Below are 115,343 nucleotides of genomic sequence, written 5' to 3' on the forward strand. Positions count from 1 at the left end.
TATCTCTTCCTCGGGAACAGGGTGTGTCGCGCTTCCCAGCCTGTCTTTAAAGGACGTAAACACTTCTTTTTCTAGACCTTGCCGCTGCATGAAAAGAGAAAGCATGTGAAGCTCCTGTTGAAATGCTTGGGACTTCATCTCTCCCTGTATAAATGCCAACATAAACGGCGCATCTGGTTGAAGCCTGCGGGCAATCTCTTCTAAAAAGAGCTGGCGCTTTTCTATAAAATGAATGACAAGCAAGCTCACCGCTGCATCGTAAACAGGTTCAGCTGAAACCTTATCTAATGAGGCCTCATGCCATGTGACACGCGCCTCCATCTCAAGCTGTGCAACTCGCTGTTTCGCCATGTCCAGCATAGAAGGTGACGGATCGACCCCTGTGATGAGCCAGCCTTCTTTTCTTTGAAGCATATTGATGATCTCTTCGCCCCCACCCGCTCCAACAGTCAGGATGCGGGGAGCCGCTCCCTTTAATTCAGTTTCTAATACGTCTATTGTCAACTCATGCAATAGCTGATAGCCGGGTACTTTATGAGCAATCGTCGCTGCATATGACTCAGCAACGGGATCGTGCCAATGCTGGTTTCCTTTCATGTCCTTCTCCTCCAGTTCCTTTCCGCTTTACATCGTTTCCTGTACACTAACGGTATGACCTCTTTATTGTAAAAAGAGACACCAGAAAACACGATCCCTAAAAGTGGGGATTTTTGAGGAGGAGATCATGTGACCAATCCAGCCACTCATTTTCAGCAGCTGAGACAACACATTCGGGACGAGCTTGCTACCGTCCTTGATTTTGATGCCGCCTGTATCACGACCATTGATCCAGCCACTCTCCTCTCGACAGGTTCCTTCACAGATGAACCGATTGAAGACATTCATGACCAGCTGTTTCAAAATGAGTTCTTAAAAAAGGACGTACATCAGCATGAGTCTCTAGCCAAAGGTCCCGTTCATGCTGCGAGCCTAGTCCAAAGCGGAGAATACCTTAGCAGTGAGCGCTACCAAGACATTTTGTTACCTAAAGGATGGTCTGATGAATTGCGGGCAGCTCTTGTGATTCAAGGAGAATGCTGGGGCATTGCCAGCCTCTATCGTCTAAAGAACAAGGAACCTTTTCAAGAACAAGATATTCGAGCGGTCATCGAACAAACGCCTAGACTCGCAGCCAAGCTGAGAGATGAACTTTTCAGGAAAAGAGATACCGAAGAGGACGCGGCGGCGGAGCAGCAGGGCTTCCTCATTCTCTCGCACGATTACAACCTTCTTTATGGAAATGAGACGGGTCTTCATTGGCTTCAGACGTTTCAAGTCTTTGAACAAATCCATGACAGGGCGGTTATGCCGCGCCCGTTTAGAGCATTAGGGGCAAAACTTTTATACGGTGGCATCGACCAAACAGCGGCAAGCATGACGAGATTGCCTACGGGGCTGTTCCTCTCGCTTCAAGCATTTCGATTAGCGCAGGCAGCCGGTCAGGAAGAGGCTGTCATGATTCACATCAAGAGAGCCCAAACCAATGATATTCTTCCTTATGCGGCAAAAACGTACAAGCTGACAGAAAGAGAGATGAACGTCCTCGACTGCTTATTAAAAGGACAGTCTACAAAGGAAATTGCCAGCACTTTATTTATTTCAACCCATACCGTCCATGATCATGTGAAGGCGATGCTGCAAAAGACAAATTTGAGCAGCAGGCGGATGCTTGTTTACTTTTTCTCTCACATATAAAAAAGCGGCTACCTCACTGGTAGACCGCTTTTTCGTTTATTTCCCTAAAACTAACTCATGCAGGACATGTGCAACACCGGCTTCATTATTGGACTTTGTCACAACATCCGCTACTGCTTTGACATCATCAATGGCATTTCCCATGGCAACACCACAGCCCGCAAATTCCAGCATCGATACGTCGTTCCCATTGTCACCAATGGCCATGACCTCTTCACGAGCAATCCCCAGCTCTTTCGCTAGGAGCTTCACGGCATTCCCTTTGCTGACTTCAGGATGCAGGATTTCAAGGAAGAAATCTGTACTTTTCACCATCATGTACTTGTCTTTTACTTCAGATGGAATGGCTTGTATCGTCTTTTCCAACCGTTCTGGCTGATCAATATACATCATCTTCGGAAGTCTCATTGAAGGATCTGCCTCTTCAACAGGTAAATATTTAAGCGGCAGCTTTGTTAAATAAGATTCAAGTACTGTGTACTCACTAATATCACGATTCGGTGTGTACAAATGAGCGGAATCGAAATAATGCATCGGTGTATCGAGCTCACGGCTCAGCTTATATAAAGAAGTTAAATCCTCATAGGATAACGTCAGTTCTGACACCACTTCATTTGTGTGACTGTTTTGGACGAGCGCCCCATTATAGGCAATCACATAATCTCCCTCTTGATTGAGCTGAAGATCATCTAAATAGCGATTCACTCCGCCAATAGGCCGTCCTGTACATAACACAATTTTAACGCCCTCTGCTTTCGCCCGTTGAATGGCTTCAAACACCTCATCCGGCACCATATGTTGATCATTTAATAACGTACCATCCATATCAATTGCAACTAATTTATACATTCACTGGTCCCCTTTTCTCAGCAAAAAACGTGCTGCACTATTTTGAGCCATCATCTATATGATGACAGGTTATATCATTACTATTTACCTATTTTAGCCTATCGTTTTTTCATCACGCTGTCTACTTGTTCTCACTGTAACAAAATTGTCATATGCCTTCTCTATTATATCGTATTCTATTCATCCTGCTTTAAATAGAGTTTCTACCCTTTTCCAACGGGAAAATGAAGACAAATGTTCACCACTGAATATTTTGAAACTAGCAAATCTAATTGTATGATGGATAGCAAAGAAAGGAGGTGCAGGGAATGCTTACGTTTACTAGAGGTAAATTGTCAAAAATGTCTGGTGTGCATATTGAAACCATTCGTTTTTATGAAAATGAGGGTGTGCTCCCCGAACCAAAGAGAGCACATAACGGCTATCGTTTATATGATAAAAAATATGTACTCATGCTATCCTTTATCACAGAAGCAAGAAAGCTAGATTTCTCACTCAAAGAAATTCGTGAAATTATTAAATCGCTATTTGAAAAACAATCAAAGACAGAAGCTGAACAGCTGCTCGAACAAAAAGTTGAGGATATTCAACACTCCATTCAAGAGTTAAAGAAGAGGAAAGCTGCCATTCAATTATTAACAAAACAAACATTAGCGAACATCAGCTAATTGTAAGGGTTGCCAAAGATGTGCCAGTGTTTGCCACTGGCGCCCCTCTACGCCCAGGTCTCAAGTGCGCGTACGATTCAAACATCAGTTATACTAGAGACAGCTTTACTTGATATCAAACGAGTGGAAGGGGTTTTGAATAGAATGAACATTGCAACCATTGGAACAGGTGTGATTGTGGAAAGCTTCTTGCAAGCGATTGAACAGCTTGATGGCGCTTCTTGTCACGCCGTCTATTCAAGAAAGGAAGCAACGGCAAAGAAGCTCGCAGACCAATTTGGTGTAAAAACGACTTATACGGATTTAACGGCTATGCTAGAAGATCCAAACATTGACGCTGTTTATATTGCGTCACCGAATCGATTACATAGCGAGCATGCCACGGCTGCATTAAGAAACGGAAAACATGTGATTTGCGAAAAGCCTTTCACCTCTAATGTCAAAGAGCTGGAAGCCTTAATCGCACTCGCAAAGGAAAAGCAGCTTCTCCTCTTTGAAGCCATTACGACCGTTCATATGCCAAACTATCATTTAATCAAAAAACACCTTCATCAATTAGGTAAAATCAAACTGGTTCAATGCAACTATAGTCAATATTCAAGCAAATACAATCAGCTGCTAGCCGGCGAAACGCCAAATGTCTTTAACCCTGAATTCTCAGGAGGAGCGTTGATGGATATTAATATCTATAATGTCCATTTCATCATGAATCTCTTCGGATCACCGGAGCAGGTCCGCTACCAGGCAAACCGTCATCCCAATGGCATCGATACATCTGGTGTTTTGACTTTCACCTACAATGATTTCATTGCGACAAGTGTCGGCAGTAAGGATACAAGCAGCATGAATTTTGCATTGATTCAAGGAGAAAAGGGCTTCATTCATGTGAAAAATGGGGCGAATGGCTGTGAGGAAGTGCTGCTTCATGTGAATGACCAGGTGATCTCACTTAATGCACAAACAAATTCAAACCGCCTGTTTTATGAAGCAGAGGCTTTTCAGCACATCATTGAAACAAATAATCATGAACAGTGCTATGCATGGCTTGATGAGAGTCTTTCTGTGATGAAAGTCCTTGATGCTGCAAGAAAAGATGCAGAGATTGTTTTCCCAGCAGATCAATTTTAATGAAAAAACCGCCTTCTACACGAGAGGGCGGTTTCTGACGATTAAATACTCTTTGAATACGCCACAAGACGCTGAGACATGTGATTCACTTCATCGACTGCAGCATTTACTTGCTCTGTTAAAGCAGCCTGTGTTTGCGTAAGAGCTGTCATATTCGAGATATTTTCAAGAATTTCATCAATTTGCGTTTTCATTTCCGTCAAGCTAGATTCGATATTCTCCGTTGCATTGGCACTATGAAGCGCCAGCTTACGCACTTCATCTGCAACGACCGAGAATCCTCGTCCCTGCTCACCAGCTCTGGCCGCTTCAATCGCAGCATTTAGACCAAGCAGGTTCGTTTGGTTCGCTACTTCTTTAATCAAGTCAGAAATATTTTTCGTCTCATCTGCACTATTTTTTGCTAAGTGTGCGGCAGACGTTGACTGCTCTTGAGCAACAGCCAGCTCCTGCGCTTGATTTGTCACAGAGCTAATGCCTGATACCATTTCGCTGATTGAACTTGAAAGCTGTTCTACTTGTGAAGCCATTTCATCGGCTGTTTTCTCTTTGTTTTTTTCTAACGTGATGTCACGAATGGTTCCAGCCACACGAAGAGGAACACCTTTTTCATCACGAATGGTTTCACCACCGGCATGATACCAGCGATACTCGCCATTTTTACTCTGCAATCTGTAATCAATATCAAATGGTGTGCGTCCAGAGTGATCATTTAAATGATCTGCAAAGGCTTGGAGAGCTTTTTCTTGATCCTCAGGATGCAGGCGGTCGCTCCAGCTGCTTAATACGTTCGGGAAATCCTTTTCGTCCGTAAAACCAAGCGTTTTTCTGAACTGCGGGGACCACCAGAACTCATTGTATGGATTGACTGGATCGCCGGCCTCTACGACCATGTCCCAAGGAGCTTCCACAAGCGCACGGTTGATCAAATCATATCTCGTCACGAATGCTTGCAGTTCTTCTTCTTTTAATTTCTGATCATGAATATCAAAAAGAGCTCCCGCCACACGAAGAGGGACACCATTTCGATCACGAATAGTCGTGCCAGTTGCTTTGAACCAGCGATAATCTCCGTTTTTCAACTTCAAGCGATATTCGATATCATATGGTGTACGTCCCGAATGATCCGATAAATGCGAAGAGAATGCATTTAGGGTATATTCTTGTTCATCCGGATGAATTCGAGATGCCCAGCTGTCTAAAACGTTCGGAAAATCGTGCTCGTTTTGAAAGCCGATCATTTTGCGGAAATCATCCGTCCATGTGAATTCATTTTTTGGATTGACCGGATCTCCAGCGATCACGACCATATCCCATAAACCAACTTGAATGGCTTTTGTCACTAAATTCATACGCATTTGAATATCTTCATTAACTTCCTGCATCTTTTGCAAAGCTTCATTTATTTGGGCTACTGCTTCAATCGTTTGACTTGAAGAGAATGCAGCAGTATCTATTCTTGCTGAAAGGTCTCCCTTCTCAATTCGTTCTACTAATCGACTGCTTTCATTTAAAAGGGTTCCCGACGATGAATCATTTGCTTTTCTCATAAACATCTTTCATAACTCCTTTCATTTCTTCATGCTTTTTTGAAATATTTTACAGTTATAAACAATTCTTTATTAGGACTTTAGTAATACAGTTGATATATCGACAAAAACTGAAAATTGTTTATGTCAGAATGAAGGCAAATGTTCATTTTTTCACGAAGTTTCAGATTTTGGGGATGGGTCATAGAAAGGACTTATGGAAGAAAACGGCTCATTTGATAGAATCAACCGCCTTTTTTGTCTGAAAAATCTCTTTTTTTATATTGACACTGACGTCTCGAAAAAAGAAAATGGAACATAAGCATTTTTAAAAAAGGAGAACGTCATGAGCGCGAATCAGGAACAACAAGAATTAAAAAAGCTTTTATCACCGCGTCACATTCGCATGATTGCATTGGGCGGGGTCATTGGTACAGGAATCTTTAAAGGAAGTGCCGATACAATCGGTTTAGCAGGTCCTGGGGTCATCTTTTCCTATGTATTTGCCGGATTATTATTGCTCATCGTGATGGCAGCCTTAGCTGAAATGGCGATTGTCTATCCAGGAAATAACCTTCGCGACCTGATACAGATTGCGCTTGGTCAACGTTTTTCATTTGTCGTCGGCTGGGTTTACTGTTTCATGTGGCTCACTGTGTGTGTCATCGAGATTATTGCGGCAGGCAGCCTGCTTCAATACTGGTTACCGAACGTGCCGCTATGGTCACTATGTTTACTCTGCTCTCTCTTAATCATCGGAATTAACTTAAATAATGTAAAATACTTTGGTGAAATTGAGTTTTGGTTCGCTGGAATGAAGATTTTCGTTATTATTGTGTTTATTATTCTTGGTGCAGCCCTATTATTTGGGATCATTCCGAACGAACAAAGCACATCTGCACTCACCAACTATCAAAACTTCGTCCCGAACGGATGGGGTGCGATCTTTGCCTCTTTATTAGTTGTTATTTTCTCTTATGGGGGCTCTGAATTGATCGGGCTGACTATTACAGAAACAAAGGATGCCGAAAAGGTCTTGCCTGGTGTTGTTAAAAGTATGATGTGGCGTATTATCTTATTTTACACTTTGCCGATTTTGATCATCTGTGGACTCATTCCTTGGAATCAAATTGATCCAAATAACAGCCCATTTGTTCAAGTCTTTTCAGCAGCCGGTATGCAAGGCGCCTCTCACTTCATTAATTTCGTATTGATTACAGCCGTTCTATCGGCGGCCAATTCTGGCATTTATGGAACGACGAGAATGATGCATTCTCTCTCTAAATCAGATGGCGGTCCGAAAAAACTGGCACAGGTCAATAAAAGAGGCGTACCCATTTTGAGTTTATGGGTGACCGTTCTGTTTCTTCTCATCGGGACATTCTTTGCTTACTTATACCCAGAGCAAATTTTCAGTTATATGCTAGCTATTCCTGGTTTTGCTGTTTCACTCATTTGGATTAGCATTTGCATGGCACATCTGAAACTTCGCCCGAAATATCCACAGGAGCCTTATTTTAAGGTGTGGCTGTTTCCGTATTTGACTTTATTTGCAGGTCTTGTACTAAGTGTGAGTTTTGTGATGTTTCTATTCAGACAAGAAAACTTGCCTAGCTCGATTATCAGCATCGGTTTCTTAGTCGCAGCCATCATCGCTTCATTCTTAATGAAAAAGAAGGCTTAAACGCTAAAACCCGCCAATGAGGCGGGTTTTTTCATGAACTACTGTCTTCTTTCACTTCAAAATCAACCGACGCTTTTGGGATACCGTTAATGATAATCGATAAAGTATGAGTCCCCTCATAATGTTTTCTTGTCGTCATATTTTGAAAAGACTGTGACCTGACGAATTCTCTATGTAACGTTGCGTCTGTTTCAAACTCTGTGATTTTAAATACCTTTTGATTGCGAGTCCCCCGAGCTTTGACGTAGTCTATGGCATACTCTACACGCAGCTTTAGCGGCTTATCGGCTTGTAGGGTAAAATGAAATGTCATTTTCTCACCGATCCGAATAGGGTTTTGTATGATCTTCAAATCCGTTACCTGAACGGATGGATCGTCCCCATAGCCAAACAACGCCATAATATCTGGATCTCCTTTTTTGAGTAAAGTACGGGATGCATGTTTAACAATCCAGTTCGTATGTTTGTTGGTTCCATACCAGTTTTGAACTGTCTGTTTCATCAGATCTGGCTGAATTGCAGAGATATCATTTAAATGATTCGCTACACTTTTTTGCACATACCGCGACGGGTCTTCCTTCAAGTTTTCCAAAATGGGCAGCGTGACCGAAAGATTCTTTTTAAGCGAAGGGACAGATAAGCCCCATGGCAGACGCGGTCTGCAGCCTTCACTAGCCAGCCTCCGTAAATGCTCTTCTTGATCCTGAGACCATACGAGCATTTGCGCCAGCATTTTGTCCTGATCTTGAATCAGAAATGGCCGAACGGCAAATTCAGAAGTGGAAAAGGGTGTGAAGAATTCGAGCGCCTTGATCGAGAGGTCCCAGTGTGCAAGGCCGTACGTCTCGACGAAGTCTGGAAATACGAGCGCACTAAGTCCTGAAAAATGCGGGGCTGCCTGACGCAGTACCTCAATTGCCTCCTCATAATCCTCTGGTAGACAGGCATGCATCGATTCAGTGACTCGTCTCATCCGTCCTTTTAACTCAAGCTGCTGCCAATCCTCTTGAAATACGAGCCGCTGGAATGGCTCAGCATCAAATACAGTTGAAGCCTGCGTAAGTTTCTCCGCTAATTCTTGGATAAATAATTCATTGTACACATGTTTTAATGGTTCGATCGTGTCCACCTCCCACATTTCAATATCATTATTTTACCCCAATCTGAAGAAAGTGGTATTAAAAAGAGCCCAATTCCAAAGAACTAGGCTGTTGTTCGCTATATAAACATATTAATGATCATAATAAATGCAATGGCACTAACGGAAATGATCGTCTCCATAGCCGTCCATGTCAAAAACGTCTCTTTAATGGTCATACCAAAATACTCCTTGATCAGCCAAAAACCAGAGTCATTGACGTGAGATAAAATTAATGAACCTGCTCCTGTTGCTAACACAAGCAGCTCCCTGCTCACATCAGGCATAGTTGCAGCAATTGGTGCTACAATACCTGCTGCCGTCATCATGGATACCGTCGCAGATCCTGTTGCCACACGAATCACTGCAGCAATCAGCCAGCTAAGCAAAATCGGTGAAATCGGCGAGTGTTTGGCTAAATCTGCAATATAATCACCGACACCTGAATCAATGAGCACATTATTGAAAGCTCCTCCTGCTCCAATGACAAGCAAGATGGAAGCGATCGGACCTAAGCACTCATTACTAAAGGAAAGCACCCGGTCACGGCTCATTCCTTGCATAAAGCCAAGACTGAAAAATGAATAAACTGTTGCAATCAGCAGTGCTGTTATTGGATCTCCGATGTACTTGAATATCTGGAACCACATATTGTCCTCTGGTAAGATAATGTCCGCCAATGTGGCAAGAAGCATCAGAATCACTGGCACCAATATGGTAAACATCGTATTCGCAAAGCCGGGGAGCCTTCGATCTTCATTTCGTTCAGTGAATTGCTTTCTCAGCATCTCCGGAACGGGTTTATGTATCCGTTTTCCAATCCACTTACCGTACAGCGGGCCAGCAATAATCGCTGTCGGCAATCCCACAATAATAGAGAAGAAAATGGTTTTCCCCACGTTGGCATGATAGATGCCAACGGCTGCCATTGCCGCTGGATGAGGCGGGACTAGCCCATGCACGACAGACAAGCCAGCGATTAACGAGATCCCAATGGTCACGAGCGAGATGCCTGTTTCAATGGCAATTGTAAAAAGTAAAGGAATGAGAAGAACGAAACCGACCTGGAAAAAGACAGGTATCCCCACGATAAAAGCAACAAACATCATTGCCCAATGCACATTCTTCGTCCCAAACCGGCCGATTAAAGTTTGAGCTATTCGCTCTGCTCCCCCTGATTCAGCCATCATTTTCCCAAGCATGGTACCAAGCGCTAGAACAATGGCCAGCAATGATAACGTATTGCCTAATCCCGTTTTAATCGATTGAATGATTTCCTGCAAATCCATCCCCGTCGCAAAGCCCACTAGCATCGAAGTAATAATTAAGCTCACAAATGGATTCAACTTAACGACTGTAATGAGAATGAGTAAAAGGACAATCGCCGCAATCACGATGAATAAAAGCATGTTCTCCCACCTTTTCCCTGATGTTTAACGATTTTGTTTTAATTGCAGCGCACTAATGACATCAAATTCATCCTTCAGTTTGTCGTAGAGGCGCTCATATAAATAAAACAGCTCTATGTAAGTTTCATTGTTCTTCATATTAGGTTCATGACGAGCAGAGATTCGAATCCACTCTTGAACCTCTTCTATCTCTTCCATATGACCTAAACTATGAAGTGCAAGGACAGCAGCCCCCAGTGCTGACGCCTCGTAGCTTTCTGGAACAAGCACTTCTCTACCCATCGTATCCGCTAAAATTTGCCGCCACAGCGGAGATCGTGCAAATCCGCCCGAAGCTCTGACATCCTTTGCTGAACCGGTTAAATCTCTTAAGGCAACACCGATCGAGAAAACACTCATAATGACGCCTTCTAACACAGCTCTAATAAAATGCTCCCGCTTATGCTGAAGACCGATTCCAAAGAAGGTGCCTCTCGCATTTGGATTCCAATAAGGTGCCCGCTCACCTGATAAAAATGGCAGAAACAGCAGACCCTCAGAACCAGCTGGAACCTTTTCCGCGATGTCCATCATCAGATCGTAAGGGTCCACACCTAGACGCTTTGCTACCTCCACCTCTGATGACCCGAATTCATCCTTCAGCCATCTCAGCATGATCCCGCCATTATTGGTCGGTCCTCCTACAACCCAATGCTTATCTGTCAGGGCATAGCAGAACGTTCTTGATTGCTCATCTGTAATTGGTTTGTCTACAACCGTACGGACCGCACCGCTTGTCCCAATCGTAACAGCCACCTCTCCTTGACCAATCGCGCCCACACCTAAATTCGCTAGAACGCCATCATTCGCACCAATGACAAATGGTGTATCTTCTTTAATGCCCATACGCAGTGCAATCTCTGGTTGAAGTCCTCTCAGTTGATATGTCGTTGGGACAAGTTCGGATAGTTGACTGGCTTCAATTCCAGCAATACGAAGCGCCTTCTCATCCCATTGAAGCGTTTCCAAATGAAACATGCCCGTTGCTGAAGCGATTGAATAATCGACGACATACTGACCGAAGAAATGATAAAGAATATATTCTTTGATCGAGATAAATTTTGCTGCCTTCTTAAAGACATGTGGTGCCATTTCTTTCATCCAACGTATTTTTGAAAGCGGTGACATTGGATGAATCGGAGTACCTGTCCTTTTATAAATGTGGAAGCCATCCATATCTGATTTAATTCGTTTCGCTTGTTCTGCACTTCTGTTATCTGCCCAAATGATACTGTTCGTTAGCGTCTTTCCATCCTGATCCATCACAATTAAGGAATGCATCGCTGTACTGATCCCGATGCCTATAAGATTTTCTTCATCAAATGCTGCTTCCGTCAATGCACCTCTTACACTCGCAATGACGGCTTCTAATATCTTCTCAGGGTCCTGCTCAACCCATGCTGGCTGGGGCTGAATGAGCTCGTAAGGAACTGAATGCTTCGATAATACCTTCCCCTGAGGTCCAAACAGAACCGCCTTTGTACTTGTTGTTCCTATATCCAAACCAATTACCGCCTGGTTCCCCTTCATCTGTATCACGCCCAATCATTGATTTGAAGTCACATATGTAGTTTTTGAATGCCTGCTAAATCCCATTATAAAAATAATTTTTTCGACATTCAACGACCGAAAAGAAAATTATTTTCAATAAAAAGCTCACAATCGTTACCACATCAGCATTTTTCATTATCAGAAAAATTTATTTTTGGAATCATTACACCCTTTTTTGTGAAATGGTTTCTCGCATTTGTTTTAAATTCGTTATTGTTTCCTGCTGCCTTAAATGAGCAAGTGCAAAATATAGAACGTCAATGACCGTCAGCTGCGCAAGTCTTGCGGACATCGCTTCTGTTCGAAAAGCCGTTTCTTGTGTCGCAGTATACAACGTGACATCTGCAAGCTGACTCAATGGTGAGCGCTGATAGCTTGTAATACCGATGGTTTTAGCTCCTTTACTCTTTGCAGTTTTCATCGCATCAAGCAAATCTTTATTACGTCCAGAATGAGAAATACCGATCACTGTACTGTGCCGGTCAAGAAGACCAGCAGACATCGCTTGAAAGTGAGAATCTGTGTGAACAATACAGTTGATGCCTGTCCTCATAAATTTATGAAAAGCGTCAGTCGCAATGAGGCCAGACCCACCACTCCCATAAAACTCTAAGCGTTTTGCTTCATGAATGATTTGGATAGCCTTTTCTACATCCCCTGGATTCAATAATTGAAAGCTATCCTTTAATGCAGATATATTCGTCTGAAAAACCTTTTGCATAAAAACAGCCATATCATCATCAAGACTCATTTCTTCATCTACATAATTAGGCTTTGTTTGGTCTATTTCCTGGGCAATAGCAATCTTCAAATCTTGAAAGCCCTCAAATCCAAGCCTTTTACAAAGACGAAAAATCGTTGCCTCTGAGCTTGCGGTCTTTTTCGCAAGTTCCACGATAGACAAATGGATGATGTCGCGGGGCTCACTCGTAATATGCTCTGCAATTGCTTTCAGCTTTGGCGGCAATCCCCTGCTTGCTGCTCGTATTTTTTCAATACTACTTAAACTAACAGAAGCCAATTGACTTCACTCCTCCCTTATTCATGTGAACGCATACATTTCCTCATGTTCCCATCTTATAAAAAAGAAGCCTGTTTGCACAGACTTCTTTTTTAAGCGTTCATTGTTTTGATCAATAAATCAAAGAAAGCGTCAGCATTTACATCCGTACACACTTGAACGTTGCGCTCTTTCTCCCATAGATGCTGAAAATCACAGATCATCTGTCCATCACAAAACTCACTCTTCGTCTCGACGTCCACATGAAAAGCCTGTGTGCTCACGAGCTGCTTGTCAATGGCAAGACTGACAGCAAGCGGATCATGCATGGCACACGCCCACACACCATTGCGCTCAAAATAGCGCTGACGGTAAATGCTTGTACTCTCTCTAATATAATGGGCCAACGTTTCATTCTGAATCGCATCAATTCTTTCATCCGTAAGCAAGACCTGTCTCGTGACATCTAAACCCACTTGAGTCAATAAAGGGAATCCTGCATTCAGCACTAACTTCGCCGCTTCTGGGTCTGCATATGTATTAAATTCCGCTACCGGCGTGACATTCCCCTGACCCTCAACGACACCACCCATAAAAATGACTTCTTTCACGTGATGAATCAGCTCAGGGCACTTTTTCACTGCAAGAGCTAAATTCGTTAAAGGTCCTGTCAACACAAGCGTAACCTGCTTCGAATACTGCATCACCCGGTCGATGATAAAATCAGGCGCAAAACCAGCATCTGCTTTTTTCATAGGCTGAGCATCCTTTAAAGCACCGCCAATCCCATCCTCTCCGTGAACCCGATGTTCATAATGGGGCGCTCTTAAAAGTGGGGTTGCTGCACCTTTGATGACAGGAATATCATCTGCCTCAACCAGCTCAAGCACTTTACACGTATTCAATGTAGCCGCATCGACAGACACATTCCCACACACCGTCGTAATCCCCAAGATATCAAACTGCTGACTTTTCACTGCCAGCAAAATCCCAATCGCATCATCAATTCCAGTATCTACGTCCAAGATCAATTTCTTTTTATTTGCCATGATTGAAATCTCTCCCTTATTTGAAAGTGTTGTTAGGGGAATGATAGCATATACCTTTTTCAACGATTTGAAGATAATCAGAAGTTGAACACTTGTAATTACTCTTTTTTTCCGATGTCTTTGAGATACTGTTCGCGTTCTTTTTCAGAGAGCCTCTTAAGATAGTTTTCCTTTATTTCAGGCTCATCTTTATATTTATCCCAGTCTTTAAATCGATAAGACAACTCTGGAGAATAGCTCATTGAACCAATTTCCTTAGATTTATGCATTAATGATGCTGAGAAATAAAATTTTTCAGGCTCATCATTTATATAACCATCAACTGTTACATATCCCATTGGACTTATGACTACCTTTTTTTTGAATGTTATTTTCTCTATAAAATGATGGATATCTTTATTTTGTAATCGTTCTTCTATTTTGGATTTCATCTTCTCTGCATACTCTTCTGCTTTTTCTTGATCGCTTTTCTCTTGCACCGCATCATTCGATTGACTTAGCTTATTATGCTCAACGATTAATGAAGTTACTGAGAAAAAGATGATCACAATCAATACAGATACAAGTTTTATTGTATTTTTCATATCTAGCACTTCCACCTTTTTATGAATGAAACATAAAAAAGGCACGTAAATACCTGTTTTACTCTTTTTCTCCAATGTCTTTCAGATACTGTTCACGTTCCTTCTTGGTGAAACTTTTAAGGTAATTTTCTTTTATTTCCGGCTCATCTTTATATTCTTCCCAATCTATGAAGCGGTCGGATAAATCAGAGTCAAAACTCATTGAGCCTATTTTTTTAGCTCTATATTGTAAAGAAGCTGAGAATCCGTACTTCTCCGGTTCATCATTTACATATCCATCAATCGTAATATCTCCCATAGGGTTGATGGTCACATCTTTTTCAAATGTTATGGTTTTGATAAAATGATGAACATCTCTTTTCTGTAAGTGTTCTTCAATCTTGGGTTTCATCTTCTCTGCAAACTCTTCTGCTAATTCTTGATCACTCTTTACTCTTTCTTCCACGCTATTTTCACCCCCCACTTCGTTTGATCCTTTTCTTTTATCAAATTGTACAATAATTAAAATCACAGAGATAACTATGATGAGAACTAGAATACATATAATTCTAATTACATTTTTCATTTATACAATATCCACCTTTTATTGATATAATACAGCTGTTTTTTGTATAATAAGCTATGGATTTATAATAGCTATTTATACCACTCTATAATATAATTACCAAAGATAAATATTACAGGAGTGTTAATATTGACCACAAAGTCAACTGGATTTAAGCTTACTGACGAAGACTATAAAGAAATATCATCAAAATCTTATGCTATTAAAAATTATAAGAACTATAAAGAGATAGAAATTAGCAATGGTAGAAAAATGTATGTCGTTGACTATAAAGAAACAGGAAAAGGGCTTAACTCACTAACTCTGGTATCAAAAGATGACTTTATTCGATCCGGTAAAGGCAAAGACCTCACCAAAATCAAAAACGCAGTCATCGCCTACCGCGGGTCAGAACCGATTGGCGCTGGCCAATATAAAGATACCATTAAAAAACATGGAAAAAAAGAGTCAGATGATCTTCTTTCTACCATTTTGACGAAGCTGCCTCCTTTTCGTCAGTCACAGACGTCAAAGGAAGTCACGACGAAGGTGGCGACAGGGACAACGACCTATACAAATGAGATTGTGCAAGATTGGCTGATATCAGATACAAAGTATTTGATTAAGAATATTCCCTTTGAAAATGGTGCAGAGAATCAAATGGTTCAAGCAGATCGGTATGCGAAAGAAATACATAAGAAAATGCCAAATGCCAAGATGTATGTGACAGGGCATTCACTTGGCGGATCGAATGCGTCCTATGTTCTTGTTAAAAATGATTTTATTAAAGGCGGGGTCACCTTTGAGAATCCGAATATTTACCCCAATCTATCGGGTGGCCTCCAAGCCAAAGCATTAAAAGGTGATTACCGCAGTAGATTAACAGAATATATCAATCTCAATGACGGGCTTTCTCTTTTAAATCGACATACGACAGAAATCGGTCGTGTGAAAGTGATGTATGATGCCGCTTTACCTGAAGGCGTCGATTACTCCGAGGATTCCTCCAAAGCCGTCCAATTCATGAAAGATCTCCTCAATCGGGCAATGAGTGTGAATCCTTCACTGGATGCGAATTTATTCCTTGAAGCCCTCGCCGGCAGCCATGGCTTAGATCGGTATGCCTTTTCATCAGATGGCTCCGTTGAAACCATTGATGATATGTTGAAAAAAAACCCTTCTCTCACTGCCGCCATGTTACATCAATTGAGTCAGTCGAATGTTCACCCGCAAAGTGTGGTGGCGATTTTAATCAAGTCGCATGTTCTCATGAACACAGGTCGTAAATTCTCGACATATGCCGAGCACCATATACAGCAAATCATTCGCAAAATCGAGAAACTCGATGACAAAGTGGATCAATCGGTAGAACGAGTTCGTTCGAGATACAAACAAATTGTCGGTTTTGGTTCGTATGACCAGCTGACGGCATCAGATGTGGATGCTGTAATTCGCCACTTAAAAACAGAGGGACTTGAGAATGAGTTCTATTCCGTCAAAGAGTATGATACAGCGATTGATAGCGCGATGAATATAAAAAGGTGGCTGGACTCAATATCAGATGATATGAGCCAGCTAGGAAAAGAATACCATGATGCAGATACAGCCCTGGCAAAGAATATGGGCATTTCTTAAGGAGAACGAGGAATGGAATTTTCAAAGAAACAACCAACAGATGCAGACCGTTTTTTGCAACGAATGACAGATACGCATACATCAAGCTCCGTCTTTTCTCAAACAAACTTTCGCACTGAAGACATGACACCAGCAGAGCTGGCTGCTTTGAAAGCAAAGATCAAAGAAGAACAGAAAACAGCGCTAATCAGAGCCATCCGGCATCAGCTTCAACATGAATTTGCAGAAGACCGCCAAGAAGCGGGAAAAATTTTAGATCTAATTGTTGAACTTCAGAACAAAGTGTATAAACATCAAAAGCGCATCCATACGCATATGTCAGGACAAGCCATTGACGCCTTAACAGAGAAAATCGAGCAAAGACTCAAGTTTTACGAACTGAAAGAAGATGTTCAATCCGCCATCGACTCGATTGGCATTTAGATGAACCTTCCGTCCGATGAATCTTTTCCTCGTCTCACTCGTATATACTAAAAGAGTGATTGATTTGAAAGGAGATCTGTTTGTGGGATATATTTTGTTGTTTTCGGTTGTGATCGGTCTTGTCTTGACCCTCTTGCTCACACCACTCAAGTTGATCGTTAGAAAGAAAGGGACAGAACAGCAGGTTCCGCTAATGTGGATTGCAGGCCTTGCTTTGCTGTTCATGGTCGGTATTTTTGTTTTCTATTATATGACCAATTTGGATCGTAACCCTTCATCCCTCTGGTTGATTGGACTTGTTGTGACAGCAGCAGGCGCCTTTTTGTCAGTTGGATTGGAGCGTAAGATCAAAGGCGTGCTGTTTCTTATTTTATTACTGCTCGGTGTTTATATGGCGACAGCTTTTCTATTCAATGCGAATGAGAAATTTGATGTCTCCAAAATGGATCAAAAGGTCGAAATCAAAGCGTTTGATGAGACGGAAACACCTGCAAGTGTCCCGCCTCAATTTGCTCGGAACAAAATGAAGAAATCGTTCGGACAGGTTCCGAACACAAGCTACTATGAGCTTGGCAGCCTGCAAATCCAGAAGGTCAACGGTGAGTATGTGTACATCGCCCCAGTGGAATTCTCGGATTTCTTTAAATGGATTCGTTCAGGGAGTACGCCGGGTTACTTTACATTAAGTGCGACCGACTCATCTGCCAATCCAAAGTTTGTGAAAACAGAGATGGTTTACACACCTTCCTCTTATTTCAACAAAGAAATTGAACGTCATATTCGCCTTCAATACCCTGATTTGATTTTCTACGGCGACACACAGCTGGAAATCAATGATGATGGAAAGCCTTATTACATTCGCACGTATGGCGATTTTATCTCTGCCCGAAACGGCTTTAAAGCTTCCGGTGTGGTCGTTGTTGATGCCAAAACAGGTGCAACGAAGAAATATGCTCTAGATCAAGTACCTGCTTTTATTGATGGGGCTGTTTCACCAGAAGCGGTCAGTCTGCAAAACAGTTATTTCGGAAACTATATTCACGGTTTCTGGAACAGTATGTTTGGAAAATCAGATGTGAAGCTGCCTTCAGATGAAGGAACAGAAGCCAATGTGAGTCCAGTGTTTGATTCAAAAGGAGATATGTACTACTTCACAGATTTCACAAGTCCGAAAGAGGGCGTTGATTCGATGCTTGGATATGCCCTGACAAATGCCCGAACAGGAAAAGCGACTTATTATACCGGAAATCTTGAAGCGTCCTACATGGATTCTCAAGGCGCTCTGCAAATTATCGAGAAACGTTTCATCGAGAAGAAATGGAAAGGTCGCATGCCGATTCTGTACAATTTCTATGGAGAAGCCAGCTGGCTCACGCCGGTTCTCGATTCAAATGGATTCCTGCAAAACTACTTTATCGTGTCTGCAGCCAATCCTGAAATCGCTGCGTACGCTTCTACACCAAACGAAGCACTGAGAGCCTATAAGACAGCTCTGCAAAAAGGCGGCGGTACCGTTAACAGTTCCTCTAAGCAGGAAAAGAAAGAAACTACAGGGAAAGTCAAACGAGTCTACAAAGAAAAGACCGGTGATTATACAACCGTTACCTTCCTGCTAGACGATGGGAAAAGCTACACCATGTCATCTGAAAAAGAACCTCTCGTCATTTATTTAAAAGAAGGCGATCAGGTCACCATGAAATACACAGATACGGGTGAAATCTTCCTTCCAGTTGATGAGATAAGCATTAAAGGGTTATAAAAAAGATGCTTCTCCTACTGAGGAGAAGCGTCTTTTCAGATTATTGACAAAGGGCTAAAATGATCTTGATTTTAGCCCTTTGTCTTCTTTTCAGCGTGATAGAAAACCTTTGCAGTCTAGGAAGGGCGAGTACCGGAGCGGAGCGAATTGGACATTCGTGAGCACCGGAGCGAAGACCTGACACCGAATGCGAGGGTTTGTCTACACGCTGAGATGCTTCTCCTACTGAGGAGAAGCGTCTTTTCTCTCTTTCCTTAACAATTCAACAAGCAATTCCTTATTTTTATTTCCCCCTGTCATGGGTGACTCGACATAGGAGAATTTACGTTTGAAATCCATTCCCCTCACAGAAATGACAGCCAATTCACCGCCAATGCTGCCTCGTTGGAGGACATATTTAGATAAAACAGAAAGCCCCATTCCATGAATCACAGCCTCTTTAATCGCTTGATTGCTGCTAAACGTCACAAATGTCCGTGCTTTCAGTCCATTTGATTTCAGGACGTGCTGTAAGTATTCTCCGGTACCTGATCCCTCTTCTCTCGTGATCCATGTTTCGTTTTGCAATTGATCAATCGTGACATCCTTTTTCTTAGCAAAGGGGTGATCTAATGGCGCGACGATATAGAGCTCGTCTTCTAGAAAAGTTTCTACTGTCAGTTCTTTGTCATTCGTCTGTCCTTCGATCAAACCGATGTCGACATGGAATAAGCGGACATGACTGGCGATCGCCTCTGTGTTATCAATGACCACCTCAATGTCCACATGCGGATAGAGCTGATGAAACTCTGCCAATATTTGCGGCAGCACGTACTCTCCAATGGTAAAACTCGCCCCGATTGTCAGCTTCCCTCTTGCCAGATGATGATGCTCATAAATATCCTGCTTCGCCTGTTCATATAAACGAATGATTTGTTTTGATCGATGGTACAGCATATCCCCAGTTGGTGTAACAGTTAATTGCTTTGGCGAACGATTCAGCAGAACGGTCTGGAATTCCTGCTCCAAGTTCTTAATATGAAGACTGACACTTGGTTGAGAAATCCGCAGCTTTTGGGCTGCCTTTGTAAAGTTTTTCTCTTCCACAACTGTCACAAATGTCTTCAGTGCATCGTAATACATCGGTCCCTCTCCTATCAGAAATCTTAATCCAAAACCTTTCATATATATATCTTACTAATTCCTTCCCAGTGCGTAAAGAAGCGCTCAACTGAAAAAAATTTAATAAAAATATTTACTAATTTTTTTAAAGACTCTATACTAGAAGGAGATATTTTCTATAGGAGGTGCTGATTTGGCAGCTAAAATAAAGGACATTGCTGAAAAAGCTGGATTATCCATTGCGACTGTATCTCGCGTACTGAACCAAGATCCTAACCTATCTGTCACGGATCAAACACGCGAGAAAGTATACGCCGCCGCTGAAGCTTTGTCCTATCAAAAGAAAACATTCAAACATTCATTAAAAAAAATCGCCTTTCTCTATTGGATGACCGAAAAGGAAGAGCTTGAAGATATTTATTTTAAATCCATCCGTCTGGGCATCGAGGAACTTACGAATACTCGGAGTTTAAATGTCACCGCTTACAATCCATCTGATGGGCTTCACTCCATTGATCCTTCTACAGAAGGGATCATTGCCATCGGCCGATTTAAAACGTCAGAGCTTGACCAATTATATGAGATCACCCAGCATATCGTTTTTATTGATACGTCACCAGATGAAGACCGTATTGATTCTGTAAAGCCAAACCTGAAACGAATTGTTGAAAAGATCATCGATTCTTTTATTGAAAAAGAACACACATCCATTGGATTCATTGGCGGCACAGACCTAGATCTGAATACGAATATGCATATTCCAGATATTCGAGAAACGACTTTCCGTGAATATATGATGGCTCACAATGTCCTTGATGAACGATTTGTCTATGTCGGTCACCATTTCTCAGTAGATGAAGGTTATGCGCTGATGATGAAGGCGATTGATGAGCTTGGTGATGACCTGCCTTCCGCTTTTTGTGTCGCTAGTGATCCTCTTGCCATCGGCTGCTTACAAGCATTAAACGAGCGCGGATTTTCTCTGCCGAACCGCGTGAGCGTCTTTAGTATCAACGATATTCATGTGTCTCAATATGTGTCACCACCGCTCACCACGTATCATATCCACACGTCTTTACTTTGTGAAACAGCAGTTGATTTACTGTTAGAAAGACTTGTAGACGGCAGAACATTACCGAAAACTGTGCTGATTGCCTCAGAACCTGTCTTTCGAAAAAGTACAATCTAAACAACTGGAAGCCCCATCCAATGTGGAGGGCTTCTTTTCTCTCTACATCAGTAAAAAATTTTACTTAATAAATTTAATAAAATATGTTTACTTTTTTTACTCAAGTTGATATTCTCACATTAAGAAAGCGTTTTCTTATCATCTGTGAAAAAAGAACGAGAGGGGATTACCAATGAAAAAGGGAAAATGGGCGACATTATCAGCAGTCGTTGGGACTGCTGTGCTTCTGCTTTCAGCTTGCGGACCGGGAGATGACAATTCAAGCGGAACACAGCCAGCATCTACAGGTACAAAGACCTTACTAGTGTGGGAGGATGTCAAAAAAACTGAGGGGATTCAAGACGCTGTAAAAGAATTCGAAAAACAACATGATGTGAAAATCAAAGTGGTCGAAAAAGCTTATGCCGACCAAATCGAAGCTCTCCGTCTAGATGGAGCAGCTGGGACAGGTCCAGACGTCATCACGATGCCTCACAATCAAATTGGATCAGCTGTCACTGAGGGGCTATTACAAGAAATCAAGCCAGATCAAAAAGTGATCAACTCCTTCACAGACGAATCGATTCAATCACAAACGGTAGATGGAAAACTGTATGGTCTGCCAAAATCCGTTGAAACCACTGTCCTTTTTTATAACAAAGATCTTGTCAAAAAGGCACCAACGACACTTGATAGCTGGTATGATCTTTCGAAAAAGCTGACAAAAGACGGAAAGTACGGTTTTGTTGCGAAATGGGATGAAATTTACTATGCACAAAGTGTTTTAGGCGGGTCTGGGGGCTATATTTTCAAGCAGAAAAGCGGCGGCTCTTATGATGTTAATGACATTGGTTTGAACAACGATGGTGCCATCCAAGGCGGAGAATACATTCAAAAATTCTTTAGCGAAGGACTTTTCCCGAAAGGCATCATTGGTGAACAAGGAATCAATGTCCTCAACTCCTTATTTACAGAGAAAAAAGCAGCAGCCGTCATTTCTGGTCCTTGGTCATTTGGTCCATATAAAGAGGCGGGTATTGACTATGGTGTGGCCGAGCTGCCAACACTCCCTAACGGAAAACATATGAGCTCATTTTTAGGTGTAAAAAGCTACAACGTCTCCTCTTATTCTAAAAATAAAGAACTTGCTGAGAAATTTGTTGAATTTATCACGAACGAAAAAAATTCAAAGAAGCGCTTTGAATTAACAGAGGAAATTCCACCAGTGAAAAAACTGATGAAAGATCCAATCATTACGGAAAACGCAAATGCGGATGCTGTTTCTAAACAAACGAAATACGCCACACTGACACCGAACAATCCTGAAATGGAAGAGGTGTGGAAGCCGATTGATAGTGCATTAGGACTGATTGCAACTGGTCGTACAGATGTGAAAAAGGCACTTGATGATGCGGTCAATCAAATCGACTCTCAAATTAAAGCAAATCACTCCAAATAACCATCAAATGCGGGTAGTCTATCAAACTGCCCGTAGTTGATCTAATTTTATATGAAGTAGGTGTTAGACGTGACGGGTAACCTTGAACTAGACCGCACACACATAATGGAATCAAAGACACACCGGAGACGGGCGCTAATGTTCTCCTTTATACCCGGGATGGGGCAGATATACAACAAACAGTACGGCAAAGGGGCACTCTTTTTCCTGTTCGGCGCCGCTTTTTTGATAGTATTTTATGATTTATTCAATATTGGCTTCTGGGGACTGTTCACTCTTGGGACAATGCTGCCTCGTGACAACTCTGTTTTTCTTTTAGCAAAGGGGATTATTGCGCTGTTAACAGCTGGTTTTGGTATCGGCTTTTATGTACTCATGATGCGTGATGCTTTTATGAATGGAAAGAAACGGGATCAAGGGGTACCACTTCATTCCATCCGTGCTCAATATCATCAGCTCATCGATCAAGGCTTTCCTTACTTAATGAGCACTCCTGCTTTCTTTTTACTTCTATTTTCTGTTGTCTTTCCTATTATGTTCAGCTTTGCGCTTGCCTTTACGAACTATGATTTATATCACTCGCCTCCTGCCAATCTGATCGACTGGGTAGGAATCAAGAACTTTCAAAATATCTTTTCCATTGATATTTGGAGAGACACCTTCATTGATGTACTTGGCTGGACCGTCGTATGGACTTTGGCCGCGTCGACCCTTCAATGTGCCCTCGGCATCTTTTTAGCGGTTCTGCTCAATCAGAAGGATTTAAAGGGAAAACGGTTTTTTAGAACCATTTTGATTCTCCCTTGGGCTGTTCCGGGCTTTGTGACCATTTTGGTGTTTGCTGGACTGTTCAATGATACATTTGGGGCCATTAACAATACACTTTTTGCATCGATAGGGATTGATCCAAAACCATGGCTAACAGATCCATTTTGGAGCAAAATTGCCCTCATTGCGATGCAGACTTGGCTTGGATTTCCTTTCGTTTTCATTATGACAACAGGCGTTTTGCAGGCGATTCCCGAGGATTTATATGAGGCTGCGACCATTGATGGAGCCAATTTTTTTCAGAAATTCCGGTCCATCACGTTACCGCTTGTTCTCTATTCCATTGCACCCATCCTCATCACACAATATACGTTTAATTTTAACAACTTTAATATCATCTACTTATTTAATGGCGGGGGACCGCCTGTTGCGGGGTCAACCGCTGGGGGAACGGACATCTTGGTATCTTGGATTTATAAACTCACGATGCAGTCCTCTCAATATGCACTCGCTGCGGCTGTCACGATTTTACTTTCAATCTTTGTCATCGCCATTGCACTCTGGCAGTTTAAGAGAACGAATTCATTCAAAGAGGAGGACATGATGTGATATGGGATCAAAACAAAACAAGCTCATTCGCCTGAGCATTACTTATTTTATCCTTTTCATTGCCTCCATTTGTATTCTATATCCACTGCTTTGGACGATCGGTGCTTCCTTTAATCCTGGAAACAGCCTTATGAGCACAAGTATGTTTCCGAAGAATCCAACGTTCAGTCACTTTACCGAGCTCTTCTTTGGCCCGGGAGCACTTTATGCAAAATGGTATTGGAACTCCATGAAGATCAGTATTGCCACAATGTTGTTAACGCTGATTTTTGTTAGCTTTACAGGCTATGCCTTTTCTAGATTCCGTTTCAAAGGGCGGAAAAATGGGCTGATGCTCTTTTTACTGCTGCAAATGATTCCTCAATTTTCAGCGCTGATTGCGATTTTCGTTTTGGCTCAAATGCTTGGGCTGATTAACAGCCATCTTGCACTGATTTTGATTTATGCAGGCGGACAAATTCCGATGAATACGTATTTAATGAAAGGCTATCTTGATGCGATTCCGAAGGATCTTGATGAATCAGCCAGAATGGACGGCGCAGGGCATTTCCGAATTTTCATCCAAATTATTATGCCGCTTGCTAAACCTATTTTGGCGGTTGTCGCCATCAACTCATTTACAGGACCACTGGGTGATTTCATCATCTCCAGTGTCATTGTCCGCTCACCCGAAATGTATACACTCCCGATCGGTCTGTACAATCTTGTGTCAGACAAAATGGGGGCCAGCTACACGACCTTTGCAGCCGGGGCTTTACTCATTGCGATTCCAGTCGCTTTATTGTTTCTTGTGTTACAAAAACAATTTGTGTCCGGCCTCACACAAGGCGGGACAAAAGGATAAGGGGAGATTTGATGAAGAAATGGATGCTCGTCACGGTTGTCGTTTTCTTTTTGATGGGGTTAGGGATTTTACCTGAAGCAAAAGCGGATGCCATTTCTGTTCAGCCGATCAATGGACTGCAAGGTGATTTCATTAAAGGAGCCGATATCTCCATGCTTGCGGAAGTGGAGAGAAGCGGCGGCAGATACTTCGACCAAAATGGAAAACAGGTGGACCCGCTCAAGCTATTAAAGGAAAAAGGCGTCAACTATGTGCGTATTAGACTGTGGAACCACCCATACGACAATCAAGGCCGTGCCTATAATGGCGGGACAAATGATCTCAATACAGCCATCGCTTTATCGAAACGCGCAAAAGCACAAAATATGAAAGTGCTGCTTGATTTTCACTACAGTGATTTCTGGACTGATCCTGGTAAACAGTTCAAACCGAAAGCATGGGCATCTCTTTCTCAAAACGATTTAGTAAAAGCGGTTGGCACTTACACAGGGGATGTACTCAAAGCGATGAGAGCCCAAAATGCGCTGCCGAACATGGTACAGGTCGGAAACGAATTGAACTCAGGCATGCTGTGGCCGAACGGCAAAAGCTGGGGTGAAGGCGGCGGTGAATTTGACCGGCTCGCCGCTTTGCTAAAGGCTGGCACAAATGCAGTCCGCTCTGTCGATTCAAATATCAAAATCATGCTTCACCTTGCCCATGGTGGGGACAATGGCGCCTCCCGCTGGTGGTTTGATGAAATCAACAAACGAGGCGTCTCATTCGATACGATCGGTCTATCTTATTACCCGTATTGGGACGGCGGATTTAGCGGTCTTACTAACAATATGAATGATATTAGCGCGCGCTATAACAAAGACGTCATCGTGGTAGAAACCGCCTACGGTTTTACAACAGCAAATGGCGACAACCTAGAAAACTCATTTAACCAAGATTCAGTCAATACTGCTGGCTACCCAGCTTCACCTCAAGGCCAGGCATCTTTTATACGAGATCTATCAGAAAAAATTTCACAAGTGAAAAACAATCGCGGGAAAGGGTTCTTTTATTGGGAGCCGCTTTGGATTCCAGCGAAAGGCGCTCCGTGGTCAAGTCAGTATGGGCTGGCTTATATCCAAACAACAGGTACGGCCGGAAATGCTTGGGAAAATCAAGCGATGTTTGATTTCAACGGAAAAGCACTGCCTTCTCTAGACGTATTTAAACAAATGACACCGTAATTAAAAGGATAGGACGTGACAAAATGGGAAAGCGTTACCCACTCGTTCACCCCAATGTGAAAGGCTTTTTGCATGGTGGCGATTATAATCCAGATCAATGGCTTCATATGCCGGAGATCATTGACGAAGATTTTCGATTAATGAAGCTTGCACACTGTCAAACATTCTCCATCAACATTTTCGCATGGAGTAAGCTAGAGCCAAAAGAAGGTCAATATGATTTTACATGGCTGGATGACATCATGGACCGCTTGGCAGCACAGGGGGCACACGCCATTCTTGCAACGCCAAGCGGGGCACGACCTGCATGGCTCTCGCAAGCATATCCAGAGGTATTGCGCGTCGAAGCGAACCGTCAGCGTAACTTACATGGACTTCGCCATAATCATTGCTTCACCTCACCGGTTTATCGAGAAAAAACGAATACACTCAATCGTTTGCTCGCTGAACGCTACAAGGATCACCCAGCACTGATCATGTGGCACATTTCGAATGAGTACGGTGGCGAATGTCATTGTGATCTCTGCCAGGGAGCATTTCGAGGCTATTTGAAAGACAAGTACAATCATGACCTTGAAGCTTTAAACCAAGCATGGTGGACGGGGTTTTGGAGCCACACGTATAGTGATTGGTCACAAATCGAATCACCTGCACCGCACGGGGAGCACATGATTCACGGAATGAACCTAGACTGGAAACGCTTTGTCACAGCACAAACGATCAATTTTTATCAAAATGAAATTGAACCGCTGCGGGAATTGACGCCTCACATCCCAGTGACCACCAACTTTATGGGAGACTACCCGCATATGCGCCCATTTCTCGGACTGGATTATCATGAATTTGCAAAAGAGGTCGACGTGATTTCATGGGATAGCTATCCAGCATGGCATAGCGGCAGAGAAACAACCGCTGAATTAGCGTCAAACGTAGCCTTCGTTCACGACTTATATCGTTCATTAAAGGACGGTCAGCCATTTCTCGTGATGGAGAGTACACCGAGCCTTGTGAACTGGCATGAAGTGAACAAGGTCAAACACAAAGGCATGGCACACCTTTCTGCCATACAGGCGATTGCCCACGGATCAGACTCTGTGCTTTACTTCCAGTGGCGTCAAGGACGAGGTGCCTCCGAGAAATTCCATGGCGCGGTAGTCGATCATTCCGGACATGAACATACGCGCGTGTTTCAAGAGGTCGCTGATCTAGGGAAACAGCTGGAGCAGCTGCAACCCATCGCGGGGACATCCGTTCAACCAGAAGTCGCCATCATATATGATTGGGAAAACCACTGGGCCATTGATGATGCACAAGGCTTAAATAATACAAACAAACGCTATGTAGAGGCTTGTCAAACTCACTATCGAAGCTTTTGGAAAAAAGGCATTCCTGTTGACATTGTCGGCATGGAAAAGGATTTCTCATCCTATCGGGTGCTCGTTGGTCCAATGCTCTACATGATCAAACCAGGCGTCGCAGAAAAAATCGAAGCCTTTGTCAAAAGGGGCGGCACTTTTATAGCGACATACTGGAGCGGTATGGTCGACGAAAATGACCTCTGTTTCCTCGGCGGTTTCCCCGGTCCTCTCCGCCATGTACTTGGCATTTGGGCTGAGGAAATCAACACATTGATGCCAGATGAACATGTATTAATGACCACAGGAAATGGACGCACCTACCATGTCGGGCAATATTGCGAATCCATTCATCCTGAAACGGCCTCTGTGTTAGGACATTTTGAGAACGGCTGCTACGAAGGACAGCCAGCCCTGACTGTCCATCCTTTTGGAGATGGAAAAGCATACTATATGGCTTCCGAAAATGAGCAGATTTTTTATGATGAGTTTTACGAGGAACTCATCGCAGAAATGGAGATACAGCCCGTCCTATCAGCGGTGATTCCAGAGGGAGTCAGTGTACAAAAACGAACAGATGGCACTCAGGAATATGTGTTTATGATGAATTTTACAGAAGAGCAGCAGAACATATCACTAGATTCAGCGGAAAGCTATGAAAATATCCTGACTGATGAGCAGGTGCCAGAGAAGCTTCAGCTTGATCCTTACGAGTACATCATCTTGAAAAAATAATTTAAAAGAAGTGTTCATTCATTGGACGCTTCTTTTTATTTAGATAATTCTAAATACCTATATAAATATATTTATTAGTAGAAATGTATATGAACCTTTATATTTTATCTAAATTTTTTGACATGTTTGATACCGCACCACGAATGGATTCACCATCCTTTTTTACCATTGTATAGGTATGAAAGCGGTTGCCTAATGCTCATATTTTTGATACCCTTTTTTTCAATGCAGCTGTGGGACTGCATTGTGATAAAAAGAGCAAACAAATGTAAACGGTTTATTGTAGGGGGAGGGTCTTATGTTAACGCTTGTTGGATTGTTGATTATTTTAACGATTGTTGTATTGCTGATTTGGGGGAAAGCAAGTCCAATTGTCGCCATGGTCATGGTGCCTTTAATAGGAGCACTGATTGCGGGATTTGGGATAAATGACATTCAAACCTTTTTTGAAGAAGGAATTATCAAAGTATTGCCGGTGGCGACCATGTTTATCTTCGCCATTTTATTTTTCGGCATTTTACAAGATACAGGGTTCTTTGAACCTGTAATTAAAGCATTAATTAAGCTGACAAAAGGAAATGTTGTCACAGTTGCAATGGGAACTGCTTTAATTGGGATCATTGCTCACTTAGATGGAGCAGGGGCTACAACCTTTTTATTAACTGTACCTGCACTGCTGCCGCTTTATAAAAAATTACATATGAGTCCTTACTTGCTGCTGTTATTAATTGGGACGAGTGCTGGATTAACCAATATGATTCCTTGGGCTGGTCCGACTGGACGGGCAGCAAGCGTCTTGAATATGGATCCATCTGAACTCTGGGTGCCGCTTATTCCGATCCAGCTCATTGGGGTGGTGCTCGTGTTAGGAATGGCGTTCTTTTTAGGAAAGAGAGAAGAAAAACGAATTCGGGTGAAAATTGCTGCAAACGAAGTAGCTGCTGTTCAACTAGAAGGCGCCGATTGGGATCGTGCCATTCAGTCTATTAGCGAAACAGGTGACGCTTCTTTAAAGCGTTATCATCTCATCTGGGTGAACCTTATTCTATTTGTCTGTGTTGTGGTACTTCTCGTGTTAAACGTGATTCCTGCTAGTTATATGTTTATGATTGGCCTGTCACTAGCACTGTTGATTAACTTTCCGAATGTAAATTTACAGATGGAAAGAATCAAGGCGCACGCACCTAGTGCACTGATGATGGCGGCTGTTATTTTCTCCGCAGGTTCATTTTTAGGAATTCTTGAAGGTACAGGGATGCTGAAAGCCATTGCGGTCGACAGTATTCATATTTTACCAGCTTTCTTACTGCCATTTTTACATATTATTGTCGGGATGCTTGGAGTGCCGCTCGATATGCTGACTAGTACAGACGCCTATTATTACGCCCTTCTGCCAATTGTTGAATCCATTACATCTGAGGTTGGCGTATCTGGTACTTCAGCGGCATATGCCATGATGATTGGGAATATTATCGGAACCTTTGTCAGTCCGCTTGCACCTGCTGTTTGGCTCGCTGTAGGCCTGGCAGGGGTGGATATGGGGAAACATATCCGCTACTCCTTCTTTTGGATGTGGGGATTCAGTATTATCCTTCTGTTCGTGGCGATGCTAATCGGTATCATTTAAAAAAAGAAAGACATGCGTACAACGACGCATGTCTTTTTCTTTGTATTATGAAGGATATTCACTTGTGTGAATGTCTGTATTCGGCTTTCTAATAAGAGACATTAATCCAATGATAAACAATAGAACCATTGGAGCGAATGCAAGACCGATTGTTCCAATTAAAAGAGTCACAGCAGACACCAAGAAAAGAACACCTGAAATCACGGCACGGCGGTCTGTTTTCAAGAGAATAACACCGACAATCGATAGCACTGCTGCAATTCCAGAAACGACCATAAACTGCGTACCAAATGCATTAACTGAAGCTTGAAGCGTTTCAATCGGTAATGTTTCGCCTTCCTCTTGTAGCACTTCATTAATTTCATTATAAAATGATGGACCTACCGAGAGGATTAATGCTCCAAATCCAACACCAATGGCATTGAGGACAATACTAATAATCCCCATAATTTTTTCACCTTTACGACTAATCATGTGTAAACCTCCTAAAAATTTTTAAAATTTAACTGCCTGTTTTCACTTCTCGTTTTTGGAAGACAATTAAGGCAATGGCCAAGAAAATAGCCCAATAGATGACTAGGACGATTAATGAGAATCCTAGAGACATACCTTCGATAAGAGTAACCTGTTCCATAAAGTATTGGGATGGATCGTTTGCAAATAACAAATATTTTGACCAATCAAAGAAGAGCATTAAAATACCTGTAACTGATCCACCCACAATATAAGCTAACACACTAATGGCAATGGAGATGGCTTCACTTCTAAATACTGTAGAAATGGCGAACGAAAGGGTTCCCAAAACGACAAACATTGCACAATGAGCAAGATAATAATAGATCATATTTGCAAACTGCGAACGTTCAATCACTTCACCATTGTGATACACCAAATTCACATAATCAGTGCTAAGTCCAAAGAAAATAGCACCCAATATGAAGGACAAGATAAATAGCACCACAACAAGTAAAAGAGCATACAGCTGTACTGTAATATATTTAGATATTAGGATCTTTAGCCTTGATGGTGGACGAATCAATAATAATTTGATTGTACCATGCTTGTATTCAGCCGACACAATAGTGGAAGCAATAATGATCACAAACACACCTACTAGCTGAAGTAAATTGGCGTTTGTTTTCACATAATCCCATACACTGTGGCTAAACTGATCAGCTGGCGGCAAGTTATGCTTGATTCGATAATCATTAATAGCGATCTCTTTTTCAAGGTTTCTTTTAAAGAAACCAGTCTCTGTTTCTTTGAGCTCTTTCTTGTTTTCCGTATTCATCATTTCTAGCTGGGTTTTCCATTCACCTGAAGCTTGATCTTTGTCATTTGTTTTCACTACAAAGATCAGTGTAGCAATCATACCTAAAACAAGAAGTCCAACCATAATCCAAGTTCCAACACGATAACTGATCTTCATCCACTCGTTTTGAATGAGGCGTATCATACGTCTGCCTCCTTTTTACCTGTTAAGCTTAAGAACTTATCTTCTAAGGTTTGTTTTTCTATTTTGATTTCGTACAAATGAATGGACGCGCCGCTCAAATGACGAATCAATTCCGGCATTTTCTCTTCTGGCAAGGAGAAGAATAAATACTGCTCCTCTTCTCTTACAGTCGTGCCTTCCTCAAATGCGCCGATGAGCTTCTGCGCTTCTGCCAGCTCACCAGATGCGACCTTCATTCGGTAATTGACCAAATCGTCTTGATTCGTCTCTGCACGCTGATCCTCAATCGCAATCAGCTTTCCTTTTTGGATAATCGCAAAACGATCACACATCAGTTCCATTTCTGACATGAGGTGACTTGAAACAATGACAGCTAGCCCTTCTTCCTTTGCAAGCCTTCTCAAGTAATCTCGTATCATGCGAATTCCCTCTGGATCAAGTCCATTGGTCGGCTCATCTAATATCAGTAGTTTCGGTCTATGTATAAGTGCTTGCGCAATGCCTAAACGCTGCTTCATGCCTAATGAAAACGTTCGGACACGCTTATGTTTCACGTGCTGTAAGCTGACCAGCTCTAGCAGCTCATCAATTCGCCCTTCATCCACTTTCCCATTCATTCTGGCAAAGTGAACAAGATTTTGTCTTGCCGTTAAATGATTATACATTTCTGGGTTTTCAATAATGGCACCAACATCTTGGATGGCATGCTGATATGAGGATTGAATACTATGGCCATTAATCAGAATGTCACCAGATGTAATTGGAGAAAGACCGACCATCATACGAATGGTTGTTGTTTTCCCTGCGCCGTTTGGTCCTAAGAAGCCAAAGACTTCGCCCGCTTGGACAGAAAAGCTCAAGTCTTGAACGATCTTTTTCCCGTGAATATGCCTAGATACATTATGCAGTTCTAAAACGTTCGTCACGTTACCTCTCCTTCTTTGTCTAAGTATCATCTATCATCTTATTCCCTGATAAACACCATGATCCGTTAAAAATAGAAGAACACTTCCATATGGTACAGCAATGCCCAAAAGTTGTGAAGGGGATTAGGGAAAATTTAGAGAATCCTCTGCCTTTTTTAAGGTAGGGTTAAGAAAACAACAATTTTTTATGTGAAAAGAGGCTTGATTTTTTAAAAATGAACCTTTTTCAACAGGTATATATGTATGGAATTTTTTTAAGATTATTCCTTTCACCTATAAATAAAGAAATGAAAAAGAGGCCTCTACTGACAGCCTCCTTTCGTTATTATACCTTTTTCACAAACTCTGATTTTAACTTCATTGCGCCAAAGCTAGGAATTTTACAATCAATGTTATGATCGCCTTCCACTAAACGAATGCCTTTGACCTTCGTTCCTATTTTTAAAACGGAAGAAGAGCCTTTTACTTTTAAATCTTTAATGACAGTGACCGTATCCCCATCACTTAATAGATTTCCATTCGCATCTTTGACCACAAGCTGCTCCTCTGCCGCTTGTTCTTGTTCAAGTGACCATTCATGCGCACATTCAGGACAAACCAGCAGACTGCCATCCTCATAAGTATACGTTGAACTGCATGAAGGACAATTTGGTAGATTAGACATTTGTGTTTCCTCCAACTTTCTATAGCATTTCATACAATTTTACCACATTTCTATAGAAAGAATGTGATAGAAAAGGAAACATTTTTCATCGTTTACTTATTTCTTCCAATTGATATAGCAGCCGCAATATTTCGAGCGGTTCTTTCTACATGAATAGCCCCATCTCTCATTGCCTCAGAAAGAGAAGTTACACCTGGAACGATACTAAAAAGTGCATCAATGCCATGCTCATGTACGACAGCACTGTCTTTTGAGAGGGAGCCCGCGATACCAATCACAGGCAGGTGATACTGCTTTGCTGCTTTGGCTACACCGATTGGGGTTTTTCCATAAATGGTCTGCTGGTCAATTCGGCCTTCCCCAGTAATGACTAGGTCTGCCTCCTTGATGACATCATCAAACTGAACAGCCTTCAGCACAATGTCAATTCCTCTTTGCAAATCGGCGTGTAAAAAGCCTAATAAACTCGCACCAAGCCCTCCTGCCGCTCCTGCCCCCGCTGCATCTTCAAAGGATACAGTAAACTGCTTTTCTGCTATGTGAGCAAAATGAGCTAAATTCTTGTCTAACACTTGAACCATTTCTTCATCTGCACCTTTTTGAGGACCAAATACGACAGACGCTCCTCTCTTACCTGTTAAAGGATTATCCACATCACAGGCTGCCTCCAGCCGAACGGATTGCAGTCTTGGGTCAAGTCCAGATAGATCAATAGAAGCTAGTTGATGAAGGGCTCCACCGCCTGGCGATAGCTCCTGTCCTACTTGATCAAGAAAAGCCGCACCTAATCCTTGCATCATCCCAACGCCGCCATCATTTGTTGCACTTCCGCCAAGCCCAATGATGACATGCTTTGCTCCTTGATCTAGTGCCGCAATCATTAATTCCCCAGTTCCTTTCGATGTCGTAAATAACGGATTGCGTTTTTCTTGCGGAACAAGGTGTAACCCAGAGGCTGCGGCCATCTCTATAACGGCCGTCTCACCGTCTCCTAACATGCCAAAAAAGGCATCGACAGGGTCACCAAGCGGGCCTGTGACTACTTGATTGATCATGTACCCGCCGGTCGCATCAACTAGTGATTGAACAGTTCCCTCTCCTCCATCTGCCATGGGAAGTTTAATATATTCAGCGTCTGGCAAAATCGCATGAAATCCTCGTTCGATGGCACATGCTACCTCATATGCAGATAAACTTTCTTTAAATGAATCTGGTGCAATCACAATTTTCATCCTAAAGCCCCTCGTTTCTTATCAAATGCCATCAGCCAAACAACTGAAAAACGCCGAAAATAATGGTCGATACGACAGTTAATGTCAAACCAATTAACGATTCAAAAGGCATGAGTTTCAACCGCTCTTTGATGTCCATTTGAACACTTCCTGCTGTTGCATGAAAAAAGCTCCCATGCGGCATATGATCAAGCACAGTTGCACCAGCATGAATCATGGCTGCTCCTGAAAGAGCCGATACACCAAGCCCAATGAGTGTACCGCTAAATACGCCACTCGCTACCGCCGTTCCTGCTGTTGTCGAAGCAGTGGCGGCTGACATAAATATCCCTGAAGCTGGTGCAAGTAAATACGGTGGTAATCCCGAAGCATCGAGTGCTTGAATAAACACATCTTTTAAGGAAGAATTTGATACAATTCCTGCTAGTGTGCCTGTCCCTAATAACATAATCGCTACACCCGACATTTTATGAAGCCCCGACATCGCATAATCATTGAGAAACTTCCCTTTTTTCATGAAAAGAGCGCCTATAATGCCTCCGATCGGTAAGGCGATCATTGGGTCTATATTGATTTGAAAAAGCGGTCTTAAAGCCAACAATAAAATGGTGACAAGTGGACCCGCAAGTGCTTGAAAAAAAGCTGGCACTTCACCTTTGCTTAACGAGGTTTCCTCTTCAAGAACAGGTGTCCCTTTTTTTGCAAGCTTTTTAGCTAACACATATGTAACAGCCAATCCAAACACAGCCGGAATGACACCCGCAGCCATCATTGAAGTAAGCGGTACACCAAAAACATCAGAAGCGGCAATGGCATTTGGATTCGGTGACATGATATTCCCTGCCTTCCCGCCTCCAATCATGGCGAGTAAAATCCCCGTTTTTGACAGCTTTGCCCGTTTCGCAATGGCAAGTGCGATAGGCGCTACCGTGATAACAGCTACATCTACAAAAACACCCACTGTTGTTAAAATCATGGTTGCCAGTGCAATTGCTAATAACGCCCTCGCCTCTCCAAGCTTCTTCACGATCGCCTCGGCGATAGATAAAGCTGCACCCGACTCAATTAAAACGCCAGCCAGTACACCTGCCGCCATAATTCTGAGGACAGCTGGAATCATATCCTTAGCGCCTTCCATCATGACGTTGACGGTCTGAACAATATCTACACCGCCTACCAAGCCGCCTATGAAAGCACCTGCCAGCATGCCATATGCAGGTGATACTTTTTTTAGAATAAGAACAATCGCAACCACAAGTGCCGTCATGGCTCCTAGTGTACTTACTGTCACATCTCCACTCATTTTCGATCCCCCCAAAATGTCTTTCTTTAATTGTAAGCGTTTACTAACTGGGATCGGGTTATGAATCTAGATGAACTTTTTTCATTTATTCCTTTATTCAATTGTGCATATGCACAATTAAGATAGTTGACTCATCAACTGCGCCATATAAAGCTCCATCAACTGTTTCACATGACGGGGATCTTTTCCAGTCAAAGCTTGTATTTTATCTAAACGATATCGCAATGTATTCCTGTGAATAAATAAACGATCAACAATTCTTTGTAAATCACCGCCTTCTTTAATGTAAATTCTTAATGTGTGGGCAAGCTCCGCTTCTTGTATTATTGGCTTGTAAAAGTCAACCCAACTACTGTTTTCTTCAACAGCTCCTGCAGTAATCAATAGCCTTTCCAGCTGATAAGATTCAAAAAAATAAATACTTTCCTTCGGATCAAGAGCCTTCCCCAACCTCAAGGAATCTCTTGCGTGCTCAAAGGACAATGACAGCTGGCTTATGTCGGCGGCGACAGTCCCTATCCCCACCAGCACCTGGCCTCCTACTGCTTTTTCCATTGTTCTTTGCAGCTGCCCAACCACATGCTTTAAAAAATGATCAGAAATCGGCTGCCTTAAAAGAACCAATTCATGACGAAAGGTCATGCCAAGCAAATCATCCACATTCTTATCGTATTGAATCGCATGAATCATTTTATGCACAGCGTCTTCTGAGGATGGAACTGGCTGAAAAATGATGGCCATTCGGCGTTTATCTAAATCCATTCCCAGCCATGCAGCTCGGTTCTTTAGCTGATGATCACCAACGTCCGAATCAGAAATTAACTGATTGACAATTTCACTCTCTATTCGCTGCCGCCACTGAACTCGTTCAAGCAGAAAAGACTGCTCTAACACCAGCTCAGCCGCCATTTTCACCAGCTCGGCATGATGCCGAATGTCCTCTGGCTCACCAGTAATGCCAATCACACCAACTACTTGTTCACGAAAGCAAATAGGCAAATTGATTCCTGGTCTCACTCCTTCTAAGTGTAAGGACGCCTCGTGGTCAATTTCCATACTGTCCCCGCTTGTCAGAACAAGTCGTGCACCATCATGTTTCTGACCAATCCTGTTTCGTTCACCAGAACCAATGATGACACCATCCGCATTCATCACATTGATGTTTTTATCTAAAATACGCATCGTACGTTCAACCATTTCTTGTGCCAATTCAGTGGTTAAAAATTGCATGAGGCATCTCTCCTGAAGGTATTTTCATTCAATGTATCATAGTGTCATTGCACAATAAATGCAAAGTGTTTAAAAATGAGGCATTGACAAAGATACATTGAAAAGTGTTTAATCAAATCAAGAGACCGACCGACAGTCTAGTTAAAAGAAAGGATGGCTTTATGAGAACAGTTAAACATCCTGAAGAACGTAAAAATGACATCTTAAACGCAGCCGAAGAGCTTTTTTCTACCAAAGGCTATCAGCAAACAACGATTATCGACATTCTGAAAGCTGTTGGCATTGCAAAAGGCACTTTTTATTATTACTTTTCATCCAAAGAAGAAGTGATGGATGCCATTATTGACAGGATTATCAAAGCAGATATCATCGTGGCGAAGCGTATTGCGGCTGAGCCAGACCTTCCAGTCGTCGACAAACTATTTCGCATTATCATGGCGCAATCGCCTCAGCAAGGAAGCAATAAACAGGGCATGATTGAACAATTCCATCAGCCTTCTAATGCAGAGATGCACCAAAAAAGCTTAATCAAAGCGATTAAAGAACTATCACCCGTTTTAGCTGATGTCATTCAGCAAGGGGTGGAAGAAGGGACATTCAAAACAAAGTACCCGCAAGAAACGGTGGAATTCCTTCTTGCTTCTGCACAGGTCATATTTGATGAGGGCCTTTTTCAATGGACAGCCGAAGAGAGTATGCAGCGCGCGCTAGCTTTTATCGATATCCTCGAATCCTCATTACATGCAGAAAAGGGGAGCTTCTCCTTTCTTCTGAAACGTTTATCTGGAGAACTTGATGAACATAATCAGTGATTGGTCACTTCAATACCAATCCTGCATACACTATAGACTGACGGTCGGTCTAGAAGGAGAGTGATACCCATGGCTTTATTATCTAAAAGAGGTTCATCCCACTTTATTTACCTCGTGCTTGGACAGATTATTTCCGTTTTTGGGTCTTCCTTAATTCGGTTTGTTTTATCTTTACACGTGCTGGATATGACTCAGCGTGTTGACTTATATGCCTTACTATTCGCTTTATCCAATGTCCCGCTCCTTCTTTCCCCCTTAGCAGGCGCAATCGCTGACCGGTTTAACAGAAGGAACTTGATGATTTTATTTGATGTTCTCACCGGCATCATGATTCTGGCTTTTTATTTTTGGTTATTCTCAGGCAATGATTCACTCTTTATGATCGGAGCGGTAATGGTGCTTCTTGGTGTGATGAGTACGTTCTATGCTCCCGCTGTGATGTCGAGCATTCCACAGTTAGTAAAACAGGAACAATTAGAACAAGCAAACGGGATCGTCAATGGCGTGCAGGCACTTTCAGGTGTTCTCGCTCCTATTATCGGCGGGGTTCTGTACGGACTGATTGGAAGTCAATCCATTATAGGTGCCAGTGCCATCGTGTTTTTTCTATCAGCATGCATGCTTTTACGGTTAAACATATCCTTCTCACCTAGCCCCCTAACGGAAACTATGGGCAAAGTGCTTGTAAAAGATATGAAACAGGGATTTTCCTATATTGGCAATCAGCCATTTTTAAAAAGAGCCATGTTGCTTGCTGCAATGTTAAATTTCATCCTCACGCCCTTTTTTATCGTAGGTGGTCCAATCATTTTAAGGGTCACAATGAAAAGCAGTGACATCATGTATGGTGTAGGCATGGGCTTGATTGAGTTCGCTGTCATCGCAGGAGCTCTGCTAGTTGGACTTGTAGCAAAGCATTGGCGCATCCCTACTTTATATCGCTGGCTGATCGTCATCGCGATCATCTTGCTACCTGTCGCATTCTCTACATCCAATACAGCTCTTCAATTTGGCACTTATCCAGCTTATTTTCTCTTTCTAGCAGGATGTCTTCCGATTGCTATGCTTCTTACAATGATTTCAATCGTTGTGATTTCACATGTTCAAAAGAAAACGCCAAATAGTCAATTAGGAAAAGTGATGGCCAATCTGACAATGGTTTCTCAATGTGCTGCCCCGCTTGGTCAAATGATGTATGGGTTCTTGTTCAATACGTTTTCAACAAACATGTATGTGACAGTACTAATAGTCAGTATTTTCATGTTTGCCCTTGCCTATTTAACAAAAAATATGCTGCAACATGAAGGAGAATCAGCCTCATGAGACTGACGTTTATAAAGAAGGACTTAACCCGCCACCGTCTCATTTCCATCGGTTTAACCATATGCATTATGATGACATCATTTCTAGCAACAAGTGCCGCTCAAATGACAGTACAACTGAATGGTTCCATTTCTAATCTGCTCCATTCAGCCAAGGCACCAGACTTTGTCCAAATGCATGACGGCAGCCTAAAGGAAAAAGATATTGAGGCATTTTCAAGCAAGCAGTCCATGGTAAAAGCACATCAAATCGTCCCAATGATTCCAATTGAACATGCAAATATCAAATTCGGAAACGAACCCGCCAAAGCAGGTGTGATGGATCATTTATTTGTGAAACAAAATCGTTATTTTGATTTTCTTTTAAATGAACAAAATGAAAAGCTCACTGTCAGTAAAGGTGAAGTGGCTGTCCCTATCTATTTTCAGCAAAGATATCATCTCAAAATAGGAGAAACGTTACTGATTGGGAAAGGGTCTAATCAATTCTCTTTCCGTATTAAAGCATTCTTGCGAGATGCACAAATGAACCCCAGTCTTGTTAGTTCGAAAAGATTCCTTCTTCATCACAAGGATTGGGACGCAATGAATCAAGTGTTTCATAAAAAGGAATATTTAATTGAATTTTTACTGCATGATGCCGCGCAGGCAGATGCCTTTCAAGCAATCTACCAGTCATCACAGCTTCCACAACAAGGTCCAGCTGTCACATTACCTTTGCTGCGTATGCTGAACGCATTGACAGATGGAATGGTGATTGCCATTCTCCTACTTGTTTGCATGCTGCTCATCGGTATAGCTCTTCTCTCTCTTCATCTTGCTATGACGGCTTCTATAGAAGAGGACGAACGTGAAATTGGAATATTGAAGGTGCTTGGGATTCCTTTAACAAAAATCAAGCAATTATACGTTGGAAAGTATGCCTTCCTTGCTGGTATAGGGTGTATAGCAGGATATGGGTTAACTCTTATATTTGGTGATATGTTTACAGCCAATATTCAGCGATACATGGGGAATCAGCCTTCTTTTACTTATTGGTTCATCCCGCTTTGTGTTTCTATTGTGATGGCAATGATCATCATTTCTTGCAGCTATACTGTCCTAAGAAAGTTTGGTCGAGTATCAGCCGCTCAAGCACTTCAAGGTAGCGTCATTTCAACGAATGATAAAAAACAAATACCCTTGCATCTCAAGAAAAACAGGTTCATATCAGTCAATATTTGGCTTGGTTTAAAAGATCTGTTATCACGAAAGAAGTTGTACACAACGATTACTTGTATTATGGCCCTTTGTACATTTTTGATGCTGCTGCCTATTCAGCTATGGTACACCTTACAATCGCCGGATTTCATCACATATCTTGGCTCTGGTCAAAGTGACCTTCGAATTGATATACGACAAGGAAATCATCTAGAGGAAAATACTAATAAAATAGAATCAATGATCCGTGAAGATCGAGATATTCATGCATTAGCCATATATGAAACAACTTCTCTTCAGGCAAAATCAAAGGAGAATTCATTAGAAACACTCTATTTAGAAACAGGTAATCTCTCAGCATTTCCTCTCACCTATTTACAAGGGCGACAGCCTTTAAAGAATAAAGAAATTGCCTTATCAGTGCTCAGCTCAGATTCACTTCAGAAAAAGGTTGGAGAAAAAATTACTCTCGTAACAAACGGGCAGGAAATTCAAAAAACTGTGACTGGCATTTATCAGGATGTCACCAACGGCGGGAAAACAGCAAAAGCAATATCACAGCCATTTCCTCAAACAGCTCTTTGGAAAACTATTCAAATCCAACTAAACCAAGGAGTAGAAATTGCGAAGAAAAAGACAGTATTTGAAAAAGAGATATCTCCTGCAAAAGTGACAGATATGAAAGAATACGTTCATCAAACAATCGGCAGCACAGCATCTTTAGTAAAAGTCGTTGCATTTTTTTCTACATTAGCTGCTTTTGGAACCGCCAGTTTGATGTTATTCATGTTTCTGCACATGTTAAAAGCAAAAGATTCAAGCCGAAACCATTTATTACGAACGATTGGATTTTCTAAAAAAGATGTAACAGTACAATATATCACAAGTTTTATAGTCGTTATCTCTTTGGGCACATTTATTGGCACGATCGCTGTCCACACGATTGGGCCAGCTTTAATGAGTGTAGGTGGCGCATCCTTAGGGGCATCAAGCCTACAGTGGCTAGCACCACAATGGGTGTCAGTTGTGTACCCAATCACACTATTGATTATCAGCTTAGCTTTAACTGCTTCGTTATTGAAGACGTTTTTTACTAGTCAAACTACACGTCATACACTTTCATAAGGAGATGTTTCACATGGAACACTTGATTGAAACAAAGCGATTGTCTTTGCAAATTGATTCTTTAAAAGGACAGAAACAAATCATTCTTAAAGATATCCATCTATCGATAAATCCTGGGGAGTTTGTGACCATTATGGGACCTTCCGGATGCGGGAAAACCTCCTTGCTTTATCAGCTTAGCGGGATAGAATCAGCCTCAACAGGAGAGATCAAATATAAAGGCAGTTTATTATCAGAAATGACAGATAAACAGTTAACTGCTCTGCGTTTAACAGATATGGGATTTGTCTTTCAACACAGCCACTTACTAAAAAATCTTACTCTATTTGATAACATCATTGCTGCAGCTTACTTAACAAAGAAAAAGCCAAGAAAAGAAGTGAATGAGCGAGCTAGATATTTAATGGAGAAACTTGATATTGATCATTTAGCAGATAGATATTTGTCAGAAGTATCAGGAGGTCAGCTTCAAAGAGCCTCTATCTGTCGAGCACTTATGAATGAACCAGGCATTCTTTTCGCTGATGAACCAACAGGTGCTCTTAACTCCCATGCAACGAAGGAAGTGATGAATATATTTTCGAAAATCCATTCTGAAGGAGCGACACTACTGCTTGTCACACATGACCCAAAGGTTGCTCTTCGTTCTGAAAGAATCATGTTTATGAATGACGGAGAAATAACGGCTAGCTTACATTTAGGGAGATATGATGATGAGTCAACTGCCGAGAAACGGGAGACCAGATTAAATCAATGGCTTCAAGATTTAGGGTTTTAAGTTGGAATAAAACAGGCAGCCTTTCTGCCTGTTTTACTTTTCCTGGCACTCAAATGAATAATCCATAAACATACTATTAGTCTCTAGTATGATTTTGCCGCCTACTTGTTGACAAGATTCTGTCAGCAATTCGATTTCTTTGCTATAAAAGTATCTCTTTGTCATATACAGAGTCACTAAAACAAGTAACAGCGTCGCCATAATCACTGTGATTTGCCAATCTAAGTTTTTAAATCTTTTTTTCATATCAACATCCTTTCCAACAGACTAATTTTTGTCTGCTTCTATCCGTTTCTATTCCAAATTTGATCTAGCATCATCATAACTGATTTTCTTTAATAGATCGACCTTCCAACTTACCCACCTATTAACTAAAATCTCTTTATTTGTAATATACCAGTGATATTTTTGATCATAATCATAAAATCCATTGTATATATTTCTTTTTTAGACGATTAAAAAAAGATTTTAATCATTTGTATAAACATTCAATCACCATTACAATTTCGTACATCACATGACCATAGGTCCTTTTTATTACCTCTTGGCAATCACCTCACAGAAATGATTATATTCTTCCAAAAATTGTGATATCGTTTTTTAGTGAAACAGGTGAAAGGATCTTAAAGAGGTGAAATTTCATGGCTATCATTTCTGCTGAACAGGTGGGGAACCGTTTAAATGATTGGCGAATTGCGATTCGCAAACATGATGTACAAAGTGCTAACGCAATGTACACAGAATTAAAGCAATTGCTTCAAGAAATGGAAGAGAATCAGGAGGTATTGACTTATTATTCATTGCTAGAAGGCAAGTATAAACTCATGATATATGAACGAAGAGGTAAAAAACTGAATGAACAGACAGAGTTAGATTGCCCCTCTAAAACAAACGACTTAATTGAATACTATTTTTACCTATACAAAGCCCTTTACGCTTCATATAACAGAGACTATGCATCAGCCATTGGACTGTTTAAAATTGCCGAGAAAAAACTGCAAAACATTCCGGATGAAATAGAAGTAGCTGAATTCCATACGAAAATCGCAAACTTATATATGCTACTTCGTCAAAGCCTAATTTCTCTTCACTATATTCAGAATGCTATAGATATTTTCAAAAGTCATGAAGGATATGAAAGAAGATTAGCGACAGCCATTGTCATCGCCGCTGCTAATTATATGGATATTGGCGACTTCACAAGAGCAGAAAACTACTACAAAAAAGCATTACACATCGCTGACAATCTAAATGATCATTTTCTAACTTCACAGCTTTTTCATAATATCAGTATTCTGTATGCCGAAGCTGGAGAATCGAAAAAATGTATCGATGCTCTAGAAAAGGCTCTAAGTGATGAAAACTACCTCTCATCGTGCTATTTCCATCACACCATGTTTATGTTAGTCAAAGAGCTGCTCTCTATTGATGAAAGAACACAAGCTCTCTATTACTTCGAATTGGTCAACCAAAAACACGAATCAGAGAAATGCCCCATCTATACAGCAAAAATGAATTTGCTTTACCATCTATATTTTACTGAGGATATGTCTCAAAAAGCTCAAGCCTGTTTCGAGGAAATCAGCATTCTAAAAGAATTAAAGGATGCTGAAGGTGCCTGTGAATTAAGTGCACTAGCTGCAAAACACTTTGAAGATTTAGGTGCCATTCATCAAGCCTATCTCTTTTTGAAGGAAGCCTATCACATGAACCATCCTATATTTGAATGGAGGAATTCTAATGAAAAAAATGAGTTTATTGATCCTTGCTTTAACCATCGTTGTTTTCGGACAAACAGTGTCTTTCAATTCGTTAAATGAGACGAATCCTGGCACAACAGAACGACCTATCGGAACTTAATATAAAAATTGATCACAGCAAAGAACCACTTGCCTGATCACAAGGCAAGTGGTTCCACCATTATTTTAATTGCTGATAAGATATGAGGCGGTGTATATGTACCGCAAGATAAGTAAGCTCATCATTAGGAATGACGATACTATGCACCTGTTTAATATAATCTTTGATTTTAAAAGCAACATCCATCGCCTGAGGATACAAGTGTGCAATTTGTTCAAACAACTCATTTTCTTGATCCGACAGTAATTTATTTGCATACAACCTCTCTACAAAGAACTTCACATGTGTAATGAACCGACTGTAATGAATATTCTCTTGGTCCATTTTCATATTCAATGTATAGCGCACAAGATTGACAATGCTCCCGATCATTTTGGCATATTTCATGCTATCTTTTGAATCGGATTCTTCACCTAATGCATTGATTAGGTGAAAGGCGATATTGGCAGCTTCTTCTTTTGGTAATTGTATGCCCAATGTATCATTGACTAACTCAAGAGCGTACTTCCCTACTTCAAATTCTTCAGTATAGTAATTTTTGATTTCCCAGTACACGCGATTCGTAATATTAATATTCTTTTTATGTCGTTCAACAGCAAAATTCAAATGATCCATTAAGGTAAAATAAACGCCTGAATTTAGATTTGAATTTAACCGTTTTTCTGCATATTGGACGATGCGCTGAGTTAAATCGATAAACTCTTGAGGCATAGAATCTAGCAATTGAAGAAATTCTTTTGCTCTCATGTTATCGACTGACATAAAGACTTGGTCCGCTTTTTTCTCTTCTATCATTTGACCCGGTTTCTGTCCATAGCCAATCCCACGGCCAAACAAAACCATCTCCTGTTGGTTCTGATCTTCAGCCAGGACCACACTCGAGTTTAAAACTTTTTTGATTTTAAACATCGTCATCACCTGTTTTCATGATTGTGGTGTTCAATCAAGCGCTTCACCATTTGTCTCAATGACTTTTTGGTACCAATAAAATGAGTCTTTTCGAGATCGTTTTAATGTTCCGTTCCCATCATCATCTTGATCTACGTGAATAAAGCCATAGCGTTTTGACATTTGTGATGTACCTGCACTAATAATATCAATGGAGCCCCAACTCGTATATCCAAAGAGATCGACGCCCTCTTCAATCGCTTCTCTCATCTGACGGAAATGCTCTTTAAAATAGTTAATCCGATAGTCGTCATGGATAGAGCCATCACTTTCAACTTTATCCTTTGCACCCATTCCATTTTCGACAATGATAAGAGGTTTTTGATAGCGATCATACAGTTCGATTAAAGAAATTTTCAGACCAACCGGATCAATTTGCCAGCCCCAGTCAGTTGAAGGCAGATAAGGGTTTTTGACTCCTCGAATCGTATTTCCTTCTGTCTGTTCTAACCCTTCTTGAGCTGATTCAGTTAAAGACATATAGTAGCTAAATGAGATGAAATCGACTGTGTTTTCTTTTAGAATGTTGAGATCATCTGCTTCCATTTGAATATGAATATTTTTTCTCTCAAGCATCCGTGTAATCAGTGCCGGATATTCGCCAAACACCTGAACATCTGCATAGAAATAGTTTTCTAAGTTTTGTTTTAAGGCTTGTTCCACATCATTCGGGTGACACGTATGCGGATACGTTGTCAATTTTGTCAGCATACACCCAACTTGGCTGCCTGGAATAATACGATGGCAATCAGCTGTTACAAGAGCAGATGCAACAAATTGATGATGAAGCGCTTGATACACCGTCTCTTCTACTTTACCTTCTGGGCAACGATCAGGAATAATTCCTGCTGTAATAAACGAGTGGCGGTGAATACTATCAATTTCATTAAAGGTGAGCCAATATTTCACATCATGTTGATAACGTTCGAAACAAACATTGGCGAACTTCACAAAGAGATCGACCACTTTTCTTTCCACCCAGCCATTATATTTCACACTAAGGGCTAAAGGCATTTCATAATGAGAGAGTGTCACAATCGGTTCTATATTGAGTTTTTTCATTTCGGCAAATACACAATCATAGAATTGCAGCCCTTTTTCATTTGGTTCAGCTTCTTCTCCAGTAGGGAAGATCCGACTCCACGCAATAGAAATGCGAAGTGTTTTAAAGCCCATTTCAGCAAATAGAGCCAAATCCTCTTTATAGTGGTGATAGAAATCAACCCCTCTTCGTTTAGGGTACTTTTTATCGTCTGGGTCTTTTATTGCACGATCTATATTTTCAGAAGTCACAGCAAGATGTCCTTCATAATCTTCTACACTTAAATTGGAACGATACATTGCAATATCTGCAACTGATGGTCCCTTTCCATCTATATTCCAAGCGCCTTCTGCCTGGTTGGCGGCAATTGCGCCGCCCCATAAAAACCCTTTTGGAAAACCTTTAATTGTTGTCATATGTTTAGCCTCCTAATTGTGTGACAACCATCAATGTATCTTGACGATTGACCTCTTGTAATGGCTGTACCTTTATATCATATTGATCTGTATTTGTGATGACAGCAAGTGTAACTGGATCATAACCTGCAGCTATAATTTTTTCTACATCAAATTCAATCAGTAAATCTCCTGCTTGAACACGTTCTCCTGCCTGCACTTTTGGATGAAAATACTGTCCTTGCAGTTGAACGGTATCAATGCCAATGTGGAATAGTACTTCAACCCCTTGGTCCGTTTTCATACCAAGTGCATGATTTGTTTCGAACAGCATGGTCACCTCACCATCTACTGGTGCGTAAAGCGCTCCTTCTGAAGGGACAATGGCAATTCCGTCTCCCATGACCTTTGAAGAGAAAATATCATCTTTTACTTCAGATAGAGAGATCATTTGACCAATCACAGGACTTTTGAATGTTTCACCTGCTCCAATTTGTTCAGCAAATGCCGCTTGATCATTTGTCTTTTCTTCTACTGTTTTATCCTTACCTAATACAAAAGCAGCGATAAAGGCGACAATAAAGGAAATGACTGCTCCAATGACTGCAAACATTAGATTTCGTGGGAGCTCATCTGATATAAACATCGACATACTTGCTAATCCAGGGCCAACAAGTACAAAGGCTTGTATACCAACTAATCCAATGAAGATCCCGCCAACAAACGAACCAATCATGACACTTCCAAGGACTCGCTTATTTTGAAGTGTCACACCATACAAAGCAGGCTCTGTGATACCAAAAAATGCTGAAATCCCTGCCGAAATGGCTGTTGATCTGAGTACCTTGTCTTTTGTGCGTAGTGCTACAGCGAAACACGCTCCACTTTCCGCAATATTATGCGCAAGTGATGCTGGCAAATAAAGTGCTTCTTTCCCAAGGGTACCCATCGTTGTGACTGCATAAGGGACCATCGCTTTGTGCATACCTGATGCGACCATGAATGGAAGGACTGCTGCTAAAATCGCGACAGCTACCCATCCTACTGTATTAAACATTGCAAGAATGATGGATGAAAAACCTTGTCCTGCTGTAAAACCAATCGGTCCTAATAGAAGTAATGTAACTGGTACAGTAATGACTAATGACATCATTGGAACAAAGAAAATCCGAATTGGTTTTGGTGAAAATCGTGTAAAGAATTTTTCCATTTGAGCGTACAGCAATACAGAAAGGATTGCTGGGAACACTTGATACGCATAAGCTATATTTTTCACGTCGAATGACAGCAATTGCGCACCTTCAGTAAGCATAGCCGTCATGTTCGGAAGAAGAAGCGCACCGACTGCTGATAATGCGACCAATGGGTTTACCTTTAGTTTATTCGCCGTCGTTACAGCGACTAGTAAAGGCAGGAAGTAAAGAGGTGCGTCCCCTACCATGTTCAATATTTGATAGGTTTGACCCTTTGCATCCATCCAGCCTAATAGAGAGAAAAGGAGAAGAAATGATTTTAAAATCCCTCCGCCTGCGATAGCTGGAACAAGCGGCTGGAAGACACCGACAATGAAATCTAACAGAACTGTGCCTATTTTTCTTTTTTCTTTTGGCTGATTAGATGGCACGACTTGCCCCGATGAGCTGCTGCCCATTAGTCTTGTTACCTCTTGATACACTTCAATCACGTCATTCCCAATCACCACTTGGCATTGTCCTGACATTCTGACAGCTATGACACCTGGTGTTTTTTCTAGTGCTTGTACATCTGCTTTTTTCTGATCAATTAGTGTGAAGCGAAGTCTTGTGGAACAGTGCTCAAGATGCGCAATGTTTTCTTTACCACCAACATGCTTTAAAACGTCTTTGGCAACCTGTGTGTAATCCATTGTTTCTCCCCCTTTTCTCATACATGAGACCTATATTTTGGCAATAAAAAAAGGACCTAAAACGACAAATTAAAGAAACTCATCGTTTTTAGATCCTGCCTGCATGACCAGTCACATGTCTAATTTATTTATATTGGATTTGTTTTTAGTATATATCGATTATATGAAAGCGTCAACATTTATTTTTTTGAAATTTATTAAGGTCTATATACCTAAATTGATTTTCTTTAATTTAATTGAAACAACCTTTCTCGCTTGTTTATACATCGATATCCTTTTATCATCAATAAGAACTATCTCCATGATAAAAAACCAGATAAGTTTACTCATCTGGTTTCCACCATCTATTTTTTTCTTTCTTCCGCCTGCTTTTTGAAAGCATTCGCTTGTTTTTGATATTCCTTTTTCGTGACCGCTTTTAACTCTACGGTACCGCCTGTCATTTTAAATGGAAGTTTGATTGATTTTACATCTCGATCAGTGGAACCTTGAATGATTCCATCTTCAATTGAGGGCTCATAGCCCATAAAAAAATTTCTTCCATCCGTCTCACCCGAAACTTCTAATCTCATTTCTTTATAAGGCTTACACTCTTTTTCAGGAACAGTTGTTATTAGAAGTGAGCCGGTCCATCCAAGCTCAATATGCATCGTTTTCACCTGTAAAAATAGTTGTTTGTCCTTTGCCGTATAGAGAAAACCATAGATCTTCGCCACTTTCTCCTTGAAGTTTCTCATACTATCATAAAACCTATTTTCCGCGGTATCGAATAGATAATCATATCGTTTTTGAATATCTTTATGATATTTATCTAGCTTTCTTTGATTGATTGCCTTATAAATCGTGCTTTTCTTTTCGCCTTGTTTTTTCACTGAAAGGTCTTTACCTGAAAAATGAACTTCGTATACGATCGTTTCTTTACCTTGTGTGACTTTGAATTCATACCCGTTTTCTTTTGAACTGCCGGATAAGACAAATTGTTTTTTATAGATATGCGGATCCCATCTCACTTCTTCTACATACTTTTCATTCAAATGCCCCATTACTTTCCCTTTACTCTCAGATACCTTAAACCAGCTCATTCTATCTTTCGTTTTATACGCAAATGCATAGGAATGGTTCAATGAATTTTTTTGTGCAATTGCTTGATATGCTGTCCAGCTGCCTCCACCAATGACTAGCACTGTTAGGATAGACACGATCCACATTTTCAATTTGCTCATACGTACCTCCTCTGTTAACATGTGTATTTTTTCTCCATTATCATGTCAAAACACAATGAACAAAATCTGTTATCTCTTCACCTCCTTTAGAAAATTTTAAAACCTGCTTGTATTTTCCACTGAATATCAATTATTATATATCTAAATGATATATCTTTTAGATAGGTGTGCTGATATGAAAAAATACAATGATACGACGTATGCGGTTTTAGGTATTTTAACGACAGATTGTAAGTCTGGGTATGAAGTGAAGCAATTAATTGATAAGAGCTTGCATCATTTTTGGAAAATTAGTTATGGACAAATTTATCCAGCTTTAAAGTTAATAGTCGAGGAAGGCCTTGCTGAGGTTTCACCTGCTTCTACGTCAGGTCGCTCCGACAAGCGGGAATATCATTTGACTGAAAAAGGGCTGGAGACGTTAAGAGAGTGGCTGGCAAAGCCTCTCGATCAGTTACCAACGGAACGAAATGAAGTGTTATTAAAGTTATTCTTCGGTCAATATCTTTCGATTGAGAAAAAGCTGGTACTGCTACAGGATTATGAAAGGCAGCTTCGTATCCGTTATGAGACCTATGTTTCGATTGAAGAAAACATTCAAGAGCTTTATCCAGATGAAGCAGATGCGAAGTATTGGCTGTTTACTTTAGATTACGGAAAAAGAGTGGCTCAAGCAGGAATTGATTGGTGCGTGGAAACATCCCACTTGATGAAGAAGGAAGGGTAAATGAATGAAAAAAGACATACGTGCTGGCAGATTTACAACAGAGAATTCTGACTCGATTGTTGTGTTTATTATCGGCATGCGGATCAACAAACGCTGGGCGGTCCATCAATGGATGCCTGTGTTCATGGCGATGCCTGGCATGATCAAAGAGCTGTATACCCATCAAGATGAGCTTGGTTTCCTCGGAACAGAGAATTACTTTGGCTTACGTACGACAGCGATGATCCAATATTGGAAATCAACAGATGACCTTCTGGCTTATGCGAAGATGGAAAAACATTTGGCGGCTTGGAAGAACTTCCATCAGAGGGCTCAGAACAATGACGCAGTGGGTATTTATCATGAAACCTATCAAATTCAAGCCGGCTCGTATGAATCTGTCTATGTGAATATGCCTTCTTATGGACTGAGCCAAGCGAGAGCGCCTATTCCAATTGGTAAAGGAAAACAAACAGCGAAAGAACGGCTGAAAACAACAAATTCCTAGAGAGCGAATCTCTAGGAATTTCTTTTTGCAACGGTCACAAAATGCTTTAATATGCGGGCTGTTAATCCCCAAATGGTGTAGTTTTCATAATCATAAAACCATTCCTCTATCGAACGGCTTCCCCAGCGGTACTTCTCACCATTCATGATTTTTTCATAAGGGAAATCCTCAGCAGGTGTTGGCTGAACGGATACATGATGTAGGTACGGCTCATATTGAATTAGCCATGATAGAGGCACGGTAAAGGTCTCTTCTACTTCTTCTTGATTGAAGGAGTGTTTCACTTTTTGTTCATCAATGATCCCGACATATGGGTAGACCACGAAGGATGGAGACGCAATGTAAGGACTAAGCTGTCCAAGAATCTCCACCGATTCTGGCGGAATGCCCAGCTCTTCATGTGTTTCTCGCAATGCAGCTTCCTGTGCTGTTTCGCTGCCGTCGAGTTTGCCACCAGGGAAGCTAATATCTCCCGGCTGTTTTCTCATGATGAGCGATCGCACCTCAAATAAAATATGCCATTCTCCGTTTACTTGCACCAAAGGGACAAGGACTGCAGCTTTGAACGCTGTTTCTTCTCCAATAAATAACGGTTGAGATTGATGTAAGTCATTTTTTAATTGGTCAATGAACACGGGCATCACCTATTTTCTGTTTCTCTTTCTTTTAGCGTATCATGGTTCACCTTTTGAAGAAAGATGATCTTATCTGACAATTATTTTTATCAAATTGACAACTTTACTTGTCAATTTGAATAACATGTTTTACAATCAAAGAAAGATTCAGATCAAAATTGAGGTGACAGAATGAAAAATCGGCTAAAAGAGCTTCGTGCACGTGATGGTTTGAACCAAACTGAGCTTGCCAAGTGTGCAAAGGTTTCTCGTCAGACCATCAGCTTAATGGAACGCGATGAATTAATGCCGTCTCTCTTGCTCGCTGTTAAGCTTTCACGAATTTTTCAGGAACCCATTGAACGTATTTTTCTATTCGAGGAGGATGAACTATCATGAAAACTGTATACAAACTGCTCTCAGGTGCTCTCCTTGGCTTTCTCGGCGCTTACTGTCTGCTGGCTGCCGAATTTGAAATGACACTTCTTGATATTGCATTCGAAGCGACACTTGTCATCAGTGGATTGACGATTGTATTGATTGTTTATTGTTTTTCAGGGATTTCACGTATGAAGAAAAGAGTATCTCTTTCGGTATCTGGAGATGAAGAGGATGAACTCGAAGCAAAACAGTCTCGTACCTTTAATGATTTGTCTTTATCCAATACGGTAAGTACCATTTTGTCCATTATTGCCATCGGTATAGCCATCGTCACTGAGCAGCCTATTTGGCTGATTCTGGTCAATGCTGGTTTATTTATCGTCACCATTATCAGTTCTTACGTAGCGATATCCGTTCTAAAGCTTGTCTACCCTAATCGCAACCTACCAAGCCCTTCTGACAAAGATTATAGTAAAAAGCTGCTCGCTATTTCTGACGAAGGTGAAAAGCATGTGATGCTTGGCGGACTGTTTCATACGTATCAATTGATGAATATCTTATTGGTCGGTGCCATGTTTATTTTGATTGTGTATTCCCTTGGCTCCAATCACTCTCAGCTGTTCTCAATCATGATGATTGGACTTGTTTTAATCATTTTGAATGCAAATTATATGTTCAGGATTAGAAATCGTTAAATGAACAAAAGCACAGTCAATTGAACTGTGTTTTTTACTTTAATAATTGGCTGAATATTTATTTGAAAAGTATGAGATAAATATACCTACAAAAATCACAGTAAATATATCACCTGTGATATATTCAAAAATAGGAATATAACCCATTATTCCTTTTTCAATATTAACAGTAGGATAATTATATAGTGGTTCTAACCCTTTATATATTATTAAAAGAAGTTCATCTTTAGTAGACTCAATATTATTAAAATACCCAAAAATATCATTATTATAATAATAGAAGGAACCAAAAACAATACCTATTATAATATGAAAAAGCAAATAAACACTAATGAGATTTGCTAAATTGAAAAATGCAGATCTAAAGATATCCATTGTACTTTTTAGAAATAAAAATAAGTATAAAATAGTGAAACAAGTTATTAATGGTATTAACATAATATTAGATATATTCTCTAAAAACACTAGTGTAAGACTAAGTGGATAAATCAGAACAATAAGCAATTTAGTCAGATAAAATAAAACATTAACATCTGAGTTATTGTGTTTATATGTAAGCAATATAGCTAAATATAGAAGGAACACTATTCCCATATAAAAATAAAAATCTTTTAAAGCAAAATGATCTACAAATAAAACAGCAAAAAATAAGAAAACCCCCAGCCAAACAACCCAACTTTTCGGACTGCTTATAAAGAGACACTTCAACATGGCACTCTTTAATAGTCTTTTTAATTCTCTCCACTTTAAAGGGGGTGCAGATTGATTATTTACTTTTTTTATTTGATTGAAATACTTCAAAATTTTTTTATAATATCTTTCAATATAAAATATAATCGGCACTATTACCGGCACTAAGAGAATTATAATAACAATGGCAAGTATAATACCCATAATTATCCTCCTTATTCATAAATTTATCTAAATTTATTACGATCCATAAGAAAAAAAGATTCAAAAAAAAAGCCTATTACGGCTTTTTTCATTAAACAGCACGGCGTTTCTTTCGTGCATAAATCAATAATAAGAAACCAAACCAAACCGGTGTTAACAAGAGCGCCGGGCGTGTTGCATCCGCAAACAGCATGATCACAAGAATGGCAGCAAAAAGGACAAGAACACAAATGTTTACAAAAGGTGTGAACGGTGCTTTAAAAGTAGATGCTGCATGCAGTTCAGGCTTTGTTTTTTTATATTTCAAATGGCAAATTAAAATAATACTCCATACCCAAATGAAACAAATGGCACTGATGGTTGTGACAATACCAAAGGCTTGTTCCGGAATTAACTTGCTTAAGAGAGCACCGACCGATACCACAATTGTTGAAACGAATAGTGCATTACTTGGAACAGCGTGCTTATTCAGACGTCCAAAGGAAGATGGGCCCTGTTTTTGATGACTGAGATTATACAAAATTCGGCTCGTCGAGAACATACCGCTATTACAAGCCGAAGCCGCAGACGTCAAGACAACAAAATTAATGAGCCCAGCTGCTACTGGAATTCCGATCAGCCCAAAGGTTTTTACAAAAGGACTTTCTGATGCACTGAGCTCAGTCCATGGGTTGATACATAGTAAGACAAAAATGGCGCCCACATAGAAAAATAGAATTCTTAATGGAATTTTATTAATCGCAGACGGGATGTTTTTTTGCGGATTGGCTGTTTCTGCTGCAGACACACCGACCAGTTCCACTCCCACATACGCAAAGATGACCATTTGGAATGACAGTAAGAAGCCTGTGACACCATGAGGGAATAATCCGCCGTGTGACCAAAGATTTGTTACCGTCACAGGCCCTGTATCTGTTTGAAAACCAATGATTAAAAGGACAATTCCAACGCCGATCAATAATAGAATCGTAATCACTTTAATGAGTGCGAACCAAAATTCCATTTCTCCGAAAAGCTTCACCGTTAATAAATTAAATCCTAGTAAAATCAACAAACAAATGATGGCAGGAATCCATTGCGGGATATCAAACCAATACTGCACATACACTCCGACAGCAATAACATCCGCCATCGCGGTCATAATCCAGCAAAACCAATACGTCCACCCTGTCACAAAGGATGCCCACGGACCAAGGTAGTCCTCTGCAATATCGGTTAATGACTGATAGCCTGTCTTCGATAAGAGCAGTTCACCAAGTGCCCTCATGACAAAAAAGATCGCCATCCCGACAATTAAATAAGCAAAAATGATCGATGGACCTGCCAATTGAATGGCCTTTCCAGAGCCTAAAAATAGCCCAGTTCCAATGGTTCCGCCAATTGCAATCAACTGAACATGGCGGTTTGATAAATCTCGTTTCAATTCTTGTTGTTCCAATGCTAACGCCCTCCTACGACACGATCTTATACTGAAATAATGAACTCTCAAAAAGTCCATAAAAAAAGAGATTGGATGCGCTCCAATCTCTCGGTCATAAAAGAATAGCAAAATAGCGAAAAGCAATACACGGCGTCATCCATGCATTACAAATACAATATTTCGTACTCTTCTGTCCTTTTGCCTGAGATTGTGAACCCTTCGGCGCCGCACATTCATGCGGTCTCTCCAGAAGCTGCTCCTGCCATAGTGTGACCCACAGCAATCATAGCCTTCGTTATTTAATTAAAATGTTGCTATTTCTGAATAATTTCATATTTTACGCCTCTAAAAGAAAGCTGTCAATGGAAATCTTTTATGATTGACGGTGGTAGCCATATAACTTCACTTCATCAATCCCTCTTGATTCATGTATAATAAATCAAAAGATGTTCGGCTCGTTTGCTGGAGAAATCCCTCTTGATCAAGAACAAAGTTAGGAAATCCATGGAAGTTGGTGAAAACAAATGAAAAAAATGAACAAACAGCGTGTCACATTACAGGAAGTCGCCAAGCATGCCGGTGTTTCGACTTCAACGGCATCACTTGTTGTTCGAAATAATCCTAGAATCTCTGAAGCCACTCGAAAAAAAGTACTGCAATCCATGGAGGACTTAGGATACGTATACGACCGCGTTGCTGCCAACATGCGGTCAAAAAGCTCAAATATCGTTGGTGTGATTGTCACGGATATTTCTAACACCTTTATTTCTGAGTTTTTAATTGGCGTGCAAACCACGCTTGAATCACTAGGCTATACTGTTTTACTTGGTACGACCTTTGACAGTGTCGATAAACAGGAGCGGCTCATTTCCACAATGGTAGAGCACCGAGTGGGCGGGATTATTTTAAACCCAGCTTCAAAAAGCTCTGCACGAACGGTCAAACAATTAAATCAAATTCGCACCCCAAAAGTACTGGCAAATCGTGAATTATCAGATGTGCAATGTGACTATGTCGGCGTTGATTATGAACAAGGTGCTTGGATGGCGATTCGTCATCTTCTTCAAAAGGGACATCGGCGTATCGCCTTCTTAGGCGGCATCAAGACCTCATCGACTTGGATTGAGCGGATGAAAGGTTTCAAAAAAGCCCATGACGAAGAAAATCTGACGATTGATGATTCTCTTATTATTGACATAGAACCTACTCGTGAAGGCGGGAAAGAAGCGCTTGCCCAAGTGATTGATCAGCCTGAGCCTCCTACTGCTATTTTTTGTTTTAGTGATCTAGTCGCATTTGGAGTCATTCAAGAACTGTCAGCACGGGACATCAAGCCTGGTGAAGATATCGATGTGGTTGGATTCGATAATGTTCCTGAAGCGGAGATGTACCACCCGCCGCTCACCACTGTTTCCTCTTTCCCCCGATCCATCGGGGTAAAAGCAGCGAACCTTTTATATCATAAAATGAACGAGCAGGATGAAGAGCTGCAGAGATTGATATTAAAGCCTCAACTTCATATTAGAGAAACCGCTCCCTCATGATGAAAAAGAGAATTGCATGCAGCAATTCTCTTTTTTTGTTGATCAAGTCAACTATTTCTTTGTTTCATTTTTATTTTTTTAAATCACAAAGTCATAAACTTGACACATTTAAAACACAGGAGTATATTTATCTCGTTGCTTCTTTTAGTATATCGTTATACCTATTTCAGAGTATCGTTTTTTTAATCAACATCAGTTAAAAGTGGAATTTTCTGATTCTGATCAAATTATGAAGATTTACTTTCTTATCAATTCTATTTTTATTTTTAGGTTTTAGTAGAACGATGTACTTAATTGAAAAACAGATGAATATTCATTATTTTTTTCATCAATTACACAAGGGGTGTTGTGATGGGCATCATATTATTTACTTTTAAGGAAATAACAAAGGGTGTACAAAGAATTTGACCCTAAAGGGTTTCAAATATAGGAGTGGGAACATGAAAAATCCTTATATTAAATCGTCTGTTGGCATGTATTTAAACTACTTCATGCTCGGCATGATCAATATTATTGTAGCTTCCAACATGGACAGCTTATCTGAACGCTACCATGTGGATATTCCGAAAATCAGCTTGCTTGTATCGGCGATCGGAATTGGTAAACTGGTTGCTCTCTTTTTCTCAGGCCGGTTAGCCGACCGCTGGGGACGTAAGCCTGTCATTATTACAGGAAACTTTCTTTACTTATTATTCTTAATCGGTATTCCAACGACAACGAGTTATACACTAGCATTTATCTTTGCGATTTCTGCTGGGATTGCAAACTCGTTACTTGATTCGGGAACATATCCTGCTTTGACAGAATCGTTTCCTAAAAAGGCAAGTTCAGCTTCTGTTTTAGTGAAGGCGTCCGTTTCAATTGGAGCGACTGTTCTTCCATTTATCCTGGCATTCCTTATTGCACATGACATCTTCTGGGGCTGGGCGTTCTTTGGACTAGGGCTTCTTTATTTACTTGTTGGGATTTACTTAATCTTTATGCCGTTCCCGAACCATAAGCAAGTCTCTTCACAGGATGACCTTCCAGTACAGGAACAAATGAAGGAAGAACCTAAAATGCTTGGTGAAGGCTTAGCTGTTGTGCTCATGGGGTTCACGTCGACTGCATTGTTTGTCGTATGGCAGACATGGCTTCCGCAGCTCGGGTTAAAATTAATCGGACTTGGCACAGAACAAGCCACACAGCTTCTATCTTATTTTAGTATCGGTGCACTGGTGTCTGTTCTCTTGCTGTCGATCGTCTTAGATAAATTCATTTCACCTATTATGGTGGCAATTATTTATCCAATTGGAGCATTCCTTGCGATGCTTTCATTATTCCAAATTGAAACATACAGCATTGTGATTGTCAGCACCTTTTTCTTAGGGCTATTTACAGCGGGAATCTTCCAGCTGGCGATGAGTATCATGATGAAACTATTCCCGACAAACAAAGCAACGGCTTCATCCTACGTCAACATTGCGGCAAGCTCCGCGTTTATTCTCGTGCCGCTCATTACAAGTGGGTTGGTCAGCACGTACGATATTAAAATGACGTTATTTTTCGATATGATCATTGCGGTTATGAGCGTATTGCTAGCGGTCTTTGTTCTTGGACGCATGAAAAAATTATTTAGATAATTAAAGGAGATGTCAATCATGACAAACATACATGAACGAAATATTGATGGGAAAACAAAATTAGTCGGTCTTCTTGCTACACCAATCGGGCACAGCCTTTCACCACGGATGCATAACCTTGGCTATACACTAACAGGGATCAACTATGCTTACCTCGCATTTGAAGTAGGGAATGATGAACTAGAAGCAGCCGTATACGGTATGAAAGCAATGGGTGCTGCTGGATTTAACGTTTCTATGCCGAACAAAATGAAAGTATTGGATTACTTAGATGAACTAGACGATTCTGCAAGATACACACGTGCAAGCAACACCGTTGTAAACAAGGATGGCAAGCTGATTGGCTACAACACAGATGGTCTTGGCTACGTGAGAAACTTGATTGAGCATGGCGTTGAATTAGCTGGACAAAAGGTCACACTCGTTGGCTCAGGCGGTGCCGCTACTCCGATTGCGATTCAGCTTGCACAATCTGGTATTCGTGAAATTAGTATTTTTGCTCGTAATGATCAATATTTTGTTCAAGCTGAAGAAAATGTGACGTACATCAACGAAGAAATGAAATCATTTGGTGTCAAAGCGAACATTTTCCCACTTGAAGACAAAGACGCGTTCCGCCGTGAAGTAGCAGAAAGTGCGATCCTAGCAAATGGGACAAGCCTTGGCATGAAACCACTAGATCAGCTCAGCATCATCGATGATACGCTTGATGTTCTGCGTGAAGATTTAATCGTGACAGATGTCGTATACAATCCGCAAAAAACAAAGCTCCTTGCTCAAGCACAGGAAGCTGGCGCCAAAACCATTAACGGTCTTGGCATGATGCTATGGCAAGGTGCACTTGCTTACAAACTCTTTACTGGTGAAGATATGCCAGTTGATCAAGTGAAACAGATTCTTTTTGAAAACGACCGTTTCTAATACAAAAGAAAGACGACTTCCTAAGCGGAGGTCGTCTTAAATTATTGACAAAGGGCTAAAATGATCTTCATTTTAGCCCTTTGTCTTCTTTTCAGCGTGATAGAAAACCTTTGCAGTCTAGGAAGGGCGAGCACAGGAGCGGAGCGAATTTGACATTCGTGAGCACCGGAGCACAGCCCTGACAAAGAATGCGAGGGTTTGTCTACACGCTGAGACGACTTCCGGCGGAGGTCGTCTTTTTTTTAATCATGTACCATGATTTGACGGTATCGATACAGGATATACAGTGCGCCGATAATGGCCGCAACAGCCACCACTGCATCGAACATAAAGATTTGTAAAATGGACAAGTGACTCTGAATTAAACCCGTTACGACAGGGATGACGATAGCCGACACACCGCCCGCTGTGGAGATAATTCCTGTCATCGTCCCTTTGTTTTTCCAGAAGAATTCAGCCATCACAGTTAACGTCAGCTGAAAAACTCCTGCTGTTGAAAATCCTAATACAAAAGCATTGACGGTTCCGATGACTGGGGATTTCACGACCAAGAGCACACAAATGGAAACAAGCGTAATGATTGGATAGATCAGCAGCACAGTGACCGGACGGACAAAACGGCGCAACAGAAATGCGAGCATCACGACAGACAGCAGCCCGCCCATGCTATAGTAACTGAGCAGTTTCACAGCACTGCCCGATGTCATCCCCAATATGGCCTCACCGTAAGTGGGAAGCCAAATTTGCGGCAACGCATATAGCCCATTTGACGTAAAGCTGATCACAATGAGTGCGATCCCTTCTCTCCAAAATGTAGGCTCTGTCGAGAAGCGCGGAAGTCCGTCATGCTCCGTTACCTGGACTTGCTCCACCTTGCGATGATTCGGAAATGGCAAGGTCCACAGCATCAAGACATTCACAAGATAGATCAGAGCAGGAACAAAAAATGCTATTCCATAAAACAAATCATGCTCTGCTAAAAAGAAAATCGCCAATGGCAAGATGGTTGCCCCAATGGATATAAAGGCCTTCACCATCACATTCGCAGATCCCGAGTTTTGCGGAAAAGCCTCCATTAATGCAGGATACGTCCCTGCATCCATCGCTGAATTCGCGACCCCTGCCAAAATCGCAAACGCAAACGCGATTTGGTAATTTGGAGACAACGGAATTCCGATGAGGAACACCGCCATCAGCACACCCGAAACCAAAATGACCGGCTTTCGCCCAAAACGATCTGACAGCACGCCCGATAAACCATACGTGAGTACCCTGCCAATGCCAAGCGCCGAAATCATATAACTAATTCCTGCACTATTGGTATTTAACTGTTTGATTAAAAATGGCATATTGGAAGCCAATATAATATTGACCATCCCTAATAAAAAATAATTGATATAAAGACTAGAAGCCGTTCTCACATACGGATTCCTCATCCTGACACACCCCTCAACACCATCGCAATGAAGTGATAAATAATGGTTACGCTTATAAGAACTCATATGTGAGGAAGAACAGCTTTGCAGCCTTCACGTTCATACATCTCATCATGTCATGCAGCTCACCGCTTACATGCCCTTCATGTATCAAGCATTTCTTCAATTTTTCACTGCTCTTATTTTATATGAATGTGAAAGGTAATGATAGTGAATTGCTTAAATTTGAGAGAAAATCATCGATCAAGCGTATGACTCCATCGTTAGAAAAAAAGAGTGGTTCATTTCACTCCTTAAACAATTCTGTACATCGTTCATTCTTACAACCCCCAAATACTTAGCTCATAAAAATATTCGGTTCTCTCTATGCATAATCCAAAACGGAAATCCTCTGCCACTAAAATAAAATCCCCATACCCACTTAAAAATTTTGTTTGCTCAAGAAGGCGATTTAAATGAATAAAGACTTCATTCACATTCACTTCAAGTGCTTCAATTTCATGCTCTCGAAAAAACATGAATCGCGCTTGTGCAGGAGTTACTTTCACCTGGCTGACCCATTCCTTTAACATTTGTACAGACTTTTCAATATGCTCTTGATAGTGTTCTCCATGTATTTGGATTTTATGTTCTCTCGATTGAAGGAAAGCAAACACCTTCTGACAAAACAATTGATTTTCTTCGATGTCTAAAAAGGGGTGTTGTGGAAGTGTCATATAGCTTAATTCGTTTATTAAGTGTTTTCTTCTGCTTTTTCTTTTTAAGGTTTCGATTTTTGATTTTCTGTTGTTATTCATACTAGTTACCTTTCTTTTTAAATCAAACAAAATGTTTACGTTTAAATTTGATCTTTTAAAATGTCTCCTTTCAAGTACCAAACAATTAAATAAAGTACGATCTTTTTTATTTAATTACCCTTTCAACCAAGATGAATTTTGTTTTTCTTAATAAAAAAACCTTGAAAGGATACTATCCATCAAGGTTTTTGTGGGTACTAAGATTCAAAAGCCGTTTTTTCTGGAAATATGCCACCTTCTCTTACAAGGCATACTGCCAACCTTTGAGCCGCTCGATCAAAATAAAACTCATTGGGAATATTTTGATCTGGCAAGCTCTCTAACTCTCTAAACTTCCTAGTTATTTTACTTAACTCTATTTTACCCATAACCTCTTCATTAGGTCCAAATTTGTAAACTACAGTTTCTTCATCCTCATATTCCTTTAATAATAAAACATACGAAGCCAATTTTATTCCTCCTTTGGTGGATACCATGGACGCCCAGATTCAACTGTTTTATCATGTGCGGTCCTGTAATCTGTCTTGAATATCCCTTCAAACTTTGATTCAAAAAGTTCGTGATTTAACAAGTCAATATCATTCTTTTTATAAGTACCTTTTTGTAATCTATCCCAGGCTTGTGCTATTTGATAATCTGAGTCAAAACGCCCAACCCCATGTTCTTTTATATGCTCTTTTATAAATAAATGCTCCTTTATTCTTTGTATCCTGTGTTCGGGCATTCCAGTATTCTTAGATATAGACTTTATATCAGCTTTTGTCTTTCTAAAAGACTCATACATTTCTTCTGCTTTATCAAGTTGTTTTAGATATGCATCTATTGAAAGTTCCCTGCCACCAGTTTGAACTCTATCAGCACTCTTAAATCCCATTTTACCATGAAACCCTTTCGCCCCAAACGGCAAAAGCATTCCCAACGCCGCGTTCATACTCGCTTCCTGCTGTTCTTTCGAGATCTTATTTCCAAACATGTCTCGGCCTGTAATCGCTTCGCTGAAGCCGTTGGTGGCGGTGAGGCCATATAGTCCTTTTTGCGATGTTTTTAAGGCGTCAAAGGATTTTTGTGATGTTTTGTAGATATCGACCGCCCTGACTGCGGCTGATGTGACTTGGGTCGTTTTATAGACGGCCTTCCCGCCTTTGAAAATGCGTCCTGCCCAGCCGACGATTGGGATGTAGCCTGCGGCCGCCATACCGCCTGCGGCGACGCGCTGACCTGCGGTGAGTTCTTCCCCTGTGATTGGATCAACGCCTGTTGCGGCACGTTTTGCATCGTTCACACCTGTCAGTTCATTCACGATGTTTCCGCCATAATCGAGTGCTTTTTCATACCAAGGGCGGTTGGCGAGGGCTTCTTGTTCCTTTGCGATCTCGCGGGCATCTTCTTGTTCTTTTTTGATTTTCAGATATTCAGAAGTTTGCTTTTCAATTTCGCTTTTTGCCTTGTAGATTTCGCTATTTTGATACGCTTTCTTGTCAAAATTCATAGGTGAAATCGCTTTTCCGTCATTTGTCGCATTCATCATTTCAGCGTACAATGCCATTGTAGCTTGCTGCTCCGTCTCTGACAAAGCATATTCATCTTTTAAATTTTGATCAAGCTCGCTTAGATCTTTAACCGTCTTTTTCCACTCGTCTTCTGCATCTGCGATTTTATCATCAAAGGTTTGACTATCAAATACTTCTAGCGAAATGAGGTCGTCAATGTCTTGAAAAATGGTTTTGAGTGCCTTTTTTTGATCCTTCACAATGCTTTTGGCATTCTTGATGCCCATATGTACTGCGTTGTCTAAAAAGTGTTCTTCTACAAAGGTATCGCCACCAAAGTTTGTATCATCCAGTGTCCCAGAAACACCTTCATGAAAGGCTTTTTGCTTATCAATGAATCTGATAAACATGTCTACATTTCCAGCCAGCTCTTTATAAAAGCTTTTAATGTTATCGGCACCTTTTCCAGTGAAATCATCACCAAGATTAGAAACACCTTGTAATGCTTTTTTTAAATCTACCATTTGTTCACGGAGTTCCTGGTAGTGTTTTGCCCTTGCATCCATGGCACTTGTTAGTGCTTTTGCATCAAGTATCTTCCCCAGAAGAAGTCACTCCCTCTATTATTGATCATAAAGTCTATTTTACCGTGTCCACCAAAACGGAAAAATAGGTTAATTGACATAAAAAACGGAATAGACTCTCTATTTAACGGGCTAAATAAAATAAGCTAGACAAAGCACTTTGCTCTGTCTAGCCATACATCCGTTTTATTTATAATCATTGACAGGTCCTTTATCCATCAATACCTCAATTTCATTAGAAGACTTCATTTTTAATTTAGGTCTCCGCTCAGAGTTTGGTTTGCTATAAAGCTCAAGTGGGCGGATGATCACACCATCATTTGTATTTTGAAGCATACCTGGCACACAAGAATAAATACGATCATTGTCATTGGCATGTTTGGAATGAATCGTCACAGACGTTCCTTGATGATTATCGATACTCATAGATACTCTATATCTATAAAAAGAACCTGTCCCGTTTGATTGAGCAGAATAAACAACCGGAACGACAGCAAGGATATCGTCATTTAACCGTAGTTTAATAACTTCTGTTTTCATTGATTCATGGTCTCTACCGACATCTCCCATATGCTCAACAGCTCCGTTGTCGTAACTTTTGAGAGCAGAAATTCCTTTCGCACCAAACATAGCCACATCTACTTGCTTTCCTGACTTTGTGTAGACCAATGCATAAATATCATAATCGGTGCCGGACTCCCAAGATACTGTCGCTGTGATCTTAGGCGTTTTCTCTATTATGATCGGTTTATGACCTTTGTCTAGACTAATTTTACCTTGAACTTTTTCTAAACTGATAGGTGCAACAACTTTCTCTTTAGCCATTGTATTCGTTTGAGCAGGGCCATCAATTGGTTGTTTTTCAGGAGCCATCTGAGGTGTAGAAATATCCTGTTCATCAGGTTCAACCTCCACACCATAAAGCTTGCATAGCCCTTCCAGTCCAGAATCGAAACCTCGCCAGATTGATCGTGCTTTCGTATCACCATTTCTTATATACAGCTCTACCACGACAATGCCCTTTTCATTTGTAAAGTTTACTGGTGTTAGATAAAACACCTCGTCACCTGTTCGAATTTCTGCTTGCAAATGCTTCACTTGAGAAAAGCCCGTTCCTTGATCTTCTGTTAATGTAATAGCCATCTTTGTGATTCCAGCAGGCACTTTGCTCATATCAAAATTCAATTGATGCCTTTTCAATTGACCTAATACCTCTGCTGGTAAAAGTGCCGCTGCACCCGAAGCACTCTCTGGTTGATTGTAAAAAATAATGCCATGATCTCCTTCAACCTGATCCGAATCTGTTAAAAGAAACGCCGTTAAAGAAATATCAATTTCAGATGACACTTCATAGCTGATGGATACCTGTCCCTTTGGAGAGTTTAGTACGGTATTGGCTCCCATTTGCAAAGTGTGATTCATTACAACAACTCCTATTCTTCATCTACCATTTAACGTTTTTATAGATCAATTATACCAAATCATGTAATGAAACCTATTCATATCTTTATCTCTTTTCAACCTCTGCTGCGATACCTAAAAACAAACCACTCTCGAAACAATGTGTATAAAAGAATCATTCCTGCTGTTATGGTAATATTCGGCCTTTGGATTCTTCTTCAAATATCCTTGAACATGAAGATCTTTCACAACCCAATGAACTATTTTGTCGCCATTACCCTCTTTTTTCTTTGTATTCAGGCATTAATAAAACTTAAACGATGAAAAACCCGAACAAGCATATACCACGCTCATCCGGGCTTCTATTTTTTTCTTTATTACACTTCTTCACCATTCGTGGCAATGACGTTTTGGTACCAAGTAAACGAATCTTTTTTGAGTCTCTTCATTGAGCCGTTGCCTTCGTTGTCGCGGTCCACGTAGATCATGCCGTAGCGTTTTTTCATTTCACCTGTTGTGAATGACACGATGTCAATGATACCCCAAGGTGTGTAGCCAATCAGGTCAACACCGTCGTATTCGATGGCTTTTTTCAGTGCTTCGATATGAGAAGCGAGATATTGAATTCGTTCTGGGTCATGAATGGAACCGTCTTCCTCCACTTGATCTATAGCACCAAACCCATTTTCAACGATGAAGAGCGGGATTTGATAACGATCGTAAAAACGATTCAACGTATATCTTAAGCCAGTCGGGTCAATGGACCAGCCCCAGTCACTTGATTTGATATAAGGATTGTCTACACCATGCGGAAGGGCTCCGTTGACAATGTCTCCGTCGTTATCAGACACTGCATCACTTTTAACTGTTGTCGACATGTAGTAGCTAAAGCCAAGATAATCTACTTTGCCTTTTCTTAAGCTTTCTTCATCGCCTTCTTCAAACGGAATATGATAGCCTTCGCGTTCGAATTCTTTAAGTGCATAGCTCGGATAGTAGCCCCGAACTTGTACATCTGGGAAGAAATAGCGTTGTCTCATATATTCTTCAGCAAGCATCACATCCTCTGGATTTGAGGAATACGGATAGATTGGTACGTGAGATACCATTGCACCAATTTGAAAAGCAGGATTGATTTCTTTGCCTTTTGCTACTGCCCATGCACTTGCTAGTAATTCATGATGTCCTGCTTGATACATGATTTCTTTGGCATTTTCGCCTTCTTTGACTGATACCCCTGAGTTTGTCCATAGGAACAGCGGGTTGTTGACATCCATTTTGTTATTGATTTCATTAAATGTCATCCAGTATGTGACTTTGTCCTTGTAACGATTGAAGCACACTTCAGCGAATTTCGCGAAGTATTCAGCGACTTTTCGGCTTCTGAATCCGCCATATTCTCTTGCCAAATGAAGCGGCATCTCAAAGTGAGACAGTGTAATCACAGGCTCGATGCCATGCTTGAGCAGTTCATCAAATACATCATCATAGAATTGTAAACCTGCTTCATTCGGTTCCGCTTCATCTCCCTTTGGGAAAATTCGGCTCCAGCCGATCGATGTACGCAGGCATTTTAATCCCATTTCGGCAAACATCGCGATATCTTCCTTGTAACGATGGTAGAAATCGATTGCTTCATGGTTCGGATAAAATTTGCTGTCTTCTATCGTCTCCGTCATTTGTCTCGGTACTCCGTGGGCACCAGCTGTCATTACATCCACAACACTTGGGCCTTTTCCTGCTTCATTCCATCCACCTTCGAATTGATGTGCAGCTAATGCTCCGCCCCATAGAAAATCTTTTGGTAATGTCATTATATATTCCTCCTATTTCACAATTGTTATCATGACGTCCGTTGGCTGACATGTCGATAGTTGTTCTACGATCACATCTTCGTATGCTTGTGTATTGGTGATGATGATCGGTGTGACTGTTTTTAATCCTTTGCTTTCAATGGCTTCTTGATCAAATGTCATCAACAAGTCACCCTTCTTCACCTTGTCACCTTCTTTGATCTTGAGTGTAAACGCTGAGCCATCTAGAGAAACCGTATCAATTCCTACGTGAACAAGTAACTCCACACCAAATTCTGAACGAAGTCCAATGGCATGCTTTGTTGGTGCAAGCATGACGACGCTGCCGTCAAACGGTGCATACAGCTTATTATCTGTCGGTTCAATCGCAAACCCTTTGCCCATCGCCCCAGAGCTAAATACGGCATCTGGTACTTCAGATAATGCGAGTACTTTTCCAGCAAGTGGTGCAGTGACTGTTTCTTCATTGTTCATCGAAGCATTTTTATTTTCTTCATCTTCGACTGGTGTTGTACTTGCCGTCTGTTCTACTGTATCTTCCCCATAACCAAACATTTGAATGAGCACAACTGGTAAAATCAGCGCAATTGCGACACCAATTAAAATACCGATGATTGATGTTGGATAATCTGCACTAATTCCGTTCACAATTGTCAGCGGACCAGGCAAGCCTGCATACGCAAAGTAATAAGGCGTAAAGAAGCTGGCAACAATGGCACCGGCTGCTCCAGAAATACATCCGAAAATAAATGGCTTTTTAAAACGTAAGGTAACACCGTAAATCGCTGGCTCGGTGATTCCGAAGAGTCCCGTAATTCCAGCTGACACTCCGACTTTCCGAGTTTCGTGGTTTCTTGCTTTTAAAATAACTCCTAACACTGCGCCGACCTGAGCGATAACAGCGATGGTTTGATATGCCTGGAAGGAGTCCCGTCCGTACTGTTCAAAGTTGGCGAGCACCATTGGCGTGATGCCCCAGTGAACGCCGAAAATGACAAGCACTTGCCAGAACCCACCGATAATGGCGCCTGCTAAAGCCGGTACATTTTCTGCCAAGATATTGTATCCGTTTGCAATCCCATTTGCACCTGCTGTTGAAAGAGGTCCAATTAATAAAATGGTTAACGGAACCATGACGACCATACAGAGAAATGGCACAAATAACGGTTTGACAACCTCGTGAATCCGTTTGTTTAAAAATCTCTCTACATATGAAAGAATCCACACTAAGAACAGCGGAGGCAAAACGGATGACGTATAAACAGTTTCAGATAACGCAATCCCTAAAAAGGTAACGCCTTCACCTGAAGCTACACGTCCAGCAATTTCTGTCCAAGCCGGACTAACAAGCGCTGCTGTACACGCTACGGCGATATACATATTCGTTTTAAAATGCTTGGCTGCTGTGATGGCAATAAAGATTGGTAAGAACGTAAACGGCGCCCAGGAAATAAAGCTAAAGACTTCATACGTTCCCGTTTTCGAAAAGCTTGGAAATAACAAATTAATGAGGATAAGTGCACCTTGCAAAATACCAGCTGCGGCCAAAATATACACAAAAGGCGCAAACACAGCGGACATGGTCGCAATGACACGGTTCAATATCGTTCCTTTGTTTTCATTAGGCTGGTCATCATCCGACGTTTGGAGCTGAACAAGGCTTGAAAAATGCTCGTATACCTCACCAACATGCTGGCCGATGACGACCTGAAATTGACCACCGTTTTCTACCACGGTAATGACGCCAGGCATCGCATTGACTGCTTCCTTGGCCTTTGGATTCGAACGTTTCAGTACCAAACGCAGACGCGTGGCGCATCTTGCGGCACTCACCACATTTTCTTCTCCGCCAACTGCCTCTAAGATGTCTTCTGCAAGCTTTTGATAATCCCTCACTTTTGACATATAACCCTCCCTTTATCACTACTAGTATATGTACATTATAATTATACCGGTACAATTTATCAATACATATATCATTTCAATTAACATATCAAAGAAAAATCGGTATGTGCTATAATCAAAGACAATAAATCGTGAAAACAAAGAGGAATGGCTATGTTAAAGTATCAACAAATTGCGAGCGATATTGAAAAATATATTGTCACCCATGAGCTGCAGCAAGGGGACAAGCTTCCTGTACTTGAAACCCTCATGAGCCAATTTGCTGTGAGCAAAAGCACCATTATCAAATCATTAGACCTACTCGAAAGAAAAGGAATTATCTATCAAGTGAGGGGCAGCGGCATCTTTGTTCGAAGACACAGACGCAAGGGCTACATCAGCCTTTTATCCAATCAAGGGTTTAAAAAAGATTTAGAGGAATTTCAACTGACTTCAGAGGTTTTAATGCTAGACACCATCAAACCGCCTGAAGAAGCAGCGCTTAATTTGAATATTGAACAAGATGAGGATGTTTTTTACCTCAAACGCATCCGTTACATCAATGGACAAACCTTATGTCTAGAAGAATCCTATTACAGAAAAACCATCATTCCCTATCTCAACACAGAAATTGCCGCCGATTCTGTTTTTAAATTCATCAGTGAAGGCCTTGGGCTCAAAGTCGGCTTTTCCGATATGTACTTACAAGTGGGCAAACTGAATGAAACCGAAGCAAAACACCTCGGCCTCAAACAAGACGATCCCGCTCTCCGCGTCGAAACCGTCTTTCATCTCACAAACGGCCAGCCTTTCGATTTCTCGAAAATCACATATAACTACATGCAATCCCAATTTTTTATTCAGGCGAATAATTATTATGGGTGATGGAAAAGACCCCTCATAGCTGAGGGGTCTTTTAAAGTGGACATATTATTTGTAATAGTTATAGTCATTAAACGTTGCTATCATATCTTCTTGCGTTCCTTTTTTCCCACGATTCGTATTAAAATATAACGTTCCGTCATCAAAATCAACAGCTTCTATTTCAAAAAGAGTAAATGCACTGCTCGTAATTCGGAATGAAAGGTCTTTTCTCGTAAACAATTCTTTTGAAAAATCCTTTGTAGGTGTCTCCTTTTGCTCTTTGATCATTTGATTAATATTTAGCGGATATGTGAGAATAACACTCACATTAGAAGCTCCTCCATTAGTAGCCGGTTTAGATAAAGGTACATATAATGTTCCTTGGTAGAATGAGATTCCTTGAAGAATGTATTTGGACACATCGACCACTGATTGGTTTACGACAGCTTTTGTATAATTTAATGCAAATGTTGCCTCATATTCAAACTGCCCTTTCTTGTCATTGAAATTCCCAATAAAAAAGCGATTGCCAGACCTTACAATAAACTTATCGGTTCCAACAGAATATGTGATGCCGCTAATTGATAAATTCGTCCCTTGGTACTGCAGAACATAGGATTTAGCCACTTTGTACGTATTTTTCTTCGTGTTCACACTTAACTTCACTATCTTTTTTACATACTTTACACCATCGGTCATCGGCGCTACATACAAGCTAACTTGTTCATCACCTTTTTGAGCTTTCACAGCTAGGTCATTCGCATGTCCTAAATCATTGCTAGTACTATTGGTGTCAGAGTTTTTAAGGAGCTTAACAGTTCTTTTGCTAGACGAGGTGTTCATTTTTATCGCGTACAATTGCGTCAGATGGTTTGACGTATTTATTTTTGCAGAATAAATCGTATTATTATTACGATCTACAGCCATCCCTTGCATAGAAGTGTAAAATCCAGAACCAGACATTGCAGAATACGTTGTATACGTGTTGAAGTATCCTGATTGAGCCTGAACAGTAGTAGACCACATACTGCACAAAAAGATGACAGCCATTGAAATGATAATCTTTATTTTTTTCAAAAAATCACGCTCCTATCAATGAAATTTGTATCATTTAGCTATTTAAAAAATCGCCACCCTAAATGAATGGCGATTGAACACTCTACTTTTCAGCCTGAAACTTCTTTATTGTCTTATTACTTTCCGACATGCCTTTCCCAGTGACGGTGAAGTAAAGCTTTCCACCCTTGGCACCTAGTTGTTTAAAAGTGACTTTCACAACCTTGCCTTTAGAAGCCGTTGATTTTCCAATCAGCTTCCCTGATGAATGATAGATTTTGACAACATCTTGTTTCGCTAATTGACTGATCGTGACAACGTCTTTTTTCTTCTTGTTGTTCACGATTGTGATTTGATTGCTTTTTAACGAAGTAGATGGTTCGCCTTTAAAAGAAATGGCTTGCTTTCCGCTTTCCAGCATCTTATCTTCACTACGCGTCACAAACACTTTGCCGCTCTTGGTCCCTACTTGTTTAACGTACAATTTGATAGATGAACTGTTCGCTGGTTTTGATGTGGCAAGTAGTTTTCCATTTGTTGAGTAAACTTTGATGACATCTTTTTTCTTGATCTTACTCACTGTAATGACATCTTTTTTATTTTTAAGATTATTGATTTTGACTTGATTGGCTTTTAAAACATTCGATTTTTCACCCTGATAACGAATGGATACTCGATTGCTCTCTTTTAAACCAGGCTCTTTCATACTGATATAAAGTGTTCCATTTGTTTGTCCTAATTGTTTCAAGGAAATCGTCATGTTCGAGCTAGATGCAGTTTGTTGAGCAATTGCTTTTCCACCAGAAGCTTGTTTAAAGATTTTAATGACGGATTGTTTTTTGATTCCTTTTATCGTCACCGTATCGTTTTTTCCTTTGTTGTTTGTTACCTTCACTTGAGATGATAGAAGTGGCGATGTGATGACTTTTTTAACGGTAACAGCTGGCAGGGCAACCTTTCTCTTCCCGCTTTGCAACGTGATGGTCACTTTAGATCCTTTTGTTAATTTCCCTGTTTTTAATTTGAAGTTTTTCCCCGGTGTAATGGCAAACGGTCCATATTTCTTTTTCGTTATGCTTGAGCTGAGTTTCGACATAGCTCTTATTGTGTTATTTGCTGAATCAGTTTGCACCTCTACAACAGCTTGATCACCAAACGTACTGATGCCATTAATCGTATCACTTGAATCATCAATTTCTTCCACAAAAACTTTCTGTACATCTTCCTGAGATTGATTCGTTTCATCTGGGTTATCTGCCATGAACGACTTGACTGTGATTAAGTCACCACCGATTAACTTTGAAACAGGAACATCATAGTATCCATTAGGGTCTGTCTGGCCTTCCCCAATGACTCTTCCCTCTCCATCTAAAATATTGATCATACTTTTAGGAGTTGCGGTCCCAGCTACTGAAGTGGAAAGCTGAGTAAATGGATCAATAGTCGGAGCTGTTGATCTGAGTCGGAAAGTGGTCTCATATAAAGCATTATCAAAAGAGGGTTCCATCACTTGAAATTTACTTTGATCCAATGCTTTTATTGTGTTTTTGTCCACACTCAATTCAAAGTTGCCATCACCATCTGCAGTTATCGATTGAATGATGTCACTTGATTTTTGATTTTTAAAGACGATCTTTGCATAAGGAATTCCCGTTTGGCCTTTCACTGATTTAGACCATTTCGTCGTAGGAATAAGCGAGATTTTCTTAGGATTAACAATTTTTTTGTAAACGTCGATATTGCTGCCAGTCGTCATTTTCACTGTTAGAAATGTGCCTGCATTTAGGGCAGGCAGCTTTAAATGAATGTCATCATTGAATGTGCCTGAAGCAATCACTTTGCCATCTTTCATGACCTCTACTTTTGTGTTCTTCACCGTTTTCCCAGTTAGCTCCTGAGAAGTATCATATATCGGATCTAATGAGGTAAAAGATTCCTTGAAAACATACACTTTGTTTGAAGAAAGCTTTGTCCCATTTTGGTCATACGTATCTAACTCCACCGTTTGGCCTGAACTAATGTTCCAAGAAAACAACTTAAAGTTTCCGTTACTATCTGCTTTTGCGTAGTGCATATATTTAGATTTCCAGTTACTCGGAACACCCCAATCTACGAATGCAACGATTGCGTTTGGCGCTGTTTTACCTGTTAGATAATTATCACCATATTGATAACGATCAATCGTTGTTTTCGTTCCACCCTCTGCGGCACTCACATTTTCCTGTATATTGAAAGTTAACATCATCATACAGAGAATAGAAGCTACTATTTTCAGGACTATTTTCATAAAGTTATCCTCTTTTCCTATTAATGTTTTAATATACAAATATTATACATTTTATCCAAAGTAGGCACAAGAGTTAATATCGTGACTAAAGACTTATCTAATTACTGTTTTAATAGATACTGTGAATTTCAAACTCTTACATGAAAACTTCCGATTTAAAGTATCAAAAAGATTCATTTTACGAATGCATTGAACAAACTTATGATAAACGTAACAAGAGTGTATAGGAGGATTCATTATATGAGAGACATTAGGGTGTACCATGTCGATGCATTTACAACTGAGAAATTTGGAGGAAATGCTGCTGGGGTCGTGTTGGATGGTGATCTTTTAACGGAGGATGAGATGCAGAATATCGCCAAGGAGTTGAATTTACCGGAATCTGTCTTCTTGCTGCCTGCACATGATAAAGAAGCTGATTATCGGGTCAAATACTTCACACCGACGGAAGAGGTTAATTTCTGCGGGCATGCGACTGTTGGATTGACTTGGCTTTTGGCGACGGAGCTTGGGCTGGCAAAAGAGAAAACAGGGGTCGTGTTAGAAACGAAGATTGGCAATGTTCCTGTTGTATGGCACGAAGAAAATGGCAAAGTCATCGATGTGGAAATGACGCAGGTGACGCCGAAAACGCGAGATTTTATGATTGATTTAGAAGAGCTTAGTGACATGCTTGGTGTCAGCAGTGACCGCATTGATCCATCTTATCCTATCAAATTAGCAAACACCGGAAACTGGCATCTTCTCGTTCCGATGAAGCACCAGCAAGACATTGATCAAGCGGCACCGAACTTAGCGGCATTAGGGAAAATGAATAAAGAACAGAATATCACGACGACTCACCTTTATACATTTCATACCACAAAAGAAGTTGATCTTTACACGAGGGATTTTGCACCTGGGATCGGTATACCCGAAGATCCGGTGACAGGGGCAGCAAACGGAGCATTGGCTGGCTATCTTTATTTGGAAGGTATCATTTCTCAGCAAGAAACCACTCTCCTGCACGTTGCCCAAGGGGATGCCATCGGCAGACCTGGCATCCTTCGTATCACGGTCATTCCGAATGAATCAAAGCCTGAGATCAAAGTGGCAGGCGCGGCGGTTATCACTATTCGCGGTGTGTTGACTTTATAAACCATCAGCTTGAATGGGAGACATCTCGTTCAAGCTGATTTTACTTAAAATGATCTTTGACCACTTCGATCCATCTTTTAGCCGATGGGGATGCTGCTTTGAATGATTTGAACGCCAAGTTGATCTCACGATAGACGCTTGTCTCAAGTGGAATGACTTTCGTATGAGACATCTGCGGCGGCAAAATTAATGTCGGAATGATGGTCACTCCGAGCCCTTCTTGAACAATAGAAATGAGCGTATTGTTGTCTCCAATTTCAAACAAAACTTGAGGCTTCACGCCTCTTTCTTTTAATAATTTCTTAATGAGCAGGTCACAGCCCGCTTTTGGCATAATGAATGATTCATTATGTAACGAGTCAACTTCTATCACTTTCTTCGTATGGAAGCGATGATTCTCTTGCATGAGCACCACCAATTCATCTTGGAAAAGTGGAACGGTTTCAAATTCTCTTGATGGCTGCGTTAAAAAACCGACATCAACCGTGCCAGACGCAATCCATTCCTCAATCTCCTCATAACCACCTTCATATAACTCTACTTGGATATTGGGATACCCTTTGGTAAAACGGTGAATCAGCTGCGGAAGCATTTTTGAAGAAAAACTGGAGAACGTTCCGATCTTGATATTCCCCACTTCCATCCCTTGAATCAACGCCGCCTCCTGCTCAAGCAATGCCGCATGGTGGATGATTTGCCGAATATGCGGCATCACCCGCTCACCTGCGTCCGTTAACGCCAGCCCGTTTCGATTCCGCCGAAGCAGCACAATCCCTAACTCTGACTCAAGCTTCGCAATATTATGACTGACTCCAGACTGCGTCAGCCCAAGTTTATCCCCGGCTTTTGTAAAACTACCGCATTCAACGACTGTTAGAAATACTTTGTATTGGAATGTGATCAGTTTGGTCACCTCGTATCTTCATATTGTAAATCGAAAAATAACTCAACATGTCTAATTTATCTCAAGATTCAATATTTACCTATAACCACTGAGATATTTTGCTAAATTTATGATACGATAATAGGCAAAAAGACTACAGGGGCTTGCTAAATGAGTGAACTTATTATTGAAAAACGCGATTTTATGACAGATCAAATTCTTTCTTTACGAACAACCGTATTTCATAATCAACCTATTGTCTATATTCTTTATGATGAAAAGAAGAAACCATCTGCTTATATTGGTCAGTCAGTTCAAGCTAGCAGACGTTTGAAAGATCATTTGAAAGACCAGAACAAGAATAAACTAACCAAAACCATTCTGATCGGACATGAACGCTTTCATCAATCTGCCTCTTATAATATTGAGACAAATCTCATAAACTACTTTATTGCAGAAAATCGTTTTCAATTAAAAAATGTTAGCCAAACACGATCGAGGGAGATGCACCATTATTATCAGAAAGACTTTTACAATGAAGATGTCTTTGAAGAGGTGTGGAAGCAGCTTCAACAAGAAAAAATCGTCACTAACTCAATTGAAACATTAAGAAATAGAGACATTTATAAGCTTTCTCCTTATAAGGAATTGTCATCCCAACAAGTAGAAATTAAGAATGAAATTTTGTCTTTTTGTAAAGAGCATATCAAACAGTCAGGGCATCATGTTATTTCGATAGAGGGTGATGCAGGAACTGGGAAAAGTGTTTTACTGAGTTCCCTCTTTAATACAATTCAAGATTTATCAAATGATATGGAATCTGTCTTAAACAAAAAGAACAATTATTTACTTGTAAATCATGCAGAGATGCTTAAAACATATCAAAACATCGCCAAGAGTCTGCCAAATCTGAAGAAGAAACAAATCATGAGACCAACCTCGTTTATCAATCAGATGACAAAGTCAGGTGATATGGCTGATATCGTGTTAATTGATGAAGCCCACCTTTTATTAACAAAAGATGATAAGTACAATAACTTCCATTACCAAAACCAACTAGAGGAGATTATTAAACGAAGTAAAATCACCATTGTCATTTTTGATCCAAAGCAGGTACTCAAAATTAAAAGCTACTGGAATGAAAAATTACTCGAGGAAATAACAAACAGATACCATGCCAAGACTGTGAAACTTACAGAACAGATGCGTATGCATGCTGATACTGATACGTTGAAATGGATTGACCAGTTTGTCTCAAAACGATTATTAACTCTGCCTAAAAAACAGGAATCTTTCGAACTCAAAATTTTTGAGAATCCTCATCAATTTAAAACTGCCATTCAAGAAAAAGATAATGAAGTAGGCCTATCCCGCATTGTATCTACCTTTGACTTTTTACATAAAAAAGATGGAGCTGCCTATATCGTAGATGAAGACGGTATCAATATGCCCTGGAATTTTACAAATGATAAATGGACATGGGCTGAACATGCAGATTCAGTTAGAGAGGTGGGCTCAATCTATACGGTTCAAGGATTTGATTTAAATTATGTCGGCGTCATACTTGGCCCTTCTATCAGCTATGATGAAGAAAAGGATGAACTTCTCATTGACACGTCAAATTATAAAGATACAGGTGCATTCACATCTAGAAGTGACATGTCAGCAGAGGAAATCAAACAGGCAAAAGAAAAGATTATACTAAACTCAATTAACGTTCTGATGAAAAGAGGCATCCACGGTCTTTATATTTATGCAACAGAGGAAAAATTGAGAAGGAAATTACAAGAAATAAATGAGGGAGGCAAATATGACTGAAATCAAAGATTTAATACATTCGATTAACCAATTTAGAGATGATCGAAACTGGAGACAATATCATAATCCAAAAGACTTGGCCATCTCAATTTCGATAGAAGCAGCTGAACTGCTCGAAGACTTCCAATGGAAAAGTAATGAAGAAGCTCTTGAGGCGAACGAAGAAAATATCAAAGAGGAAATAGCAGATATCTTAATATATTCTCTTATGCTTTGTTCAGATCTTCATCTAAATGTGAAAGAAATAATTGAAGAAAAATTAATAAAAAATGCAGAGAAGTACCCCATTGAAAAGTAAAGAAACATGATTTGTTCTACTGATTAATGAAGAAGAGTAATGTCCTACCACTCTTCTTCATTTCATTATGCTTTAAGAACATATTTATCTAATTTGTCGTTGTCGATGAGGAAGACCTAGACGCTGCTTCATCAGCCTTCACACAATCAATCGCAACAACGAGTGCAATCATCACAGGCTCCATCTCTTCTTTCAAAATATCGACCTTATAACTATCTCCCCATGTAAACCATTCCTTCTTCACCTGGCCGATCACTTCGCCGTTTTGCAGCACTTGGAAATTCATATCCCACCAGTTACCCTGCACTTCTGCACCCGCAGCATCAATTGAATATTTTGCTTTAAAGAACGTAAACTCTTTTTTGATCGTCAATACCTCTTGACCACCAACTTCTACTAAAAACTTCGGTAAAAAGCTAAACATTTTCTTCGTAATCACAGCAATTTCTTCTCGTTCTGTATTCAGAATGGTGAACGTCTTCGGCACCTTCATAAAGCTGCCCTCGACTACATACACATCGTTCTCCTGCTGATCCTTTACCGTAAACCTGCCGCTCAGACTAAATACTTTCTGCTTCATATATAGTTGCTTCATACGTACCTCCGATTAAATTCAAACATTTATCAGTCTTTTATCCATTCTTTAATTACATCTAATTATACCAAAAAATAGAATGATCAAATAACATGTCAGAACTCATGCAAGTTATAATGGAAATATAAACAAAATTGAGAGGGGAACTCATGAAAAAAATCACGTTTTTTGATTGGACCATTCAATTACAAGCAAACTTAACGGCAATAACAGATCATAATGAAAAGAAGATGGTCATTTTAGAGCCATCCATTGAATTAAACGGTGTGATATGGATAGATGAAAACAACGAGCTACAAATCAAACCTACTTGGGATTGTGTCATTACAATCGATCCAACCAACAAATCTCTAACAATCCGGCAAACAGAAGAAGTATTCGGAGATGTGTACGAATGAAAACAGGAGGAATGATGAAGGAAACCACTTTTTTTGATTGGACGGTTCACTATCCTGAACATTTAACAGCAGTCAAAGATGATACAGAAAAGAAAATGGTTTTTCTAGAACAGACCGTTGAATTTAAAGGAATTATCCGTATTGATGAGAATAATGAACTGCAAATGAAGCCGACTTGGGATTGTGTCATTATGATTAATGCAAAAAACATGTCTGTCACAGTTTGTGATGCAGAAGATGTTGTAGGTTTGCCGTAGAAATTAAAAAAAGTCTCGTTTGAGGGAAATCACTCAAATGAGACTTTTTTATTTAGTTAGTATTTAATAACCATTTACAAAGTAAGCAATGGTTTCTACTTCATCTTCTTTCAGTTCTCTGTTCACATGTGCTTGATATTCACTCACTATTCTCTGCCGATCTCCACCATAAAGATCAGTGTATTTCGCCATCATCCTAAGTTTATCTGCTTCCTGACGAAACTCCTCTTTTGTCCACGGTCTTTGGTGTGAAGGAATATACGTATCTGCATCAAAAGCATCTAACTCATCTAAAAGACGCAAGATTTCTTTCACCGTATAATGTACTTTTTCAGCATACATTTTCGGATAAATGCAATCAGCAAGAAACAGGATTTTTTCCTCTTTCACATACACGATCACTGAATCTGCAGCATGATCGCCCCCAACATGCTGCACGACGCAAGTAACCCCGCCAAGATCAATTTCCATCCGCTGGTCAAACGTCACATCCGGTAAAACCACCTGAATATCTCGATGATCCTGATATTCTTCTTTTATCGCCTTCGCGCAAAACTCAATCTCCGTTCCTTCCCTCACCCGCTCATCAATCGCCTCATCTGACCAAGAAAACGGAAGAAGCTTCTCCATTTCCTTTCTTGTCTTTGCAGAAGCAATTGAAACCGTATCAGGCAGCGCTGGCAGACCAAAAATATGATCCCAATGCCAATGCGTGAGGACAACCATATCAGGCTTGGCGTTCTCGTGTTTTAAGGTTTCTTTGATAAAGTATTTGGCATGATCTTCTGAGTTACCAGCATCGATCATTAATGTTTTGTTATTGCCTACGACCATACCTAGGATGGGGCGGTCGGTTCGTGATACTGGTGTGATGTACCAAAATCTCTGACCTATTTTTTTAATTGAGTGCATTGGTGCTTCCTACTTTCTGTCATTATATTTAAATTGAAACACGTTTTTTCCCTTCGTTTTACTGTTTATGATTAAGTATATCGAATTTCATTACTCGAAGTAGCACGTGAAGCCAATATTGTTACAATGATCGCGATTGCAACACCCAAAGCCCCTGCCCAAGTAACGGAAGATAGAGAAACCCTCTCTACAAAGATACCTCCAATAGCTGCACCTGCAGCCATCGCCAATTGCATCATTGACTGATTGAGACCTAATAGTATACCTGATGACTCTGGCTCCATTGTAGCTAGGTGATATTGTTGAGTCGGGCCAGAAGACCATGCAGCAAATGACCATAATATTAAAATGAGCAATACTCCAACATAAGAATGCGTAACTAGTGAGAGCAATATGAGCATGATGACATGTAATGTCATTCCACTAATCAGAGTAAAATTCACACCCCATCGATCGGTACTAAATCCACCAAACTTTGACCCAACTAGACTAGCAATCCCGAATACGAGGAGAACTCCACTCAGCAATTTGCTGCTTACACCTGATATATTTAAAAGGTAAGGGGATAGATAGGTATAGGCAATTGAATAACCACCAAGCCAGAAAAAGGTGATGGCTAATCCCAACACTACTTTTGGTTTTTTAAAAAGAGCGAGTTGTTGAATTAAAGGTACAGGTTTATCCCCTTGGATTTTTGGAATCGTAAGAGAAATTATAGCCATAGCTAATAATCCGAGTAAGGCTATTCCTCCAAATACAGCTTTCCAACCAAAGAAATCACTAGTCATTCTGCCCAGTGGGACTCCAATGATCAATGATGCTGTAAATCCCATTACTACTGTAGCAATAGCGGTACCTTGCTTACCTTTTGGTGCAATTTTTCCAGCAATTGTTAATGCAGTAACTACGACCATCCCCGCTCCAAGAGCCATAATAATTCTTGACACAATAAATAATGGATACCCAGGGAGGACGAATGCAAGAATATTACCTAGAATAAAAACGCTAAGTGAAAATAACATTAACTTGCGTTTATTCATTCCCGATGTTAAAGCCATTAATACTGGGGTGAAGATGGCATACACAAGAGAAAAAATCGTAATTAACTGGCCAGCTGCAGCTATCGTAATCCCTAATGATTCAGAAATATTATCCAAAATACCAGAGATGATATACTCTGATGTACCAACTAAAAAACTTACAATAGCTAAAATGTAAATCTTTACAGTGTTTGACAATGTAGATCACTCCTTATATATAATACATTTACATATCTAGAATTGTTAATATGTATGGACAAAAAAACATATTACGATAAGTCGATTTGTATTTAATAAATGAAACTGAATTCTGATGTATGAATTCAGTTCATTTATTAAATATTTTTTTCTAGAATCTTAGCAATTTTTTTTATGGCATTTTCATCTCTTTTATAATACGTGTATTTACCTATACGCTCTGTCGTAATTAATCCAGCTCGAAGTAAAATTGAAAGGTATTGAGATGCTGTTGATTGCGTCATTTTCAATTTATCTGTTATTTGACTAACACATACCCCTGTAGTATTCATATCAATCCCTTCATGGGGTGTAAAATGACGATCAGGTTCCTTTAGCCATTGTAAAATTTGAAGTCTTGATTCATTGGATAAGGCTTTAAAAACTTCTATTGGCTCCATACACCCCATTATATCGATAAATAACGATATGTCAACACGTGTTGTTTGAGAGCCCTTACAACTTTCTGTTTTCCTAGGTTATTCTCGCCGCTTTAGGCTTAATCGTTTTTTTTTGCGGAGTGGTGGGGAAAACCCTATATCTTCTTTCCTGCTGGCAATGGAAATGTTTGATGGAAAAGGATTAGAGTACTTTTTTGATGCTTGTACATCTAAATTTATCCTTCTCACACCTCACTAACTTTGATAAGGCTCACCGTGATGCCTTTAAATGAGGTTATTATCTCACCTCCAACATGTTGCACGACACAAGTAACCCCGCCAAGATCAATCTCCATCCGCTGGTCAAACGTGACATCCGGTAAAACCACCTGAATATCTCGATGATCCTGATATTCTTCTTTTATCGCCTTCGCGCAGAACTCAATCTCCGTTCCTTCCCTCACCCGCTCATCAATCAAGAAAACGGCAGAAGCTTCTCCATTTACTTTCTGGTCTGTGCAGAAGCAATTGAAACCGTATCAGGCAGCGCAGGCAGACCAAAAATATGATCCCGATGCCAATGCGTGAGGACAACAAGATCGGGCGTGGCGTTCTTGTGCTTTAAAGTTTTTTGGATGAAATAGTTCACATGATCTTCTGAATTACCGGCATCGATCATTAAGGTTTTGTTATTGCCTACGACCATACCTAGGATGGGGCGGTCGGTAAGTGATACTGGTGTGATGTAGGCGAAGGTTTGGCCTATTTTTTTGATTGTGTGCATGGTGTGCCAGCTTTCTAATATTTTAGGTTTTATCCATATTGAGAGTTGTGCGATGGTAAATCGTAAATCGAATCTTATTTCTTTAATAAGTGTTTAGCTAACTTTCGATCTTCTTTATCCTTCGTCTTCTCGGAAATATGTTCAATCAATTCTCTTGTGGCTACTTGTTGTTCCAGCATCTGATCTAAGTGTAGCTTGAATCAATACTACGATATTTAATAAAGAAAATCTTTAAATAATAAACTTATAAAAAATAAGAAAAAAGTCATTATTAAATTTCATTTAAAACATTATTATTTACTTATTTTATCTTTTCATCATTTAACAGCGTGTATAGGTATGTTAGTATGGCACCCAAAGGAGGATGATAAGTGATGAATATTAAATTAAAAAGCACCCTAATCAAATTGGCAGCCTCTCTATTTCTGATGAGCGCCGTAGCTCTCCCTATTTCACCTAAAGATGCAAATGCCACAAAGTCACAAGCCACATATAAAGTGGAGAACCTTAATAATAGTGAATTAAAGATGACGTTCGATCATGCTGATGTTCATATCGATTCTAAAGGAAATGCGATATTGGAAGATCAAATAACGAATGAAAAACAAGTTCTTCCTAAGACATCGACCGATAAAAACGATCATCCTGTTACTTTGCATTATGAAAAAATTAAAAATGGGATTTTAATTAAAGTTGTGAGTGAAAAAACAAGTGGAAAAATCAGTACTCAATCTGTTGGAAAATGTATTCTTGGTACTAGTGGTGGGGCAGTAACCGGAGGTGGTACACTTGGTCTTGCTGGTGCTGCTGTAGGAACTGTCACGATACCTGGTATCGGAACTGTAGGCGCTGGTGCAGTTGGTGCAATCACAGGTACTGTTGGTGGAGCAATGACAGGAGCTGCTGCTTCTTGTTTTTAATGAAGAGCAAAAAGGGTACTCTCTTTTTATCCTAAAGGGAAGGTGATCATGGTGTATAAAATCATCATTCCATCTATACTAATCATTTTTTTTCTCTGGATTCTATTACAGATTTCACTAGAGATGAGCATATTTAAAAATCCAATGAATTATTTTATCTTATTCATTCTTTTCTTTCTTACCATCAAGCTGGTAAAAGAGAAACAATAGGAACCTTATGGGATGTGCTAGAGGAGATGAATAAATTCATCTCCTCTTAGCTAAGATTCACACTAATATCTTTAATTGGATTTCTTCATATTTAAATTTTCCTAGACACAGCAGTTCAATTAAGCTTCAAATTTTATTTATAGTCTAATATCGGCTCTTTACCCTTTACATCTTCAAAATACTGAGTAAACGAAGAGACACCTGAATAAGATATCGATAGATACTCTTTAGCACGAGTCATTCCTATATACATTAACGGTACTTCTTTGTCTTGGTTCTTTTCAAACTTATATGGCATTAAATCAGCCTTAACAATAAATACTGTGTGGAAGTCGAGACCTTTACTACTATCAAGAGAGCAGATTTTTACCGTCTCTTCCTTTGGATTAAAATTATGTTTTGTTGCTCTATTTTCAGTTATCCAATTGTAAGGAATATTCCTTTCCTTAAATGCATCTTGAATTGCTGATATATATTGGCTGCTCTTTCCCTGAATACGGTACAAAATGGCCATTTCAGAGTAAGGTACATTCTTCTCGAAGTGTTGATTCAATATTTGTTTAATAACCTCCTCTATTTCTTCTTTAAATGTACTACATCTTAAAATCTCTACTTCCGGCCCTTGACGTTTCGTCTTTTTTGGAGGGATGATTTCGATTGTCTCTGTCTGTTCTTGTTTTAATTTATGATCTAAAGCTCTATGGCTATCGTAAAATTTCCATGCAAAAGTCACAATTTGTGACGTATTACGATAATTTATATTTAAGATTCTAGATCTACCTCTAAAATCAAGCCCCGTATCTTTCACATAGCTCCTATTTTTCCGATAGATATTTTGTGCTCTATCTTCTACTAAAAGCAAAGATTGCGTCTCTTGATCTAAGCATAAGTTGATGAGATGCAGCCAGCTCCCTTTAAAATCTTGTCCTTCATCTATTAAAATGGCATCATATTTTGTAACAGTTGAAGCGTCATTTTCTATCTTTTCAATATACGGTTCGATTTCAATATCAGTAATTCCATGGTCTTTCTTAATCCATTGGTGAAAATTTAGAATTTGTATATTTTTTAAATTCGGTATTTGTTTAGGCTCTGATGTTAAAACCTCGCTTGGTTCGGTGAATTTAGAATGAACCATTTGTTTAATATTTTGTTTCAAAGCTGCATTGTAACAGAGTATCAATATTTTCCATTCTGGATGTTGTTCTGCTAACATTTTTGCTCGGGTCGCTAAGATTAAGGTTTTACCACTTCCTGCGACTCCTCTAATTAGCCGATGTTTATCACCAATCTGTTTAGCCAAGTTTTCTTGATGCAGATCCATCGTTTTGATGTTTCGAAAAGATAATAACAGTTTGGCTTGATATGGGACTGGTTCAACATCTGCCCCAACACGTATTTCTTTGTATAGATGATAATAAATCCTTTTTAATTCGTCAGATGATAGTGGTGTATTTAACTTGAAAGGCACATGAAACATATCAAACAACTTTTCTATTAAAATCTCAGCATCAAAATGATCATTATCCGGATCAATCTGATCACGGGATAAAATAAATTGTGGATCAATAACCTCATATACTTTGTTTTTTAAAAGTTGTTCTTCATGAAGTCGAGTAAACACGACTCCATAACCATATGGGAACTTTAATTTGAATTGATATTTCCCTTCGGTATTGATTAAATCAATGTCTTTTTCAAGCATTTCTTTTATTTTAAAAGCATACTCTCTTGATTGAATTAAAGGACTCTTAACTCTATGTAAATCACCAGACGAATCTAAAATTCCCCAAGTATTGTCGTTTAGCTCTCTTATTGTATTTTTGGTGTAATCTTTTACTTCCAGAACTAATACCCCTAAATCAGGACCAATTATCACAAAGTCTGGTCTAAACCCATTGATATTAGGCTCATAATGAACAATATAATCATCCGGAAGATATTCCTTTAATGTTCGAAATAAAATTCGTTCTCCTGCAGTAGCAGTACTTTTAATAACTTCGGGCACAATAATCGCCATAAATACACCCCTCCATTATTCCCTATATTAATATATATCGGAATTATTTAGGTTATTTACATAATTTCTTTAAATTTTAGTTTCTATTTTATCAACATCACAAAAAATAGAAATTACCAATATTTTACTTTACTAATAAAAGCAAAATAAAGCTGTTAAGTTTACTTAACAGCTTTAGAATAAGAATACTTTTATTAATAATTTACATACCCATAACCTAGAAAATATTGCAAAATCTCTTTAATAAAAGAATAAATCTAAAAGCTACTCTACAGTTACTTTATATTCTTTTTTGTGAGACCTAAACTCTTTATTCTTTGTTATCAAAAATTTCTTTAACTTGTCTGTCGTTTCTTTACGTTCAAATATCTTCCTATCTAATAAATCTAATTTTTCTATAGTTGCCATTTCTTTTATATTTTCAATAGATTTCTTTATAATTTTATTAGTACTTTCTTCTTTTAATAATTTCTTTTTTATTTCGTTAGATAAATTCTGAACTTCTCTTGAATTAAGTTTAGGACTAAACTTACCATCTTTAACAAGCATATATTTTACTGTCATTAGTACATGCCATTTCATTCTAGTAAAACTTTTATAATCTTTATTCTTTCTAAAGAATGACTCCACTCTATAATAAAGCAAAGCACTTATAAAATACGGTTCTAACTTATCATTATCTCTCAAGATTTCATCTTTAACTTTTCTAGCTACAGTTCCATAATGTCCTGACACACCATGAGGATTGTCCAAAAACATTGAAGTGACTGATTTAATTTGTTTTGGGATATTTACTATTTTAGTCTGAGGAATATCTTGATTTCTATACTGATTAGATCTTCTTTCATAATAAAGATGTACATCTATTTGTTCTCCTCTTTGAGAATTATAATACTCCTCTAGTAATTTGTGAAAATTATTTAAAGCATCTAATTGTTCTGGTTTAAGTCCAGTTTGACTATTGGTTGATTTAACAATCTCATTCTTTGTACTCTCATCTTTTGTAGCAATTATTTTTAAAGGGATAGAAATACTATGTTGTTCCAAATTATTAAAACTATCAAATATCACATTACTAGTCTGACATCCATTTACAATTTGATAATTAAGTAACGTAAATTTTTCACCTACTGGTTTAATTTCGTCTGCGACTATTGTCACTCCATTATTTAGAATACCAAATAATTGAGATTCGTTATCAAATAATCTTTTTTGCATGTTTTTATTTACCTCGTTAGTTTCTACACCCAAATAATCGCGAATATTATCCTCAAATACATTTTTTACTCCTTTCGTTTCTTCATCTACTAATAAATTCATATATTCTACTATATCTACTAAACCAAAATAAGCTGATGTAATTTTATCTCCATCATAAGCATATGTAATATTTTTTGGAAACTTAAATGTAGCTTCTAAGTCTGAGTCAATTTTTCTGTATAATTTTTGAATTTCTTTGATACCTAATGGTATAAATTTCAAATCTTCTGAGAGCACTCCAGTTCCCTTTAAAGCCTTTATACCATCAGAAATTGATATCTGAATATCCTCACTAAGTTCTGTTGATGCAGAGTTTGTAGCATAATACATTGTACAAACAGGATTTCCTTTTCTAAACAGGTGAGAATTATCATAAATAATATTCTTTAATTCCCAGTATTTATCTAATTCGGGTATTGAGCATTTCTCTTCGTAGATAAATTTATGTACGTTTTTAAGGAAATAATTTATATCAGAATCAGAAAAGTTCTCTGATGTTTTTGATTGAGTAAAAATAAATTCAACAGACAATACTTGTTTTTCATCTATTAAAACTTTTATATCTTCTTCATTCAAAATGATCTTATTATTAACTAAAATTGCTATACCATCAATCGCTTTTGCTGTACCAGTTTGAAGTTCCTGAAAGTTTCTTTCTGAGTCAATAACATGATTGTTTAAGACACAATAATTTATAAAATCTTCAAATACTACACTTTCATTAGCATTTTCAATTTCAAATTTAGATTTAAATTCTCTAAGAAAACTTTTCATAATAGGATTTTTCATCTATATTCTCCTTTAAATAGTAGTAATAATATTTATTTGAACGATACTTAATTTCACTTATGATAAGGCTCCCCGCACCAATACATTTATACTAAGTTTGTTAGATTGACATATATATCATTAATCGGACCAAGAAGATGCGCACTCTTAAAGATACTGCTATTTTCTATAATTACCTAGAAATTTTTCTGTTTTTTGGTTTATAAAGGAAGTCAACAAATCGGGAGTGGACCTACAGAATTAAACTGATACCTTACTTATCCTCATCGTTTATCGGAACAGCCTTACCGTTTGGATAATTTTTAACATTATGCATACTTTTAATACAGCTTATTTATTTTTATACTAGCTTTAAAAAAACTGTCGCCAAAGGTCTACAATCGGACTGAATAGATTTACTATCTTCTGTCTCTTCTCATCACTTAACTGATAAAATAATGAAAGGCCAGCAAATGCTGTTGCCGGTACGGATAATATAACTGTAATTATTGAAAGACCAAAAGATCTCTTTCTTAGAGAGTTATTTGTTTTAATTTCAAGCAATTGAACCGTGTCATCTATCATTTTTGCGAAATTTTGGGAATGCTCAGATGTCTTGTCAATAGAGTACTTAGTGTTGTCGATAATCATCTCAGTTGTACTCTTATTACGAGTGTATTGAGGGTAGGATGGTTCGAACTCAGCAATTTTGTTTACTTTTGCTTTTACTCTATTAAAATAGTTATCTCCAATTTCATTTTTAAACCTTTTAAGTATCTGCAAGTTTCGCTCTAATTCGTACCTTATATTTATCAATTTATGGTACTTAGGCTTTTCCTTTTGTATTGACGAAAAAGTATTAGATTGTTGTATAGCAAGTTTCCGACTTGTTGCTTCGGTATATTCTTTCATTACCATAGTCGGTAATATTAGATTGGCAAACTCTTCTAACATGTGCACTATTTGAAACTCAAGAGAATAATACGTTTGCTTTCTCTTAATCAATGAGTTACAAGTAATCTTTAATGAGCTATCAATATTGTAAGGTTCACTTCCATCATAAAAAAGTTGCCAGTAACCATCCTTAGAGATATCTTTAAAAAGACTATCCATTCCAAGTGAACGCCAAAATAAACTTCTTTTCTCATCTTCATTTTGTCTAAAGACGCTTGAAGTTTGATTTAACTTATAGACTTCTATACTTGGAGGAATTAAGACATTATTTGTAAAAAATAAGGGGAAATATTTACTAATTTCATTCATTGTTCTCCATTTTAGCTCTATAATTAAATCCTCTAACTTCTGATTTTTTATAATGTCATCAGATAAACTTTTCCCTCCCCAAGATTTAAAAATACGTTTAAGACTAAGATTAAACGAAAATTCCCCAGTTATGTCAATTTCGATTATCTTTTTAAATTCACTTAAAAATGTGTCTGAGGGCTTTATAACAAATTGCAAAATAATTGAAGATGAAGATAAATGTGTTCCATGGATATGAACTTTTTCTACAAATTCTGTTATTTTTTCCCCCTTAGTAAAATTTATTGAACCAAAGTTACTCCAACGTCCTCCACGAATGCTCTTTTTCACCTGAGTACAAAATTCGTCAATACGTTCGGCTTGTCCATGTTGAAATTTCGACGGATAATCTTCTATTAGTTTCTTTAGTCCTTTATTGAGTGTATCTATATTTTCAATAGGTATATATTCTGCTACATACACAGAAAGCAAATCTAAGTCAACACCTTGAGGCATTTCAGTGGTTGAGGATTTACCTCTTTCCATGGCTCTTATATTAATTCTTGCTGATTCCAACACTTTAGGAATATATTTTGACTTTGCCTTCCAGTCTTCATCCAAAGAGATTTTTTTTATAAAAGGAATACTGAAATCAGTAAATCTCTTATTGAATCTTTCTTTCAAACTTAATCTATTACGACTGTAAGGGTTCTTTAAATCTATCATTTATCTTACCAAACTCCTCTGATAAAGTTTATAAGGTGTCTACAATAATCTACTTCTATTTTTTTTAGATATTTTCTATAGTTCGTTCCCATGAACACATTTCAGCTTCTTTTTTTGATAAACCTAATCCTTTAATCACAAAGGGATTATATTTCTCCCCAAGCCATTACCTATTTATGATAAGGCTCCCCCCGCACAATCCGAAACGCCCGATAAATCTGCTCCACCAACACCAACCTCATCAACTGATGCGGGAACGTCATCCTCGAAAACGACAGCTTCTCATTCGCACGCTGCATCACAGCATCACTTAACCCAAGCGACCCGCCTATGACAAAACATACTTTACTTTTTCCGTATGTTGCCAGCTTATCTATTGTATCGGCTAATTCTTCGGAACTTTTCATTTTTCCTTCGATGGCAAGGGCGATGACGTGGGCGTCTGGGTTGATTTTGCTTAGGATGCGTTCGCCTTCTTTGTCTTTGATGATTTTCATGTCTTGCTCGCTGAGGTGTTCGGGTGCTTTTTCGTCTGCGAGCTCAATGATCTCGATTTTTGCGTAAGCCTGTAATCGTTTTGTGTATTCGGCTATGCCTTGCTTTAAATATTTCTCTTTTAATTTTCCTACTGTGATAATTGATATATTCACAGGTCATCCCCACCTTAAGAACAAGTTATTCATATAAGTTATCAACAATTGTGGATAAAATTTGTGTATTTTGTGTCCGATCATTCGTTCCCCACTATATATATTGCAGGTTCATCGCACAATTCACAGGTTGTGGATAAGCTGTGTGTATGTTCGATTTTTCTGAATTCTGGCGGTGTTTCGTGATCATCTATGTACATGTCTAGTACGGTTTCTATATGTTCTGCACAAGCATAAAGTGATTTGTTCATAAGTTTCTAATTCCTCCAATATATTGTCTGGTTATTCACAAGTATTTCGCTCAATGTTCAATATAACCGATTTATTCACATGTTAATAGTCTTTTACCATTTTCCACACCTTTTATCCACAAACCAAATAAAAAAGCCTCCACTCCTGTGAAGGCTTCCTTCTATAGAAAAGGATTATAAAATCTCGTTCCTCTAACAAATGTAATCACTAGCGAAACGATCAGTACCACACCAACAAACAATAACGCTGCATAATCTGCTTTTTGAAAGTCTTTCGCCATAAACCATGTGCGCTTTTTATGCTTTCCAAATCCGCGCAGCTCCATCGCATTGCTGATCGTTTCAATCCGCTCTAGGCTAGAAAAAATCAGCGGCATCACAATCGACAGCGCATTTTTAATCCGTTTCCCCAGTTTTTCATTCTTCGATAAATCAATGCCTCTTGCTTGCTGAGAAATTGCAATCGTTCGAAAATCACGCTGAATATCTGGAATATAGCGCAGAGCAATCGCTACAGCATAAGAAATTCGGTAGCTAACCCCGATTCGGCTGAGCGATGAGGCGAATTCACTTGGATTTGTTGTCACGATAAACAAAAGCGCTGCTGGCATTACGGTCACGTATTTCAGTGTAATGTTCAACTGATAGAAAAGCTGTTCAAGTGTGACGTTGTACCAGCCTGCAATGTGAAATAGCTCGTGCTTTGCTCCGTAGATGGCGACACCTTGCTGCGGCGCAAAGATATAAATGGCGATGTTGTTGATGACAAGGAAAATCGCCAGGACAATCACCACGAAGGAGATATCACGAAATCGCACGTTTGATAGCTGAAAGAACACGATACTGGCAACTAGCATAAACACTAATACACCTGTATCATACGTGAGCATCGCTGCGGATGACCAGAGGATAAAGCAAATGAGTTTGGTTGCACCTGTCAGCCGATGAATCGGCGACGGGCGGTCGATATAGGACAGCATGTCTACAGCCATGTCATTCGCTCCTTTCTGTCAACCTCAATGAAGCGATCCACGAGCTCATTTGGATTTGGCCAATCTGCTTTCAGTGCCAGTTCATACAGCGACGTTTCCTTTAAGCTCGCCTTTTGGACAAGCAGCTGATCTGTCAGCACTTTGGCTGGTGTATCATCTGCGATTTTTTCTCCATCTGAAATGACAATGGTTCTTGTTGTGTATTCAAGCATCAAGTGCATATCATGGGTGATCATCAAAATCGTGACACCCTGCTGATTTAATTGCTCTAAAAACGTCATCATCTCTGTGTAATGTCTAAAATCCTGTCCGGCGGTTGGCTCATCTAAAATAATGATTTCTGGTTCTAATACAAGAATTGATGCGATCGTGACGCGCTTTTTCTGTCCAAAGCTGAGAGCAGAAATCGGCCAGTTCCGAAATGGGTATAAACCGCATACTTTTAAGACTCGCTCCACCCGTTCCTTGATGTCTTCTTCTTTTACGCCTCTTAAAACGAGACCAAATGCGACTTCATCAAAAATCATTTGTTTTGAAATCATTTGATTTGGGTTTTGCATAACGACGCCGATTCGTTCGGAGCGCTGTTTGATCGTATCTCCTGTGATGTCATCGCCATTTAAAAGAATTGACCCTTTCGTTGGCTTTTCAAATGCACAGAGCACCTTAGATAATGTCGTCTTGCCTGCGCCATTGGCTCCTGCGATGCTGATCATTTCTCCTTTTTTGACGGTAAAAGAGATGTTGCTCAGCGTATTTGGTCTTGTTGGATAGTCAAAGCTCAGCTCGCGCACTTCTAGTAAATCCTGTGCTGCAATCTGCTCTACTGACGGCTCAGATGCTTCCATCCATTGCTCGATTTTCTCTTTTGCCTCGTCGTCTAAGGTGAGACGCTGTAAATCAGCGATCTGATCTCCCGGTGCAACCGGAATGCCTGCATATTTCATAGCCTTTACATATAAAGGCTCACGTAAATACGCCGCTTCTAATACATTTGAGGCGAGCAATTCATCTGGGGTCATATCCGCTGCAATCGTTCCTTCATTGACAACGATGATGCGGTCCACATGGCGGAAGAGGACGTCCTCTAATCGGTGCTCGACCATCACGACGGTTTTTTTCGTTTGTTTTTGTAGTCGATCAATGAGATCGATCACTTCTTTACCTGTTGCGGGGTCAAGGCTTGCAAGTGGTTCGTCAAACAGCAAAATGTCGACATCGTTGACAAGTACGCCTGCGATGGCGACACGTTGTTTTTGACCGCCTGACAGCTCATGCACGGACGATGCCAGCTTGCCGTCTACCTCTGTTAATTTTGCCGCTTCTTCGACACGTGCTTTCATTTCTTCGCGTGTGACTTGATCATTTTCAAGTGTAAATGCGATGTCTTCTCCAACGGTCAGCCCGATAAATTGTCCATCAGGGTCCTGCAGCACCGTTCCGACGAGCTGTGAAAGAGAGAAAATGTTTTCTTTTTCTGCATTTTTCCCGCCGATGTGAAGACTTCCTTCCATAGAACCTTTATAAGACGCAGGAACTAGCCCATTGATGCAATGGGCTAGTGTGCTTTTTCCCGATCCAGACGGGCCTGCGATGAGGACTTTTTCGCCTTCATAGATGGTCAGGTTGATATCTTTCAATGTCGGTTCTGCCTGACTGCGATATTGAAATCCGAAATGTTCGAATTGAATCATCGGTTTCTTCATTTATGTGTTCCACCTTGCTTCATGATGTTTCTTTCGATAGACTGCCGCTTTTGCTTCTCGTTTTCGCATAAGCCGCAATGATGATGGTTCCTAGTACACCGACTGTGATGATGTTTGAGATTCCCGCCACGATGCCTTGAACAAATACTTTGTTCGCAGGTTCTGCATAGATCACAATGTCGAGTACCGGGGCAATGACAAACCAGCCCAATGCCTGTGCGCCTGCTTGTACGGCATTGAAGAGCGTGATTTTTTTCCAGCCAAAGTCGCCCTCTTCTACTTTTAAACGGTTCGAAATCAAGCCAATCAATAACCCAACAACACCTGAAACGATAATCCAGCTCCACCAAGGGCCAAATGTGGTGGCATCTTTAATAAGATGACCAATAAACCCAATCAGTGCGCCTGCAACAGGACCAAATAGCACGGCCATTAATGCAAGGAATGCGTACGAGGTTTCAATTTGTGTATTCGGAATCCCAGTTGGAATGGAGACGAATCGTCCTAAAATGACAAAGACGGCTGCGCCAATTCCGATGGCAACGACAGTTTTCGTTGAAAGTTGTTTACCTGCCATGATGTATCCTCCTCTTATTCGTATATAATGCGCGGAGCTTTGCGAATCGAAAGGCGCCAGCCTGTGCCTGTTCCGATGTTATAAGCCTTTGCAAATGACCCTTGATTGATCGCCACGCCTAAATGATCGAGTGAATTGACATATACGAGTGGTTCGCCTACCTTTAAATCGGCAAAAGATCGTCCATAGGTCATGATATTTTTATACACATTTTTTGGCCCGTTGGCAATGGTAACTTCTATTGCATCCCCATAATTGATTGAAAGCTGCTCAAATAGCGTATGATGAATGTTTGTCCAAAGGTTTCCGAACCTCACATCTAAAATATCAATCGTTCCTGTGATGACCTCTTCTTTCGCATAAGCCTGTACGACTGGAAGGTGAATAATATCATCAATATCCGCCTTTGGCCCAACCTCTTCAAAAGAAATCACACCTGAAGCGATTCTCGCCCCTGTATACGCGTAAATATCTCTCCCGTGGAATGTATGTGATTTTCCCGACTTCGGCAGTCGGTTAATGGTTTCATCTAAATAACGGGCTTCCGCTATGCCAATATCCTGTGCGACGTGCGTGAGTGTCCCGTTATCTGGGGTAATGATGTAGTGCGAGCTTGTGGTTTTGACGACAAGACTCTTTCTTTCTGACCCTACGCCTGGGTCAACGACGGATACGAATACCGTCTCTTCTGGCCAGTATGTGACGGTTTGGAGCAGGCGGTAAGATGCCTCCCAAATGTCATACTGCGGAATATTGTGTGTTAGATCAAAAAGGCGGATGCTGCTGCTGACCGTATTTGCCACTCCGTACATGGCACTGACTGCTCCATCATCAATACCGAAATCTGATTGTAAAACCAATGCATGTTCACTCATGTCAATCTCCCTTTCATTTGAAAAAATGGATGTGGTGTTTCACGTGGAACATTTGAACATTTGTATGAAAAAAGTGGACAATAAAAAATACCCCATCCTTATCTTTGAATCATAAGGACGAGGTATTTGTCTCGTGGTACCACCTTTATTTACTGTTTGCTCGCGCTAAACAGCCTCTACAAGTACAAAGCTCCAATCTGGCTCATATACTGTGGTTTTGATAACGAGTACCAACTCTCGTCGTGTCCTACTAATATCATAGATATGTTCAGCACGAGGCTCAGAGACCATTTTTCGAATCATTATTTTTGCTTCTTTTCAGCTGCCGAAGCTCTCTGTGGAAAAATTGATGATTGTACTTTCTCTCGTCATTGCCTGTTTAACTATCTTGAATTAAAGCTATCATACATGATGTTTTTTGATAAATCAAGATATTTTTCTGAACATTTTCAAAAATGAGTCAACTGGTGTTGAAAGAGTCTTCTTTTTATAAAATTTAAACAAATGTTAAAGAGCAAGATATGGTGTCTTTCCTTTCTAGCGGTATAATAAAGATGAAGGGAGGTACAGCGTGTGTGGACCATCTGTATGAATGAGTTTAAGCAGCTCTTCAAAAGCACAAAATCCATTTTAACAATTGTTATTATTTTCATTTTATCTACTTTTGTTTCAACTCTACCGTTTATTGCTGCTCATCAGGACAAATGGGAGGCAAAGGATCCTTATTCCATTGGGAATGAACTGGTGATGTCGTTATTTGGTTTCTTCCTTATTTTCTTATTGTCTCACGATATTTTAAGCCGAGAAATTCATTTGAAAACCATTCGTTTTCTCGTCAGTAAAACCACTCGTTTGAACATTATTATCGGGAAATATCTTGGACTGATGCTGTTTTGGCTTAGCTGTATCATGACGACATACGTACTGAATATGGTGATTTCACATCGTTTCCTGTTCTCTGATGCGTTAAAAATCTTAACCTTTATCAGTGTCGGTATCTCATGTGCTTTATTTTTTTCCATGCTCTTTCCAACCCCACAGAAATCAATGTTTGTTGGGATGTTGTTTTCCTTTCTTTTCCCAATCGTCAGTATGATATCTGTTCTTTCTTCAGAACGATTGATTCATTGGTTCCAATATATGACGCCTTATTATTATGTGCGCTTGAGTGAGCCGCTGACCTATATACTCTTGAATACAGCATTGACCGTTATCTTACTCATTGGAACAGCACTCCTATTTCAAAGGAGGGATGTCTAAATGCTACATACAAAAGAACTCACAAAAAAATATCGGACAAAAGTCGCGATAGATCACATTACCCTTGATGTCAATCAAGGTGATATTTTCGGGCTCATTGGACCGAAGGGTTCTGGTAAGACGACGTTTTTCAATATCATTACGGGAATTTCCCGGCAAACCTCTGGGACGTTCACGATGATGGATATGCCTTCATTAAAAAAGGTGAGGCAGCATATCGGTGTTCTGCCTGAATATACGGATTTATATGAAGGGCTTACGGCACTTGAACATATTGCCTACTTATCAAAAATCACCGGGACGCGCCAGAAAACGAGTGATTATGAAGAACTGCTCGAATTTGTCGGCTTAGATCGCTATCATCAGGAAAAGGTCGGTTCGTTCACACCTGGTATGAAGAAACGGCTCGGCATGGCGCAGGCTATCGCCCATCGCCCCGAATTTATTTTACTCGACGAGCCTTTTGCTGATATTGACGCAGATTCAATCTTGCACATCCAGCAGGTCATTGACACGTTAAAACATGAAGGGAAAACCGTCTTATTAACGGCTGACCACCCAAGGTTCACAAATAGTATTTGTACAAAAACTGCTTTTATTTCTGAAGGAAAATTAGTGTCCCCCCATACACATCCTCAAGAGAAAACCATCACATCCTCAAACATACGTGCAACCTTCAAGCATGCGTGGATTGATGATGAGGTGAAGCCTGTTCTCACACAGTACTTACAAACTGTTGGAACAGATCTTGTGATCAGTGATGACGAGACCTCATTGTTGATTCGTTCAGAAGCCCAAGTCCCATCGATCATCCGCGCTTTCGTGAAATGCAAAGTTGATTTATACAGAGTTACGGCTCAAGATGCCATGAGTTCCTCATAAAAAAGCACCGCATGCGATCCGCACGGTGCTTCTTCTTTATGATAAAGGTTTACTCATATAGATTCCGGTTTCTTCAAATCCCGTCTTCTCATACAGTGAACGGGCAATTTGATTATGAGCAAAGACATGAAGCGAGAGTTTCTGCACGCCTAATGACTTTGCCTGCTCCTCTAATGCAGCAATGGCCTGTTTTGCAAAGCCTTTTCCTCGAAAAGCTTCGAATAAAATAAAGTTGTAAATAAAACCTTCATGCTGCGGGTGATTGGGGTCATAACAAAGCCAAACCCAGCCAATCGCTTCTTCCCCATTCAAGAGATTCCATAGCTCATGATGCTCTGTCTGTAGACCTTCAGGAAGGAGCCGACCAAATTGTTCTTCTGCGTTCGCAAGTGATTCTTCCTTTTCCCATGTCCCTGCGAGTACCTTTTCTTCTGCGTACCGCTGAATGGACTTCTCCATCAATGCATCGTAATCCGCTTGTGTCATTGGTTGTAGTGTAACCAATCATACCGCCCCCTTTCCTCCATCATATGATGAGCATGCAAAAAAAACCAGTCCCATCAAGGAACTGGTTATCCGCCGAATCGGTCGGTTTGAGAAAGTTTGATTTCTACTGATTTTTTCTTTCCACTTCGGTAAAACTGCACCTTTACTTTGTCGCCGACTTTCTTTTGATATAAATACTTACGAAGGTCTACGATATTCTGTACACTCTTGCCATCAAAGGAGGTGACAACATCCAGCTCTTTGAGCCCCGCTTTTCCTGCTGGAGACAAAGACTCGACACTCATCACGACAACTCCTGATGTGACGTTAGATGGCAGCTTCAACGTTTCCTCCCAGTGATAGCTCGCAATATCTGCTAAAGATTTCATGCCAACACCTAGATACGGACGCTTCACTTCTCCGTAACGTTCTAAATCTTCTATGACAGGGATGACGAGATTCGCCGGGATAGAAAGCCCGATGCCTTCAACCTCTGATTCTGCAATCTTCATTGAGTTGATGCCGATCACTTTTCCGTCCATATTGATCAAGGCTCCACCGCTGTTACCTGGATTGATGGCGGCATCTGTTTGCAGTACCTCCGCATTCCAATCCGCCTGACCGTCTCCATTCGAGTCCACAGGAATCGCACGTTCCGTTCCAGAAATGACACCTTGTGTGACAGAGCCTGCGAATTCAAGCCCTAATGGATTTCCAATGGCGATCACTGGCTCACCGGGTTTCACATGATCTGAATTGCCAAAGGCGGCGGTTTTCTTGATCTTATCACTTTTGACGGTGAGAACTGCTAAATCCATGAGCTGATCGCTTCCGACAAGATTGGCGCCAACTCTTGTCCCATCCTGAAGACTCACTTCAAGCTGGTTGGCACCTTTGATGACGTGGTGATTGGTCACGATATAAAAGGTGTCACCCTTTTTCTTATAAATCACACCTGACCCGCTGCCTGCCTCTCCGCCTTCTTCCCAAAAGCTCGACTTTTGGATATTAATGACGCCTACAACCGTATCCGACATATTAGATACGACTTTTGTGACGGCATCATTGACGTTCACATTGACGGTCTTTAAAGGGCCCTGTGCTGCTTGCCCATCTCCGTTCTGCTGCCACCCAAAGGGACTGCCGCTCTGTCCTGTTACATAGGGGAAAAAGAATCCCATTAAAAAAGCTCCTACCAATACACCGATCAGACCAGATAGGAAATATCCTTTTCTGCTTCGTCTCGGCTTCCACTCTACATCGCGATAATCCACTATGTTTCCTTCCTTTCAGTGAATAGATGATGTATATAGTGTTGGTAAGAAGCTCTTATCTTAATCATACGATTGTAAAAATCATACGGCGCAAAGCGGGGTTGCTTTTTTCGGGTCCGTATCATATAAATCAAAGCCATCCCCGACAACAAAGCCTTTCATTTCAAGCGTCTGCTGGACCGCCATACGGGCTAAATCCTTCATGTTGTTGTCCTGACTCAAATGAGCCAAGTAAATGCGTGAGGTGGCATCTCCAATGACATCTGTCATCGCAAGAGCCGCATCTTCATTTGAAACATGTCCGACATCGCTTAGAATTCTACGCTTAATGCTCCACGGGTATCGGCCCATTTGCAGCATACCGACATCATGATTGCTCTCAAATACAAATGTATTGGCTGATTGAATGATGCCTTTCATACGGTCACTGACATAGCCTGTATCCGTCATTAGAGCAAGTTTGCGCCCGCCATAATGGAACACGTAAAACATGGGCTCGGCCGCATCATGTGAGACGCCAAAGGACTCAACATCGAGACCGCCAAAGGATTGGACGGTTTCCATATCAAAATGGAATTTTTGCTCTGTGTCAATCTTCCCAATATGAGTCTCCATCGCCTTCCATGTTTTCGCATTTGCATAGACAGGGAGCTTGTACTTTCTTGCCATGACACCTAGTCCTTTAATATGATCTGAGTGCTCGTGTGTCACAAAAATGCCGTCCAAGTCTTCAGGCTTGCGGTCGATTTGACCAAGCAGCTCGACCATCTGTTTGCCGCTTAACCCAGCATCCACTAAAAAGGCATGCTCGTCTGTTTCTAAATAAAAAGCGTTCCCCGTACTTCCGCTCGCTAGTACACTGAACTGCAAGCTCATGTTCTCTCACTCCATTGAAGATTTGTCATCTTTCTCTATATGATCAAGTGTAGAGCCATCAATGGCATTGATCAAATATTCTTCCTCTGTCTTTTTCTTTGAACCAGTTGATACGCCTTCAAGCTCGACTCGCCATACAGGCACCATGACCTGCGTGCTTGCACCTGGGTATTGCGTATAGTAGCCCAGCTCTACCTTTTTCACGGTCGTGTTTTGGCTCAGCATGTTTTGCGTATATAAATCCTTCACAGTTTCAAGCGCTGGCACAAGGGTTTCTTTTCTCACTTCATTAATCGATGTCACCATCGACTGCTGATACGATACGACCTCGTTTTTATCATTTAGATCTAGGGTGATTTTTCCGATGGTTTCGGAGTCATCAAGGCCCTCTTGGAAGATGTATTTCCCTTTATACGTTTGGAAAAAGACGATCTTCCCTGTCTCTTCATCAATACTCCACAGCTTATAGTTCTTCCCATCCAGCAAACGCTGGTTCACCAGGTTTGCCGCCGCTGTTTTCATATCTTTTTTCGGCAAGGCCACTGGTTTAGTGAAGGTCATTTCAAGCAGCGTGACAGGATCATCTTTGTCTGTTTTCGGGAATGTGCTTTTCGCCTTTTGATCAGCTAATTCGTCAACATCCTTTTTCGTATATTGCTTCTTTTCAGCTGTAATGCGGTAGCCAATCTTCGCTTCATCTGATAGATTGCCATATTTGATCCCGTCTGCCTTCATTTCTTCCAGCGTATCCGTTTTTTCGATAATCGCAAAATGATCGGTTGATCGTTTTTCAAAGTATTGAAAACCTAGAAAGATATCGAGAACGAGAAAGGCTAGGATAAAGATCGTTTTGGTCTTATTCCACTCCATGATTCTCGCTCCCCTCTGTCAACAAATCATGCGATAGAATCACGGTTTTGCCGTTGTATTTCATGCACCATACTGGCTCCAGCCAGACAAACATCGCTTGATCTTGATCTGATGCGATGGAAGCAGCTTGATAGGCCGGGAAAATTTGTTCAATTTTCTCAAGGTCATCATATTTCGTCTGCTTGACGATTAAGTCTTTCAGCTCTGTCCCATTCATCAGTTTGACCTGCTCACTCTGACTTGCTTTGTTGCCTAGAATATAGTTTGGACGCTTGTAATTCAAGATGTCATCATTCGCCCACTGTACTTCAAGAGAGGTCATCCCAAATGGATGCTTTGTACTGTTAACGATCGGCAGGCCATCCATAAACATATTAAAGGAAAGCTGCTGATTGCTATTGATGCCAAAGTATTGATAGTCATCGGTAAAGCTTCCCGTATCATTGAAATACTTCACACTTCGCTTGATCAAATCTCCCGTTTGGAAAACGGTGCTGCTGTTGATATTGCGATGCTGATATTGGATGCGGTGGTCTTTTTGATTGGCTTCAAGACGGCTTGTGCCATCTGTGTACACCGTCCGATTTAAATTAGACTCCTCACCGACAAGACTCGGGTCCGTAAACAAAGCGTCCTTGAATTTACTTGTCTTAATCGTTTCGATAAAGAACATTTTCGCTTCAAGCTGCTTTTGCTTTCTCGGAAGGAGGAAATCTCGTTTCGAATTCGCTGAGAATGTATAGAGATCATAGTGCGGCATCTCGTTTTGAGCGGCTGCGATACTGTCCATGAGATTTCGATAGTTAGCGGATTCTATTGTCAGCTCAAGCACCGTTTCCTTGCTGTATGAAACCAAATAGACTTTCTTATTGGCCTTGTCCTGCTGGGAGAACGGCACAATCATCCGGTCAAACGAGTTGTATTCAATGGACTTGTTCGGCCATTTAAACAACGCTTGGAAAATATCAATCGGAATTGGGTCATTGAACACAAGATCCAATGTCTTCCCCTGTCCTCCGCTTCCATAGAAGAAATTCTTAAATTTCTGCTCCGAATATTGATCTGACACATCCGAAATCTCTTTCACATCCCAAAGGCTCACATCATTCCAGAAGTTTTGAAAGAGTTCCTTTTGATCCACTTTAAAATGCTCCCCATTTGAATGGATGAACATCTCGCGCGGCTTCACGACATCAATGAGGCTTCTAGGCTCATCGCTTGATATCTTCTTCGTTTCCACGACCTGAGTGCCGGCATCTGCCTGGTCCTGCATGACGGGCTGGAACATCCAGATATTCCACGTAAACACAAGACTGATCGCAATTAGGATTGTCAATATTATGGTTTTAAAGGTCTCACGCTTCATCCCAATCATCCTCTTGTTCTTCATTGTACGGAAGGGTAAAGGTCACCGTTGTTCCTTTTCCTTCAATGCTGTCAGCCCAAATATCTCCGCCATGAGCCTGAACCATTTCTTTTGCAATCGCAAGGCCTAGGCCGGTTCCGCCAAGTTTTCTTGTTCTCGCCTTATCCACTCGATAAAAACGTTCAAAGATTTTATCCATATCCTTCTTCGGAATACCGATCCCTTCATCTTTGACGCTGAATAATACAAGACCATTCTCCTCATCCAAATCAACGGTAAACATGATATGTCCACCCTCTGGCGAGTATTTCATGGCATTGGAAATGATATTATCGAGCACCTGTGTGATTTTATCTTGATCGATTTCCACATATATTTCACGCTGCGGAAGATTGCGGATAAAATCGACATGCTGCTCTTTCGTCATTTCAAAACGATCAATGACCAATGAGATAAACCTGATAAAATTCGTCCACTCACGGTTGAATTGATAATCCTTGCTATCGAACTTAGACAGCTGCAGCAGGTCATTAACAAGACGGATCATACGCTCTGTTTCATTTTGCGTGACACTGAGGAACCTTGGCGCAAGCTCTTTATCACCAATTGCCCCTTCAGCCAGTGCCTCAAGATAGCTTCGCATCGTCGTCAGCGGTGTGCGCAGCTCATGTGATACGTTTGCGACGAATTCACGGCGTTCTGCATCAATTTTCTCCTGCTCTGTGACGTCGTAAATGACCGCAATTAAACCATCAATCTTCCCGTGCTCTTTCTGAATCACTGAGAAATTCACACGCAAAACAGACAGCTGATCTTCGCGTTCGATTTCTATCAGCATGGAATCTTGATTTTCGACTAAATCTTCAAAGGTATGCGTGTCCTCGAGGCCCAGTAAGGACGTAATCGGCATCTCTAGAGCTGTTTCACGTGAAACATTTAACAGCTCTAATGCTGGGCTGTTTAATAGAATAATCGCACCGTTTTGATTCGTTGCGATGACGCCATCCGTCATATAGGCAATGACCGAAGAAAGCTTTTTCCGCTCACCCTCCGTCATCAGCTGCGCTTCCTCCAGCTCTCTCGTCAGATGGTTAAAGGTCGTCGCAAGCTGGCCAATCTCATCATGTCCATACTTTCGAACCTTTCTGGAAAAGTTCCCTTTGGCGAGCTCGATCGCTTGCTTCCTCATATCCGAAATAGGATGAGTAATTGTTCTAAAGATGAAAATTCCAAGTAATGCGGTCGTCCCAAGTGCGATCAGTGTGCCCGTTGCCAAAATGGTGTTAATGGTTCGCATTTGGTTAAACACGCTCTCCATCGAAGACACAACATAAATCACACCGACAGTTTCTTGGTTTTCATTTTTCACGGCTGTCGCAGAAATACGCACCCGTTTATTGGATTCTGGGTCATAGAATTTCTTTTCATAGTCTTTGCCTACTGCGAAAATCCGGCTAATGATTTGATCTGTGATTTTCTTGCCGGCAATCTCCTGACTGCCGTTATTCACAGAGGCAATCACCTCTCTGCTTTCATCGATATAGCTGACTTCAGAAATTTCATTAGACTCATCTTTGTTGTTAAAGTCGTTTAATATCTTTTGAGCATCCTCTTTTAATTCTGCCTTGCTTTTCGATGAATCTTGTTCTAGGTAATACGATAACGAGTAGATTCGCTGATTCAAGGAATTATCATATGAATTAATTAAGGACTGCTCTAGCTGCTTCACAAAGTACACGCCAATGATCTGCATGGCGACAATGATCAGCAGCACGTAAATTAAGGTCAATTTAAAGTGAATCGAGCGAAAAAAACCTACTTTATTCATAAGAATCTTAGTCCTGCTCTGGGTTTCTTAAATAGTAGCCGACGCCTCGTCTTGTCACGATCCAGCTCGGGTGGCTAGGGTTGTCTTCAATTTTCTCACGAAGACGGCGGACGGTGACGTCTACTGTACGGACATCCCCGAAGTAATCGTAGCCCCATACGGTTTGCAGCAAGTGCTCACGTGTCATAACCTGTCCGATATGTTTCGCTAAGTAATGAAGCAATTCGAACTCACGGTGCGTCAATTCAATCGTTTCCTCGCGCTTAGACACCACATACGCATCTGGATAAATGACAAGTGATCCAATTTCAATATCATTTGATTCAGATTCTTCCTCTGTCTGCGGCGTAGCAATTTGTCTTCTCAAATTCGCTTTCACACGGGCAAGCAGTTCGCGCGTGCTAAATGGCTTCGTCACATAATCATCTGCGCCAAGCTCAAGACCGATGACTTTATCAATTTCAGAGTCTTTTGCTGTCAGCATGATAATCGGCATGTCATATTTCTTTCTCACTTCACGGCATACCTCAACGCCATCTTTGTTCGGTAGCATAATGTCGAGCAGAATAATGTCCGGTTTGATTTCTTCTACCATTTCAAGGGCTTCATTGCCGTCATATGCACAATGAACCTCATAGCCCTCTTTTCTTAAGTTAAACTCCAATATATCAGCAATCGGTTTTTCATCATCTACGACAAGAATCTTTTTTTCCATTGTGATTTCCTCCTGCATTTTTAGCATCTATGTCATTCCATTTTTGCATGTCTCATCAGACCTTTTTCATTTGAGCAAAAAAGGTTCACTGTCTATTATAACGTTTTACGTGGCAAAGATAAAAATAATAACGGCTTTCTTTTCTAGCAATCGTTGGATAGGAAGACGATACTCAAAAAAATGATGGTTTTTTTCCTTTTTTATTGAAACTTTTCCAGTCACTGATCGTCTATATAGATGTAACGTCTTCTTCTTATGGAGCCGGGCCCTACCTAGGTCCGGCTTCTCCCTTTTTATGCCTTCTTTTCATAAAATAAAAACGCACCTGCGATTGCAGATGCGTTTGGAAGTGGCTCGGGACGGAATCGAACCGCCGACACACGGATTTTCAGTCCGTTGCTCTACCAACTGAGCTACCGAGCCATCATCAAAAAGATGAATAAGTATAAATGGCGGTCCGGACGGGACTCGAACCCGCGACCTCCTGCGTGACAGGCAGGCATTCTAACCAACTGAACTACCGGACCTCAGTAACTTGCCTGAAAAAGCAATCGTGGTGCTCTTCCAAGCAAGTGAGGAAAAATTAGCTTAACGCTAAAGTAAATCAATGACCCGTACGGGATTCGAACCCGTGTTACCGCCGTGAAAGGGCGGTGTCTTAACCGCTTGACCAACGGGCCAATACATGGTGAGCCATGAAGGACTCGAACCTTCGACCCTCTGATTAAAAGTCAGATGCTCTACCAACTGAGCTAATGGCTCTCGGTTTGTGAAAAGTAATTCTGAAGAAGTTGTATTGCGTCAAACCAATCGCTTTAAAAAAGCTGGAACATCGCATCCTAACAAGTTTCAGAGACCTTTGCAACAACGAGATTTATAATATCATAGAGTAATTACATATGGCAATACGTTTTTCGACATTTTTTTAAAAAAAGTGTCGGATTTGAAATCTCCTGCCAAATCCCTTCTACTTGCAACCGCCTTCATTTTTGCTGCCTCTTTTCATGATCACTACCTATTCAAGCACATAGAAACGTTTTAGACCTCCCGGAATTGGTTATACATGAAACAAGTGACATTGTGATTGAAAAAGGAGGAAGCAGTATGAGTTCATTCAAATTAGGAGATAAAATGCCCAATTTTTCACTTCCAACCATTCAGGGCGAACATATTGATTTTCACAAACATTTAGAGGAGCATCAAAGCTGGCACCTCATCGTCTTCTTTAGAGGCTCATGGTGCCCAGTATGTGTAGAAGAATTGAAAGAGCTCGAACAGCAGCAGTCATACTTTCAAGACAAGGATATCCACTTAATGGCGATTTCAACGGATCATTCTGATGACTTGAAGGAATTTGCCGATAAAGAAGGACTATCCTTCCCAATCATGTCTGACAAGGACCTCACTTCATTAAAAGCATATGAAGTCCACTATCACGGAGAAGATGCTCCTTATGAAGATCACGGAGTGCACGGGGAACCTGCCTATTTCTTATTAAACGAAAAGGGCCAAGTCCTCTATCAGCAAAGACAAACAAGTCCGTTTGGCAGACCGCATGCCAACGAACTGCGCAAAATCATTCAGTACATCCGCAAAAACTTAAAAGGCCAATATAAAAGCGTGAAATAAGAAAGAAGCCCTCATGACGAGGGCTTCTTTTATCAATTCCTTTTATGATATATCCAGTCTGCGACGAAAAACACAAGAAGACCCGACATGAGAATCACAAAAGTGACGGGTGGTTTATCATCTTGGAAATAAGAGTACAGCGAATGTCCTCCTAATGCGAGAAGATAAAAGATAAATGCCGGCCCAGCTGCTTTATGTGCATTCGCTTGTTCTTTTTTCGTACTTTTTTTGAAAAACATTGTAACGATTCCCCTTTATGCTGCTTTCTTCTTCGTCACCCGGCGAAGTGCCTGCGAACGAATATATTCCATTGGACCAATTCTCCAAACCTTTAGACAACATGCTGATATGGCGATTTGCAGAAGAGAAATGAGCAGCCATGCCAATACGATAAGAGGGGCGTTGATTTGCCCGCCAAGACCCAATCCCCAGCTATAAAAAAGAACCGAGCAGATGACATTTTGCAGGATGTAACAGCTGAGTGCCATTTTCCCTACATATTCAAACCAATTCCACATGAACCATGACTCCGTGTGAGCTAGGAGCTTCGCAATGACAGCGATATAGAAAAGAGAGAGGAATGGCGAAAACGCATAGCGCACAACGAATTCCACTAGTTCGTTCGGAACGAAGACAAGTGCATTCAGCGGCAAACCCACCCACAGACCGATTCGGAATAATCTTTTCCGTAGAGATTGCCCGCGTTCGTTTGCATAAAAAACACCGGCTCTCATCATCCGCACACCTAATAAAAACAGAAATGTGTTCATTGGAATGATAAAGATCGCTTCCCCCCGGTACATGAAAAAGTGTTGTAATCGTTCTTGAACCTGTGAGATCCATGTGTCTGGTAGCTGCTCTTCCAGCGCCGGTTCACTGCTTTGATCATACGATGCTGTTTCCATTTCAGAGAGGGCGAACACCATCAGACAGGACAGAACAAGCAGATGAATGACCCCAGAGAAGAGCATGCCTCTTTTGATACGCTTGCTCCCTCCTCGCACAATAAATGCCACAAGCAAACCGGTGACAGCGTAACTCATGAGCACATCATATTCCATCACAAGTGCAAAATGGACAAAGCCTTCGATAAATAAAAATAAAAGAATCCATAAATATGTACCCGGCCAAGGCGTGTTTTTTCTTTTGGCCTGCTGGTATTTGAGTTCTAGCCCTACACCGAACATGATAGTAAGCAGCGAGAGCATTTTCCCATAGACGAACATGGAAACAAGGCTTTCTAGAAAACTGCCATTCTCATATTCATCTGCAATCTGATCTGTCGCAAAGGTATCCCCTGCATAGGCAAAAAACCAGACGTTCGTTCCCAATGTGCCTAATATGGCGAAACCTCTTAAAATATCTAATAATCTTATTCTTTCTTTCACTAGAACGCTCCTTCCCCCTATACAGTTATCATATTTTGGTAATGATCGGAAGCTTGTTCTACTGAAATTAAGAAATTTTTAAACAAAAAGACACCAGTAAAATGTGCAATTTTACTGGTGTCTGATCAGTCTATGATTATGGACGGTACACGCTGCGGACAACGTTCGTTTGGGATCGATCTGGTCCGACTGAGAAAATGGAAAGTGGAATACCTGTTAATTGTGAAATACGCTCTAAATAATGACGGGCATTTTCAGGCAGTTCGCTTAAATTCTTCACGCCTGTAATATCCTCTGTCCATCCTGGCATTTCTTCGTAGACAGGCTCACATTTCGCTAATTCTTTTAGACTTGCTGGGAATTCTTCTGTAATTTCTCCGTTCAATTTATAAGCGACACAGATTTTCAATGTTTCAATCCCTGTCAATACATCAATTGAGTTAAGAGATAGATCTGTAATCCCGCTCACACGGCGAGCATGTCGGACAACAACACTGTCAAACCAGCCAACACGTCGCGGGCGTCCAGTTGTTGTACCGTATTCACGGCCAACCTCACGGATTTGATCGCCAATGTCATCATGGAGTTCTGTCGGGAATGGGCCATCTCCAACACGTGTTGTGTACGCTTTTGACACGCCGACCACATGTTGAATTTTCGTTGGTCCTACACCAGAACCAATCGTCACTCCTCCAGCCACTGGATTAGATGACGTAACAAATGGATATGTCCCTTGATCGATATCAAGCATCACACCTTGTGCTCCTTCAAATAGCACGCGGCGGCCTTCATCTAGTGCGTCATTCAAGACAACAGATGTGTCCACGACATATTTTTTCACTTGCTGACCATATTCATAATACTCGTCTAAAATATCTTCAATCTTGAAGCCTTCTGCGTCGTACATTTTCTCTAAAAGACGATTTTTCTCTTCTAGATTACGTGCAAGCTTCTCTTCAAATACTTCACGATCTAATAGATCTGCGACACGGATACCGATACGAGCTGCTTTGTCCATATAAGCTGGTCCGATTCCTTTTTTCGTCGTACCGATCTTGTTAGCCCCTTTCCGCTCTTCTTCTACCTCGTCCAATTTTAAATGGTAAGGCAAAATCACATGGGCTCTATTGCTGATTCTGAGGTTATCTGTACTCACATTCCGTTCGTGAAGATACGCAAGCTCAGTGACCAACGCTTTAGGATCAACCACCATTCCATTACCGATGACACAAGTTTTTTCTTTATAAAAAATACCGGACGGAATGAGGTGTAGCTTGTAAGTCACTCCATCAAATTTGATCGTGTGACCTGCATTGTTTCCCCCTTGATAACGGGCAATCACCTCTGCATTTTCTGAAAGGAAATCGGTAATTTTCCCTTTCCCTTCGTCACCCCACTGCGTACCTACTACGACTACTGAAGACATATCGTGCACCTCCGTTAACCTTTCAAAACGTTATCTCTTTCAAACACATTTATTTTATCAATGCAAAACGAAAAAGTCAACGCGAAATCCGAACATTAATATCTCGAAATCAAATTTTGTTCGTTTTAAATATGAGAAAAAGCGCTTTAATCACTTCTTCAGCGCTTAAAAAGGGAGATTTTGAGTAAAAACAACAATTTTGATTATTCTTACTTTCTATTGATTTTCAATTAAATGAATCATAGAGCTTGCCATAAAATCAGGTGAGTACGGTCTCCCTGTCCTCAGCCACCATTCAGCTGTTCCAACGTAAGCCGAAATGACGAATTGCTTCTGCATGTCGATAGGAACGAGATGCGGATCAGGCTTTGAGCCCGCAACCCCCTTTACCCCCAAAGAAAAGCTTTCTTCAAAAAAAGCACGAACCGTTCCATGAATATTGAGCTCTCGTCCTCGCTTCAAGAGAATTTGATACTCCTCTTCGTGTTCTTGCAAATGCTGATAAAATCGAAAAATATACACATATGCCGCATGCTCTTTTTCCAAATTACCTTCTTGTACAGGCCCAAAAATGGCACATTTCATCACATCAAACATCTCATCCATCACCTGCTGGGCAAGATCAAATTTATCCTCATAATGCTGATAAAAGGTCGTGCGGTGGATGCCCGCCACTTTCGTCAAATCCTGTACAGAAATCTTCCCCCATTCTTTCTCGCTTAATAACTGAAATAATGCTTTTCTTAATTGCTGCTTTGATTCCGTTGCGCGCTTATCCCCTCTGTAGCAGTCCGCCACAAGCCGCTCTCCCCTTCCTATTTTCTTCAACAGATTTCGCTTTTCTGTTGGTTGAATCCTCCAGGCTGATGAATTAACTTTAATCTAACACAATGAAAAAAAGGAAGCATCTGACAACCTATAAGGAGTGATGATCATGGAAACAACAACCCCAAGTGCCGTGCAAAAAACGTTATTAAGAGGAAAAAACAAGCAGGACCCGTATCACCCATTTGATTGGTATGCCAACATGCGCCAGACATCACCTGTTCATTTTGACGAAACTAGCCGAACGTGGAGTGTATTCACCTACGAGGAAGCAAAGCGTGTGACAATCGATAAAGATACCTTTTCGAGTCAGCCTCCTAAAAACCAGCGGAAGCATTCACTGATGAAAACAATGGTGATGATGGACCCTCCCAATCACACTCGTATCCGCTCCATTGTCAGCAAAGCCTTTACCCCTCGAGTCATGAAATTGTGGGAGCCTCGTATTCATGAATTAATGGATGAACTCATGGCACAACTTGAAGAAAAAAAAGAGATTGACCTAGTGCAAGACATTTCTTATCCGCTTCCTGTCATTGTCATTGCAGAGCTTTTAGGTGTGCCATCAGAGCATAAACAATCTTTTAAAGAATGGTCAGATATTCTCGTCAGCATGCCTAAAAGTGAAAATGAGGAGGATGTAGCTGAATGGCAGAAAACACGTGACAAAGGAGAAGCTGACATGATGGCGTTTTTTGCAGACACCATTGAAAAGAAACGTCACAATCTCGGTGATGATTTGATTTCCCTCATCATTCAAGCGGAGGAGAATGGAGAAAAACTGTCAGCGGATGAACTAATACCATTCTGTAATCTTCTCCTTTTAGCCGGCAACGAAACAACCACCAACTTGATCTCCAATATGATTTTCAGCTTGTTAGAACAGCCGGGTGCCTATGAAGCGCTCGCCCAATCACCTGAACTCATCCCACGCGCGGTGGAGGAGGCCGTCCGTTTTCGTGCACCAGCTCCTACGATCGTCCGTTATGTCACAAAAGATACAGAGCTTGGAGGAGAAGTGTTGAAGAAGGGAGACAATGTGATTGTGTTTCTTGCTTCCGCCAACCGAGATGAGCGTCAATTTTCAAACGCACACGAATACGATATACACCGCCACCCTAATCCTCATATTGGTTTCGGGCACGGCATCCATTTCTGCCTTGGCGCACCACTCGCACGTCTTGAAGCATGTACAGCTATAAAGACTTTAATCGAACGATATGAGGCGTTAGAGCTCCTTTCTTACGTTCCGATGACAAGCAGCAGCATGTATGGACTGAAAGAACTGAAACTGCGCGTCACGCCTCGTTCATAACAGAAAAGACTCCCGGGCATGGGAGTCTTTTTTTAAACGGGGGTGATTCCATCTGTGTTCATGAGCACAATGCGATACCCATCTGGGTCTTCAATGGTTGCTCCTCCCCGTTCCCAATATGGATTTGTAGAGGTGACTTGCCGTCCGCCAAATGAGATCAACCTCTCTTTCATTTGCTGAAATTCCTCAGCATTTGGAATATAGAACACAAGAAGCTGTTCTGGATGCGGGGAGGGCAGACTTTCTTCTTCTTCATGCTTCGTGATTTCTAAATGAACATGCTGATGAGGAAGTCCCAGCATGACGCCGTCATATCCTTCATGCTGATCAAACGAGCCTATTCGTTTGAGCCCTAAGCCTTCTTCATAAAAGGACACAACCTCTTCCATGTTGACGGTTGGGCGTGCGATGCGTAATTGAGCGGCTTCGAACTGTTGAAATTTCATCAGTCATCACTCCTTTTCTCCTTTTAGTATACGATTTCTCTGTCTTTCTCTCCTCCTCATTTCGACCGTTTTTCAATCATTCTTTCGATGTAGATCCATCAAAAAAAGCCCAGCTTCTTGAGCTGGGCTTTAAGCACCGGGCGGAACACCCGCATCGTCAAATCTTCTTTCCAGGTTGACGAATTTGTTATATTCTTTGACGAACGCCAGTGATACTGTACCAACTGGACCGTTACGTTGTTTAGCAATAATGATTTCAATAATGTTCTTATTCTCTGATTCTTTGTCGTAGTAATCATCACGATAAAGGAATGCCACGATATCGGCATCCTGCTCAATACTTCCTGATTCACGAATATCAGACATCATCGGACGTTTGTCCTGACGCTGCTCTACTCCACGTGAAAGCTGAGACAAGGCAATAACTGGAACTTCAAGCTCCCTTGCCAGTGATTTTAATGCCCTAGAGATTTCAGAAACCTCTTGCTGACGGTTATCGCTTGATCGTCCGCTCCCTTGAATGAGCTGTAAGTAGTCAATCAGGATCATGCCAAGACCGTTTTCTTGCTTCAAGCGGCGGCATTTCGAACGAATTTCACTTACTCTGATTCCAGGCGTATCATCTATGAAAATCCCACTATTTGATAGCGAGCCCATCGCCATTGTCAGCTTGCCCCAGTCCTCTTCTGTCAGATTACCGGTTCTTAGGTTCTGTGCATTGATATTCCCCTCTGCACAAAGCATACGCATGACGAGCTGCTCAGCCCCCATCTCTAAACTAAAGATGGCGACACTTTCGTCCGTTTTGGTCGCAACATTTTGTGCGATGTTCAATGCGAAGGCTGTTTTCCCTACTGATGGACGAGCCGCTACAATAATTAAGTCATTTCGCTGGAATCCAGCTGTCATCCGGTCAAGCTCGGAGAAACCTGTTGGAATCCCTGTGATATCGCCTTTTCGGTTATGAAGCTGTTCAATATTATCATATGTCTGAACAAGCACGTCCTTAATGTTTTGGAAGGCTCCTGAGTTTTTACGCTGCGCCACTTCCATAATGGTCTTTTCAGCATCACTCAACAGATCCTCTACTTCATCCTCACGCGTGTACCCATCCTGTGCAATGGTTGTCGCCGTGCGGATCAGACGTCTTAAAATTGATTTCTCTTCTACAATTTTTGCATAGTATTCAATGTTTGCGGCAGTTGGGACAGAATTCGCAATATCGGTTAAATACGAAATCCCGCCTACCTCTTCTAGTAAATCTGTATTGGCCAGTTCAGAAGTCACCGTAACAAGATCGACCGGTTCCCCTCTATCACCAAGTACAAGCATCGCATTGTAAATCTTTTGATGCGACATTCTATAGAAATCCTCTGGAATTAATACCTCAGAAGCGAGCGTGAGCGCAGATGGTTCTAAAAAAACAGCACCTAATACGGCCTGCTCGGCTTCTATATTTTGCGGCGGCAGCCGGTCATCGAGAAGTTCCGTCATGCCAAGCACCGTCCTTTCATAAAAAAATACGCTACTCATCATTTTAACATTTTCATCAATAAAAAAGTGAAAAACATCGACTATAGTCAAAATTACCATGAGGATGTTTCGCTGAACAGCCAACCAACGCATCTCAATAGAAAAGACCCTGTAACATCAATTGTTATAGAGTCCTTCATTGCCGCTAATGGGATTTGTATCTGTTACCGTTCACATGTTGTTAATCGATCGTTTTCTTCACTCCATAATTTTCTTTTTGCCCAATGTCATGTAAAGACCCGTTTTGATAACCAATTGATAACACCAAATCGGGAATAGAATCAAACCCGTTTTTCGCTAGATCAAACAGCTGTGCTCCGTAATGTGAAGCGGCAATTCGTGCATGTTCTGCTGTGTATGGGTTTTTCAGGAGATCTTCTTTGTATATATCAAAAATATTCGTCCCTTTATCCGTTACAAATTGACCATTTACAATGCTTAAATCCTTTAAATTGTAGCCTGTGACCGTTTTGATTTGATTCACAAGATGGAACTTTGCAAGAGAATCAGGCGTGAATTGAGTAGAATCATCATTTCTACTTTTCATAATATGGAAAAACAATTCTCTTGTATTGTTGCTTGTATTTAATAGGTCTTCTATTTGTTTGGTCAGCGATTCATCTGTTGATCCACTCACCACTAATTTGAAATGATTTGGGTCAATGGTAAAAGTTAAATTTGTGTTTTTAGGAATGGTTATACCGTTTTTAGAGAATAAATCTTGCAATTGTTCGTTGACCTTTTGTCGATTGAATATTTTCTTTTCTACGCTTTCTTGGGTGGGATCGTACCGTTTTTCGTTACGGAAGATGGCGTCATTAAAGTCATATTGCCCTCCTTTTCCAGAATTAGCCCAGCCAATCTCCATCGTATATGCAGCTTCTCTTTCTACTTTAGTTAGATCACTCCTGAAATAAGGAGAGCGTGGATTTCGATACTTATCGTGTATATGACCATGGGGATTTTCGAAACGTTTATTTTGTTCATTTATTTTTTCGTATTTTTCATCTAATATTTTCATTCGTCTATCAGCTTCGGTCATTACATCATTTGTACTTTTGATAGCTGATTGACCCTTATAGTCTATTCGGTTCTGATTGTTTGAAGCACCTGCCATGTATGACGTATTAATATTCATTTTGATTCTCCTTTTTAAAAAAATTAGTGATTATTAAATATATCGGCAATTCAGTTAAAATTTGTTAGTTTCGGTCCGATATAGTAATTATTACAAGGAGGGTTAAAATATGACAAATACTATCTTCAAACGTTTTTTATTACCTGCATTGGTATTAGTGCTTGTTACTAGTTTTTTTGCGCCTAATTCAGCAGAAGCAGCAATTACGGGGAATAACAGTCCTAACACAGCAAGCTCAATGGGATATTGGAAATATAGTCGTCCAGATACGACAATCTTACCTGAAGGTGAAAATGAAGCGTATTATCAGTTCACGATCAATAAGGGTGAAAGGGTTTATGTGCGAAGTTCATATGATAAGCAATATACGGGGATGAAAATCGAGGTGTATAATTCGAAGAGTTCTAAGCCAGGATCAAGAGTAATTAATCCCGATTCAGTAACACCCTTTATATTCGCAAATACTGGTGACGTTACTTCTACTTCAGAAACTTATTTTGTAAAAGTGACCCGTGGTACATATACGGGGAATATGTATTTTACTGTCTCCATTCAAGATCGCATCAAATCTGGAAATGGAACATTCAATTTTACGGGAGCCGCTACCAACATGGGGAACACTTCTTTGAATTTTTTAGGAGTTGATTCTTCTATCATTACAATGGATTTAACGAGCAATTCTTCTATCCCTATAAATGCAATCGTTAAATCAATTTCAACAACGAGTACACAATCGCCTAACCAAGGAAATGTTACTCACAAGCTGATGGCTGATGAAAACAAGATTTGGAACGAATCCATTTTTTCATCTGCAACAAGTGGTTCTTACCGTATTTCTCTTGAAGATCAATTAAAAGTCGCGCAAAAATGGAGCTTTAAGTACAACGCAAAGGCTACAGCGAGATCTACTATGAGCAATGTCAAAGCCGATATCCGTTACGAATATGATGTCACAGATGGATTCTAATTGAATGGTGTTTACAGAATTAAAAAGTAAGGGTACATCCCTTACTTTTTTTAATTGTTATCATTCGCCACTCTTAAAAAAGCTGTGCATACTATTGAATCAGTTTTGAGATATGAGATCACCTACTTTTCGCAAAATCCTCCTCAATGTCCCTAAAAATACAAATGAGTCTATAGACTTATTTTTCCTCAAAATCATTTCAAGAAGAAAAGCCCATATTTATTCCTGTATCAAACAGAAGAAAATGGTAAAAATTCCGAGGCAGTCAAGGTCTTTTGACATTTCTCCTATTTTTAAATGACAAGGTCCGATATTCTCTATTTCAAATCATTTGTTAGTGAGTTAGTCCTTTATTTTCTGAATATTATAATAAAAAAATCAAGTACACAACTTGATGAACATTTGACTTCATAATTGATAACCATTATCATTTGTTTTGCTTGCGGATAGTTGAGAATCATTTTCATTTGTAGAAGCCATTCTTCAAGTACTACACTCATCCAATAGCTACAAGCCTGCTTTTATCATCGTATGAGAGTCGAATTTGAGGAAGGAGATTTGTCACATATGTCCAAACGCCCTGAAGGAATGGGTACTGAGGATTCTTTTTTCGGAGAAAGCCGTCCTTTTTTTATACCCGGGACGGAGCAACTAGATATCACAGCACACCCATACAGACTTTTTATATTTAAACCGAATACTACTCCTCCAGCGGCTGGTTTTCCAGTCATGTACGTGCTTGATGGGAATTCACTTTTTGGCACAATGGTCGAAGCCATTCGTTTACAGTCAAGAAGACCTGAAAAAACAGGTGTTGTACCTGCCATCATTGTTGGAATTGGCTATCAGACAGAAGCGCCCTATCATCCGCTCAGGCATTATGATCTCACTCTTACCAGCCCTGACGCTTCCATCGGGGGCAAAAGAAAAGACTTCTCCATCCATACATATGGTGGGGCCTCTGCTTTCTTTTCTTTTTTAGAAAAGACTGTGAAGCCTTATATCGAGCAACGCTTTCCGATCAACCTAAGTCGTCAAACACTGTTTGGGCATTCTCTTGGCGGTCTTTTTGTATTACACACACTATTTGAGCACCCTGATGCTTATCAGACATATATTGCAGGCAGTCCTTCTATCCACTGGAACAAAAATTTATTTCTAGAAAAAGAACACCAATTCACCAACCGCATACGTCAGGTGCCTATGAATGTCAGGCTGCTTGTAGGTGTAGGTGAGTTAGAAAAACATCATCCATGTCAAATGAATGCTCATGCAAAGTCACTAGCAAATCGTATGCAGCCTTTATCCTCATATGGCTTACATACGGCCTATCACGAGTTCCCTGAAGAAGGACATACGTCCGTTTTACCGGTGCTGATGAATTACGCTTTTCGTTTTGCGCTCTATCATGATGATCTTTTAACAACCACAGACATGAAAGAAAGGTAGTGAACGTATGAAACATAGTAGTCTATCTCAAAAGATTGCCCTTGTCACAGGCGCAGGGCAAGGTATCGGACAAGCAGTCGCAAAAAGACTAGCCGACGAAGGTGCGATCATTGCAGCAGTTGACGCAAATGAGGATCAGCTTCAAAGCACCGTCCATCAAATGAATGATGAAGGCTTAAGTGCCTTTGCCTATCCAGGTGACATTACCGATCAAGCATCTGTTCAGCACATTATCAATCAAATTGAAAAACAGCTTGGACCCATTTATTTACTAGTCAATGTAGCAGGCATTCTTCGAATCAGTTCTATTGACCAGCTTAGTGCAGATGACTGGCAACAAACCTTCGCAGTCAACACACATGGTGTCTTTTATGTATCACAAGCTGTCTCCAAATACATGATGAAAAGATCAGCAGGGGTCATTGTGACCGTCAGCTCTAACGCAGGTGCCATTCCTAGAATGAATATGGCTGCCTATGCCGCTTCAAAGGCAGCAGCTACTTCCTTTACAAAAACGCTTGGATTAGAGCTGGCAGACTATGGAATCAGATGCAATGTTGTCTCTCCTGGCTCTACCGCAACACCTATGCAATGGGCTTTATGGTCTGATGAACAAGGCGCAGACCATGTGATCAAAGGGTCATTAGAGACGTATAAAACCGGTATTCCTTTACAAAAAATCGCTGATCCTCAAAACATCGCTGATGCAGTCATCTTCTTTGCATCTGAACAATCCAGTCATATTACGATGCAGAATCTCACGATTGATGGTGGCGCAACACTCGGAATCTAGCATTTCATCAAAA

104 protein-coding genes, 4 tRNA genes, 1 pseudogene, 1 riboswitch and 1 other annotated feature (1 of these 111 running past the window's edge) are annotated in these 115,343 nt (G+C 40.5%); of the genes and pseudogenes, 42 read left to right on the top strand and 67 right to left on the bottom strand.

Annotation, left to right across the window (positions count from 1 at the left end; all coding sequences use genetic code 11):
• Nucleotides 1-597, bottom strand: partial view of a class I SAM-dependent methyltransferase gene (locus tag MKZ05_RS18120; protein WP_226804474.1) — the 5' portion only. It extends 111 nt beyond the left edge of the window; the window shows 597 of its 708 coding nt (coding positions 1-597); the start codon lies at nt 595-597; its stop codon lies off the left edge, out of view.
• A gap of 129 nt (nt 598-726) precedes the next feature.
• On the opposite strand from MKZ05_RS18120, the gene MKZ05_RS18125 reads away from it, so the two are divergent.
• Complete coding sequence (locus MKZ05_RS18125) at nt 727-1,734, top strand: helix-turn-helix transcriptional regulator (RefSeq protein WP_106029426.1); 1,008 nt, start codon at nt 727-729, stop codon at nt 1,732-1,734.
• Between the two features lie 36 nt (nt 1,735-1,770).
• Here the strand turns inward: MKZ05_RS18125 and yidA are convergent, their stop codons facing one another.
• The gene (gene yidA / locus MKZ05_RS18130; RefSeq protein ID WP_251190609.1) at nt 1,771-2,583 is read right to left on the bottom strand and encodes a sugar-phosphatase; all 813 of its coding nucleotides are present in this window, start codon (nt 2,581-2,583) and stop codon (nt 1,771-1,773) included.
• 308 nt (nt 2,584-2,891) lie between these two features.
• Between yidA and MKZ05_RS18135 the strand changes: the two genes are divergently transcribed.
• Both MKZ05_RS18135 and MKZ05_RS18140 read left to right on the top strand, forming a co-directional pair.
• The gene (locus MKZ05_RS18135; protein WP_003215283.1) at nt 2,892-3,251 is read left to right on the top strand and encodes a MerR family transcriptional regulator; all 360 of its coding nucleotides are present in this window, start codon (nt 2,892-2,894) and stop codon (nt 3,249-3,251) included.
• 144 nt (nt 3,252-3,395) lie between these two features.
• On the top strand, nt 3,396-4,379 hold the full coding sequence (locus MKZ05_RS18140; protein WP_335365493.1) for a Gfo/Idh/MocA family oxidoreductase: 984 nt from the start codon (nt 3,396-3,398) through the stop codon (nt 4,377-4,379).
• Between the two features lie 41 nt (nt 4,380-4,420).
• Here the strand turns inward: MKZ05_RS18140 and MKZ05_RS18145 are convergent, their stop codons facing one another.
• Entirely contained in the window at nt 4,421-5,935 is a 1,515-nt protein-coding gene (locus tag MKZ05_RS18145; RefSeq protein WP_137054160.1) for a PAS domain-containing protein, read from the bottom strand.
• Nucleotides 5,936-6,254: 319 nt separating this feature from the next.
• Between MKZ05_RS18145 and MKZ05_RS18150 the strand changes: the two genes are divergently transcribed.
• Nucleotides 6,255-7,592 (top strand): amino acid permease, encoded by a 1,338-nt coding sequence (locus MKZ05_RS18150; protein ID WP_310026357.1) that lies wholly within the window; start codon nt 6,255-6,257, stop codon nt 7,590-7,592.
• Between the two features lie 31 nt (nt 7,593-7,623).
• On the opposite strand, the gene MKZ05_RS18155 is transcribed toward MKZ05_RS18150, so the two are convergent.
• The 7 genes from MKZ05_RS18155 to MKZ05_RS18185 all read right to left on the bottom strand — a co-directional run bounded on the left by MKZ05_RS18155 (nt 7,624) and on the right by MKZ05_RS18185 (nt 14,927).
• Complete coding sequence (locus MKZ05_RS18155) at nt 7,624-8,730, bottom strand: DNA alkylation repair protein (RefSeq protein WP_050944590.1); 1,107 nt, start codon at nt 8,728-8,730, stop codon at nt 7,624-7,626.
• Nucleotides 8,731-8,810: 80 nt separating this feature from the next.
• Nucleotides 8,811-10,139, bottom strand: coding sequence for a GntP family permease (locus tag MKZ05_RS18160; RefSeq protein ID WP_050944591.1), 1,329 nt, complete (start codon nt 10,137-10,139; stop codon nt 8,811-8,813).
• 24 nt (nt 10,140-10,163) lie between these two features.
• The gene (gene gntK / locus MKZ05_RS18165) at nt 10,164-11,708 is read right to left on the bottom strand and encodes a gluconokinase (protein ID WP_061410054.1); all 1,545 of its coding nucleotides are present in this window, start codon (nt 11,706-11,708) and stop codon (nt 10,164-10,166) included.
• Nucleotides 11,709-11,892: 184 nt separating this feature from the next.
• Nucleotides 11,893-12,750 (bottom strand): MurR/RpiR family transcriptional regulator, encoded by an 858-nt coding sequence (locus MKZ05_RS18170; protein WP_310026363.1) that lies wholly within the window; start codon nt 12,748-12,750, stop codon nt 11,893-11,895.
• 92 nt (nt 12,751-12,842) lie between these two features.
• The gene (locus MKZ05_RS18175) at nt 12,843-13,778 is read right to left on the bottom strand and encodes a nucleoside hydrolase (protein WP_310026365.1); all 936 of its coding nucleotides are present in this window, start codon (nt 13,776-13,778) and stop codon (nt 12,843-12,845) included.
• 98 nt (nt 13,779-13,876) lie between these two features.
• Nucleotides 13,877-14,362 carry a DUF1433 domain-containing protein gene (locus MKZ05_RS18180; protein WP_137054155.1) on the bottom strand — a complete coding sequence of 162 codons (486 nt, stop codon included), beginning with the start codon at nt 14,360-14,362 and terminating at the stop codon, nt 13,877-13,879.
• 58 nt (nt 14,363-14,420) lie between these two features.
• Nucleotides 14,421-14,927 (bottom strand): DUF1433 domain-containing protein, encoded by a 507-nt coding sequence (locus MKZ05_RS18185; RefSeq protein ID WP_137054154.1) that lies wholly within the window; start codon nt 14,925-14,927, stop codon nt 14,421-14,423.
• Nucleotides 14,928-15,056: 129 nt separating this feature from the next.
• Here MKZ05_RS18185 and MKZ05_RS18190 point away from each other — a divergent pair, with 129 nt between their 5' ends.
• The 3 genes from MKZ05_RS18190 to MKZ05_RS18200 all read left to right on the top strand — a co-directional run bounded on the left by MKZ05_RS18190 (nt 15,057) and on the right by MKZ05_RS18200 (nt 18,723).
• On the top strand, nt 15,057-16,541 hold the full coding sequence (locus MKZ05_RS18190; RefSeq protein WP_339160792.1) for a lipase: 1,485 nt from the start codon (nt 15,057-15,059) through the stop codon (nt 16,539-16,541).
• Between the two features lie 12 nt (nt 16,542-16,553).
• On the top strand, nt 16,554-16,964 hold the full coding sequence (locus MKZ05_RS18195; RefSeq protein WP_050944596.1) for a hypothetical protein: 411 nt from the start codon (nt 16,554-16,556) through the stop codon (nt 16,962-16,964).
• 82 nt (nt 16,965-17,046) lie between these two features.
• On the top strand, nt 17,047-18,723 hold the full coding sequence (locus MKZ05_RS18200; RefSeq protein ID WP_050944597.1) for a hypothetical protein: 1,677 nt from the start codon (nt 17,047-17,049) through the stop codon (nt 18,721-18,723).
• Between the two features lie 222 nt (nt 18,724-18,945).
• On the opposite strand, the gene MKZ05_RS18205 is transcribed toward MKZ05_RS18200, so the two are convergent.
• Nucleotides 18,946-19,845: a LysR family transcriptional regulator gene (locus MKZ05_RS18205; protein ID WP_003214942.1), complete on the bottom strand. Its 900-nt coding sequence runs from the start codon at nt 19,843-19,845 to the stop codon at nt 18,946-18,948.
• Nucleotides 19,846-20,017: 172 nt separating this feature from the next.
• Between MKZ05_RS18205 and MKZ05_RS18210 the strand changes: the two genes are divergently transcribed.
• The 7 genes from MKZ05_RS18210 (at nt 20,018) to MKZ05_RS18240 (ending at nt 29,609) form a co-directional block, all read left to right on the top strand.
• Complete coding sequence (locus MKZ05_RS18210) at nt 20,018-21,013, top strand: LacI family DNA-binding transcriptional regulator (protein ID WP_309216102.1); 996 nt, start codon at nt 20,018-20,020, stop codon at nt 21,011-21,013.
• A 172-nt stretch (nt 21,014-21,185) separates the two neighbouring features.
• Nucleotides 21,186-22,451 carry an extracellular solute-binding protein gene (locus tag MKZ05_RS18215; protein WP_212045742.1) on the top strand — a complete coding sequence of 422 codons (1,266 nt, stop codon included), beginning with the start codon at nt 21,186-21,188 and terminating at the stop codon, nt 22,449-22,451.
• A 105-nt stretch (nt 22,452-22,556) separates the two neighbouring features.
• Nucleotides 22,557-23,828, top strand: coding sequence for a sugar ABC transporter permease (locus MKZ05_RS18220; RefSeq protein WP_050944718.1), 1,272 nt, complete (start codon nt 22,557-22,559; stop codon nt 23,826-23,828).
• Nucleotide 23,829: 1 nt separating this feature from the next.
• On the top strand, nt 23,830-24,672 hold the full coding sequence (locus tag MKZ05_RS18225) for a sugar ABC transporter permease (protein WP_339160794.1): 843 nt from the start codon (nt 23,830-23,832) through the stop codon (nt 24,670-24,672).
• 11 nt (nt 24,673-24,683) lie between these two features.
• Nucleotides 24,684-25,892 carry a glycosyl hydrolase 53 family protein gene (locus tag MKZ05_RS18230; protein WP_339160797.1) on the top strand — a complete coding sequence of 403 codons (1,209 nt, stop codon included), beginning with the start codon at nt 24,684-24,686 and terminating at the stop codon, nt 25,890-25,892.
• Between the two features lie 23 nt (nt 25,893-25,915).
• Nucleotides 25,916-27,982, top strand: coding sequence for a beta-galactosidase (locus tag MKZ05_RS18235; RefSeq protein WP_339160800.1), 2,067 nt, complete (start codon nt 25,916-25,918; stop codon nt 27,980-27,982).
• Between the two features lie 298 nt (nt 27,983-28,280).
• Nucleotides 28,281-29,609 carry a citrate:proton symporter gene (locus tag MKZ05_RS18240; RefSeq protein ID WP_003214912.1) on the top strand — a complete coding sequence of 443 codons (1,329 nt, stop codon included), beginning with the start codon at nt 28,281-28,283 and terminating at the stop codon, nt 29,607-29,609.
• A 45-nt stretch (nt 29,610-29,654) separates the two neighbouring features.
• On the opposite strand, the gene MKZ05_RS18245 is transcribed toward MKZ05_RS18240, so the two are convergent.
• From MKZ05_RS18245 to MKZ05_RS18275, 7 genes are all read right to left on the bottom strand, one after another.
• The gene (locus MKZ05_RS18245; RefSeq protein ID WP_003214965.1) at nt 29,655-30,083 is read right to left on the bottom strand and encodes a DUF4064 domain-containing protein; all 429 of its coding nucleotides are present in this window, start codon (nt 30,081-30,083) and stop codon (nt 29,655-29,657) included.
• Between the two features lie 28 nt (nt 30,084-30,111).
• On the bottom strand, nt 30,112-31,065 hold the full coding sequence (locus MKZ05_RS18250) for an ABC transporter permease (protein ID WP_050944602.1): 954 nt from the start codon (nt 31,063-31,065) through the stop codon (nt 30,112-30,114).
• Nucleotides 31,062-31,991, bottom strand: a complete 930-nt coding sequence (locus tag MKZ05_RS18255) for an ABC transporter ATP-binding protein (protein WP_080984767.1) — start codon at nt 31,989-31,991, stop codon at nt 31,062-31,064. Before MKZ05_RS18255 ends, MKZ05_RS18250 begins: the two co-directional genes overlap by 4 nt.
• Nucleotides 31,992-32,316: 325 nt before the next feature.
• Nucleotides 32,317-32,655, bottom strand: a complete 339-nt coding sequence (locus MKZ05_RS18260) for a zinc ribbon domain-containing protein YjdM (protein ID WP_003215145.1) — start codon at nt 32,653-32,655, stop codon at nt 32,317-32,319.
• A 92-nt stretch (nt 32,656-32,747) separates the two neighbouring features.
• Nucleotides 32,748-33,887, bottom strand: a complete 1,140-nt coding sequence (locus MKZ05_RS18265) for a glycerate kinase (protein WP_253621991.1) — start codon at nt 33,885-33,887, stop codon at nt 32,748-32,750.
• A 31-nt stretch (nt 33,888-33,918) separates the two neighbouring features.
• On the bottom strand, nt 33,919-35,190 hold the full coding sequence (locus MKZ05_RS18270; protein ID WP_253621990.1) for a GntP family permease: 1,272 nt from the start codon (nt 35,188-35,190) through the stop codon (nt 33,919-33,921).
• Between the two features lie 117 nt (nt 35,191-35,307).
• Entirely contained in the window at nt 35,308-36,420 is a 1,113-nt protein-coding gene (locus MKZ05_RS18275) for a sugar diacid recognition domain-containing protein (protein ID WP_253621989.1), read from the bottom strand.
• A gap of 161 nt (nt 36,421-36,581) precedes the next feature.
• Between MKZ05_RS18275 and MKZ05_RS18280 the strand changes: the two genes are divergently transcribed.
• The 5 genes from MKZ05_RS18280 to MKZ05_RS18300 all read left to right on the top strand — a co-directional run bounded on the left by MKZ05_RS18280 (nt 36,582) and on the right by MKZ05_RS18300 (nt 43,477).
• Complete coding sequence (locus MKZ05_RS18280) at nt 36,582-37,232, top strand: TetR/AcrR family transcriptional regulator (protein ID WP_050944607.1); 651 nt, start codon at nt 36,582-36,584, stop codon at nt 37,230-37,232.
• Nucleotides 37,233-37,301: 69 nt separating this feature from the next.
• Complete coding sequence (locus tag MKZ05_RS18285) at nt 37,302-38,555, top strand: MFS transporter (protein WP_253621988.1); 1,254 nt, start codon at nt 37,302-37,304, stop codon at nt 38,553-38,555.
• Complete coding sequence (locus MKZ05_RS18290; RefSeq protein WP_253621987.1) at nt 38,552-40,879, top strand: ABC transporter permease; 2,328 nt, start codon at nt 38,552-38,554, stop codon at nt 40,877-40,879. The genes MKZ05_RS18285 and MKZ05_RS18290 overlap by 4 nt, the downstream gene beginning before the upstream one ends.
• A 13-nt stretch (nt 40,880-40,892) precedes the next feature.
• A complete protein-coding gene (locus tag MKZ05_RS18295; protein WP_253621986.1) occupies nt 40,893-41,657 on the top strand; it encodes an ABC transporter ATP-binding protein in 765 nt (254 codons plus the stop codon).
• Nucleotides 41,658-42,298: 641 nt separating this feature from the next.
• Nucleotides 42,299-43,477: a Rap family tetratricopeptide repeat protein gene (locus MKZ05_RS18300; protein WP_226804505.1), complete on the top strand. Its 1,179-nt coding sequence runs from the start codon at nt 42,299-42,301 to the stop codon at nt 43,475-43,477.
• A 100-nt stretch (nt 43,478-43,577) separates the two neighbouring features.
• On the opposite strand, the gene MKZ05_RS18305 is transcribed toward MKZ05_RS18300, so the two are convergent.
• The 4 genes from MKZ05_RS18305 to MKZ05_RS18320 form a co-directional block, all read right to left on the bottom strand.
• Nucleotides 43,578-44,426 (bottom strand): PRD domain-containing protein, encoded by an 849-nt coding sequence (locus MKZ05_RS18305; protein ID WP_137054136.1) that lies wholly within the window; start codon nt 44,424-44,426, stop codon nt 43,578-43,580.
• 30 nt (nt 44,427-44,456) lie between these two features.
• Nucleotides 44,457-45,923, bottom strand: coding sequence for a glycoside hydrolase family 1 protein (locus tag MKZ05_RS18310; RefSeq protein WP_339160805.1), 1,467 nt, complete (start codon nt 45,921-45,923; stop codon nt 44,457-44,459).
• A gap of 4 nt (nt 45,924-45,927) precedes the next feature.
• Nucleotides 45,928-47,787, bottom strand: coding sequence for a beta-glucoside-specific PTS transporter subunit IIABC (locus MKZ05_RS18315; RefSeq protein WP_050944615.1), 1,860 nt, complete (start codon nt 47,785-47,787; stop codon nt 45,928-45,930).
• A 344-nt stretch (nt 47,788-48,131) separates the two neighbouring features.
• Nucleotides 48,132-49,010 (bottom strand): hypothetical protein, encoded by an 879-nt coding sequence (locus MKZ05_RS18320; RefSeq protein WP_212045755.1) that lies wholly within the window; start codon nt 49,008-49,010, stop codon nt 48,132-48,134.
• Nucleotides 49,011-49,185: 175 nt separating this feature from the next.
• Between MKZ05_RS18320 and MKZ05_RS18325 the strand changes: the two genes are divergently transcribed.
• Nucleotides 49,186-49,737, top strand: coding sequence for a PadR family transcriptional regulator (locus MKZ05_RS18325; protein WP_339160808.1), 552 nt, complete (start codon nt 49,186-49,188; stop codon nt 49,735-49,737).
• A 4-nt stretch (nt 49,738-49,741) separates the two neighbouring features.
• On the top strand, nt 49,742-50,224 hold the full coding sequence (locus tag MKZ05_RS18330; protein WP_003215117.1) for a DUF4188 domain-containing protein: 483 nt from the start codon (nt 49,742-49,744) through the stop codon (nt 50,222-50,224).
• 11 nt (nt 50,225-50,235) lie between these two features.
• On the opposite strand, the gene MKZ05_RS18335 is transcribed toward MKZ05_RS18330, so the two are convergent.
• Entirely contained in the window at nt 50,236-50,859 is a 624-nt protein-coding gene (locus MKZ05_RS18335) for a CoA pyrophosphatase (RefSeq protein ID WP_137054133.1), read from the bottom strand.
• A 171-nt stretch (nt 50,860-51,030) separates the two neighbouring features.
• Here MKZ05_RS18335 and MKZ05_RS18340 point away from each other — a divergent pair, with 171 nt between their 5' ends.
• A complete protein-coding gene (locus MKZ05_RS18340) occupies nt 51,031-51,237 on the top strand; it encodes a helix-turn-helix transcriptional regulator (protein ID WP_309216110.1) in 207 nt (68 codons plus the stop codon).
• On the top strand, nt 51,234-51,914 hold the full coding sequence (locus MKZ05_RS18345) for a DUF3169 family protein (RefSeq protein WP_212045757.1): 681 nt from the start codon (nt 51,234-51,236) through the stop codon (nt 51,912-51,914). The genes MKZ05_RS18340 and MKZ05_RS18345 overlap by 4 nt, the downstream gene beginning before the upstream one ends.
• 39 nt (nt 51,915-51,953) lie before the next feature.
• On the opposite strand, the gene MKZ05_RS18350 is transcribed toward MKZ05_RS18345, so the two are convergent.
• Both MKZ05_RS18350 and MKZ05_RS18355 read right to left on the bottom strand, forming a co-directional pair.
• Nucleotides 51,954-52,808 (bottom strand): hypothetical protein, encoded by an 855-nt coding sequence (locus tag MKZ05_RS18350; RefSeq protein ID WP_339160813.1) that lies wholly within the window; start codon nt 52,806-52,808, stop codon nt 51,954-51,956.
• Between the two features lie 91 nt (nt 52,809-52,899).
• Nucleotides 52,900-54,246 (bottom strand): amino acid permease, encoded by a 1,347-nt coding sequence (locus MKZ05_RS18355; RefSeq protein WP_310026413.1) that lies wholly within the window; start codon nt 54,244-54,246, stop codon nt 52,900-52,902.
• A gap of 162 nt (nt 54,247-54,408) precedes the next feature.
• Nucleotides 54,409-54,488: riboswitch (glycine riboswitch) on the bottom strand.
• Between the two features lie 264 nt (nt 54,489-54,752).
• Between MKZ05_RS18355 and MKZ05_RS18360 the strand changes: the two genes are divergently transcribed.
• From MKZ05_RS18360 to MKZ05_RS18370, 3 genes are all read left to right on the top strand, one after another.
• Nucleotides 54,753-55,772 (top strand): LacI family DNA-binding transcriptional regulator, encoded by a 1,020-nt coding sequence (locus MKZ05_RS18360; RefSeq protein ID WP_339160816.1) that lies wholly within the window; start codon nt 54,753-54,755, stop codon nt 55,770-55,772.
• A 440-nt stretch (nt 55,773-56,212) separates the two neighbouring features.
• Nucleotides 56,213-57,394 (top strand): MFS transporter, encoded by a 1,182-nt coding sequence (locus tag MKZ05_RS18365; RefSeq protein ID WP_044139103.1) that lies wholly within the window; start codon nt 56,213-56,215, stop codon nt 57,392-57,394.
• Nucleotides 57,395-57,412: 18 nt separating this feature from the next.
• Entirely contained in the window at nt 57,413-58,315 is a 903-nt protein-coding gene (locus MKZ05_RS18370; protein ID WP_003215382.1) for a shikimate 5-dehydrogenase, read from the top strand.
• A 242-nt stretch (nt 58,316-58,557) separates the two neighbouring features.
• Here MKZ05_RS18370 and MKZ05_RS18375 read toward each other — a convergent pair whose 3' ends face one another.
• The 5 genes from MKZ05_RS18375 to MKZ05_RS18395 all read right to left on the bottom strand — a co-directional run bounded on the left by MKZ05_RS18375 (nt 58,558) and on the right by MKZ05_RS18395 (nt 64,044).
• Nucleotides 58,558-59,751, bottom strand: coding sequence for an MFS transporter (locus tag MKZ05_RS18375; RefSeq protein WP_212045761.1), 1,194 nt, complete (start codon nt 59,749-59,751; stop codon nt 58,558-58,560).
• 320 nt (nt 59,752-60,071) lie between these two features.
• On the bottom strand, nt 60,072-60,548 hold the full coding sequence (locus MKZ05_RS18380) for a hypothetical protein (protein ID WP_137054504.1): 477 nt from the start codon (nt 60,546-60,548) through the stop codon (nt 60,072-60,074).
• A gap of 197 nt (nt 60,549-60,745) precedes the next feature.
• Entirely contained in the window at nt 60,746-60,997 is a 252-nt protein-coding gene (locus MKZ05_RS18385; protein WP_024427595.1) for a hypothetical protein, read from the bottom strand.
• A 2-nt stretch (nt 60,998-60,999) separates the two neighbouring features.
• Entirely contained in the window at nt 61,000-62,643 is a 1,644-nt protein-coding gene (locus MKZ05_RS18390) for a T7SS effector LXG polymorphic toxin (RefSeq protein WP_339162439.1), read from the bottom strand.
• Between the two features lie 165 nt (nt 62,644-62,808).
• Complete coding sequence (locus MKZ05_RS18395; protein ID WP_310425082.1) at nt 62,809-64,044, bottom strand: TerD family protein; 1,236 nt, start codon at nt 64,042-64,044, stop codon at nt 62,809-62,811.
• 141 nt (nt 64,045-64,185) lie between these two features.
• On the opposite strand from MKZ05_RS18395, the gene MKZ05_RS18400 reads away from it, so the two are divergent.
• Nucleotides 64,186-64,347 carry a hypothetical protein gene (locus MKZ05_RS18400; RefSeq protein ID WP_223250661.1) on the top strand — a complete coding sequence of 54 codons (162 nt, stop codon included), beginning with the start codon at nt 64,186-64,188 and terminating at the stop codon, nt 64,345-64,347.
• A gap of 53 nt (nt 64,348-64,400) precedes the next feature.
• On the opposite strand, the gene bglA is transcribed toward MKZ05_RS18400, so the two are convergent.
• Together bglA and MKZ05_RS18410 are read right to left on the bottom strand one after the other, a co-directional pair.
• Nucleotides 64,401-65,840 carry a 6-phospho-beta-glucosidase BglA gene (bglA, locus tag MKZ05_RS18405; RefSeq protein ID WP_126741966.1) on the bottom strand — a complete coding sequence of 480 codons (1,440 nt, stop codon included), beginning with the start codon at nt 65,838-65,840 and terminating at the stop codon, nt 64,401-64,403.
• Nucleotides 65,841-65,849: 9 nt separating this feature from the next.
• Nucleotides 65,850-67,742, bottom strand: a complete 1,893-nt coding sequence (locus MKZ05_RS18410; RefSeq protein ID WP_339160820.1) for a beta-glucoside-specific PTS transporter subunit IIABC — start codon at nt 67,740-67,742, stop codon at nt 65,850-65,852.
• A 153-nt stretch (nt 67,743-67,895) separates the two neighbouring features.
• Here MKZ05_RS18410 and MKZ05_RS18415 point away from each other — a divergent pair, with 153 nt between their 5' ends.
• Complete coding sequence (locus MKZ05_RS18415; protein WP_050944627.1) at nt 67,896-68,606, top strand: GntR family transcriptional regulator; 711 nt, start codon at nt 67,896-67,898, stop codon at nt 68,604-68,606.
• Nucleotides 68,607-68,651: 45 nt separating this feature from the next.
• On the opposite strand, the gene MKZ05_RS18420 is transcribed toward MKZ05_RS18415, so the two are convergent.
• Nucleotides 68,652-69,662: a hypothetical protein gene (locus tag MKZ05_RS18420; protein WP_212046697.1), complete on the bottom strand. Its 1,011-nt coding sequence runs from the start codon at nt 69,660-69,662 to the stop codon at nt 68,652-68,654.
• Nucleotides 69,663-69,744: 82 nt separating this feature from the next.
• Nucleotides 69,745-71,928 (bottom strand): Ig-like domain-containing protein, encoded by a 2,184-nt coding sequence (locus MKZ05_RS18425; RefSeq protein WP_339160823.1) that lies wholly within the window; start codon nt 71,926-71,928, stop codon nt 69,745-69,747.
• 240 nt (nt 71,929-72,168) lie between these two features.
• Here MKZ05_RS18425 and MKZ05_RS18430 point away from each other — a divergent pair, with 240 nt between their 5' ends.
• On the top strand, nt 72,169-73,065 hold the full coding sequence (locus MKZ05_RS18430) for a PhzF family phenazine biosynthesis protein (RefSeq protein WP_339160826.1): 897 nt from the start codon (nt 72,169-72,171) through the stop codon (nt 73,063-73,065).
• A 40-nt stretch (nt 73,066-73,105) separates the two neighbouring features.
• Here the strand turns inward: MKZ05_RS18430 and MKZ05_RS18435 are convergent, their stop codons facing one another.
• Nucleotides 73,106-73,978 (bottom strand): LysR family transcriptional regulator, encoded by an 873-nt coding sequence (locus tag MKZ05_RS18435; RefSeq protein ID WP_339160829.1) that lies wholly within the window; start codon nt 73,976-73,978, stop codon nt 73,106-73,108.
• Nucleotides 73,979-74,119: 141 nt separating this feature from the next.
• Between MKZ05_RS18435 and MKZ05_RS18440 the strand changes: the two genes are divergently transcribed.
• On the top strand, nt 74,120-75,766 hold the full coding sequence (locus MKZ05_RS18440; protein ID WP_339160831.1) for a DUF2075 domain-containing protein: 1,647 nt from the start codon (nt 74,120-74,122) through the stop codon (nt 75,764-75,766).
• On the top strand, nt 75,759-76,064 hold the full coding sequence (locus MKZ05_RS18445; protein ID WP_106030121.1) for a nucleotide pyrophosphohydrolase: 306 nt from the start codon (nt 75,759-75,761) through the stop codon (nt 76,062-76,064). The genes MKZ05_RS18440 and MKZ05_RS18445 overlap by 8 nt, the downstream gene beginning before the upstream one ends.
• Nucleotides 76,065-76,152: 88 nt before the next feature.
• On the opposite strand, the gene MKZ05_RS18450 is transcribed toward MKZ05_RS18445, so the two are convergent.
• Nucleotides 76,153-76,659 (bottom strand): LURP-one-related family protein, encoded by a 507-nt coding sequence (locus MKZ05_RS18450; RefSeq protein ID WP_335356269.1) that lies wholly within the window; start codon nt 76,657-76,659, stop codon nt 76,153-76,155.
• A 149-nt stretch (nt 76,660-76,808) separates the two neighbouring features.
• Here MKZ05_RS18450 and MKZ05_RS18455 point away from each other — a divergent pair, with 149 nt between their 5' ends.
• Nucleotides 76,809-77,057 carry a hypothetical protein gene (locus tag MKZ05_RS18455; RefSeq protein WP_339160834.1) on the top strand — a complete coding sequence of 83 codons (249 nt, stop codon included), beginning with the start codon at nt 76,809-76,811 and terminating at the stop codon, nt 77,055-77,057.
• Nucleotides 77,054-77,314 carry a hypothetical protein gene (locus MKZ05_RS18460; protein ID WP_339160836.1) on the top strand — a complete coding sequence of 87 codons (261 nt, stop codon included), beginning with the start codon at nt 77,054-77,056 and terminating at the stop codon, nt 77,312-77,314. Before MKZ05_RS18455 ends, MKZ05_RS18460 begins: the two co-directional genes overlap by 4 nt.
• Before the next feature lie 63 nt (nt 77,315-77,377).
• Here the strand turns inward: MKZ05_RS18460 and MKZ05_RS18465 are convergent, their stop codons facing one another.
• The 4 genes and pseudogenes from MKZ05_RS18465 to MKZ05_RS18480 all read right to left on the bottom strand — a co-directional run.
• Complete coding sequence (locus tag MKZ05_RS18465; protein ID WP_339160839.1) at nt 77,378-78,226, bottom strand: MBL fold metallo-hydrolase; 849 nt, start codon at nt 78,224-78,226, stop codon at nt 77,378-77,380.
• A 71-nt stretch (nt 78,227-78,297) separates the two neighbouring features.
• Entirely contained in the window at nt 78,298-79,464 is a 1,167-nt protein-coding gene (locus MKZ05_RS18470) for an MFS transporter (RefSeq protein WP_339160841.1), read from the bottom strand.
• A gap of 137 nt (nt 79,465-79,601) precedes the next feature.
• Entirely contained in the window at nt 79,602-79,904 is a 303-nt protein-coding gene (locus MKZ05_RS18475; RefSeq protein ID WP_045034889.1) for a metalloregulator ArsR/SmtB family transcription factor, read from the bottom strand.
• Nucleotides 79,905-80,185: 281 nt separating this feature from the next.
• Nucleotides 80,186-80,667 (bottom strand): annotated as a pseudogene (locus MKZ05_RS18480) (MBL fold metallo-hydrolase); the annotation flags it as partial.
• A gap of 374 nt (nt 80,668-81,041) precedes the next feature.
• On the opposite strand from MKZ05_RS18480, the gene MKZ05_RS18485 reads away from it, so the two are divergent.
• Both MKZ05_RS18485 and MKZ05_RS18490 read left to right on the top strand, forming a co-directional pair.
• The gene (locus MKZ05_RS18485; RefSeq protein ID WP_339160844.1) at nt 81,042-81,587 is read left to right on the top strand and encodes a Pathogenicity island protein; all 546 of its coding nucleotides are present in this window, start codon (nt 81,042-81,044) and stop codon (nt 81,585-81,587) included.
• Nucleotides 81,588-81,638: 51 nt separating this feature from the next.
• Nucleotides 81,639-81,797: a hypothetical protein gene (locus MKZ05_RS18490; RefSeq protein WP_025093698.1), complete on the top strand. Its 159-nt coding sequence runs from the start codon at nt 81,639-81,641 to the stop codon at nt 81,795-81,797.
• 133 nt (nt 81,798-81,930) lie between these two features.
• Here MKZ05_RS18490 and MKZ05_RS18495 read toward each other — a convergent pair whose 3' ends face one another.
• The 9 genes from MKZ05_RS18495 to MKZ05_RS18535 form a co-directional block, all read right to left on the bottom strand.
• Nucleotides 81,931-83,817 carry a 3'-5' exonuclease gene (locus tag MKZ05_RS18495; protein WP_339160846.1) on the bottom strand — a complete coding sequence of 629 codons (1,887 nt, stop codon included), beginning with the start codon at nt 83,815-83,817 and terminating at the stop codon, nt 81,931-81,933.
• Nucleotides 83,818-84,081: 264 nt separating this feature from the next.
• Nucleotides 84,082-85,866 (bottom strand): AIPR family protein, encoded by a 1,785-nt coding sequence (locus MKZ05_RS18500; protein ID WP_339160848.1) that lies wholly within the window; start codon nt 85,864-85,866, stop codon nt 84,082-84,084.
• Nucleotides 85,867-86,217: 351 nt separating this feature from the next.
• Entirely contained in the window at nt 86,218-87,813 is a 1,596-nt protein-coding gene (locus MKZ05_RS18505) for a hypothetical protein (protein WP_339160850.1), read from the bottom strand.
• Between the two features lie 170 nt (nt 87,814-87,983).
• On the bottom strand, nt 87,984-88,463 hold the full coding sequence (gene rlmH, locus MKZ05_RS18510; protein ID WP_253621968.1) for a 23S rRNA (pseudouridine(1915)-N(3))-methyltransferase RlmH: 480 nt from the start codon (nt 88,461-88,463) through the stop codon (nt 87,984-87,986).
• Nucleotides 88,464-88,543: 80 nt separating this feature from the next.
• Entirely contained in the window at nt 88,544-88,714 is a 171-nt protein-coding gene (locus tag MKZ05_RS18515; protein WP_008360116.1) for a CxxH/CxxC protein, read from the bottom strand.
• Between the two features lie 161 nt (nt 88,715-88,875).
• Entirely contained in the window at nt 88,876-89,706 is an 831-nt protein-coding gene (locus tag MKZ05_RS18520) for an energy-coupling factor transporter transmembrane component T (RefSeq protein ID WP_253621967.1), read from the bottom strand.
• Nucleotides 89,697-91,412, bottom strand: coding sequence for an ABC transporter ATP-binding protein (locus tag MKZ05_RS18525; RefSeq protein ID WP_253621966.1), 1,716 nt, complete (start codon nt 91,410-91,412; stop codon nt 89,697-89,699). The genes MKZ05_RS18520 and MKZ05_RS18525 overlap by 10 nt, the downstream gene beginning before the upstream one ends.
• Before the next feature lie 19 nt (nt 91,413-91,431).
• Nucleotides 91,432-91,989 (bottom strand): ECF-type riboflavin transporter substrate-binding protein, encoded by a 558-nt coding sequence (locus MKZ05_RS18530; protein ID WP_041508071.1) that lies wholly within the window; start codon nt 91,987-91,989, stop codon nt 91,432-91,434.
• A 14-nt stretch (nt 91,990-92,003) separates the two neighbouring features.
• Nucleotides 92,004-92,864, bottom strand: a complete 861-nt coding sequence (locus tag MKZ05_RS18535; RefSeq protein WP_137054112.1) for an S-adenosyl-l-methionine hydroxide adenosyltransferase family protein — start codon at nt 92,862-92,864, stop codon at nt 92,004-92,006.
• Between the two features lie 110 nt (nt 92,865-92,974).
• Nucleotides 92,975-93,245 (bottom strand) — a binding site (T-box leader).
• A gap of 192 nt (nt 93,246-93,437) precedes the next feature.
• Here MKZ05_RS18535 and MKZ05_RS18540 point away from each other — a divergent pair.
• Together MKZ05_RS18540 and MKZ05_RS18545 are read left to right on the top strand one after the other, a co-directional pair.
• A complete protein-coding gene (locus tag MKZ05_RS18540; RefSeq protein WP_253621965.1) occupies nt 93,438-94,124 on the top strand; it encodes an ABC transporter permease subunit in 687 nt (228 codons plus the stop codon).
• On the top strand, nt 94,125-95,006 hold the full coding sequence (locus MKZ05_RS18545; protein WP_106030133.1) for an ABC transporter ATP-binding protein: 882 nt from the start codon (nt 94,125-94,127) through the stop codon (nt 95,004-95,006).
• 36 nt (nt 95,007-95,042) lie between these two features.
• On the opposite strand, the gene MKZ05_RS18550 is transcribed toward MKZ05_RS18545, so the two are convergent.
• The 11 genes from MKZ05_RS18550 to MKZ05_RS18600 form a co-directional block, all read right to left on the bottom strand.
• Nucleotides 95,043-95,510, bottom strand: coding sequence for a GNAT family N-acetyltransferase (locus MKZ05_RS18550; protein WP_253621964.1), 468 nt, complete (start codon nt 95,508-95,510; stop codon nt 95,043-95,045).
• Nucleotides 95,511-95,578: 68 nt separating this feature from the next.
• Nucleotides 95,579-96,766 (bottom strand): S1C family serine protease, encoded by a 1,188-nt coding sequence (locus tag MKZ05_RS18555; RefSeq protein ID WP_253621963.1) that lies wholly within the window; start codon nt 96,764-96,766, stop codon nt 95,579-95,581.
• An 81-nt stretch (nt 96,767-96,847) separates the two neighbouring features.
• On the bottom strand, nt 96,848-97,642 hold the full coding sequence (locus tag MKZ05_RS18560) for an MBL fold metallo-hydrolase (protein ID WP_044139071.1): 795 nt from the start codon (nt 97,640-97,642) through the stop codon (nt 96,848-96,850).
• Between the two features lie 6 nt (nt 97,643-97,648).
• Entirely contained in the window at nt 97,649-98,512 is an 864-nt protein-coding gene (gene yycI / locus MKZ05_RS18565; protein ID WP_137054108.1) for a two-component system regulatory protein YycI, read from the bottom strand.
• Nucleotides 98,499-99,878 carry a two-component system activity regulator YycH gene (yycH, locus tag MKZ05_RS18570; protein WP_253621962.1) on the bottom strand — a complete coding sequence of 460 codons (1,380 nt, stop codon included), beginning with the start codon at nt 99,876-99,878 and terminating at the stop codon, nt 98,499-98,501. Before yycH ends, yycI begins: the two co-directional genes overlap by 14 nt.
• The gene (gene walK, locus MKZ05_RS18575; RefSeq protein WP_137054106.1) at nt 99,868-101,706 is read right to left on the bottom strand and encodes a cell wall metabolism sensor histidine kinase WalK; all 1,839 of its coding nucleotides are present in this window, start codon (nt 101,704-101,706) and stop codon (nt 99,868-99,870) included. The genes yycH and walK overlap by 11 nt, the downstream gene beginning before the upstream one ends.
• 7 nt (nt 101,707-101,713) lie before the next feature.
• Nucleotides 101,714-102,421, bottom strand: coding sequence for a response regulator YycF (gene yycF / locus MKZ05_RS18580; RefSeq protein WP_003215017.1), 708 nt, complete (start codon nt 102,419-102,421; stop codon nt 101,714-101,716).
• Nucleotides 102,422-102,771: 350 nt separating this feature from the next.
• Nucleotides 102,772-102,844: transfer RNA gene (locus MKZ05_RS18585), tRNA-Phe, on the bottom strand.
• Between the two features lie 27 nt (nt 102,845-102,871).
• A tRNA-Asp gene (locus MKZ05_RS18590) sits at nt 102,872-102,948 on the bottom strand.
• A gap of 81 nt (nt 102,949-103,029) precedes the next feature.
• Nucleotides 103,030-103,101 (bottom strand) — tRNA-Glu (locus MKZ05_RS18595).
• Between the two features lie 6 nt (nt 103,102-103,107).
• A tRNA-Lys gene (locus MKZ05_RS18600) sits at nt 103,108-103,183 on the bottom strand.
• A 342-nt stretch (nt 103,184-103,525) separates the two neighbouring features.
• Between MKZ05_RS18600 and MKZ05_RS18605 the strand changes: the two genes are divergently transcribed.
• A complete protein-coding gene (locus MKZ05_RS18605; RefSeq protein WP_012011881.1) occupies nt 103,526-104,050 on the top strand; it encodes a peroxiredoxin family protein in 525 nt (174 codons plus the stop codon).
• 32 nt (nt 104,051-104,082) lie between these two features.
• Here the strand turns inward: MKZ05_RS18605 and MKZ05_RS18610 are convergent, their stop codons facing one another.
• The 4 genes from MKZ05_RS18610 to MKZ05_RS18625 form a co-directional block, all read right to left on the bottom strand.
• Complete coding sequence (locus MKZ05_RS18610; RefSeq protein WP_253621961.1) at nt 104,083-104,289, bottom strand: hypothetical protein; 207 nt, start codon at nt 104,287-104,289, stop codon at nt 104,083-104,085.
• Between the two features lie 15 nt (nt 104,290-104,304).
• Nucleotides 104,305-105,438: a DUF418 domain-containing protein gene (locus tag MKZ05_RS18615; protein ID WP_253621960.1), complete on the bottom strand. Its 1,134-nt coding sequence runs from the start codon at nt 105,436-105,438 to the stop codon at nt 104,305-104,307.
• A 136-nt stretch (nt 105,439-105,574) separates the two neighbouring features.
• Nucleotides 105,575-106,864, bottom strand: coding sequence for an adenylosuccinate synthase (locus MKZ05_RS18620; RefSeq protein WP_212046520.1), 1,290 nt, complete (start codon nt 106,862-106,864; stop codon nt 105,575-105,577).
• Between the two features lie 216 nt (nt 106,865-107,080).
• Entirely contained in the window at nt 107,081-107,692 is a 612-nt protein-coding gene (locus MKZ05_RS18625; RefSeq protein ID WP_226804532.1) for a TetR/AcrR family transcriptional regulator, read from the bottom strand.
• A gap of 106 nt (nt 107,693-107,798) precedes the next feature.
• Here MKZ05_RS18625 and MKZ05_RS18630 point away from each other — a divergent pair, with 106 nt between their 5' ends.
• Nucleotides 107,799-109,004, top strand: coding sequence for a cytochrome P450 (locus tag MKZ05_RS18630; protein ID WP_253621958.1), 1,206 nt, complete (start codon nt 107,799-107,801; stop codon nt 109,002-109,004).
• A 32-nt stretch (nt 109,005-109,036) separates the two neighbouring features.
• On the opposite strand, the gene MKZ05_RS18635 is transcribed toward MKZ05_RS18630, so the two are convergent.
• From MKZ05_RS18635 to MKZ05_RS18645, 3 genes are all read right to left on the bottom strand, one after another.
• The gene (locus MKZ05_RS18635) at nt 109,037-109,450 is read right to left on the bottom strand and encodes a VOC family protein (protein WP_003214623.1); all 414 of its coding nucleotides are present in this window, start codon (nt 109,448-109,450) and stop codon (nt 109,037-109,039) included.
• A gap of 129 nt (nt 109,451-109,579) precedes the next feature.
• A complete protein-coding gene (dnaB, locus tag MKZ05_RS18640; RefSeq protein WP_003214779.1) occupies nt 109,580-110,944 on the bottom strand; it encodes a replicative DNA helicase in 1,365 nt (454 codons plus the stop codon).
• A gap of 220 nt (nt 110,945-111,164) precedes the next feature.
• Nucleotides 111,165-112,121 (bottom strand): DUF4885 family protein, encoded by a 957-nt coding sequence (locus MKZ05_RS18645; RefSeq protein WP_050944654.1) that lies wholly within the window; start codon nt 112,119-112,121, stop codon nt 111,165-111,167.
• A 109-nt stretch (nt 112,122-112,230) separates the two neighbouring features.
• On the opposite strand from MKZ05_RS18645, the gene MKZ05_RS18650 reads away from it, so the two are divergent.
• From MKZ05_RS18650 to MKZ05_RS18660, 3 genes are all read left to right on the top strand, one after another.
• Nucleotides 112,231-113,088, top strand: a complete 858-nt coding sequence (locus MKZ05_RS18650; protein ID WP_251190555.1) for a hypothetical protein — start codon at nt 112,231-112,233, stop codon at nt 113,086-113,088.
• Nucleotides 113,089-113,655: 567 nt separating this feature from the next.
• The gene (locus tag MKZ05_RS18655) at nt 113,656-114,537 is read left to right on the top strand and encodes an alpha/beta hydrolase-fold protein (RefSeq protein ID WP_253621957.1); all 882 of its coding nucleotides are present in this window, start codon (nt 113,656-113,658) and stop codon (nt 114,535-114,537) included.
• Between the two features lie 7 nt (nt 114,538-114,544).
• A complete protein-coding gene (locus MKZ05_RS18660) occupies nt 114,545-115,330 on the top strand; it encodes a 2,3-dihydro-2,3-dihydroxybenzoate dehydrogenase (protein ID WP_253621956.1) in 786 nt (261 codons plus the stop codon).
• The last annotated feature ends 13 nt before the right edge of the window (nt 115,331-115,343 follow it).

The organism is Bacillus sp. FSL M8-0277 (genome assembly GCF_037975305.1).
GTDB lineage: Bacteria > Bacillota > Bacilli > Bacillales > Bacillaceae > Bacillus > Bacillus pumilus.

Excerpts from the sequence above, each read along its gene's own strand:
- MKZ05_RS18370 (WP_003215382.1), top strand. The coding sequence starts at position 57,413 with ATGACAAACATACATGAACGAAATATTGATGGGAAAACAAAATTAGTC.
- MKZ05_RS18330 (WP_003215117.1), top strand. The coding sequence starts at position 49,742 with ATGAAAAAAGACATACGTGCTGGCAGATTTACAACAGAGAATTCTGAC.
- MKZ05_RS18340 (WP_309216110.1), top strand. The coding sequence starts at position 51,031 with ATGAAAAATCGGCTAAAAGAGCTTCGTGCACGTGATGGTTTGAACCAA.
- MKZ05_RS18430 (WP_339160826.1), top strand. The coding sequence starts at position 72,169 with ATGAGAGACATTAGGGTGTACCATGTCGATGCATTTACAACTGAGAAA.
- MKZ05_RS18525 (WP_253621966.1), bottom strand. The coding sequence starts at position 91,412 with ATGAAGAAACCGATGATTCAATTCGAACATTTCGGATTTCAATATCGC.
- MKZ05_RS18450 (WP_335356269.1), bottom strand. The coding sequence starts at position 76,659 with ATGAAGCAACTATATATGAAGCAGAAAGTATTTAGTCTGAGCGGCAGG.
- MKZ05_RS18235 (WP_339160800.1), top strand. The coding sequence starts at position 25,916 with ATGGGAAAGCGTTACCCACTCGTTCACCCCAATGTGAAAGGCTTTTTG.
- MKZ05_RS18315 (WP_050944615.1), bottom strand. The coding sequence starts at position 47,787 with ATGGATTACACACAGGTTGCCAAAGACGTTTTAAAGCATGTTGGTGGT.
- MKZ05_RS18660 (WP_253621956.1), top strand. The coding sequence starts at position 114,545 with ATGAAACATAGTAGTCTATCTCAAAAGATTGCCCTTGTCACAGGCGCA.
- MKZ05_RS18245 (WP_003214965.1), bottom strand. The coding sequence starts at position 30,083 with ATGATTAGTCGTAAAGGTGAAAAAATTATGGGGATTATTAGTATTGTC.
- MKZ05_RS18620 (WP_212046520.1), bottom strand. The coding sequence starts at position 106,864 with ATGTCTTCAGTAGTCGTAGTAGGTACGCAGTGGGGTGACGAAGGGAAA.
- MKZ05_RS18345 (WP_212045757.1), top strand. The coding sequence starts at position 51,234 with ATGAAAACTGTATACAAACTGCTCTCAGGTGCTCTCCTTGGCTTTCTC.
- MKZ05_RS18375 (WP_212045761.1), bottom strand. The coding sequence starts at position 59,751 with ATGAGGAATCCGTATGTGAGAACGGCTTCTAGTCTTTATATCAATTAT.
- yycI (WP_137054108.1), bottom strand. The coding sequence starts at position 98,512 with ATGGAGTGGAATAAGACCAAAACGATCTTTATCCTAGCCTTTCTCGTT.
- MKZ05_RS18535 (WP_137054112.1), bottom strand. The coding sequence starts at position 92,864 with ATGAGTGAACATGCATTGGTTTTACAATCAGATTTCGGTATTGATGAT.
- MKZ05_RS18280 (WP_050944607.1), top strand. The coding sequence starts at position 36,582 with ATGAGAACAGTTAAACATCCTGAAGAACGTAAAAATGACATCTTAAAC.
- MKZ05_RS18135 (WP_003215283.1), top strand. The coding sequence starts at position 2,892 with ATGCTTACGTTTACTAGAGGTAAATTGTCAAAAATGTCTGGTGTGCAT.
- MKZ05_RS18185 (WP_137054154.1), bottom strand. The coding sequence starts at position 14,927 with ATGAAAAATGTAATTAGAATTATATGTATTCTAGTTCTCATCATAGTT.
- MKZ05_RS18515 (WP_008360116.1), bottom strand. The coding sequence starts at position 88,714 with ATGAACAAATCACTTTATGCTTGTGCAGAACATATAGAAACCGTACTA.
- MKZ05_RS18250 (WP_050944602.1), bottom strand. The coding sequence starts at position 31,065 with ATGATACGCCTCATTCAAAACGAGTGGATGAAGATCAGTTATCGTGTT.
- MKZ05_RS18395 (WP_310425082.1), bottom strand. The coding sequence starts at position 64,044 with ATGAATCACACTTTGCAAATGGGAGCCAATACCGTACTAAACTCTCCA.
- MKZ05_RS18475 (WP_045034889.1), bottom strand. The coding sequence starts at position 79,904 with ATGGAGCCAATAGAAGTTTTTAAAGCCTTATCCAATGAATCAAGACTT.
- MKZ05_RS18605 (WP_012011881.1), top strand. The coding sequence starts at position 103,526 with ATGAGTTCATTCAAATTAGGAGATAAAATGCCCAATTTTTCACTTCCA.
- MKZ05_RS18645 (WP_050944654.1), bottom strand. The coding sequence starts at position 112,121 with ATGAATATTAATACGTCATACATGGCAGGTGCTTCAAACAATCAGAAC.
- MKZ05_RS18505 (WP_339160850.1), bottom strand. The coding sequence starts at position 87,813 with ATGATAGATTTAAAGAACCCTTACAGTCGTAATAGATTAAGTTTGAAA.
- MKZ05_RS18270 (WP_253621990.1), bottom strand. The coding sequence starts at position 35,190 with ATGAGTGGAGATGTGACAGTAAGTACACTAGGAGCCATGACGGCACTT.
- MKZ05_RS18495 (WP_339160846.1), bottom strand. The coding sequence starts at position 83,817 with ATGGCGATTATTGTGCCCGAAGTTATTAAAAGTACTGCTACTGCAGGA.
- MKZ05_RS18310 (WP_339160805.1), bottom strand. The coding sequence starts at position 45,923 with ATGACAACAATTAAAGGTTTTCCAAAAGGGTTTTTATGGGGCGGCGCA.
- MKZ05_RS18650 (WP_251190555.1), top strand. The coding sequence starts at position 112,231 with ATGACAAATACTATCTTCAAACGTTTTTTATTACCTGCATTGGTATTA.
- yidA (WP_251190609.1), bottom strand. The coding sequence starts at position 2,583 with ATGTATAAATTAGTTGCAATTGATATGGATGGTACGTTATTAAATGAT.
- yycF (WP_003215017.1), bottom strand. The coding sequence starts at position 102,421 with ATGGAAAAAAAGATTCTTGTCGTAGATGATGAAAAACCGATTGCTGAT.
- MKZ05_RS18140 (WP_335365493.1), top strand. The coding sequence starts at position 3,396 with ATGAACATTGCAACCATTGGAACAGGTGTGATTGTGGAAAGCTTCTTG.
- MKZ05_RS18230 (WP_339160797.1), top strand. The coding sequence starts at position 24,684 with ATGAAGAAATGGATGCTCGTCACGGTTGTCGTTTTCTTTTTGATGGGG.
- MKZ05_RS18415 (WP_050944627.1), top strand. The coding sequence starts at position 67,896 with ATGTTAAAGTATCAACAAATTGCGAGCGATATTGAAAAATATATTGTC.
- MKZ05_RS18445 (WP_106030121.1), top strand. The coding sequence starts at position 75,759 with ATGACTGAAATCAAAGATTTAATACATTCGATTAACCAATTTAGAGAT.
- MKZ05_RS18225 (WP_339160794.1), top strand. The coding sequence starts at position 23,830 with ATGGGATCAAAACAAAACAAGCTCATTCGCCTGAGCATTACTTATTTT.
- MKZ05_RS18485 (WP_339160844.1), top strand. The coding sequence starts at position 81,042 with ATGAATATTAAATTAAAAAGCACCCTAATCAAATTGGCAGCCTCTCTA.
- MKZ05_RS18360 (WP_339160816.1), top strand. The coding sequence starts at position 54,753 with ATGAAAAAAATGAACAAACAGCGTGTCACATTACAGGAAGTCGCCAAG.
- MKZ05_RS18610 (WP_253621961.1), bottom strand. The coding sequence starts at position 104,289 with ATGTTTTTCAAAAAAAGTACGAAAAAAGAACAAGCGAATGCACATAAA.
- MKZ05_RS18215 (WP_212045742.1), top strand. The coding sequence starts at position 21,186 with ATGAAAAAGGGAAAATGGGCGACATTATCAGCAGTCGTTGGGACTGCT.
- MKZ05_RS18240 (WP_003214912.1), top strand. The coding sequence starts at position 28,281 with ATGTTAACGCTTGTTGGATTGTTGATTATTTTAACGATTGTTGTATTG.
- MKZ05_RS18195 (WP_050944596.1), top strand. The coding sequence starts at position 16,554 with ATGGAATTTTCAAAGAAACAACCAACAGATGCAGACCGTTTTTTGCAA.
- MKZ05_RS18425 (WP_339160823.1), bottom strand. The coding sequence starts at position 71,928 with ATGAAAATAGTCCTGAAAATAGTAGCTTCTATTCTCTGTATGATGATG.
- dnaB (WP_003214779.1), bottom strand. The coding sequence starts at position 110,944 with ATGACGGAACTTCTCGATGACCGGCTGCCGCCGCAAAATATAGAAGCC.
- MKZ05_RS18545 (WP_106030133.1), top strand. The coding sequence starts at position 94,125 with ATGCTACATACAAAAGAACTCACAAAAAAATATCGGACAAAAGTCGCG.
- gntK (WP_061410054.1), bottom strand. The coding sequence starts at position 11,708 with ATGAAGGGGAACCAGGCGGTAATTGGTTTGGATATAGGAACAACAAGT.
- MKZ05_RS18365 (WP_044139103.1), top strand. The coding sequence starts at position 56,213 with ATGAAAAATCCTTATATTAAATCGTCTGTTGGCATGTATTTAAACTAC.
- yycH (WP_253621962.1), bottom strand. The coding sequence starts at position 99,878 with ATGAAGCGTGAGACCTTTAAAACCATAATATTGACAATCCTAATTGCG.
- MKZ05_RS18460 (WP_339160836.1), top strand. The coding sequence starts at position 77,054 with ATGAAAACAGGAGGAATGATGAAGGAAACCACTTTTTTTGATTGGACG.
- MKZ05_RS18155 (WP_050944590.1), bottom strand. The coding sequence starts at position 8,730 with ATGTGGGAGGTGGACACGATCGAACCATTAAAACATGTGTACAATGAA.
- MKZ05_RS18275 (WP_253621989.1), bottom strand. The coding sequence starts at position 36,420 with ATGCAATTTTTAACCACTGAATTGGCACAAGAAATGGTTGAACGTACG.
- MKZ05_RS18265 (WP_253621991.1), bottom strand. The coding sequence starts at position 33,887 with ATGAAAATTGTGATTGCACCAGATTCATTTAAAGAAAGTTTATCTGCA.
- MKZ05_RS18180 (WP_137054155.1), bottom strand. The coding sequence starts at position 14,362 with ATGAAAAATACAATAAAACTTGTATCTGTATTGATTGTGATCATCTTT.
- MKZ05_RS18530 (WP_041508071.1), bottom strand. The coding sequence starts at position 91,989 with ATGGCAGGTAAACAACTTTCAACGAAAACTGTCGTTGCCATCGGAATT.
- MKZ05_RS18635 (WP_003214623.1), bottom strand. The coding sequence starts at position 109,450 with ATGAAATTTCAACAGTTCGAAGCCGCTCAATTACGCATCGCACGCCCA.
- MKZ05_RS18320 (WP_212045755.1), bottom strand. The coding sequence starts at position 49,010 with ATGAGCAAATTGAAAATGTGGATCGTGTCTATCCTAACAGTGCTAGTC.
- MKZ05_RS18295 (WP_253621986.1), top strand. The coding sequence starts at position 40,893 with ATGGAACACTTGATTGAAACAAAGCGATTGTCTTTGCAAATTGATTCT.
- walK (WP_137054106.1), bottom strand. The coding sequence starts at position 101,706 with ATGAATAAAGTAGGTTTTTTTCGCTCGATTCACTTTAAATTGACCTTA.
- MKZ05_RS18520 (WP_253621967.1), bottom strand. The coding sequence starts at position 89,706 with ATGGCTGTAGACATGCTGTCCTATATCGACCGCCCGTCGCCGATTCAT.
- MKZ05_RS18630 (WP_253621958.1), top strand. The coding sequence starts at position 107,799 with ATGGAAACAACAACCCCAAGTGCCGTGCAAAAAACGTTATTAAGAGGA.
- MKZ05_RS18500 (WP_339160848.1), bottom strand. The coding sequence starts at position 85,866 with ATGAAAAATCCTATTATGAAAAGTTTTCTTAGAGAATTTAAATCTAAA.
- MKZ05_RS18305 (WP_137054136.1), bottom strand. The coding sequence starts at position 44,426 with ATGTTTAAAATCAAAAAAGTTTTAAACTCGAGTGTGGTCCTGGCTGAA.
- MKZ05_RS18465 (WP_339160839.1), bottom strand. The coding sequence starts at position 78,226 with ATGCACTCAATTAAAAAAATAGGTCAGAGATTTTGGTACATCACACCA.
- MKZ05_RS18145 (WP_137054160.1), bottom strand. The coding sequence starts at position 5,935 with ATGTTTATGAGAAAAGCAAATGATTCATCGTCGGGAACCCTTTTAAAT.
- MKZ05_RS18455 (WP_339160834.1), top strand. The coding sequence starts at position 76,809 with ATGAAAAAAATCACGTTTTTTGATTGGACCATTCAATTACAAGCAAAC.
- MKZ05_RS18285 (WP_253621988.1), top strand. The coding sequence starts at position 37,302 with ATGGCTTTATTATCTAAAAGAGGTTCATCCCACTTTATTTACCTCGTG.
- MKZ05_RS18160 (WP_050944591.1), bottom strand. The coding sequence starts at position 10,139 with ATGCTTTTATTCATCGTGATTGCGGCGATTGTCCTTTTACTCATTCTC.
- MKZ05_RS18655 (WP_253621957.1), top strand. The coding sequence starts at position 113,656 with ATGTCCAAACGCCCTGAAGGAATGGGTACTGAGGATTCTTTTTTCGGA.
- MKZ05_RS18380 (WP_137054504.1), bottom strand. The coding sequence starts at position 60,548 with ATGAATAACAACAGAAAATCAAAAATCGAAACCTTAAAAAGAAAAAGC.
- MKZ05_RS18300 (WP_226804505.1), top strand. The coding sequence starts at position 42,299 with ATGGCTATCATTTCTGCTGAACAGGTGGGGAACCGTTTAAATGATTGG.
- MKZ05_RS18290 (WP_253621987.1), top strand. The coding sequence starts at position 38,552 with ATGAGACTGACGTTTATAAAGAAGGACTTAACCCGCCACCGTCTCATT.
- MKZ05_RS18175 (WP_310026365.1), bottom strand. The coding sequence starts at position 13,778 with ATGGCAAATAAAAAGAAATTGATCTTGGACGTAGATACTGGAATTGAT.
- MKZ05_RS18205 (WP_003214942.1), bottom strand. The coding sequence starts at position 19,845 with ATGTATTACGATGCACTGAAGACATTTGTGACAGTTGTGGAAGAGAAA.
- MKZ05_RS18150 (WP_310026357.1), top strand. The coding sequence starts at position 6,255 with ATGAGCGCGAATCAGGAACAACAAGAATTAAAAAAGCTTTTATCACCG.
- MKZ05_RS18325 (WP_339160808.1), top strand. The coding sequence starts at position 49,186 with ATGAAAAAATACAATGATACGACGTATGCGGTTTTAGGTATTTTAACG.
- MKZ05_RS18560 (WP_044139071.1), bottom strand. The coding sequence starts at position 97,642 with ATGAGCTTGCAGTTCAGTGTACTAGCGAGCGGAAGTACGGGGAACGCT.
- MKZ05_RS18220 (WP_050944718.1), top strand. The coding sequence starts at position 22,557 with ATGGAATCAAAGACACACCGGAGACGGGCGCTAATGTTCTCCTTTATA.
- MKZ05_RS18410 (WP_339160820.1), bottom strand. The coding sequence starts at position 67,742 with ATGTCAAAAGTGAGGGATTATCAAAAGCTTGCAGAAGACATCTTAGAG.
- MKZ05_RS18260 (WP_003215145.1), bottom strand. The coding sequence starts at position 32,655 with ATGTCTAATCTACCAAATTGTCCTTCATGCAGTTCAACGTATACTTAT.
- MKZ05_RS18350 (WP_339160813.1), bottom strand. The coding sequence starts at position 52,808 with ATGGGTATTATACTTGCCATTGTTATTATAATTCTCTTAGTGCCGGTA.
- MKZ05_RS18440 (WP_339160831.1), top strand. The coding sequence starts at position 74,120 with ATGAGTGAACTTATTATTGAAAAACGCGATTTTATGACAGATCAAATT.